The organism is Desulfobacter sp. (genome assembly GCA_028768525.1).
In the GTDB taxonomy this organism is placed as follows: Bacteria; Desulfobacterota; Desulfobacteria; order Desulfobacterales; family Desulfobacteraceae; genus Desulfobacter.
The window spans coordinates 3,912,057-4,027,399 of the sequence record CP054837.1 but is presented as its reverse complement, the minus strand read 5'-3'; the positions used below and the strand labels follow the sequence as shown (position 1 = coordinate 4,027,399).

Sequence of the window (115,343 nt, the reverse complement as noted above, 5' to 3'; positions counted from 1 at the left end):
GTTGTGGGGGTGGACATTGAGCTGGGTGTGCTATCGGATTTCATCGGCGGCCTCAGGGTGGGCAAATCAGGGGTGGCCTTCATGATCGACCAGGAAAACAATGTGATTGCCTATCCGGATATGGAAGAGTTGAAATACAGGGCGGGAAACGGAGACAACATCCGGCTGCCCAAGCTCCGGGAATTGTCCAACCCGGTGTGCCGGCTGGCCCTTGATGCCGTTAAAGCGGCAAAGACAGCCGGCAGTTCAATCATCCCTGAAAAGGATTCGGTGTATGCCGGATTCACGGACGGCTCTGAAAAATACTACACCATGTTCACCCCGGTACGGGAATCCAAAATTTCCTGGCGGATCGGGGTATATATCCCGGAAAAAGACTATTTCGGCAAACTGATTTCCAACCACAGGATCAATATGCTCGTCGTATTTATCCTCTCCTGCATTGCAACGGTGCTCGGCCTTATTTTCACCCGTAAAATCATCCGGCCCATCGCGGAACTGGACCGGGAAGCCCAGTTTGTCACCCACAACAATTACACCCGCCCCCAGAAAATAAATACCGCTTTCGTTGAAATCCAGAGGACGGCCGACACCTTCCATGATATGAAAAAGGCGGTCATTGACTATAAAGCGCAGCTGAAAAAGGAAGAAGAAATCCAGCGGGCCATCAATGAGAAACTCCAGCAGGCCCAGAAAATGGAAGCCCTGGGGCTGCTGGCCGGCGGGGTGGCCCATGACCTGAACAATGTCCTGTCCGGACTTGTCAGCTATCCCGAGCTCCTGCTGCTGGACCTGCCCCAGGACAGCCCCCTGAGGGAGCCCATCCTCACCATCAAAGATTCAGGAAAAACGGCCTCCTCCATTGTGGACGACCTGCTGACCCTGACCCGGCGGCGGGTTCCCAACATGAAGGCGGTGAATTTAAACCGGATCATCCATGACTATTTAAAATCGCCGGAGCACCAGAGCCTGATCCGGCGCAACGGCCATGTCATCGTGCGGCCGAACCTGGCCCCGGACCTTTTCAACATCAACGGCTCCGCCGTCCATCTGGGCAAAACCGTAATGAACCTGGTATCAAACGCCGCAGAGGCCATGAAAACCGGGGGGGACATCGCCATTACCACCCGGAACATATATTTGGACAGCCCGGTCAACGGATATGACAGCGTCCGGGAAGGGGATTTCGTCCTGCTGACGGTCCAGGATACAGGGTCGGGTATTGCACCCGAAGACCTTAAACGGATCTTCGAGCCCTTTTATACCACCAAGGTGATGGGCAGAAGCGGCACCGGCCTCGGAATGTCCGTGGTATGGGGCACGGTCCAGGATCATGGCGGCTATATTGATGTTGAAAGCACCCCCGGGAAGGGCACCCGCTTTCAGCTGTATTTCCCGGCCACTCGGCAAACCCTCCGGACACCGGAGCCGGCCGTGGATATCAAAGAATACACCGGCAATGGGGAAAGGATCCTGGTGGTGGATGATGTGGCGGAACAGCGGGCAATCGCCTCAACCCTCCTGACCCGGCTTAACTACAGGGTCAGCACCGTGTCAGGCGGCCGCGAAGCCCTGGACTTTCTGGCCAGAGAAAAGGCGGATATTCTGCTGCTGGACATGGTCATGGAACAGGGCATGGACGGGCTTGACACCTATAGGGCGATCATTGAGCGCCACCCCGGACAGAAAGCCGTTGTCGTCAGCGGCTTCTCCGACGACGAACGCGTCAGGGAAATCCTCCGCCTGGGGGCCGGTGCCTATGTCAAAAAGCCCTACACCCTTGAAATTGTCGGCCTGGCCCTGAAAAAAGAATTATCCGGTTCCAATGCGGTCCATGACCAGTTTTCCCAGGATGGCTGAGGTGATGATCACTCCCATGCCTAAAATCACCTGGGGGTGAATGGGCTGGCCGTGGACCAGGGCGACCAGCAGGACGGCCAGGGGCGGGGTCAGGTAGCTCAAATACCCGATGACCGCCACATTTCCCGTGGTGACCGCCCGGTCCCAGAAGAAGAATGAGAGCCCCAGGGGAATGCATCCCAGATAAACGGCCGAAAACAAAGCCCTGGCCCCGGGCAGGGCGGTCTCACGGCCCAGGGCCAGGGAGCCGATGAAAATCAGATCCGAGAGCAGGGCCGCATATATGGTAAATGCGGTCATGGGGCTCTTTTTCAGTTTCAGCCGGGGCAGGGCCACGGTAAAACTGGACCAGACCAGGCCGCAAAATAATGCCATCCCGTATCCCAGCATATGGCCGGTGCGAAAATCCATCTCCTTTCCCGAAGAAATGACCAGGCCGGCGCCCAGCAGCCCGGCCAGGGCCGTGGCCAGAATGGCCGGCTTTACGGCCCTGAACCGCAGGACAGATGAAAACACCACTATCCAGAAGGACCAGGTGGTGGCCAGGATGGTGCCCTCGGCCATGGGAGCCAGATCCATGGCCCCGTAATAGGCCAGGTGGTAAATAAAAATTCCCCATATGCCCAGAAAGCTGGCCTTTTTTCCAGGGAAATACAGGGCAAAGGACCGGGCGGACATGACATCCCGGGCAGCAAGGAAAATGGCGGCACTGGTAAAGGAAATGGCCATCAGGGCCGGTATGCTCAAGCCCGTCAGGCCGGAGCCGATGGCAGCGGGCAGGCTGGCCCAGCAGAGAATGGCACCCATGGCATGGAGGTAAGGCATGATTACTCCTCAATCGGTTATTGGTAATGTCCTATTAGCATAAGAGAACGCCCGGCAGAAGGATTGAACAAAATTGACATGCCCCGTCCAAAATGGCCACTGCCCGGACTATTTCATCCGGCATGCCTGGTATTTTTTGGGGGTCAGGCCGTATCTGAGCTTGAACCTGCGGGTCAGATGGCTCTGGTCGGAAAAGCCGGAACTAAAGGCGGCCATGGCAATGGAATCCCCCTTTTCGATGCGGTGGCGGGCGTGCTCCAGACGGATCTGAACCAGCAGGGCGTGGGGAGAAAGGCCGGTATGCTGACGAAAGAGGCGGATCAGGTGGAATTCCGTGCACCCGGCCAGTTCGGCCAGTTCCTGGAGCCGGATATCGGTATCCGGATGGGCGTGGAAATAATCAATGGCCATTTGGACGCGTTTATCGCAGCCATCGGTTTCCGCCCCCCGGTTCTGGCCGGCGTGGCGGGCAAGAAGTTCGGAAAATATATCCAGAATGTCCGTATCCAGGGAAAGATCCGCAGGTCCTGTCAGCATCCGCCCATGGAGGCGGGCCAGTTTGCTCCAGGACTCAGGATCCTTGAAGGTATACCGGGTAAAATAATTTGCCCGGGGGGATGCCCCGGCCTTACGGCCCAGCTCATGGAAAAACTCAGGATCAAGGTAAAAGCTTCTCAGACACCGTCGGCTCCCGGAGGCAGGGTGGTTGGAATGGACCAGTCCGGGTTCGAAAACGCTGATGTTTCCTTTCCCAAGGATATCCGTTGATCCTTTGGCCGTATAGTGTTCACCGCCGCCCGTATTGATCCAGACCACGTAGCGGTCATGGATATGGGGCCTAAATTCAAAGTCGTCGGTGCAGAGCAGCACCTCCATCTTTGGAACCGGACCGGATTTGTATACAATGCCCATGGGGCCAGTCTGCCCTTAAACGGTTGGGAAATCAAGATCCTTTGTTTTTAAACCGGCGCCCTTTGCCATCAGCGGATCTCCACCAGCCGGGCCCGGTCATGGCGGCGCCTGGGCGTCTGCTTCCCGGCCCGGTATCCCAGGGCCACCAAAACGGCCACCTGGAACTGTTCTGTGTCAATCTCCAGAACCTCCTCCACCCGGTCCTTTTCAAAGCCCTCCATGGGGCAGGAGTCGATCCCCAGCGAGGCCGCGCAGGTCATGATATTGGCCAATGCGATATAGCACTGCTTGGCGCACCAGGCATACCGGGGCATCCTGGGATCCACCTCGGTTTCCAGATAGCTTTTATACCGCGCCACATAGGCGGCAGTCGCCTCTTCATCCAGGCCCCGCCGTTGAAAATTTTCCAGCACATATGCCTGGTCCGGGGCCACCAGGCCGGGCCGGGCCAGAATGGCAATGACATGGCTGGCATCGGTGATCTGTGCCTGGTTCCAGCAGGCCGGCCGCAATTTTTCCCGAATCGCTTTCGACCTGAGCACCAGAAATTTCCAGGCTTCCATGCCGAAGGAGGACGGCGACAGGCAGGCGGCCTCCAGAATCACATCCAGATCTTGTTTTCCCACCCGCTTGGAGGGATCAAACTGCTTGCAGGCATGCCGGAACTTTAACGCGCTGATGACAGGATTCATATTACTCCCTTTTCAAAGTCATTAATTGGATTCAGGTCTTGGCCGATGTCTGATTAAAATTTAAGATATGTTTTTCAAATGGCCTGTGTCAGTATAATGAAAATTAGCGCCAAACAAAAGCGGTTATTCCCATTCTTCAGGTTTCCCTTATTGAAATTGCGCATCCGGCGCCCTCCATTCCGAGTTCCAGCAGACAAAAAAAGAGGATACTCCGGACGGAACCATTGTCCTTCCCCTGGGTTCATAATGATATTTTTGGATTTTTGCATTGAATTATGATAGCTATGAACTATTCGCACAACTGCTTTTAAACATCACGGTTTTAATTACGAAAGCCCGTGGTCCGCCTCCATAATTTGGTTTGCCGGCGCATATGAAAAAAGAAAACCAGACCGAAATAAAAAATAGAATTCACCTGTTCACTGCCGAATTTAAATCAAAAGATGCCGAGCAGCGGTTCAGACAGCACACCTTTAGTGAAGATAAAACAAGAGGGACCGCCTTCATCTTTATTTCACTGGCAGCCACCCTGCTTTTCATCTGTATAGAATTCAGATTACTCGGTTTTTCCGCGACTCCCATGGGCGCACTTGCCGCAAGATCCGGGTTTGCGATTTGTTCACTGGCCATTGTTTTTTTTGCGCTTAAAGCCCAAACTGCAGCAACCTTGGATTTTTTGATATTCCTGTTTGCATGCCTCCTTGTCCTTACCCAGAGCTATACAGGCAGCTTCCATCCCACTGGATTTATTTCAACTGCGGCCGCTGAAATCATCATCATCATTGCCTTGTACCTCATTTTACCCACAGGGCTCATTTTTAAATTAATCCCCGCACTCTATTTAACACTTTCCAGCCATTCCATTGCTGAATATAAAATTCTGATCGTTCATCATTTCATTTCGCACGTGATCGGAATGGTGTTTTCGACGCTTTTCAGCAGAAATAAAAGGATGCTGTACAAGTTGTTTATAAACGAATTCAATTTAAAAACCAGGTTGGAACAGTCTGAAAAAGAGATACTGTTTATCAACCGGAAACTGGCAGAACAGAACAAAACCCTCAAAGACCATGCGGCAAAGGACCAGTTAACCGGCATCCGAAACCGCAGGTCCTTTTATGAATTCGCTGAAGAACAGTGGAGCAAAGCTGTTAGGAAAAAAGAGGACTGCAGCGTCATTCTCATGGATATCGATCATTTCAAGCAGATAAATGATACCTACGGGCACACCATGGGCGACAAGGTATTAAAAGGCCTGGTAAGGGTAATTAAACAATTAATCAGACGATACGACAAATTCGGCCGGTGGGGGGGCGAAGAGTTCATTCTCTATTTGCCGGAGACCGATATTGAGCAAACCGAAAAAATCGCTGAACGATTCAGAACGGCCGTTGAAGGCCACCGTTTTACGACGGGTACGGGTGAGATCCGCGTCACGATAAGCCTGGGTGCCTCAAGCAAGACAATTTCAGATACACTTGATTTAGATACAATGTTTGATCACGCAGACAAGGCGCTGTATGCGGCCAAGGCATCGGGGCGTAACAAAGTCTGCCGGTATTGCAGTCTGTCAGAATAAAAAGGATTCAATTCTCTATGGTTGAAAATTCAGACGCTGAATCAAAGGATGAACAAAGGTACGAAGACATCTTCCTGGCCCGGCAGCCGGTGTTCAAAAGGGATATGAGCGTCTGGGCCTATGAACTGCTGTACAGGGATAGAAAGCTGGCTCAAAACGCCGTTTTTATCGATGAGATGGACGCGACCTTGAAAGTACTGGCGGGGTTGCCCCTCTGCATTGATTTTACGGATGAACCGACCAATATAATTATCAATTTTTCGGCCAAGGCCATCAAGGAGAAGATGCATACCGCTTATCCAAGCGGCAAGGTGATCATCCAATTGACGGATGAGGTGACGCCTGACCATGAGCTGCTCAGCGCAATCGCAACCCTAAGGCAGGAAGGGTACCGGTATGCCGTCGACAACTATGAAAATGATCCCAGCCGGGACAGCCTGTACCGATTGGCAGACTATCTGACAATTGATTTCCTCCATAAAAAAGAGGAACAAATAGAAGAATTAACACATTTGTGCACCAGCCGGTTTCCAAGGGCCCAATTAATTGCAAAACGGATCGAAGAATATGATGTTTACCTGTTGGCAAAAGACCTTGGGTATAACAAGTTTCAGGGATTCTTTTTCAAAGCCCCCCAGGTGCACAGGGGGAAAAAGATATCGGCCACCGTCAGTTCAAAATTAAAGCTATTAAAACTTCTACAGAAACAAGAGGTCGAATTCCGGGAAATCGCAACGGCCCTGTCTGCTGATCTGGCGATTATCCACCGCCTGCTGGCGTATATCAACTCACCGAGCCTGGGCCTTAGAAGCAAGGTCAATTCAATAGAAGACGCCCTTGTCATCATGGGGCTCAACCCGCTTAAAAAATGGCTTCAAATCATCATCCTGACGGATATGACGCCAAAAAACCAGCCGGATGAATTGGTTCTTCTTTCCGCGCAGAGAGCCTGTTTTTTGGAAAACCTGGCCGTTCGCCATAATTTCCAAGAGATAAAGGCCCCGCTTTTTTTAATGGGGCTGTTTTCACTGATCGACGTGATATTGAGCCATCCAAAAAAAATTCTGATATCAAAATTGTCTTTGGATCCTGAGCTGGAAAACGCATTGTTGGGCAATCCCTCCAAGTACACATTGTGGCTGAATCTGGTAGAGTCCTGCGAAAAAGCGGACTGGGCTGAAGTGGAACGCATGGCCGGTCAACTGGGGATACCGCCCAAAGGGCTTTATGTCGATTATGAAGCGGCATTTCAAACGGCAGCATCTTTTTTCTGATGTGCCCCCGATGCTGACCTGAGTCGTTTATTTTTTTAATGCCTTGACAAAAAAAAGGGCAGTGCCCATGCTGGCCGGTATTTCAATCTCTATATTCTATCTTGGGAGGTATCGGCCAAAATGATCCAAAAAACGATTTCAGACTCCGCCTTTCTGGTAAATGAATCCCGGGCCCGTTCAGAAGCACTCAGCCTTGATATCCATGCGAAACTCTGGGTGGACCAGCCTGTCCGCGAACTCTGGCAGCGCTTCAATGACGAGGTATATGATGAAGATCCCCGGGCGCTGGCGGTGCGCAACCGCTTTTTCCTCGAACAATTGAATCTTTTTTTCAAGGACCACCCCAATGGCGCCTTTATCAATATTGCCGCCGGGTTTACCTCATATCCCTACCTTGTGGATCAGCCGGTGAAAACAATTGAAATCGACCTGCCCCGGGTGACGGCATACAAAAAAAACAAAGTCAAAGAATTTATTGCCGCGGGAGACCTGCCCTGCCGGGATATTACCTGGATACCGGCGGATTTAAACCGGCCGGAGGACCGGGAGGACCTTTTCACGGAATTGGAACGGCTCACCGCCGGGCAGCCCAGCTTCATCCTTCTGGAGGGAATCTCCTATTACCTGGCGCCCGGAATCTTTTTATCCTGCATGGCCCAGGCCGCCCGCATACAGCGCCCATCCTCCCAGGTCGCTCTGGATTACTGGGAACCGGATGTTGAAAACAACCGGGTCTTTTCCAGGTTCTGCGATTTTTTGGACCGCCGCTGCGGCCATCCCAGGCGGCGCTATAACCTGATGACCCCGGCGGATATGGCGACCCTGGAGGGATATACTGTCCATAAGGAAACCGATGTCAGCGCCTATGAGCAAAAAATCGCCAGAAAACCGGTGTTGCAGGAATGGGAAAACCGCCTGCCGGAGAATTTCGTGGTGCTAACCAGAACATAATCCCTTGACATCGGGCAACCACTTGTATAGACAGGATTATAAGAAGTGGTGACATAGTGGTAGTTAAAAGCAAATCGTAAACAAGGAGAGAGTGATGAAACGCAGGATTTTCTCAATTGCAGTAATCATGGTTTGTATATTCACCGGCGCAGCCTTGGCCGCAGACACCATCAAAATCGGATTCAACGCCCCCCTCACGGGCTTTGCCGCCTCGGACGGCAAATCCTCTTCCCTGGGCGCCAAGCTCGCCGTTGACCAGATCAACAAGGCCGGCGGGGTCCTGGGCAAACAATTGGAACTGGTGGTCTATGACGACCAGGCCTCTGCCTCCCAGTCCATCCCCATCGCCAATAAACTCATCGGCCAGGACAAGGTTGTGGTCGGGGTTTCGGGCAGCTACTCCGGGCCCACCCGGTCTGCGGCGGGCATTTTCCAGGAAGCGGGTATTCCCTATATCTCCGCCTACGGCATCCACCCGGACATCACCAAGGCCGGGAACTATGTATTCAGGACCTCTTTCCTGGGCGAAATCCAGGGCCGTGCCGGCGCCAAGCTGGTGGGCGACACCCTGGGTAAAAAACGGGTGGTCATCATCACCCTGAAAAACGATTTCGGCAAATCCCTGGCCGCCGGTTTCAAGGAAAAAGCAGGGGACTTCGGCATCACCATCGTCAATGAATACGAATACTCCATCAAGGACCGGCAGTTCGGCGCCATTGTCGCCAAGGTCAAGGCGGACCGCCCCGACGCCATCTATGCCTCGGGCTATTATTTCACCGCAGGCCCCCTGGTCAGCCAGCTCCGTGCCTCCGGGGTAACCGTTCCCGTCATCGGCCAGGAAGGGTATGACTCCCAGAAATTCATCGAGATTGCGGGCAAAGCTGCCGAAGGTGTGATCATCACCACCTCCCTGGACCGGGATTCCAACGAACCCGAAACCCGGGATTTCATCAAAAGTTTTGAGGAAATGGCCGGATTCAAGGCCGATATGGTGGCCGCCTCCTCGCACACCGCCGTCAAAGTGGCGGCCCTGGCCATTGAAAACGCCAAGAGCCTGGACCCTGCCAAGATCAGGGATGCCATCGCCGCCACCCATCTCAAGGTCTCCACGGGCACCATTAAATTCAACGGCCTGGGCGAGGTCATGAAAAATGTCCAGAACCAGGTGGTCAAAGACGGGCAGTGGCACCACCACTCCGTGATCAGCGACCCCGAACTTCTGGCGCCGCCGGAAAAATAGCAATTTAATCGCAGAGAAAGGCGGTTTTTACGTGCTCTATCTGGAACTGATTATTCAAGGACTGATCCAGGGTTCGACCTACGCCATCATTGCCGTGGGCCTGACCCTGATCTACGGGCTGCTGCGGGTGCTCCACGTGGCCCACGCCGGACTCTTCACCCTGGGTGCCTACCTGGGCGTTGTCCTCACCAACCAGACCGGCAGCCTGGCGGCCGGGATTCTCCTGGCCGCCCTGGCCTCGGGCATTGCCGGCATCGCCATTTACCGGCTGGTCTATGAACCGGTGCTCAGCCGCCCGCCCTATGTGGCCCTCATTGCCTCCATCGGGCTGTATATCGGCATGGAGGAACTCTTCCGGCTGGTATTCGGCCCCTTCGGCCTGACCTTTAAGGCCGTGCCCCTCCAGGATGTGGTGGTGGTGGCCGGGGTCTATCTGAGGACCTGCCAGATCGTTACGGTGGTCACCAACATCATCCTGCTGGGACTCCTGGCCTGGATCGCCCAGAAAACCCGCATCGGCACAGGCTGGCGGGCCACGGTGGACGATCCCCAGATCTCTGCCTGCTTCGGCATCGACCCCATCAGGGTGCGCTACATGGTCTTCTTTACGGGCAGCGCCCTGGCGGCCGTGGCCGGGGTCCTGGTGGCCCTGCTCAGCAACCTGGTGGAACCCACCATGGGGGCCGTGCCCTCATACAAGTCCCTGGCCATAATCGTTCTGGGCGGCCTTGGCAATGTCATGGGCACCCTCATCGCCTCCCTGGTGCTGGGGATCATCGAGGCCTTCGGCACCATTTACATCGGTGATCTCATGGACCGCGACGCCATTGCCTTTGCCTTTCTCATCGTCGTTCTGATGATCAAACCCACCGGACTTTTTGCATCGAGGTGACCCATGGGACTATATGAAATCAGCCTTGCAACCGTTATCGGCATCAATATCATCCTTGCCGTGGGCCTGAACCTCATCACCGGATACTGCGGCCAGATCAGCCTGGGCCATGCCGCATTCTACGGCATCGGGGCCTACACCGTGGCCCTTTTGTCCAAAATGGGATGGCCCATCTACCTCACCCTGGGGGCCGGGTTTGTTCTGGCGGGCATTGTCGGCGCCGTCATCGGCCTGGCCAGCCTGAGGGTGAAAGAGGACTTTCTGGCCATCGTCACCATGGGGGTGGCCTTTTTGTTCGTGGGCATCGTCCGCCAGCAGGAATTTTTAGGGGGGGAGATGGGCATTGCCGGCATTCCCTCCCACGGTATGGATAAGCTGACCTACCTCTTTCTGGTTCTCATCTTTGCCGGTATTGCCATTGCCTTTTCCTGGCACGTAAAACGCTCATGGATGGGCTACGCCTTTGATGCCGTGGCCGATGACGAGCAGACCGCCCGGGTCCTGGGCGTGGATGTCAAGGCATACAAGATCACCGCCTTTGCCATGGGCACGGCCCTGGCCGGCCTGGCCGGCGGGCTTTACGCCTATTACACCCGGTTTATCATCCCGGACACCTTCGGATTCATCCAGTCCATCACCATCCTTTCCATGGTGGCCGTGGGGGGGATCGGGTCCATTTTCGGGGTGGTGGCGGCCACGGTGATCCTCACCCTGATGCCGGAGTTCTTCAGGTTCATCAACGACTACAAGCTGCTGCTTTACGGGGTGCTGTTATTTTCCGTGATGCGGTTCGCCCCCGAAGGGCTGGCCGGTTTCTTTAAACTCCTGATCCCCAAAAAGGAGGCGTGAAATGGCCGTCATCCTTGAAGCTGCGTCCGTTACCGTAAAATTCGGGGGGCTCACCGCCCTGGACGACGTCAACCTGAAGGTGGAGGAAGGGGAACTGCTCAGCCTCATCGGCCCCAACGGCGCCGGCAAAACCACCCTGCTCAACGCCATTACGGGAATTGTCACCCCGGTGAACGCCCGGCTGACCCTGGCGGGCAGGGAGATCACCCACCGGCCCACCCACCAGCGCAGCCGGCTGGGCCTGGCCCTGACCCACCAGATTGTCCGCCCCTTCACCTCCATGACCGTGCTTGAAAACGTGGCCTTTGCCGCCGGATACAAAAAGCTCCGGCGCACCCTGCCCTCCCTCATGCGGTGGAACCGGACCCGGGAAAAGGAACGGGCCGCCGAACTGCTGGAGATGGTGGACATCGGTGAGTATAAAGAGATGGCGGTGTCCAAACTGCCATTGGGGGTGCTCAAACGTCTGGAAGTCGCCAGGGCGCTGGCCGTTGCCCCCAAGGTGCTGCTTCTGGACGAACCCCTTGCCGGCCTGAACAGCAAAGAGGCGGCAAAGCTTGCGGATACGGTGAAATCCATCGCCCGGCAGGGCATGACCATCGTCATGATAGAACATAACTTAAGTGAAGTGCTTCGGATCAGCGACCGCCTCCATGTCCTGGACAACGGGCGGGATCTGGCCCAGGGCGATCCCAGGGAAGTGATGAACCGCCCCGAAGTCCGGCGGGCCTATCTGGGAGGAGAGAATTAATGATACTCAGTCTCAAAGAATTTGCCTGCGGCTACGGCAACATGCAGGTGGTGAGCCCCCTGACCCTGGATATTGAAAAAGGAAGCGTCACCGCCATTCTAGGGGCCAACGGAGCGGGAAAATCCTCCCTGATCATGGCCCTGGCCGGCCAGGTCGCGGTAAAAAACGGACAGATCATATACGACGGCCGGGAGATCACCCATGCCAGCCCCATGGAGCGGGTCAAAACAGGCATTGCCATCTGCCCCGAGGGCCGGCGCCTGTTCCAAAGCCTCACGGTCCGGGAAAACCTGGTGGTGGGGGGGTATACCACCGCCAAGGCCCAGAGCCAGGCCAACATGGACCGGGTGGTTTCCATCTTTCCCCGGCTTGGGGAACGCATGGACCAGAAGGCCGGATCCCTTTCCGGCGGGGAGCAGCAGATGCTGGCCATCGGCAGGGCCCTCATGGCAGAGCCCAGGCTGCTGATGATCGACGAACTCTCCCTGGGGCTCATGCCCAAGGCAGTGGATATCTGCTACGAAGCCATCCTTTCCCTCAACAAAGAGGGGCTGACCATCCTGCTGGTGGAACAGAGCACCCAGCGGGCCTTGGATGCGGCCCAGGGCATTGCGGTCCTGGAATCGGGCAATCTGGTCTGGCAGGGCACCTCCCGGGAAGCCAGGCAGTCATCGGAAATGATCGACGCCATCCTCGGCCTCCACGGCTGAACCGCCTGTTTCACCTCATTTCAAGCGGCCCGGCCAGCTGCCCCCGTGCAGTCGGGGCCGGCCCGGTGTAAATCTCAACGCGCTTCCCCCGCCCACAAGGCCTTGATGTCCTCCAGCACCAGATAGAGGCAGGGCACCATGATTAAGGTAATAAAGGTGGCAAAGAGGATGCCGAACCCCAGGGAAATGGCCATGGGGATCAAAAACCTTGCCTGGCGGGAGGTCTCGGTAATAATGGGCGCCAGCCCCCCGCAGGTGGTAAGCGTTGTCAGTAAAATGGGACGGAACCGCTGGATGCCCGCAGACTGAATGGCGTAGAACAGGGGCACCCCTTCCCGGACCCTGCGGTTGGCAAAATCAATGAGGACCAGGGAGTCGTTGACCACCACCCCTGACATGGCCACCAGACCAAAAAGGCTCATGAGGGACAGGGAATACCCCATGATCACATGGCCGGCAATGGCACCGATCATGCCGAAGGGGATGCAGAACATGATGATCAGGGGCTGAAAATAGCTCTTGAACGGAATGGCCAGCAGGGCAAATACACAGAACAATGCCATGCACAATCCCTTGATCAGGGCGGTGATGCTTTCCCGGATATCGGCCTGCCTTCCCTTGAAGCTGTAGGAAAGCCCGGGATAGGTTTTCACCAGTTGCGGCAGAATATCCTTTTTCATATCCTGGAGCACATTTTCCGCCTGGGAGGGGGGCCTGACGTTGGCCGTGACCAGAATCTCCCGTTTGCCGTTGGTCCGCTTGATGGTGGTGTATGCCCGCCCGCTGTATGTCTGTACCGCGTCCCTTAGCAGAATTTCCCCTTCCGGCGCCTGGAGCACCAGCTCCTCGAAGGTGGATTCGGAGATCCGCTCTTCACGGCTCAGGCGTACCCGGACCGTCACCTCGCTGCGGCCCCGCTGATTTTTCACGGCCTGCACCCCCTGGAAGGCATGGCGGACCTGGTTGGCCACCTCCCTGGAGGTCAGCCCCATGCGCCGGCCTGCCGGGCTCAGGGTAATGTCGAACTGCCGCTTTCCCTGGGCCGAGCCGTCGTCAATGTCATGGACGATCTGATATTCCCCAAGGCGGAGGGCCAACGCCTCCCCCGCCCTGTCCAGCAGGGCCTTATCCCGGTGGCTCAGGGCCACGGTGAGATTTTTCCCTGATCCGGGCCCGCCCCGGTTGGACTCGAATCCGATGGACTCAAGCCCCGGTATCCGGCCGGTCTTTTCCCGCCATATCCGGGTCACCTCCGCCGTTCCCATGGGCCGGACACCGGGGTCTGTCAGGTAAATCCGGACCCGGACGCTATTATCCCGTACCTGGGAAAAAATCCCCCGGGACAATTCGTCCTTCCCGTTCTCAGCCACGGTTTGCCGGGCTGCGGCCACCAGGCGGTCCTCCACCTGCCTCAGCTGATTTTCAGGCGTGCCAAAGGGCAGCACCGCCTCGCAAAAGGCATAATTGGATTCCGTCTTGGGAAACATGACCATGCCCATGCGGCCCGAAGCCACATATCCGGCCGTGATGAGCAGCAGGGCAAGGCCAAAGGCGATCACCGCATACCGGTAAGAAAGCAAAAACGCCAGGCCGCCGCCGTAAACCTTACGGACCGCATGCTCAAACCACAGGGAAAACCGGCTCTGCCACCCTTCGATAATGTTCAGGGGGAAAAAGCTTTTCCGATGCTGGTGGCTGAGATGGGCCGGCAGAATAAAAAGGCTTTCAATAAGGGAAACCAGAAAAACCGCAATCACCACAAAGGGAATGGTGTTAAATATCTTTCCCATGATGCCGGGGATGAACATCAGCGGCACAAACGCCACCATATTGGTGATCACGGAAAAAACCACGGGCATGGCAATGGTCCGGGTGCCCCGTACGGCGGCATCAATAAAGCTAAGGCCCTGGCGCCGGAAAAAATAGACATTCTCCCCGACCACCACGGCATCGTCCACCACGATCCCCAGGGTGACGATAAAGGCAAACATGCTCACCATGTTGATGGAAAAATCAGTGGGGGCCAGGAAAAGGAATGACCCCAGAAAGGAGATGGGAATCCCCAGGCTCACCCAGAAGGCCAGGCGGATCTCCAGAAAGAGGGCCAGGAAAATAAAGACAAGCCCCAGCCCCAGATAGGCGTTTCTCAGGAGCAGGTCGGCCCGCTGGGCAAAAATCTTGGACATATCCCGGACAATGCTCAGGCCCATCCCCTGGGGGAGTCCTTGATTGAGTTCTTTCACCATTTTTTTGGTGGCGCCGGCCACCTGGGTGGGAGTCTGGTCGCCCACCCGGTATACGCCGATGGTAACGGCCCGCTGGCCGTTAAAGGAGGCCCAGTTGTCCGATTCCTCAAAGCCTTCGGTGACCTCGGCGATGTCCTCCAGCAGCACCCGGGAACCGTCGGCCTGGGTGATGATGGGCAGGCCCTTGTACTGGGCCGCATAATCCCTGCGGTCCTTGATCCTGAGCAGGATATCCCCTGCCCCGGCCTTGATGGCCCCTCCCCCCAGTTCAACGGACGCTTTGGATATGGCCTGGGCCACATCGGCCAGGGTCAGGCCGTATCGCCTCAGGGTGGTACTTTTAATTTCAACCTGGATTTCCCTGTCCCTCACCCCTTCCAGTTCCACCTGGGTGATATCCGGACTCAGAAGCAGGGTATCCCGGATCTGGTCGGCCATCTCCCGCATGGTGGTTTCGGGAACGTCCCCGTACAGGGCCAGCCGGACCACCTCCCGCTTCCGGGCGGCAATGGTGACCACGGGATCTTCGGCTTCGTCGGGAAAGGTGGAAATCCGGTCCACCTCGGCCTTGATTTCCTGCCAGAGCCGGTTGATGTCAACCCCCTCCAGGGCCTCCACCGTGACCGCGGCCGCCCCTTCATTGGCATTGGCCGTTATTTCGTCTATCCCTTCCAGGTCCTGGATGGCCTCTTCCACGGCCAGGACAATGCCGCTTTCGATCTCTTCAGGACTGGCCCCTGGATAGGGCACGGTAATGCTGACCCTGTCCAGGCTGAACTCGGGAAAGACCTCCTGCTTGATGGTCAACCCGGCAAAGAGCCCCCCCACAAGAAGGACAGCCATGAACAGGTTGGCGGCCACCGAGTTGCCCGCCATCCAGGCAAGAGCGCCCTTCCGCTCAGGTAATTGGGACTGGGCTGAAGCCGGGTCTGATTTGGGTTCCGGGTGCTGGCTCAATGTCTGCCCGCCGGTGGTCATGACCGTTCTCCTTTGGGCAGGGCCAGGGCCATGCCCCGCACCGCAACGGGAATATCCGAGGTTATCACCTGGTCACCGGGATTAAGGCCGGTGCGGACAAACACCCGCTCCTTTTCCTTCCACACCGGCTCGGCCCGGCGGATATCCAATCGGCCCTTTTCATAAACCCAGATGGTATTGTTCTCACGGATGACGGTCCTGGGAAGGGCATAGACATTGTCCAGGGAGCGGCCTGCGATAACGGTTTCCACATGGTCACCCAGAAGCAGGGCAAAGGTCTCTTCGCCCTTTTCCGGGCTTTTTTCCAGCCCCAGGGGGTCGGCCACACGGATAAAGACCCCTGCCATGCGGCTCTGCCCCGTAATCTTTCCCGTTGTCCGGACCACCCGTCCCGCCCACGTATGCCCGTCGTAGAGGGAGCGGATCACCGCTTGGCTGCCCCGGGATTCATGGATGTCCAGCAGATCCAGCCGGTCCAGGGGCACCTGGGCCTCCACCCGGTATTGGGCGACATCCACCAGGGTGGCCAGGGCAGCCTGGGCAGCCGCCGTGGATCCCAGATCCACATTTTTTTCAAGGATAAGGGCGTCAAAGGGTATTGTGATCTGGGTTCGGGCAAGGTTGAGGGTCGCCATATCATACTCGCTCCGGGCACCGGCCACGGCGGCCCTGGCCTGTTCAAGCTGGGGTTTCCGCAGTGCCAATGCCGTATCCCTTACCCCCTCAGGTGAGACCTTGGAAATAAGCTTGAGTTCTTCCCTGGCAATGAGTTGCTGTCCCTTTTCGATTTCAAAATCGGCCAGCGCCTTGTCCAGGCTGCTTTTGGCCTTGTCCACGGCCAGCCTGTAGTCCGAGGATTCCAGCCGGATCAGGGGCTCTCCCTGTTTGATGATTCCACCCTGGACAAATTTGGGCGATACCCATACCACTTCCCCTGCCACCTGGGCTTTAAGCACGATCTGCCGGTCCGCCGACACGGTTCCCATGGCATGGATCCGGGTCTGATGGGTCCCGGGAGAGACCGCCATGGCCTTCACCACCGGAACATGCTTTACCGGCGGATTCCGTTTGATCTTCACCTTTTGGGATTTATAGTAATCAAACCCGGCAACACCCCCTGCGATAAAACAGAGGGGAAGCAATACTTTGATCAGCGTTCTCAAACCCGCGGCCGCTTTGTTGGGACTAGTCATTATTATCTGCTCCATCCGTTTCAGCAGCCTGCCATCCCATGGCCCGCTGCAGGGTAATCCGTTCTTTGACCAGGCCGGCCTGCTCGCTGACCAGCTGCCGCTCCAGCCGCTCAATGGCAGACCAGGCCGTAAGATAGCTGAGATAGGAACTCTGGCCGTTAAGGTATTGGACCCGGGCATCAATTAGGGTGAGCCGGGCCGCCTCAAGCTCCTCTTCCAGCCGCTGGATATAAGCGGCCTGGCGGTCAATGCCCACCAGGCTGTCCTCCACCTCCTGCAGGGCCTGGGAAACAGTTTTGGCATAGAGGTTGAGATTTTCCTTGACAACGGCCCGGGTCCGCTCAACTTCAGCCTGCCGCTTTCCCCCGTCAAATATCGGGCCGGCCAGGGAGGCGGCCAGGGAGGCCACCCAGTTTTGAAACAGCAGGTCCAGACTGCCGCTGGAAAAAAGGGCCGAGGCCGTGAGGGTAAGTGAGGGCATCAAATCCGCCCGTGCCGCCGCCACCTCGGACCGGGCCGCCAGCAGCCTCACCCGGGCCGCCCGGATGTCGGGCCGGTTTTCCAGAAGTGCCGCCGGGATCCCTGGGTCGGCCGGGCCGGCCATTTCAGGGAATGCATGGGTTTTGACCATTACCGGCTGGCCCGGAGTGGCGCCCAGAAGAAATCCCAGCTTGTTGACCAGTTCTTTTTCTTCCTTCTCCAGCAGGGGGACGGCGGAGAGGGCCTGGGCCAGGGACTCCCGCTGCTGGGAGACATCCAGTGCCGAGGCTTTGCCGTTGAGGAACCTCAGTTTCTGGAGGTCCAGGTGGGTGGTGTTGACCTCAATCTGGCTGTGGAGGATCTCCAGCCGGCGGCCCACGGAGATGATATTGGCCCAGGTTTCTGCGATGTCCGCCGTCAGATCCAGGGCGGCAGCATTGTAATCCTGACGGGCCGCTTCAAGGGCAAGGTCTGCCGCCTGGACGGCGGCCCCGGCCTCCCCCCATATATCCGGGGTATAGGCGGCGCTGAGTCTGCCATCCCAGGAATGGCTGCCGTCTTCAACGGCACTGCTGCCCCTGGTTTTGGTCCGGGTATGTTTTCTGCTGCCCCCCAGGGAAAAATCCAGGCCCGGTGCCAGGGCGGCCTTTTCCTTTTTAAGGCTGGCTGCAGCCTGGTCAATCCTTGCCTGTTTGATTTTTAAATCATAGTTGTCGGCCAGTCCCTGTTTAACCATCCCGTTGAGCTCATCGCTCCCAAGGGCGGTCCACCAGTCCCGGATGGCCGTCAGCCGCCCCTCTTCCCCAGCGATTATCTGGTTGGCGTAGGCGTCCGGCATTTGGACCGGTAGTCCTGCCGCAGATTCCGGCCCCATTGTTTTACATCCGGAGATAAGACAGACGAACAAGCATGTCGCGGTGCAAAGTATACGTATCATTCAATCGGTCCTGAATTCATTTAATTCTGCCACGGCCCAGTCCCCCATTTACATTTAACGACTTAAAATAACAGCAAAGACCATACCAGGTAACAACCTTTTCTTATAACCCATTTAAATCGGAAAGCATATCTTAAAATGTCGGGAAATCTGAGGCGAGGGGGAATCCCTGATCCGGGTAATTTTTACACACCCCCAGCCCATGATCTGTATACATATTACCCGGCCCCATGCGTTTTTTAAGCCACCCTAACTGATTGACCGCAAGGCGGAAAGCCAATAATGGGTCAGATCCCTATTGAATGAAAAACTAAAAAGCAACCGGGGGGATAATTTTTTTAGGACGGGAAATTAAAAAAACGGTTATAGCTGAATCCTCTCACCGGGGCGGTCCGGGCCGGCCACATGCAGTGCGGTGTTTGATCCGTTGAGTCCCTTAGCCACTTCCTGGGCTGCCATTTCGGGGCGATTGTTCTCTTCGCTGAGGTGGGCCAGAACCAGATGGTGCAGGTCCCTGTGGAGAAGCTCTGCAACCAGATCCCGGGCCTCCAAATTGGAAAGGTGACCGGTCCTGGATTTCACCCGCTGCTTCAGATACCAGGGGTAGGGGCCGTTGAAAAGCATTTCAGGATCGTGGTTGGATTCCAGGTAAAGCGCATTACAGCCGCTCAGGTGGGATTTTACCAGGTTGGTGGCAATGCCAAGATCCGTTGCAATGCCGATCTTTTTTTTGCCGTGGCTCAGGGTTAGCCCGGCGGGATCCCGGGCGTCATGGGAAATGGAAAAGGGGTTGACCCTGAGGTCGTTTATCTCAAAGGATTTTCCGCACTCAATAAACTCAAGGTGTTCGATTTTCCCCAGGTTTTTGCAGGCGCGGTAGGTCTCTTGGGTGATATAGACGGGGATATCGAACCTGCGGCTCAATATCCCCGCCCCTTTTACATGGTCGGTGTGTTCGTGGGTGATGATGATGGCTTTCAGGTTCTGGGGGTCCTCCCCCACGGCGTCCAGACGCCGCTGTGTCTCTATGCCTGAAAGCCCTGCATCAACCAGTACGGCGGTATCCGCTGAGGATACCAGTATACTGTTCCCCTTGCTGCCGCTGGCAAGGGGACAGAGGCAAAAAGAGCTATTTTTTGTTTTGCTCTTCTTCATCTTTTTTGGCAGCTTTGTAGCTGAGCTTGATCTTCCCGTCGCGGGTAATGTCCAATACCTTGACTTTGATCACTTCGCCTTCCTTGACCACATCGGTGACCTTTTTCACCCGGTAGTCGGCCAGCTCGGAAATATGGACCAGCCCGTCGGTGCCGGATTTGATATTTACAAAGGCGCCGAAGTCGGTGATCTTGACAACCGGGCCTTCGTAGATGGCGCCGATCTCGGGATCCATGGCAATATCCTTGACCATGGCCACGGCCTTGGCGGAATCATCTTCGTTCTCCGCCGCAATCTTGACAATGCCGTCGTCGTCCACCTCGATGGTGGTGTTGGTCTCGGCCTGCAGCGCCCGGATCACCTTGCCGCCGGGGCCGATGATGTCACGGATCTTGTCCTTGTCGATCTGGACGGAAACGATCTTGGGTGCATAGGGAGAAATTTCCGCACGGGCTTCGGACAGGGTTTCCAGCATCTTGTCAAGGATGTGGATACGGCCGCCCTTGGCCTGGTTCAAAGCGGTCTCCATGATTTCTTTGGACAGCTCTTTGATCTTGATATCCATCTGCAGGGCGGTGATGCCCTCCCGGGTGCCGGTCACCTTGAAATCCATGTCGCCGAAGTGGTCTTCGTCGCCCAGGATATCGGAGAGGACAACGGTTTTATCCCCTTCCTTGACCAGACCCATGGCAATGCCGGATACCGGCGCCTTGATGGGGACGCCGCCGTCCATGAGGGCCAGGCAGCCGGAGCATACCGTACCCATGGAGGAGGAGCCGTTGGATTCCATGACCTCGCCCACAAGGCGGATGGTATATTCAAACTTGTCATGGTCAGGAAGCACTCTTGCAATCGCTCTGTGGGCCAGGTTGCCGTGGCCGATGTCACGCCGTGACGGGCCGCCGGGGCGTTTGACTTCTCCCACCGAATAGGGAGGGAAGTTGTAATGAAGCATAAAGGCCCGGGTTTCGTTGTTGGAATTCAGGGTTTCCAAACGCTGCTCATCCAGGCCGGAGCCCAGGGTAAGGGTGGAAAGCACCTGGGTTTCACCACGGGTGAACAGGGCGGAGCCGTGGGGACGGGGCAGGCAGGCAGCCTCGCAGGCAATGTGACGGACTTCGTCAAAGGCCCGGCCGTCAATGCGCTTGTCTTCCTTGAGAACAATTTCCCTGGATACGGCTTTGACGCTCTTGCCGAAAACCTCTTTGATTTCCTTGACCTGTTCCGGATATTCTTCCGCAAACTGGGCCACGACGTCGTCTTTGAGCTGGGAAATCGCCTTCTGCCGTTCAATCTTGGTTTTGATCTGCACTTTTTCGTGGATCTTGTCCCAGGCAAAGGCCTTTACCTTTTCAGCCAGCTGCTCATCCCGTTCAGGGGGAGTGAAGGGGCGTTTTTCTTTGCCCACAGCGGCCTTGAGTTCTTCCTGCATGGCAATGATGGGCTGCATGGATTCATGGCCGAAGAAAATGGCATCCAGCATATCCTTCTCGGAAACAATGTCTGAACCGCCTTCAACCATGACCACACCGGTTTTTGAACCGGCAACGGTCAGATCGATGTCGCTTTTTTCCATGAGGTCCGGGGTGGGGTTGGCAACGAACTCGCCGTTGACCCGTCCCACTTTAATACCGGCAATGGGGCCGTTAAAGGGGATATCTGAAATTTCCAGGGCAGCCGAAGCGCCGATCATGGCCAGGATACCGGGCTCGCAGAGCTTGTCCGTAGACATTACCGTGGCGATGACCTGGGTTTCAAAATTATAATCGTCCTCGAACAGGGGACGGATGGGGCGGTCGATGAGCCGTGCATTCAAGGTCTCGTTTTCAGAGGGGCGTCCGATCTCCCGCCTGAAATAGTTGCCCGGAATTCTGCCGGCCGCATAAATTTTTTCCTGGTACTCAACGGACAGGGGCAGGAAGCTGATATCCTCTTTGGGGTCCTTGGCAGCAACGGCCGTCACAAGGACAACCGCCTCTCCGTATTGGACCACCACGGACCCGGATGCCTGCTTGGCGATCTTCCCCGTGCTGATGGTTAATTCTTTTCCGCCGATTTCGGCTGATACAATCTTTTCCATAATTTCTCCTGAATTATGATAGTGAATAATAAAAAAAGGGCGGTATTATGGTAAAGATGCTTTCAAGGATTATAAACCCGCATATTTACCATCAAACTCCTCGACCAATCCTCAGGTCCATGATCAGGTTGGTTTGATAGCAAAGATGCGAACTTATATAAAAGCATCCCCAGAACGTGCCGCCCGGAAAAACTAAAAAACCGGTTTTTGACCGTGAAAGCGTCAAAAACCGGTTTAAGTGTCATTTTACCTTCTGAGTCCGAGCTTTTCGATCAAAGAGCGGTATCTGTTTATGTCTTTTTTCTTGACATAATCCAGCAGGCTTCTACGCCGGCCGACGAGAATCAGCAGCCCCCGTCTTGAGTGATGGTCTTTTTTATGGACCTTGAGGTGTTCGGTCAGATAGCTGATTCTGTGGGTCAGAATGGCCACCTGAACTTCAGGGGACCCGGTGTCGGATTCATGGAGCTTGAATTTTTCAATCATCTCCTCTTTGTTTTCTGCAAGTAATACCACGGTAAAACTCCTTATAATTGGAATAAATAAAACTGGTATGTTTGCTTTGCGGTTTCTCCCCTCATCCAATATTCCATTCAGAATCAGGGTACATTACCCGCCAACATACCATAACAATACAGCCTGGTACTTTTACCAGTTAACTGCTAAAAACGCAACAATATTTAAAGGTTTGGCCGGATTTATCTGCACGGACAATGGCCAGCAGATCATCCTGGCCGTCAATGATGCGGATATGGTCATCCGTTGAAAGTCCGGCGCCCTGGCATTCCAGGGTCTGGCCGTGCCGGATTTTTTTGGCCGCCGCCTCGTCGGCAATGATGGCCGGCATGAAATCCAGGCATTGGGACATGGAAATAATCCTGGCGGATATTTCCGGCCGGTCCATTTCCTTAATATCATCCAGGGCCAGGGCCTGGTCTATTGTGAACTGGCTGGACCCTGTCCGGCTCAGGGCTGAAAGATGGGCCCCGCATCCCAGTTGTTTCCCGATATCATAGGCCAGACTGCGAATATAGGTGCCGCCTGAACAATGCACATCCAGGTTGAACTCGGGAAGTCCCTGGGGAGAAGTCTCCAGGCGTTCCATGGCAATCCGGTGGATTTCAATCTGCCTCGGCGGTTTTTGGACGGGTTTGCCCTGGCGGGCCAGCTTGTATAAGGGCTGCCCCTCGTGCTTGAGGGCTGAATAGGCCGGCGCCACCTGTTCCTGGACCCCGGAGAATCCTGCCACCACCCGGGATAGCGCAGCTTCTGTTATACCGGCCAGGTCGCCTGGATCCGCCCGGAATGTTTCCCGGCCCGTGCAGTCGTAGGTATCGGTTTCAACCCCCAAGGTGACCCGGGCCCGGTAGGCCTTGCTGCCGTCCAGAAAAAACCTGGATATCCGGGTTGCCTTGCCCACAGCAATGAGCAGGACACCGGTGGCAAAGGGATCCAGAGTGCCGGTATGCCCGATTTTTTTTACCTTCAGGATCCGTTTCAACCGGCCGACCACTCCGGCCGAGGATAATCCTTCGGGTTTATTTACAACAAGAATGCCGTCTTTCATGGAAAATGCCGGACGTTTTATTCTTCCCCGTCCTTGTCTTCGGTGTCCTCGCGGCCTTCACCCTTGGGAGCGGCATCGATCAGGGCATCCAGACGGGCGGCACGGTCGAAGGTGTCGTCGAGGAAGAACCGCAGTTCAGGCATAAACTTGAGACCCAGCTTGGGCGCAATGCTCTTTTTGATATACCCCTTGGATTTTCTAAATCCGTCCAGGGCATCCTGCTTTCTTTTGTCGTCTCCGAACACGGTGACGTAGACCGTTGCAATGCTCAGGTCCGGTGACAGTTTCACACCGGACACCGTGACCATCTCCAGCCGGGGGTCCTGGATTTTCCTGGACAGCAGGTCGGTGATGGCCGTCTGAATGGCGTTTGAGACTCGGTCTGCACGGGTATAGGGTTTCATAATAGGACTTACCCCTGATATTTCCGTTCTTCGACTTCATAACATTCAATGGCATCGCCCACCTTGATGTCATTGTACTTTTCAAGGCCGATACCGCACTCAAAGCCCTGTTCCACTTCCTTGACATCGTCCTTGAACCGGCGCAGGGAGGAGAGTTCCGTATCGCATTTGATGACGCCGTCCCTGAGCAGCCGGACCTTTTTGCCCCGGATCACCTTGCCGTCGGTGATGGCGCAGCCGGCGATGGTTCCGATCTTGGGTACCACAAAGGTATCCCGGACCTCGGCGCGGCCGATGATGATTTCGTGGAAGGTGGAGGGCATCATGCCGTCCAGGGCCGCCTTGATATCATTGATGACATCGTAGATGATATCATAGAAGCGCATATCCACATTCTCGTCCTTGGCCAGCTTCCGGATCTGGGGGTTGGGCCGGACGTTGAAGCCGATGATGATGGCATCGGATACTGCGGCCAGGGCAACGTCGGACTCATTGATGGTGCCGGCGCCGGAATGAACGATCTTGACATCCACCTCTTCCTTGGCCAGATCCTTGAGGGAGTCATTAAGGGCCTCAATGGAGCCCTGCACGTCGGCCTTGACAATAAGTTTGAGTTCTTTGACCTCGGCGGAGCCCAGGTTCTCGAACATTTTTTCAAGGTTGGCCCGGCTTTTCTTGGCCAGTTCCTTGGCCCGCTGTTTCTGCATGCGGTGGCCGGCGATCTGCTTGGCATCCTTGTCCGAAGCAACGGCAATGAATTCGTCACCGGCATCGGGAACGCCGGTCAGCCCGACAATTTCCACGGGCATGGAGGGACCGGCTTCCTTGATCCGGGAACCGGTGTCATCGATCATGGCGCGGATGCGTCCGGAATGCAGCCCGCAGACAATGGGATCCCCGTCTTTGAGGGTACCCTGCTTCACCAGCACGGTGGCCACTGAGCCCCGGCCGGTATCCAGGCGGGATTCAACCACGTAACCGCTGGCGTTTCTGTCCGGGTTGGCCTGCAGTTCCAGAACTTCGGCCTGAAGCAGGACCATTTCCAGCAGCTCGTCAATGCCCTCGCCGGTTTTGGCGGAGACCTTCACAAAGATCACGCTGCCGCCCCAGTCTTCCGCCAGCAGGTCATGCTCGGAAAGCTCGCGCATGATCCGGTCGGGGTCTGCCCCGGCCTTGTCCATTTTGTTCACGGCCACAACAACCGGAACATCTGCGGCTTTGGCATGGTTGATGGCCTCAATGGTCTGGGGCATCACCCCGTCATCGGCAGCAACGACCAGGATAACGATATCCGTGACCTTGGCGCCCCTGGACCGCATGGCGGTAAAGGCGGCATGGCCCGGGGTGTCCAGGAATGTAATCCGGCCGCCGTTGGGGGTTTCAACATTATAGGCACCGATGTGCTGGGTAATACCGCCGGCCTCTCCGGAAGTGATCTTGGATTCCCGGATCACGTCCAGCAGAGAAGTCTTGCCGTGGTCGACATGGCCCATGATGGTAACCACAGGCGGGCATTCTTCCATATTGTCGTCATCTGTTTCTTCTTCGGTGACATGGAGGAGGGCCTCTTCTTCAAAGCTGGCCTTTTCCACTTCAAACCCGAATTCGGCAGCCACAAGGGAGGCGGTGTCATAATCAATGGTCTGGTTTACGGTGGCCATGACGCCCATGCCCATGAGCTTGGCAATCATCTCGTTGGCCTTGATGCCCATCCGCTTGGCCAGTTCCGCCAATTCAATGGCATCATCAATTTTGACACGGCGCTTGATAGCCTTGGGTGTGGTGATCTGGGTCTTCTGGAAGGCACCCTTTTTACCCCGGGTTTCCTTTTTACCCCGTTTTTTACGGCCGCGGCCCCTGTACAAATCGTCCCGCTCAACAACGGCTTTTTTCTTCCGCCGTTTCTTTTTGCCGGCGCCCGGACCATCAACGGGGGGCAGGTCCCGGCCCCAGTTCTTTTTGCGGGGATCCGCTCCCGGTTCAGGCGGCATTACCATTCCAGGGGCAGCCGGCTGGCTCTGGCCGCCGTTTCTGGCGGCAGCAGGTCTGCCATTCCCACCCGCTTTTTTATCTTCGGAAGGCCGCATCCGCCGGATATTCTCCAGGACGGCGGGGTCCGCCACCCTGACAATCTTTGCCGGCGTGGATTTGGACTTTTTCTTTTTCTTTTTGCCTGCAGCCTTATCTTCTGCTGCCTGGCTCGGGTCGCTTTTCGTTTCGGGAGCAGGTGTGGCCTCGACAGCCTCCTCAGCGGATGCTTCTGACTCAGGCGCCGTCTTGGCGGGTTCCTCTTTTGAATCGGCCGAAGCGGTTTTTGCTGTCTCGACGGCAGGTGCCTCAGGTGCTGAAACGGGCTTTTCTGCCGGAGCCTCTTTTACGGGCGCGGCCTCCTGTACAGGTTCAGCGACCGGTTCCGGCGCCGGTTCGGGCTTTTCCTCAACCTTGGCAGGCCGGATGATTTTTGCCGGTTCAGCACTTTTTGTTTTCGTTTTCTTCTTGGCCATGGGCTTAGGCTCAGCCTTTTTCTCATCTTCAGCCACAGGCTCTTCCGGTGCGTCAGTAGACGCTTCTGGGGCCTGGGCCTCGGGTGTTTCAGTCGGTGTTTCCTTGGACAGGGGTGCCTCGGCGGTATCGGCCTCCACCTCATCATCCTCAACAGGAATTTCTTCGGCCTCCGGCACATCGGACTCAACCGCTTTTGCTTTCCGGCGGCGGATAACAGAGGGCTTCACCTTCACATCAGTCTGCTGTTTCTTCTTTCCAAACAAGCTGTTTTTGATCTCAATTACAGCGCTGTCTTCCAGAGAACTCATATGGCTTTTTACTTGAATTTTCAATTCCTTCATCTTGTTGAGCAGCTGTTTATTTGTCATGTTGAGATCTTTAGCCAACTCATATACTCTGACCTTCGCCATTCGTTGCCCCCAGTAATCCTCTTTTATTGATTCTAATCTTTTCCCGTCGCTTTACCGATGCAACCTAGTCAATGATCTCGTCCTGATCTGCATCATCAGGACCCTCATCCTGGGTATCTTTTTCGTCTGCCGATTCTTCGGCTTCATCTTCGTATTCGGGCATCTCGCCTTCAACCATCTCACCCCCGGCCTCAAGCTCTCCGGCCCCGCCGTCCTCGGCAAAGGCATCTGCACCGAGGCGGTCCGCCTCAATGATCTGCCCGGCTTCCTGGATGACAAGTATCGCGTCCTCGGGGTGAATGCCCATGAGCCCGGCAATATCCTCAACCGGAGCCTCCAGAACATCATAGAGTGACGCATATCCGGCCTTAAACAGCACTTCGGCCATGGGCAGGCCGACGCCGGTCAGCCTCATGAGGCTGTCATATCCTTCTTTGACCTCACGGCTGTAATCCTCTTCCGAGGTTACCTCGAGATGCCATCCGGTAATTTCGCAGGCCAGAGACACGTTCTGCCCGCCCTTGCCGATGGCAATGGACAGGTACTCGTCATTGACAATAACCTCCATGGACTGGTTGTCCTCATCAATGATGACCCTAGCAATCTCAGCCGGAGACAGGGCATTGCAGACAAAGCGCGCAATGTCAGGGCTCCACTGGACAATATCGATTTTCTCGCCCCTCAGTTCCTGGACGATGTTCTGCACCCGGTTTCCCTTCATGCCCACACAGGCACCGACGGGATCCACATCGGAATCCATGGAAGATACCGCCACCTTGGCCCGGATTCCCGGCACACGGGCGGCACCCCGGATGGTCACGATTCCCTCGGCCACTTCCGGCACTTCGGTCTTGAATAGTTCAACAAGGAATTCAGGATGTGTTCTGGACAATAGAATCTGGGCACCCTTGGACTCTTCAAGCACGTCCAGAACATAGGCGCGGATTCTGTCGCCCCGCTTATAATTTTCTTTGGGCATCTGCTCCCGGGGCCGCAGGACGGCTTCGGCCTGCCCGAGATTGATCACAATACTGCCCCGGTCGAAACGCTGGACAATGCCGTTGATGATTTTACCCTTTTTATGGATGAAATTTTCATAGACGGCGTTGCGCTCGGCTTCTCTCATTTTCTGGATAATCACCTGTTTGGCGGACTGGGCGGCAATGCGGCCGAATTCCTCGGTATCAATGCGGATACCTAAAGAGTCGCCGATTTCACATTCAGGATCATATTCCATGCCCTCGTCAAGGGTCAGTTCGCTGTCCGGGTATTCAACCTCTTCGACCACCTCTTTAAAATGGAAGACTTCAACATCACCACTTTTCTCATCATAATGGACTTCAATATCCGCCCTGGGTCCGATTTTTTTCCTGGCAGCCGAAATGATGGCCTCTTTCAGGGTGTTGATGAGTACTTCGGCATCAATCCCTTTTTCACGGCTTACCTGGTCAATTACCCTTTTTATATCTGTGATAAACATGTTAAGTGTTCTCCAAATTACTGACCTGCGAGCATTGCCTTGGTGATCATCATCCCGTCAATTTCGAGGCTCTTACCATCAACTGCAATTACAACAGAATCATTGTTAGTCTTCTCAAGAATCCCGGTGAACTTTTTCTGGCCGCTGATCGGCTCATGGAGTTCAATCTTAATCCGCTGTCCTTCAAACCGCAGAAAATCTTCTCTGGTGTTCAAGGGGCGGTTGGGGCCCGGGGAAGAGACCTCAAGCCTGTAGCTGCCGATCTCTTCGATGTGTACGTCTATGAGGTCCCCCAGTTCCCGGCTGACGGACACGCAGTCGTCCAGGGTGACCCCGCCGGGTTTATCCATGTAAAGCCGAACGATCTTCTCCCGGTTGCTGGTGACGCACTCGACATGGACCAACTCATATTTTTCAGCTGCGAACAGCGGTGCTGCCACCTCATGAACCTTTAGTTCAATCCTGCCCAATTCTTTCTGTCTGATAAATCCCATGTCTTAAAGCAACCTTTTATATCTTCCACAAATACAAAAACGGGCAGATGCCCGTTCCCGTTAGTACAAACCCAACAAATCTTCGCCGTAAGCCTTGGCTCAGATCATATTTTACCCCATTAAATGGAACAAATCTGCCATCCCATACCTAAAAAGATGGAGCGGGCAACGAGGCTCGAACTCGCGACATCAAGCTTGGGAAGCTTGCACTCTACCAACTGAGTTATGCCCGCATTAGCGGCTGAATATAACAGGGCGGTTTCCGTTTGTCAACACCCATTTGCCGCTTTCAAAAAAAACCTATCCGATAATTCCCAAATCCCTACTGCCAGGAATTTAACCGGGCAGAACAGCACCGAAATCATCCAGAATCCGTTTGGACAGATTGGTGTGAATTTTTTTAATGTTCTTTTCGGTGAGGGTTTTACTGGCTGACCGGTATACCACCCTGAAAGAGAGTGATTTTTTCCCAGCTCCGATACTTTCCCCTTCAAATACGTCAAAGAGAAAATAATCTTCGATCAGGGCCTGCTTTCTGGAGAATTCAGCAATATTCTCCAGCACGGCACCCACTTCAACCGCTGCATCCACAATAAAGGTCATGTCCCGGGAAATGGCCGGGAATCTGGGCAGGGGCTCAGCCTGAATGGCTTCGGGCATGGCAGCCTGGATGGCATCCATATCCATGTCAAACACATAGGCATCCTGTTTCAGGCCGTAGGCCTTGAGCACGGCAGCATCCACTTTACCCAGGGTGCAGAGCAAACGGCCGTCCTTCACTGCTGCGGCGCCGTATCCGGCTTCAAAATAGGGGCAGGAGTCATCCTGGATTTTTTCATACCGGACGCCGGTGATAAAAAGTTCATCCAGCAGCCCCTGAACCACCCCTTTCAGGTCGAAAAAGTCCATGGATTCAACTTTTGAATACCAGGTCTGGCCGGTCCGGTTGCCGGTCATCAGTCCGCAGACCATTTCAACCTCCCGGGGCTGTTCGCCCTTCCCCTTGTCAAAAAAGGCTTTCCCGACCTCAAAAACTTTGAGGGTTTCGGTCTGCTGGGCCAGGTTCCGTTTCATGGTCTCAAGCAACCCCGGCACAAGAGAAGTCCGGAGCACGGACATCTGTTCGGAAATGGGATTGAGGATTTCCACGGCTGCCTGCCGGGGGTCGTCCTCCCCAAATCCAAGCCTCTGACGGGAGTCGGCATGGATGAAATTATAGTTGATGGCCTCGTAAAATGAAAAGCCTGTCATGGCCCGGCGGATCTTGTCACGGAGGAGCAAACGGGGGTTCAGCACCTTCCCCCTGGCCGGCACCGGCGGGTAGCTGGTTTCGATATTGTTATACCCCCAGAGACGGGCCACCTCTTCTGACAGATCTTCCGGGCGGGCAACATCCACCCTGAAAGAGGGCACCAGAACCTTGAGCCGTCCCTGGCCGTCGGCTTCGACTTTGAACTCAACGGATTCCAGGATTTCTGCAATCTGCTGGGCGGAAAAATCAGTACCCAGACGGACATTCAGGGCCTCGGCCTTCAGATCAATAACCACCGGCTCGGATTTCAGGGGATGTTCATCAATCGTTCCCTCGGCAATTTCTGCATCGCATAGCTCGGCCATCAGGGCAACGGCCCGTTTCATGGCAAAAAGAGTGCCCTCGGGATCCACCCCCCGCTCGAACCTGTGGGAGGCGTCAGTGCCGATGCCGGTCCGTTTGGCTGTCCTGCGCACGGACACCGGATTGAAATAGGCACTTTCCACCAGCACCCGGGTGGTGGTGTCGGAAATTTCCGAATTCTCACCGCCCATGACACCGGCGATGGCAACGGGTTTTTCCCCGTCGCAGATCATGAGCATTTCAGGCTCCAGCTTGTGAAGCTTTGAATCCAGGGTGGTAAATTCAATGCCGCTGCCCGCGGTTTTTACAACAATTCTTCCCTGGGCCAGGTTATCGAAATCAAATGCGTGCAGGGGCTGTCCGGTTTCCATCATCACATAGTTGGTGATATCCACCACATTATTGATGGGGGTCAGACCAACGGATTCCAGGCGCTGTTTCAGCCAGAAGGGAGAGGGTCCCACTTTGACGTCGAAAAGCATCCCTGCCGTATACCTGGGGCAGAGTTCGGGATCTTTGATTTCCACGCGTGCAAAATCATGGATGGATTTGGAACCGATCCGTTCAGCGGGAAGCTCCGCCTCGGGCAGGGTTACCCTGTTTTTAGGCTCGGTAAAGGCACCGGTCTCCCGGGCCACCCCAATGAGGCTCAAACAGTCCGGCCGGTTCGGGGTGAGGTCAATTTCAAATACAGTGTCAGTCAGGGCAAGGGCTTTTTCCAGGGGCATCCCCGGTTCAAGCTCGCCCTCCAGATCCATGATGCCGGCGGCATCGGCGTCCAGCCTCAGTTCAGCTGCCGAACAGAGCATGCCGTGGGATTTTTCCCCGCGCAGCTTGCTCTTTTTGATCTTAAAGTCGCCGGGCAGCACCGCTCCGGGCAGGGCGCAGGCCACAAACATGCCTTCCCTGACATTGGGGGCTCCGCAGACGATGGGAGAGAGTTCCCCTTTGCCGGTATCCACGGCGCAGCAGGTCAGCTTGTCCGCATTGGGATGCTGCTTTGCCTCGACCACCCTTCCAACGACAACGTTGTCCAGGTAATCATAAAGATTTTCAATGGCATCCACCTCAAGCCCGGCCATGGTGAGGCGGTCCGACATTTCCTGGGAATCCAGGTCAACGGGAATATATTCGCGCAACCAGCTTAAACTGACTTTCATATTAAAACTGCCCTAAAAAACGCACATCGTTTTCAAAATATTTCCGGATGTCATCGATACCATACTTGAGCATGGCCATCCGTTCTATGCCGACGCCGAATGCAAATCCGGTGTATTTGTCGGTATCGTACCCCACATTTTCAAATACGGCGGGGTGCACCATGCCCGACCCCAGCACTTCCAGCCAGCCGGTCTTGGAACAGACCCGGCAGCCCTTGCCCTTGCACATGACGCAGCGGATATCAACTTCCGCACTGGGCTCGGTAAAGGGGAAAAAACTGGGACGGAACCGAAGCGAGGTGTCCTTGTCGAAAAACTGATGAACAAAGGTAGTTAACACCCCTTTGAGATCGCCAAAGGAGATGTTTTTATCCACCATCAGACCTTCCACCTGGTGGAACATGGGGGTGTGGGTCAGGTCCGAATCACAGCGGAACACCTTGCCCGGAGATATAATTCTCACCGGGGGTTCGCTTTTTTCCATTACCCTGGGCTGGGAGCCCGAGGTATGGGTTCTCAAAACAATATTGTCAGACACATAAAAAGTGTCCTGCATATCCCTGGCCGGATGGTACTTGGGAATATTCAAGGCCTCGAAGTTGTAATAATCCGTCTCAACTTCAGGCCCTTCTGCAATATCAAATCCCAGCCGCATAAAAATGCCGCAGATTTCATCCAACACCTGGGTGATGGGATGCAGCGCCCCCCTGACGGCTGGACGACCCGGAAGGGTTACATCAATGCCGGGACCGGTTTCGCCGACTGCATTCAATCCGGCTTCCGCGGCTTTTACCGCCTTTTCCAGCTTGACCTTCAGCAGGTTGGCATTTTTCCCTGCAGCCGGGCGCTCGTCCTCGGGCAGGGAGGAAATATTCCTCAAAAACCCGGTGAGCACTCCTTTTCTGCCCAGAAAACGAATGGAAATCTCCTCCAGGGCATCCTTGGAATCGGCTGCGCCGATCTGATCCAGCGCCTCTTTTTCAATATCTGCAATATTGTTTTGCAACGTTCCCCCGATGGTTCTTGTCTTCTTTTTAGTTCAGCTTGGCAGCCGCCTGGGATGCCAGCTGGGAGAATCCGGCGGGATCGGTAACGGCCAGATCCGCCAGAACCTTACGGTCCAGTTCACAGCCGGACAGTTTCAGGCCGTGCATGAGACGGGAGTAGGAAAGACCGTTCATGCGGGCGCCGGCATTAATTCTAACAATCCAAAGTTTTCTGAAATCTCTTTTTCTGGCCCGTCTGTCTCTGTAGGCATACATTAATGCCTTGTCGACCGCGTCCGCCGCGGTTCTGTAAAGTTTACTTCTACCGCCTCTAAACCCCTTTGCAAGCTTGAGCACCTTGTTACGGCGTCTTCTAGCCTTAAATCCTCTTTTTACTCTCATGTCTTTTCACTCCTTTTTAACTTCCGGCTTCCGAAGCCTTATTTCGGCCCGTGACCGGGAATGAGTCAAGTTTTTGTATTCAGCCGGAACATCCGGCCGATATTAATTTGCCAGTTTCCCAACCGGCATGCTTGCCGAATTCACCCAGGCGTTAGCCGTTGGGCAGCAGACGGCGGACTGCCTTCATGTCGGACGCATCAATAATCTGGTCCTGACGGAAGCCTCTTTTCCGCTTTGTGGTTTTTTTAGTCAGAATATGACTGGCATGGGATTTCCGGAATTTATATTTCCCGGTTCCTGTTTTTTTAAACCGTTTGGCAGCTGCCCGGCTTGTTTTAATCTTAGGCATAATACCCTCTCTTAAAGTAATGCGATTACTAAAAACTAAAGGTGGTATACACGAGATATACCACCAACATAAATTTATGTATCAAAGCAGACGGCCCATTCCCGGTCCCGCCTGCTGAGAAACCCGTCAGCCCAGAATGCGGGATTTATCTGGGACCAAGAAGCATGGTAATGACACGGCCTTCAAACTTGGGATATTGTTCGACCTGGGCAAATTCCTTGGTCATCTCCACCACTTTTTCCAGCACTGCATTGGCCTGCTCCTTGAGCATAAACTCCCGGCCGCGGAACACCAGGGTAATTTTCACCTTGTCGTTATTTTTAATGAACTTTTCGACATGGCGCACCTTGGTCTCAAGATCATGGTCGCCTGTTTTGGGCCGCACCTTGATCTCTTTGATCTGGGTGCTTTTCTGCTTCCGCTTGGCCTCCTGCTTTTTCTTGGTCAGCTCGTACTTATACTTTCCATGATCCATTACTTTGCAGACAGGGGGCTTGGCATCCGGAGAGACCTCCACCAGATCCATATTTTCATTTTCGGCAATGCGCAATGCCTCTGCTATGGGCAATACCCCAACCTGTTCGCCGTCAGAACCAATCACCCGCACTTCGCTGGCTCTGATTCCCTTATTCACACGTGTCTGATCCTGCCTTCCTCGCTTAGATATTTTCCACCTCCTGCCGTGGCATAAAATAATTAATCATGTTAATATAACAAGCATAACCTTGGAATTATAACGACAATCCCTATTAATTGCAAGCAAATAATTGTATTACCTATTTTGCCCCTTCTGGGCCAGGGTATACGCTTCCAAAAAACTGTCTTTCCAGTATAAGTTAGCCTCTTTATTAAAAAAATTATAAAAAAGATCAAGACTTTTTTGCCGTAACACCCGAGGAACCACGGTCACACAGGCTTCCCTGTATAAGGAAGGCAAAGAATCGAGGTCGACGCCGGTCCCTCCGCCCATGGCATCTTCATAGGCAAAAACAATTGTCTTTATCCCCGAAAGAATAATGGCGGAAAAACACATCAGGCAGGGCTCCATGGTACAGAAAAGCACCGCATCAGCCGGCCGGAAAACGACATCGGCCGACTCAAGGGCTTTGAGCGCGCGGATTTCCGCATGGTCAATCTCACTGAAAAAGGAAAGTTCTCCCGCGGTACCGGTCCTGGCTCCCGTGGCAATAACTTCGTTGTCCTGAACAATCACACATCCCACCGGGAACTGCCCCTGGTCATAGGCGCTACCCGCCTGCTCCAGGGCCTTTTCCATAAAAAACTCGTACTCCAAAATCTTGGCCTTTACTTTTCAGGTTAAGGGGAATATACCGGAAGAATGACGCATCCGGCACTTGCTTTTTTCTTTAAATCCTGTATTTTATTGGATCTTGTTAAATAATCAATGATGATTTTATGAAAGCCTTAGAAAAAGCAGACACCGCGCCGCTGAGCATCAGGGAGCGCTTCCAGCAGAGAGAAATGAGTTTTCTGTCGGAATTCGCCACCCCAAGCACCACGGCCGGCCGGCGGCACCCCGAAGAGGACACCTGTTCCATCCGAACCCCGTTCCAGCTGGACAGGGACCGGATCGTATACTCTAATGCTTTCAGGCGGTTGAAATACAAAACCCAGGTATTCCTTTCCCCCCTGGGTGACCATTACCGCACCCGGCTTACCCACACCCTTGAAGTCTCAGAAATTGCAAGAAACATCGCCAGGGCCATGCGGCTCAACGAAGACCTTGCCGAAGCCATTGCCCTGGGCCACGATCTGGGCCACACCCCATTCGGACACGGCGGTGAAACCGCCCTGATCCAGGTTCACTCCTCCCATTTCACCCACTCCGACCAGAGCCTTCGGGTGGTGGACAGCCTTGAAAACCGTGGCAGGGGACTCAACCTCACCCGGGAAGTCCGGGACGGCATACTAAAGCACTCCAAGGGCTTCGGCAACATCATACCGGCCACCCCCGGGGAAACCGCCGTTACCATCGAGGGCAGGATTGTCAGGGTGGCGGATATCATCGCCTACCTCAACCATGACCTGGATGACGCCCTCAGGGGACGGGTGATTGACAAATCCGATGTGCCGGAAATCTGCAGCAGACAACTGGGCAGCACCCATTCCATGCGGGCCTCTACCATGATGGAGCAGCTGGTGTATAACAGCGGCCCGAAAGACGGCAAATTCATCCTGAGCATGGGAGAAGACACCTTTAAGGCCATGGGCGTCCTGCGCAAATTTCTATACGAAAAAGTATACCGCTCCCCTGAGGTCCATAACGAATTCGTCAAGGCAAAAAAGGTGATTGCCGGGCTCTACCAGTATTTTCTTGAACATCCCGAAGATATGCAAAAAGAACTGGAAAAAATGGAGATGGCCCCCTGGGATTCGGGCAAAAACACACTTAAACGCTCGGTGTGCGATGTCATCGCCTCCATGACCGACCGGTATGCGCTCAAATTGTACACCCGGCTCTTCTTCCCCAACCCGCTGGTCTGACCCATTAAAAAATATTAAAATCCATGAACAGACACTTTAAACAACTGGCAGAATTATACCGCACAATGGACACGGCCTGGGACAGGGCGGCAGCCGGATACGGCTTCCAGTGCAACGGCTGCAAAGACAATTGCTGCCTCTCACTGTTTTACCACCACACCCAGGTTGAAAAGGCCTATCTGCTCCACGGCTTTTCCACCCTCCCGAAGGCGGAACAGAAAAACATTCTGGAAAAGGCAGAAAATTATTGTTCAGCCACATTTGCCCAGGAAGACGGCGGCATACCGGAGTCCAAAAAAGTTCCATGCCCTTTGCTGACGAATGGCCGTTGCGGGCTCTACCCGTACCGCCCCATGATATGCCGGATGCACGGCCTTCCCCATGAACTTCACAAGCCAGGCGCCCCGCCCATAAAAGGCCCTGGATGCGCTGCGGGAAATTTTGACAACCGTGACTATATCCCCTTCGACCGCACCCCTTTTTACCGGGATATGGCCGGCGTTGAAATGGGATTCAGGGCGGCCACCGGGCGGAATGGAAAAATAAAACAGACCATCGCAGAAATTCTGCTGACCCCAAACTAATACGATTCAAATATGAATGTCGTAAAATCGATTGTCATTTTTGCGACTTTTTTATAAAATACAAAAACCATTTAATTTTAAGAAGTTACCAAAAGTGCGAACAACTTCGTCCTCTGACGGAAATCCCACCCAAATTTTTTAGGAGAATCACATGTCAAACGGCTTATACATTACAGCCACGGAAGCAGGGTCCGGGAAGTCTGCCATTGCCCTGGGGGTAATGGAAATGCTGCTCAGGCGCCTGGACTGCGTAGGCTTCTTCAGGCCCATCATCAGCCATGATCCCCAGGATGCATGGGACCTGGATATTGAACTCATGTCCAGCCAGTTCAGCCTGGACCGGCCCTATGAAAAAATGTACGGCATCACCCAGGCCGAAGCAGACCGGCTGCTGACCCTGGGCAAAAAAGACGAGGTTCTGGAACGGATCATTGAAAAGTACAACGAGGCCCGAAAGGACTGCGATTTCATCCTCTGCGAAGGAACCGACTTTGTCTCTTCCACCGGAGGGGTGGAATTCGACATCAATGCGACCATCATCAAAAACCTCTCATGTCCCGTTCTCCTGGTGGCAGACGCCCACAAAAAATCCATGGAAGAAGCATCCCTGATAGCGGGCTTGACCCTAGATTCCCTGGTAAGCAAGGGCTGCGATGTCATCGGCACCATCATTAACCGGGTTTCCCCCGAAGACAAAGAGGCCGTCATCAATCACTTTAACGAAACCGGCCTTTTCACCAAACAACTGATTTACGCAGTGCCCGAAGAAGAGGTGCTGTCCAAACCCACCCTGAGCGAGGTGGCTGACGCCCTGGACGCCAAAGTCCTCTGCGGTCACAAACAGCTTTACCGCCATGCCCGCCAGTTCACCGTCGCCGCCATGCAGCTGAGAAACCTGCTCACCCGCATCTCCCACGGCACCCTGGTCATCACCCCAGGGGACCGGGCAGACGTCATCGTGGCCTGCATGGCCACCCTGTCCTCCGCCTCCATTGAAAATATCTCAGGTATCATCCTCACCGGCGGCCTCCAGCCGGAAGATGCCGTGTGGGACCTGATCCAGGGATTTTCAGGCATGGTACCCCTGCTCAGCGTTCAGGAGGACACCTTCCAGACGGCCGTCATGGTTGAAAAGCTCAGGTCCGACATCTCACCCTATGACGAAAGAAAAATCACCCGGGCCCTGGCCCTGTTCGAACAGAATATCGACATTGAAAAGCTGCTGGACAAGGTAATCAAAACCGACTCCACCATTGTCACCCCCAAGATGTTCGAATACCAGTTGCTCAGCAAAGCCCGCAGCTTCAAGAAGCGTATCGTCCTGCCCGAGGGCACCGAGGACCGGATCCTGAGGGCTGTGGAAACCCTGCTCCGCAGGGAAATTGTGGACATCACCCTCCTGGGGAATGAAGCCAAGATCCACCAGAAAATCAATACCCTGGGCCTGCGCATGGGCGAGCTTGAAATCATCGACCCCCAGCGATCCACCCACCTGGAAGCCTATACCCAGGAATACTACAATCTGAGAAAACACAAGGGCATCACCCTTGAAAACGCCAGGGACCGGATCTGCGATGTCAACTACTTCGGCACCATGATGGTCCACATGGGCCATGTGGACGGAATGGTATCAGGCTCGGCACACAGCACCGCCGCCACCATCATCCCCTCCTTTGAAATCATCAAGGCCAAGCGCCGGGAAACCCCGGTGTCCGGCCTCTTTTTCATGTGCCTTTCAGACCGGGTCCTGGCCTACGGGGACTGCGCCATAAACCCGGACCCAGACGCCAGGGAACTGGCGGAGATCGCCATCACCTCTGCGGAAACCGCAAAGATGTTCGACATCGAACCCAGGGTGGCCATGCTCTCATACTCCACCGGCACCTCGGGCAAGGGCAAGGATGTGGATAAGGTCAGAGAGGCCACCGAGCTTGTGCGGGCCAAACGGCCCGACCTCCTCATTGAAGGCCCCATCCAATACGATGCCGCCGTGGAGCCCAACGTGGCCAAAACCAAGCTCCCCAATTCCTCTGTTGCCGGCAAAGCCACGGTATTCATATTCCCGGATCTTAACACCGGGAACAATACCTACAAGGCGGTTCAGAGGTCCTCCGGTGCCATGGCCATCGGACCGGCCCTCCAGGGCCTGAACAAACCGGTGAACGACCTGAGCCGGGGCTGTCTTGTGGCCGACATCATCAATACCGTTGCCATCACCGCCATCCAGGCGGCAGAGCAGGACTGGCTCAACGCCCCCAAACCCCTAACGCTAATTAAATAAAACCAGCAATTCTCTATGCCTTTGCCGGCGCTTTACCGCAGCCGCCGGCAAAGGCCCTGGGAATCCGCACACCTCCCGGCCCAGTCCAAAAACTCACTGAAATTTAAAATTAAAGTTGCCAGAATCCCAGGTTTTCTGTTAGCGTAAAACAATGTTTACAATACGCTAAAAGGATTCAATACAGGAATCGCCGATGTTTAGACCCCAGATTCTCTCTTCAAGAGTATTGGTTGATTTAAAAAAGAGATCCACCATCGGTATTGTTTTCTATATGATCGCCATCAGTGTGGTTATATTTTCAGGCAACTACTATCAGCGCCATCCGGATTTTTCAAACCTGTTTATGGGGTGCATGTTCGGCATTTGCATTTTTCGGATAGCCCATATGCTGCTGGACAGACACCTGCCAAAAAGCAGATTCAATAACGGGACCTTCATGACCAGCGTCATTCTGACCGCCCTCTTCTGGGGACTCGGCTATGCCCAATTCACCACCCAGCAAGAAGAGCTATACAACAGACTGCTCATGTGCATCTGCACGGTTGGGCTCTGCGCCGGCGGCGTGGTCGCATTCATCCCAAACCTCTGGCTGGCCCTTGGCTTCAACACCTGCATCCTGCTGCCGGGCACCACCTTTCTTCTGGTGTCTCCTGAGGATCAGCCCCAGGGTGTGCTGTTCTCCCTCTTTTTCGTCTATATGATATTTATGGCTGCCCGCCAGAACAAAGAATACTGGAGTGCCCTGGACAACGAATACCTGCTGGAACGAAAAACAAAGGCGCTCAAACGCCTGAGCAACCGGGATGAACTCACCGGGCTGTCAAACCGGCGCCACTTCAATCAGACCTTTTCCTACGAGTGGGACCGCGCCAGCCGCAAACAGACCACCCTGAACATCCTGATCTGCGATGTGGATCACTTCAAAAAAGTAAATGACAGGCACGGCCACCCGGCAGGGGATGCCTATCTCCAGATGACAGCCGCCCTTTTGCAGAAAGTGTATAAAAGGAAAACCGATGTGGTGGCCCGTTACGGCGGTGAGGAATTCATTGTCCTTATGACGGACGAAAGCCCGGAAGCCGCCTTGGCCCTGGCAGAAGAATTCAGACAGCGCATTGCATCCGCCCACATCGATTTTGAGAACCGTCGAATCAGGGCAACCATGAGCATCGGCCACGCATGCACCACCCCCCAGGCCCGGCAGACCGGACAGACCCTCATTGCCCTTGCGGACCATGCCCTTTACCGGGCAAAAGCATCAGGACGAAACCGGGTGTGCACAGAAATGCCTGAACTTGAAACAGCATACAACGAATAAAAATTTCAATTAGCGGGACCAGGTTTTCAGGGAAAACAACATTGGCAAAAAAAACGGCCAGGCCTTCCCGACTACCCCATTATGGATCTCAATGCGCTTTTATCGGGCCGAACCGGGCAAAAAAGAGTCGAAGGAATTTATCGGAAATCTGCAAATCCCCTTCCCGGACACCCCAGTCACCCCTCGCAGCCGGGGTTAATGGGTAGTGGAGTGACTTTCATATACGGCCTTGTACCGCTCCTTTGTGAAATAAAGAAATTCCTGGAGCACAGAACTGAAATACTTATTTTTGTGCCAGATGGTATAGAATGACCGGGTAAACTTGAAATCCTGGATTTTCAGGCGGAAAAGCTGGCCGGCGCTCAATTCGTTCATCACGGAAATCCTGGAGAGACAGGAAACCGTTCCCTTGTTCGCAAGCACGGATTTCACGGCTTCAGTATGCCCGACCTCCAGAAAGGGCTTGAACCGTTTTTTGTATTTTTTCATATAATAAAGGAAGACTTCCCGGGTGCCGGACCCCTCTTCCCTGAATATCCACCGCTTGGAGAGCAGCTCGTCCATCTTGTATTCTTCATCCCGAACCAGGTCATCGTCTCCGGTGACCACATAGAGTTCATCAAGCCCCAGCATTTCACGCTCAATCTCTGTGCTGTTGTAATCCGCCTCCACAAATCCGATGTCCACCTCCCCGTTTTCAATGAGGTGGCCGATCTCAATGGTGTTGCCCGTAATTTTTTCCAGCTTCACCCCTTCGTACTGCTCGGCAAACTCATACATGATCTGGGGGAGAATATAATTGGCAATGGATGAACTGGCCCCCACCTTTATATCGCCCAACAGATCCTGGTCCCGGAACATGGCCTCGCTCTCCCTCAGTCCCAGGACCAGGGGCTCAACCATCTGGTAGAAATAGCGGCCGTTTTCATTCACCACCAGCCGCTTGTGGATCCTGTCGAACAACTGCTTGCCCAGTGTCTCTTCTAATGCTTTAATAGCCATGGAGACAGCGGACTGGGTCAGCCCCGCATCCTTGGCAACCTGGCTCAGATGGGGGGTCTTAACCAGGGCAAGAAAAAGTTCTAGCTGTCTTAGTGTCACGGATTTGCCTCCTTGTGCTGTTAAAAAACCACCGCCTACCATAGCACGGCGCAACACCGAGCCAAAGCAGTTTGTTCAAAAAAATTGATTATGTTTTTAAATTTTTTAAATGGAACGATTAGACAATCCCTTTGGGCATGGGTGGAACTGACGCCCCCCCCAGCACAAACCCCCCGTCCAGCCGAAGAACAGAACCGGTCATGTAAGGCGCATCTTTTATCATAAAATTCACCGCCTTGATCACATCCGAAACCTGGCCGGTCCGCCCGGCAAGGGTGTGGTCGATGAGGGATTGTTTTTCCCGATCGGAGAGCACCTCCCGCCAACCCCGGGTGCTTTGGGCGTGCCGGGTTTCAAACACCCCCAGCATGAGTTCATTCACCCGGATATGGGGAGCCCCCATCCGGGCCCATGTTTCCGTCAGGGTCTGCACCCCCCTGTTGGCCGCGGCATACCCATCGTTGAAAACCAGGGCTGCCGGCCCGGTGCGCCCGGTAATTGCGGCAATGGAGGAAATATTGATTACGACCGCCTCATCCGCCGCCCTGAGCAGGGGAAACACAGCGTCAAAAACCCATCGCTTGGCCTTGAGGGTGGTTTCGATTTCCAGGTCCCACTGGTTTTCAACATATTCCCCGTGGACGGTGGGCCATCCCCCCCGCTCGATATTGTTGATGAGAATATCCAGGCGGCCGTATTTCTCCCGGATAAAACAGGCCAGTGAGCGGATATTGTCTATATTCCTGAGATCGGCCCGGATGATATGGTGCTCTGCACCGGCGGCCGTGAAATCCGCCTCCATTTCAGAAAAGGAATCTTCCCAGTCGTGGCGGGTGAGAACCAGCCGGGCACCCTGCCGGGCAAGTTCCAGCCCGATGCCCTTGCCGATACCTTTAACCGCCCCGAGGACCAGGGCGGTTTTTCCTTGGATCTCCATGGCTAAAACTTAATATCCCTGCCAAAGATCTGGTATTTCACCCACTGGATACCAAAATCCAGCAGCGCTTCGTCGCTTTCGATCTTTTCCAAAAACCCGCCGGGCAGGTCAATATCCTTGAGAAGTCCGCCGGTTTTAATCTGTGCCCGGAATTCATCCAGGTCGTAGAGGGAGGTATAAGAAATGTCGGACTGGAACCCTTCCAGCTGCCCGGGCATGATCTGATTTTTCAGACTGATCAATTCCATCATCTTGTCGTTATGCAGATTATGGGTGGCCACATCCTGGCTTTCCAGCCATTGGGCGACGGTGGGGCCACTTCCTTTTTCAGAAAACCCTTTGCAATGTTCCTCTTCAATCAGGGCGAAGTATTCTCTGATCTCTCCTGTGGCCCTGTCCTTGGCAATGGCCCGGGCCAGGGGGTAGAGGCGGCAGGAACCGGGACGGTCCGCATACAGTGAACACCCCTCTTCCCGGACAAAGGGACAGGCATGGCCGGTGGCCGGGTTCGGTTTGAATTCGACAACGGGCAGGCCGGTGCCCGGCCCCAGGTGCATGGAGGTATATTCCCGAAGGAACGCCCCGGACTTCATCCCCTTAGCGCGTTTCATCCTCAGGATATCATAGGGGGTCAGGGCCTGGTTCAGATCCCTGCAGCATTCGTTAAAACAGGGGTTATCCGCCTTGCAGCAAAATCCCATGGGATCATTCAATCCCACGGGGATCATATCTTCTGACATATGTTTACCTCAGTTTCTTTCCTTATTATATACTAATATTATAAAAATCCGCTTCAAACGGATTGCAGGCTAAATTACCAGGAAGATATTAATTTTTCCAGATGATTTTACTTGCAATAAATTCACTATATGTGGTAGCTGAATTTAGCTGATCTCATACATATTGTCCAAGGAAAAATTCATCAATAAAATTGAATAAATTGATAAATCCTTTTTTTTAAATTTGCTTGACAAGCCCATTGTGAGGGTGCTATTCCCATAACATTTATGCGGATCAAGAGGTATTTTCAACCCTGGAAACGAGCCACGATTCTTAGGGTTGAAGCGTTCCGCACAACAAGGCTGAACAGGTCGGCCGAAGTGTTTCGGTTCCGACCAATGATGTTGATAAGACTAGTAGCACAACGTAATTTGTGCGATTTGATTAACTTTATTTATGGAGGTATTTTAAATGCCATCTTTTGTTATTGCAGAAAAATGTGACGGCTGCAAAGGCGGCGATAAAACCGCATGTATGTACATCTGCCCCAATGACCTGATGGTTCTGGACGCCAACGAAATGAAGGCTTACAACCAGGAACCGGATCAGTGCTGGGAATGCTACTCCTGTGTTAAAATCTGCCCCTCACAGGCCATTGAAGTAAGAGGTTACTCTGACTTCGTACCCATGGGCGCTTCTGTACAGCCCATGATGGGTACCGAAGACATCATGTGGACCTGTAAGTTCAGAAACGGTGTTGTAAAACGCTTCAAGTTCCCCATCAGAACTACTCCCGAAGGCGAAGCCAACGCTTATGAAGATCTCAAGGGTAAAGACCTGAGCTCCGGCCTGCTTTCCACTCAGGAAGCTGACGGTTATGTACTGGTAACTCCCCAGGAACTGGCATAAGTCTTACCTGTTAATTTCTGAACATTCTAAATATTTTGGAGGTATATAATGGCATTACCTAACAAACCTGTTGGCGAACTCAAAGTCGTTAGAGAGCCAGAAGTAGAAAAAAGAGACGTTGACGTACTGATCATCGGCGGTGGTATGGCTGCCTGCGGTACTGCATTTGAAATCAAAAAATGGGCTGACGATGACACCAAGATCCTGCTGGTGGACAAAGCTGCTCTGGAAAGGTCCGGCGCTGTAGCCCAGGGTCTGTCCGCAATCAACACCTACATCGGTGACAACAAACCCGAAGATTACGTGCGCATGGTACGTAACGACCTGATGGGTATTGTTCGTGAAGACTTGATCTTCGACCTGGGCCGTCACGTTGACGATTCCGTACATCTGTTCGAAGAATGGGGTCTGCCCGTTTGGAAAAAAACCGAAGACAACAAAAACCTCGACGGTAAAAAAGGCCAGAAACAGGGTACCCTGAAAGGCGGCGCTACTCCCGTCCGTACCGGTAAATGGCAGATCATGATCAACGGCGAATCTTACAAAAGAATCGTTGCTGAAGCCGGTAAAAAAGCCCTGGGTGACGAAAACATCCTGGAAAGGGTTTTCATCGTTGAAATCCTGAACGACAAAGACGACCCCTCAAGAGTTGCCGGCGCCGTTGGTTTCTCCGTACGTGAAAACAAAGTTTACATCATCAACGCCAAGGTTATGATGGTTGCCTGCGGTGGCGCAGTTAACATCTATCAGCCCCGTTCCGTTGCTGAAGGTAAAGGCCGTGCATGGTATCCCGTATGGAACGCTGGTTCTACCTACACCATGGCTCTGAGAGCCGGTGCTGAACTGTCCATGATGGAAAACCGTTTCACCCCCGCCCGTTTTAAAGACGGTTACGGCCCTGTTGGCGCCTGGTTCCTGCTGTTCAAAGCAAAAACCGTTAACGGCCTGGGTGAAAACTATGCCGGTTCTGACGATGCCAAAGCAGAGCTTGAAAAATACGCTCCTTACGGAACTGCTGCCGTAACTCCGACTTGTCTGCGTAACCACCTGATGATGAAAGAGTACAAAGAAGGCCGCGGTCCCATCATCATGGAAACCTCCAAGGCACTGGCTGCCCTGGGCGAAACCATGAGCAAAAAAGAGCTGAAGCACCTTGAGTCTGAAGCTTGGGAAGATTTCCTTGACATGTCCGTAGGTCAGGCCGGTCTGTGGTGCGCCACCAACACCGAACCTGAAAAGAAAGACTCTGAAATCATGCCCACCGAACCGTACCTGCTGGGTTCCCACTCAGGTTGCTGCGGTATCTGGTGCTCCGGTCCCGAAGAAGACTGGGTACCCGATTCCTACAAATGGGGCTACAACAGAATGACCACCGTTAAGGGTCTGTTCACCGCTGGCGACGGCGTTGGCTGCTCCGGTCATAAATTCTCCTCTGGTTCCCATGCTGAAGGTCGTATCATTGCCAAGTCCATGATTCAGTACCTGAAAGCCGAAGGCGACAAGGTTTCTGGTTTCAAAGAAACCGATCAGGAACTGGTAGACTTCGTTTACAAACCCGTCTACAACTACCTGGACAACTACGAGTACACCACTGCTCAGGACGTTAACCCCAAATACTGCAAACCTGCTGGTATGGCTATGCGTCTGATGAAGATGACCAATGAGTATGGTGCTGGTACCGGTACCTTCTACATGACCAACGGCAAATCCCTCGAAGTTCTCATGGACCTGTTCGAAATGTTCCGTGAAGACCTTGAAAACATTGCTGCCGGTGACCTGCATGAACTGATGAGAGCTTGGGAAATCAACCACAGACTCTACACCGTTCAGGCTCATACCCGTCACATCCAGTTCCGTGAAGAATCCCGCTTCCCTGGTTTCTACTACAGAGGCGACTTCATGGGCCAGAATGACGAAGAATGGTTCTGCTTTGTTAACTCTACTTACAACAAAGAAACCAACGAATGGTCTCTGAAAAAAGAACCCTATGTAAAAATCATTGCCGACTAGTGCGGACATTAGATTTTAACCTACGGGTTGCTTGATATTAACCTCCAGGTGCCGGTAATCCGGTGCCTGGGGGTTTTTTCAGATTAGCCCCGGCTTATTTGGGGCGGCCGAGCCCGGCTTTTTTCCTGTCTCCTTTTTTGTAAGGTTGCAAGAGCAAAAATTATAGGGTAATTATTTGCAGCTTTATAAATAAGGAGAGAGGATGTCGGTATCCATCCAAATGTTAAGGATGCGGCATTACAGAATAAACGTAAACCCTTAAATGATATAACTCAATTGCACGGAGGGACAGCATGACAACAGAAAATTCAGCCCCGGTAAGTGGAAGCATCATGGTGGTTGGTGGTGGAATCAGCGGCCTGACAACTGCCCTGGAAGCTGCCGAAGTGGGGTATGAGGTCTTCCTGGTGGAAAAGGAAGCATCCCTTGGCGGAAGAGTCACCCAGCTCAAACACTACTTCCCCAAACTCTGCCCGCCTACTTGCGGTCTTGAGATCAACTACAAACGTCTCAAAGATAATAAAAACATTAAAGTATTCACCATGTCTGAAGTTCAGAAGGTGGACGGCCAGGCCGGCGACTACACGGTTACCGTGAAAACCGCCCCCCGGTACGTCAACGAAAACTGCACCTGCTGCGGTGAATGCGCCAAAGTTTGCGAGACTGAAATCTCCAACGAATTCAACTTCGGCATGGATCGGCGCAAAGCCGCCTACCTGCCCCACAACATGGCCTATCCCCAGCGCTACGTCATGGATCCGGCCATGGGCACCGACGACAGAGACAAGGTAAAAGAAGCCTGTAAATACGACGCCGTCGATTTCGACATGGAAGAAAAAACCTTCGAGCTTAAAGTTGGCGCCGTGGTCTTCAACACCGGATGGCAGCCCTACGATGCCACCCGCATCGACAACCTGGGATTCGGCCGGTACCAGAACATCGTGACCAACATGATGCTGGAAAGAATGGCCTCCTCCAACGGCCCCACAGAAGGCAAGATCCTCCGCCCCTCAGATGAAAAAGCGCCTGAGACCATCGCATTTGCCCAATGTGCCGGTTCCAGGGACGAGAACCATCTGTCCTACTGCTCCTATATCTGCTGCATGGCTTCCCTGAAGCATGCCACCTATCTGAGAGCGCAGTACCCCGATGCCAAAATCTACATCTACTACATCGACCTGCGTACCCCGGGCAGAAAATACGAAAACTTCTATGCCAAACTCAAAGAAGACGAAAACATCTTCTTTGTTAAGGGCAAAGTTGCCGAAGTCAGCGAAGAAGCCGGTACCGGCAACATCAACCTGGTGGCAGAAGATACCATCACCGGTGAAAAGGTCCGCCAGACCGTTGACATGCTGGTACTTGCCACCGGCATGCAGCCCACCTGCGCAGTGGACAAACCTGCCGCAGACCTGACCTTCGACGAAGAAGGCTTCATTGTAAACGACTTTTCCAAAGGCGGCCTGTTCGCAGCAGGGTGTGCCAATAAACCGGCCGATGTTGTAACCAGCAACCAGAATGCAACCGGCATGGCCCTCAAAGCCATTCAGACCCTCAGGAGGTAAGTAAAGATGGATAAAAAATACGGCGTATATATCTGCACAGGCTGCGGCATCGGTGAAGCCCTTGATATGGAAGAGCTCGTAGGGGTCCCCGAAGAAGAAGGGACCTACTGCGCCACCCACCCGTTCCTGTGCTCCAAAGAAGGTGTGGAACTCATTCAGAAAGACATTGATGAGGGCAAGGTCAATGCCATGGTCATCGGCGCCTGCTCCAGACGTGTCAACTTTGATACTTTCAATTTCCCCGGCTGCATCATCGAACGCGCCAACCTCAGGGAAGGCGTGGTATGGCCCCACTCCCGGGAAACCTACCCCAAACTCACCGAAGAGCAGAAAGACGACGAAGAAAGCTTTGACCAGGTTCAGATGAAGGCCGAAGACTATATCAAGATGGGCATGATCCGCCTTGAAAAAGTTAAACTGCCCGAACCCTACAAAACAGAATCCTTTTCCAAAAAGATCCTGGTCATGGGCGGCGGTGTTACCGGTATGTCAGCCGCACTGGATGCAGCCAAAGCCGGCTACGAAGTCACCATCGTTGAAAAGACCAAAGCAGTGGGCGGCTATGCAGCCAAGCTCAGAAGCCAGATGCCCGTTGCCGAACCCTTCGAAACCCTCCAGGCTCCTGTTGTTGACGCCCTGATCCAGGAAATCGAAGCCAACGGCAACATCGATGTCCGGACCAACACCGAGGTGGCCCGTATTGCCGGCCAGCCCGGCGAGTTCACCGTGACCATGAAGACCCCGGGCGAAAAGATCCCCTTTGACGTTCCCTTCCCCCTTCCCGAGGAAATGATGGTGGATGAGAACGGCAAGGAACTGGATGCCGACGCCGCCCATGCCAAATACCTGGAATACAACGAAGGCCGGGAAGACATCCTCAAAATGGACCCCGAGGGAGAGCTCTACGGTGCCGTTGTCCTGGCCGCCGGCTGGCGCCCCGACGTTCTGGAAGGCGAAGCCTTTGAGCACCTGAATCTTTCCAGCCCCGACGTTGTCACCAACGACGAGTTCGAAATGATTGCCGCCAAGGGCAAGATTGTCCGCCCCTCCGACGGCAAGGAAGCTAAAAACGTTGTCTTCATCCAGTCTCCGGGCAAAGACGAAGACGATGCCGATTTCGAATACACCGGCTCTGTCACCTCCATGGTGGCCCTGAAACAGGCCCGCTATGTCCGCGAAGACTACGCCGACGGCAAGGCTTATGTGATCTACCAGCACATGAGAACCCCTGGCCTCCAGGAATACTTCTACAAATCCATGCAGCAGGAAGACGGGATCTTCATGACCAAGGGCGCCGTAACAGAAGTGGCGGCCTCTGGTTCCGGCCTCACCGTTTCCGCCACCAACACCCTCCTGGGCGACAACCTGGCCCTGCAGGCCGACATGGTTGTTGTGGCCGGCGGCATGGTCCCCGTGACCAAGGACGACGCCGTTGTCAACCTGGCCTACAGACAGGGCCCGGGTTTCCGTGACAACGATATCTTCGGCCAGTATGCAGACTCCAACTACATCTGCTTCCCCTATGAAACCCAGAGAACCGGTATCTACGCCGCCGGCGCCATCCGCCGGGCCATGACCATTGAAGAGTCCATGGAAGATGCCACCGGCGCGGCCCTCAAAGCCATCCAGTGTATTGAAAGTGCCAACCGCGGCATGGCCGTACACCCCAGATCCGGTGATATGACCTACCCGGACTTCTTCTTCCAGAGATGCACCCAGTGCAAGAGATGTACGGTTGAATGCCCCTTCGGCGCCCTGGACGACGACGAAAGAGGCACTCCCAAGGCCAACCCCACCCGCTGCCGCCGCTGCGGTACCTGCATGGGTGCCTGCCCGGAACGTATTATCTCCTTTGCCGATTACTCCATTGATTCCATCGGCTCCCAGGTCAAGGCCATCTCCGTACCCTCTGAGGACGACTATGATGAGCCGCCCCTGAGATTCCTGGCCCTGGTATGTGAAAACGATGCCTTCCCCGCACTTGACATGGTGGGCATGAACAGGGTGGACTACTCACCCGACGTGAGATTCATCCCGGTACGCTGCCTGGGTTCTGTCAACACCATCTGGATCAAGGACGCACTGGCCCAGGGTATTGACGGTGTTATCCTCATCGGCTGCAAACACGGTGACGACTACCAGTGCCATTTTGTCAAAGGTTCCGAACTGGCTGAAGTCCGCGTGAAAAAGATCGGGGACGCCCTCTCCTCACTGGCCCTGGAAGAAGAACGTGTGGCCTTTGCAGAGGTAGCCATTGACGAATATGACAAGCTGCCCCAGATCATCAACGACTTTGTCGAAGAGGTTGACGCCCTTGGCCCCAACCCGTTCAAAGGATTCTAACAGCAGTATACCAAAATTATATGGAGGTATCATAATATGAGTGCTAAATATCTTGCTCAACCGGATCTCGGTTTCATAGCAGAAGTTAGGGGTCTTGGCGGAGAAACACTGAAAAAGTGCTACCAGTGCGCAACCTGTTCGGTAGCCTGCCCCATCGCCCCGGAAGACAGCCCCTTCCCCCGCAAGGAAATGATTGCGGCCTCCTGGGGTCTTAAAGACAAACTGATTGGGAATGCAGACATCTGGCTCTGCCACCAGTGCGGCGACTGTTCCGATCTCTGCCCCAGGGGCGCAGCCCCGGGCGACGTGCTGGCTGCGGTCCGTTCCGCATCCATCACCGAATACGCAACCCCCAAACCCCTGGCAAAGGCGGTGAATGATCCCAAGAAACTGCCCCTGCTCATCGGTATTCCTGGCCTCTGGTTCGCCCTGCTGGCCTTTATCACCATGAACTTCGGCGGCACCATGGAAAAGATTTTCCATGCCCTTTTCGGGGATGCCCTTGGCGGACGCCTTCACTGGTCCCATGCCCATGAGGGTGCCGAGCATGTGATTTCCCATGCCAGCTTCGTATCCACCTGGTTTGTGGATATGACCTTTGTACCCACAGCCATCTTTGCCACTGTGATCTTCTTCCTGGCCCTGAAACGGTTCATCGCCGACATCCACAACAACGCAGTTCTGGAAGGCAAAACCGACAAGGCCCAAATGGATTACAAAGCGCTGGGACAGTCTGTTCTCAACATTCTGCCCACGGTGTTCAAGCATGAGAAATTCAACGAATGCGAAGCCAATAAAGACCGCGCCACCCCCCATATGATGGTGCTTTACTCCTTTATCGGCCTGTTCATCGTTACCGCAGTCTGCGGTTCCATGCTTTACCTGGGCAACTATGCCGGTCCCTATCCCCAGCTCAACCCCATTAAATGGCTTGCCAATATTTCCGGTGTTGCGCTTGTGATCGGTTCTGCCATGATGATCAAAAACAGATTGAACAATAAAGACCAGGTCACTGCCTACAAAGACTGGTTCATCCTGGGAGTTGTATTTACCCTGGGCCTGAGCGGCATGCTGACTGAAATGGCCCGTCTGGCCCACATGGAATGGACGGCTTATTTCTTCTACTGGATCCATCTGATTGCTATTTTCAACCTGTTCGCCTTCCTGCCTTTTTCCAAGATGGCCCATCTGGTTTACCGTACGGTTGCCATGGCCTATGCAGATTACGGCAATAGAAAATAGCCAAGCTGCTTTAGCGCATCGCTGAACAATTTAAGGGGGGCCGGAAAACCGGCCCCCTTTTTTTATCCTTTTTCAATCCAGTATATATAAACTTTCTTTATTATATATAAACAAAATCCTTGCAATCTGTTTCGAATCCTCTATTATAATAGGTCAAAATCACAGAATAAATTCAATAATTAAGGAGAGTGCATTTTGAACAAGATCGCTGTGCTGCCCGGAGACGGGATCGGCCCTGAAGTAATGGAACAGGCTGTCAAGGTTCTCAATAAGGCCGGAGAAATCCATCGATTCGAGCTGACCTATGAATTTGCCGATATCGGCGGAGCCGCCATCGATAACCACGGCAAGGCGCTGCCCGACGCCACCCTCTCCCTTTGCGAGGAGAGTGACGCCATTCTATTCGGTTCCGTGGGGGGGCCGAAATGGGAAAGCCTTCCCCCCGCAGAACAGCCGGAAAGGGGAGCACTTCTGCCCCTGAGAAAACACTTCGGACTTTATTGCAATTTGCGGCCTGCCAAGGTATTCCCCACCCTGGCATCGGCCTCCCCCCTGAAACCGGAAATCGTCAAGGATGGATTTGATATCCTCTGCATGCGGGAGCTCACCGGCGGGATTTATTTCGGAGAGCCCAAGGGCAGAACCGGAGAAGGCAAAGAAGAAACCGCATACGATACCATGGTTTATTCGCGATTTGAGATAGAACGGATCGCAAGGATGGCCTTTGAAGCAGCCAGAAAGCGGCGCAACATTGTTACCTCCGTCGACAAGGCCAATGTATTGTTTTCCATGGTGCTATGGCGGGAAACCGTCACGGAAATCGCAAAAGAGTATCCCGATGTCACCCTCAACCATATCTATGTTGATAACGCCACCATGCAGCTGGTTCGGGACCCCCATCAATTTGACGTCCTGCTCTGCGGCAACATGTTCGGAGATATTATTTCAGACGAATGCGCCATGATCACCGGCTCCATGGGGCTGCTGGCCTCGGCCAGCCTCAATGAAAAGAACTTCGGGCTGTATGAACCCGCCGGCGGATCAGCCCCGGACATTGCCGGCCAAGGCATTGCCAATCCAATTGCCCAGATTCTCTCCGGAGCCATGATGCTCAAATACACCCTGGGGTATGCCGAAGCTGCCGACGCCATTGAATCGGCCATATCCAAGGTACTTGACAAAGGCATCTTCACAGCCGACCTCACCGCACACAAGGAAACGGCGGTGAATACAGCCGAGATGGGAGATGCCATCGTGAAAGAACTCTCCGCTTTAGGCTGATCAAAGTTCAGAAAAACAAAAACCGGCGGCTGCCCTTATATAACAGGGTAACCGCCGGTTTTTAATTCGGCAGGCCCAACACATCATTGAGCCATTAAAAAAGCCTTTGATTTTCATCAAAGGCTTTTGATATTGTGGCGGGAGTGACGAGACTCGAACTCGCGGCCTCTAGCGTGACAGGCTAGCGTTCTAACCAACTGAACTACACCCCCGTGGTCACTTTATGGTGGGCGATGCAGGGCTTGAACCTGCGACTTCAACCTTGTAAGGGTTGCACTCTCCCAACTGAGTTAATCGCCCGAAAGACAGAGGGGTTATACCCCAATGCCCTATGGGTGTCAAGCAGTTTTTTAAAAATCTTCATTTTTTTATCCAGGGCCGGAAAATCCCCTTTTATTCCATTCCAGATCCTTGCAACACATCTATATTAGTGATATATTTGCCCTACGAGAAACGATATAAAACATCCGAAACGATTAATGCAAGACACTTCTTTTTCTCTTCATAGCACACAATGCAACGAACAAAAGGGAATATCAGAAATCCTTGCTTTATTAACTCGGCAACACATCATGGCTTAGGAGTCGACTATGGAACCAGTTCAGGGATACCTGGAAATTATGGACAAAGGGTTCGGTTTTTTAAGGAACATAGAAGAAAATTTCCAGCCCCGTCCTGAAAATCCCTATGTACCGAACAGTCTTATTCGCAAACTCAATCTCAGGGAAGGCAGCTTCATCGAAGGTTACGGCGAGAAAAAAGGGCCCCAGAATGTCAACCTGGCCCTGATCCGCATTGACACCATCAACCATCTTCCTTTTGATGAATTCCTGGGCACCCCTATGCTTCAGGAGCAGATCAGCGTCAACCCCTTTGAGCGGTACTACCTTACACAGAATGACGACGACATCACCGGCAAGGCACTGGACCTTGTCTCCCCCATCGGCAAAGGACAGCGGGGGTTGATTATTGCCCCTCCCAAGTCCGGAAAAACCACCATCCTCAGACATATGGCAAACTCCGTTGTTGCCAATCACCCTGATTCCAAAGTGTTTGTCCTGCTGGTGGACGAGCGGCCCGAAGAAGTCACCGACTTTCAGCGGGGACTGACCGATGCCCACGTACTCTATTCATCCGCTGACCAGCAGATCGGCCAGCACATGAGAATGACCCGCCTGGCCATGCATACGGCCATCAGATGCGCTGAAATCGGCCAGGATGCCGTGGTCTTCATTGACTCCCTGACCCGTATGACCCGGGCCTTTAATATTGATACCGACTCCTACGGAAAGACCATGAGCGGCGGCCTGGGAGCCAACGCCATGGAATTCCCCAGGAAGATTTTCGGCGCTGCCAGAAAACTTGAAAACGGGGGATCCCTGACCATTATTGCCACCATTCTCGTGGACACCGGTTCCCGGATGGATGATGTCATCTTTCAGGAATTCAAGGGCACCGGCAACATGGATCTTTTCCTGTCCAGGGAATGTGCAGAGCAGCGGGTCTGGCCGGCCATCAACATTAATAAATCCGGGACCCGGAAGGAAGACCTGCTCATGGATGAAGAGGAATACAACAGAATCGTTGAACTCCGGCGTGGCATTGCCACCAAGGATGAGGTGACGGCCATGTCTGACTTCCTCAGAGTGATGGAAGACTTTTAAAGTCCCTTAAAAAGAACAAAAAGCCTCCGAATGCTGGACATCCGGAGGCTTTTTTTATTTTCACACCAGGGGAAAAAGTCCCCTGTTTTGTCTATTTTCCCGGTTCTAAAGGATTCGTCTACGAACCCAGGGCATGTGCCAATACCTGGGCCATATCTTCTACAAAAACGATATCCATCTGTTTCTGAATTGCCTTTGGCACTTCCAGGATATCCTTTTCATTATCCTTGCAAACCACCACCGTTTTAATACCGTTGGCATGGGCAGCCAGCAGCTTTTCCTTTAAGCCGCCGATGGGCAGCACCCTCCCCCGGAGGGTGATCTCACCGGTCATGGCCACGGTCCGCTTCACGGGCCGGGCAGTGAGAACGGAAACAACAGCCGTACACATGGCAATGCCTGCGGACGGGCCGTCCTTGGGTATGGCCCCCTCCGGCACATGGATGTGTATATCTGTATCTTTATAAAATTCTTCCCGGATATCCAGCTCGGCACTTCTGGAACGAACGTAGGAAACAGCCGCCTGGGAGCTTTCCTTCATCACCTCTCCCAGCTTGCCCGTCACCATGACATTTCCCTTGCCCGGCATGGTAACAGCCTCTATGGTCAGCAACTCCCCGCCGGCCTGGGTCCAGGCAAGGCCGGTGACAATACCGGTCTTATCTTCCTTTTCCAGGGCGGAATCCCGGAACTTGGGCTGGTCGAGATATTTGGTCACAGCGGACGAATTGACCTGGTGCATTTTCCGGGTGTCCGTGCGCACGATTTTGGTGGCAATCTTCCGAAGTACTGAAGATATCTCCCGCTCCAGGTTCCTTACACCGGCCTCTTTGGTATATTGTTTGATGATGGTATGGATGGCGTTCTTTGAAAACACCACATCGTTCTCATCGAGGCCGTTTTCCCGCAACTGTTTGGGGATGAGGTAACCCGTGGCGATTTTTTCCTTCTCATATTCAGTATACCCGGGAATCTGGATGATCTCCATCCGGTCCCGCAGGGGCGCCGGAATATCGTAGAGGGTATTGGCGGTAGTGATAAACAGAATTTCGGACAGGTCGTAGTCCACTTCCAGGTAGTGGTCGTTGAAATTCTTATTCTGCTCAGGATCCAACGCCTCCAGCAATGCGGAGGACGGATCCCCCCTGAAATCTGAGGTCATCTTGTCAATTTCGTCCAGGCAGAAGACCGGATTGTTATACCCCACCTTTTTCAAAGTCTGGATGATCTTGCCGGGCATGGCTCCCACATAGGTTCGCCTATGCCCACGGATTTCAGCCTCATCCCGGACCCCGCCCAGTGAAATCCTGGCAAAGGCCCGTCCGGTAGCCGAGGCCACAGACCTGGCCAGGGAAGTTTTACCCACCCCGGGTGGTCCCACCAGACAGAGAATGGGCCCTTTAATTTTCTTGACCAGAATCTGTACGGCCAGATACTCCAGGATTCTCTCCTTGGGCTTCTTCAGACCGTAATGATCCCTGTCCAGAATCTCTTCAGCGTTCTGAAGATCGGTCTTGGGCCGGTTTTTCCGGTACCATGGCAGAGAAATCAACCAGTCGATATAATTGCGGACCACGGTGGCCTCGGAGGACATGGGCGACATCATCTTGAGCTTTTCAAGTTCGCGCCGGACGGTTCCGGCCGCCTCCCTAGGCATCCGCTTTTTACTTATCTTTTTCTCAAGATCGGCAAACTCCCCGCCTTCGCCCCCTTCCCCCATCTCTTTTTGGATGGCCCGCATCTGCTCATTGAGGTAATGGCGCTTCTGGAGTTTCTCCATCTGCTCTTTGACCCGCCCCTTAATCTTCTGGGACATGGTGAAGACCTCGGTCTCCTTCTGGATCATTTTCAAAAGCAGGAAAAACCGTTCTTCAAGATCCCCGCATTCCAGAAGCACCTGCTTGTCCGCCACCTTCAGGGGAAGCTGGGAGGCAATGGTGTCGGCATATCGGGACTGGTCCTGCTCCAGGCCGTCCAGGCCTTTGAAAAAACTCTTGGACACCACCCCGGACAGGGTGGCGTAATGCTGGAATGCTTCGGATACCGTCCTGAGGGCGGCTTCGGCAGTGGCCTCGGCCATGGGGGTTTCAGCAATGGCCACAAATTCCACGGACTGAAACCCGTCATCCTCATCCATCTTGACGATGTGCCCCCGGCCGCACCCCTCCACAAGGGCCTTCACCGTACCGTCGGGCAGGCGGAGCAACTGGGTGATCTTGGCCTCTGTGCCGGTCTGAAAAATATCCTTGATGGTGGGTTTGAGCACCTCGGGATCTTTCTGGGTGGTCAGAAAAATCCGCTTGTCCTGGGACATGGCCTGGGACAAGGCTTTAATGGATTTTTCACGCCCCACGAACACGGAAGTCGTAACAAAAGGAAAAAGGACCATATCCCGCAGGGGAACCAGGGGAAGGATCCTTTTCTCTTCTGAGCCGTCAGGGTTAAAAAACTTGGCAATCTTGATCATGAATGCAAACTTTCTTTTTTAAGCCTGCTTTTTGGGCTGCTCATACAGCAGTATGGGCTCTTCGTTCTTCAACACCACTTCTTCGCCGACCACGCACTCAATCACATCCTTTTTGGAGGGAATCTCATACATGATATCCAGCATGGTCTCTTCCATGATGGCGCGCAACCCGCGGGCGCCGGACTTCCGGTTGACCGCTTCTTTGGCCATGGCCTCCAGGGCCTCGTCCGTGAACTGAAGATCCACACCTTCAACCCGAAACAACTGCTGGTACTGCTTGACCAGGGCGTTTTTAGGCTCGGTCAGAATCTTGACCAGGGAGCCCTCGTTGAGTTCACCGATGGAGGTGATCACGGGCAGGCGGCCCAGGAATTCAGGGATCAGGCCGAATTTGATCAAATCCTCGGGTTTTACCTGGCCCAGGAGTTCGCCGATATTAATGTCTTTCTTATCGGCAATCTTTGCGCCAAACCCCATGGTTTTCTGGGTCAGGCGCCGTTCAACCACCTTTTCCAAGCCGGTGAATGTGCCGCCGCAGATAAAGAGGATGTTGGAGGTATCCACCTTAACATAATCCTGCTGGGGATGCTTTCTCCCCCCTTTGGGCGGAATGGAGGCAACGGTCCCCTCAATGATTTTGAGAAGCGCCTGCTGCACCCCTTCCCCGGACACGTCACGGGTGATGGAGGGGTTGTCCCCCCGCTGGGAAATTTTGTCGATTTCATCAATATAAATGATGCCTTTCTGGGCCTTCTCAATGTCGTAATCGGCATTCTGGACCAGGGAGAGAACGATATTTTCCACATCCTCACCCACGTAGCCGGCCTCGGTCAGGGCCGTGGCATCGGCGATGGCAAAGGGCACATCCAGGAACCTGGCCAATGTCTGGGCCAGAAGGGTTTTACCGCAGCCGGTGGGCCCGATAATCAGGATATTACTCTTCTGGATTTCCACATCATCCCGCGACTTCTCCAAATGGGACGCCAGGCGTTTATAATGGTTATAAACAGCCACGGACAGGACCTTTTTGGCCCTGTCCTGCTCAATGACATAGGAATCCAGCTGCTCCTTGATCTGTTTGGGCACCATAAACTCCTTGGCAGCCCCTTCGGCTTTGGCAGCTTGTTCTTTTTCTTCATCTTCAACGATTTCACTGCACAGCTTGATGCACTCGTTGCAGATGTAAACACTTGGCCCGGCAATCAGTTTCTTGACTTCTTTCTGGTTTTTCCCGCAAAAAGAACAGAAGAACTGATCATTTGTTTCATCTTTTTTGGCCATATTTTACGACTCCTTTGAAGCCTCCTCGTCTGACACTTGTTCCAACTCTTTTCTGTCCGCCACCACACGGTCTACGAGACCGTACTCTTTGGCTTCGGTACCGGACATGAAATAATCGCGGTCCGTATCCTCGGCCACCTTTTCAAGGGTCTGTCCGGTATGGGTGGACAGAATCTGATTCAGATTGTCTTTCATTCTCAGGATCTCATTGGCCTGGATTTTAATGTCCGTGGCCTGGCCCTGGGCACCGCCCAGCGGCTGGTGGATCATAATCCTGGAATTGGGCAGGGCAAACCGTTTTCCGGTGGTGCCGGCAGCCAGAAGCAGGGCGCCCATGCTGGCGGCCTGTCCGATGCACACCGTTGCCACATCCGGCTTAATGTACTGGATGGTGTCGTAAATGGCCATGCCGGCCGTTACCACGCCACCGGGGGAATTGATGTAGAAGCTGATATCCTTTTCAGGATCTTCAGATTCAAGAAAGAGCAGCTGGGCCACAATGAGGTTTGCGATTTCATCATCAATGGCCGAGCCCAGGAAAATAATCCTGTCCTTCAATAGCCGTGAATAAATGTCATAGGCACGTTCTCCCCTGTTGCTCTGTTCAACAACCATTGGAATAAGAGGCACGATTCAACTCCTTGTCATTATCTTTATTTCATTATCCGCGCCCAACGGAATCGTTGATTATTCTTCAGTTTCTTCGGATGCGTCGTCTCCGGCATCCGCTTCGGCAGTTTTGGGCTCGACTTCGGTGACACTGCCTTTTTCTATTATAAGGTCAACGGCCTTTTTTTCAAGCTGGGTGTGCTTATAATATTCAAGCTGCCGGGGATCCATGTTGAAATAGTTTTTCACAGCGTCCTTGGTGGCACCCATGGCCTGGGCCATTTCCTCAAAGCTGGCGTCCATCTCCTCTTCGGTCAGCTCCAGTTTTTCCTGGGAAATGATTTGATCGAGAATCAGGTGGCGGCGGGCCTGTTTTTCTGCCACATCGCGGTATTTGACCTTCATTTCCTCTTTGTCAAGGCCGGCCTCTTCCAGGCTGGTATTATTGTTGGTATACGCCTGCTCGGTTTCAGCAATGATGCCGTTGAGTTCCCCTTCGATCAGCGCCTCGGGCACCTCAAACTCGATCTTTGACAGCAGGGCCTGGAAAATCTGCTCGCTCATTTCATGTTTCACCCGCTGCTCAATCCCCTTGGACAGGTTGTCGCGGATGGAATCTTTGACCTCTTGAAGGGTTTCAAACTTGCCCAGCCCTTTGACCAGATCGTCATTGGCTTCGGGCAGCACCTCTTCCTGGATCTCCTTGAGGCTTACCTTATAGACAATGGTTCTGCCCTTGAGATTTTCATCATTGAAATCATCGGCATAGGCCACCTCTATATCCAGGTCCTGGACCGGAATGGCACCGATGAGTTTTTCTGAGAATTCCTTGGGCAATGCACCCTGGTTGATGCCCATGACATAGTTTTCCACTTTGGGAGTATGTTCATAAACTTCGCCGTTGAGGAATCCTTCGTAATCAATGAGAACGAAATCAGAGTCTTTCACCGGACGTTCTTCAGCCACAGGCTCTTTTTTGGCCATGGTCTTCTGGATCATATAAATCTGGCTGTCGATCTCGGCATCGGAGACTTCGTATTTGGTTTTTTCAAGCTCAAGGCCTTCAAACTCAATATTTTCCAGTTCAGGCTTCACCTCAACGGTAATATCAAAAACATAGTCAGCATCGGGATTCAGCTCGGGGGGATCCAGCTGGGGGCCGCCCACGACATTAAGCTCATTCTCTCTGACGGCCTCGACAAATGCATCCTGGATCAGACGGGGAGCGACATCGGCATGCACATCGGCCGCAAATCTGTTTTCAAGGACTTTTCTCGGAATTTTCCCCTTTCTGAAGCCTTTGATATCAGCGTTCTTTTTCAATTCATTGTAAGCTTTATTCAGCTCTTTGGCCACTTTGTCTTTGGAGATTTCAAAAGAAAGCACCTTTTTGACACTGCTCTGATCTTCGATTTTTACCTGCATGTTTCTGTCCTGTTGTATTCAATTAAATTGGTGTTACGGATAACACGGCTTCAAAAATAAAAAAAAATATGCCATAACTACTTAACTATGCAAGGCATATACACTTTACACAAAGTTTATTAAAATAACGCTTATATAAAAAGGTGTCAAGAAAATTGACCAAAGAAAGATTTTTAGCACTATCCACACTGGTGATTTTTACACTGCTCTGCACCGTTTCGGGCCATGCAGCAAACATCAAAACCCGCCAGAAAACCATCATTCTGGACCCCGGACACGGCGGCAGCGACACTGGGCTCACCACCCCTGCGGGAGTAAAGGAAAAAGACATCACCCTTGAACTGGCCAGACTGACAGCCGCAGAGTTATCCGATTTTTTCACCGTCAAACTCACCCGAGACCGGACAGCCTCCGTCCAGTCATCCCCGGGACAGCGGGCAGCATTTGCCAATCAAAATCATGCTGACCTTTTTATCAGTATCCATCTGCACCATGCCGGCCCGGACACGGCCTTTATCTATTACTATGACCACCCCGGCACACCGGCCCCGGATCAATGGGAGGCCCGGGCCATCACTGCCCGGCCGCGGTCACAAAAATTGGCCAAAACACTGGCCGCCCATCTGCAGGCCGGATCGCCCCCCCTCCAGACAACCCTGTTTAACGCCCCGCTGGTATCCCTGGAAGGGGTTGCCGCCCCTGCCATTCTCATTGAACCCGTTTCCATAACCCAGATTCCCGTCACCGGGGAAACGAGAAAAAAATTCCTGCAGCCATACGCCAGGACAATTGCCGATTCCCTGCGCAACTTCCTAAAAAAACAAAATTAATCTTGCTTTTTAGCCATCCGGATGATAAAAGACCATTTTGCCGCTGGGCAACGGGGCGTAGCGCAGCCTGGTAGCGCGCTTGCTTTGGGAGCAAGATGTCGGGAGTTCGAATCTCTCCGCCCCGACCAGTAAAAATTAAGGTTTCCAGTATGTATTACTGGGGGCCTTTTTTAGTTTTATTTGCAAATTTCAGTTGATTCCCATAATATAGCTTTTTAACGCGTAATTAAGACCGCTCCCTATTTATTTTTGATCTGAAAGGATAAATGAACTGTCATGGTCTTTTTCACTTCCATTTTAGTTGTCGTCATTCTTTATTTTCTCCAGGCAGACGGGTTGATCTATGTCACCATCATCGCATTGGCAGCAGAGCTGGTTAACATCTTTTTAACCCATACCGTTGCCAAATCTGTTGAAAAAAAAATAAACAAAAAGAACAAAACCGCCATTCAAAAATACGCCAGTCAGCTCAGGGCATATTCAAAGAATATAAAAGAACTGGAAAAAATAAGGGAAGATGCCGGAAAGAAACTATACAAGGCCAACACCAAAATCAAAAAACTGGAATCACGGATTAAAGAACTGACAGGAGAAGCGCCGGAACCGTCCGAAGCCCCCCCATCACCTAACCTGGAAATGCCTCCGCCCGAACAGCCGGAAGTCGAGCAGGCCATACCCGCCCCCCAGGCAGAAGACCACCTTCCTGCAGGTTCAGGGAGAAAAGCGCCTCCGGCATAGCTCTGCCAGCCAGCACCGCCTGCCACGCCCCTTGCAGGCAGCCGTTACTTTTTAATAATTTTAATTCTTACGATACGTCCCTGTTTATCAAGATAAGCCACCCCCTTAGCCAAAGGGGTTTTGGATTGGGCATCCAGAATTTGAATTTGTTTTTCAAACAGAATACCGGAGGCCAGTTCCTTGCCCGGTTGTGCCGGGTCACCGGCGATTTCTGTTGATTCACCCGCCTTCTTTCCAACCTTGCCGGTACCGCCATCCTCATCGGAAAGCGACCGCCGCACCTGGTGCCGTTCGGCAACCATTTCGGAAAGTCCGGAAAATTGTTCTTTATCTCTGTCGCAGCCCGCCGTCGTTGCAGCAGCAAGCAAAAAGGCTGAAACAGCCAGAGCATGCTTTCTCAGCACAATATCGCCCCTATTCAGCACCTTCCACAGTAAACCGGCGGTTCAGGCGCATGGTTGAAAAAAGGCCAAAAATATCCTTTGTCACGTTAATGACTTTAAACTCCCTGCCGGCCTGATTCAACGAGTTGTGGGCCGCAATAATGACACCGATTCCTACGGAGTCCACCATTTCAACACCGTCAAGATCTATCGAGACTGTCCCGGTTGACCCTTTAATGGCCGCCAGCAGTTCACCTTTAAAGCTTTCAGCCATGGAAGCGACAACATCCGTACCCGGTTTGATAATGGTCTGATCACCGTCATTCACTATTTCGCTCATTGCATTCTCCTGTTTTGGCTAATTCTGAAATGGACCTGTTTATAGTATATGAAAACGATTTTTAGTTCAAATATTAATTTATCCGGGAATGACGGAATTCTGCTCCCGGAATTCCGCCAACATAAAGGGTCACCGCAGTTTTTATGGACCGGCCGCGCCGGCATAACCAGTCCGCGCTTAAATTAATCTTGAATTTTAACAAAAAAGCACGTATATAATATTGCTCCGGCTGGATAAGCCGGGCGGATAATTCTGATCGGTCGCCTCGTAACAGACGGCCATGAACCTCGTCAGGTCCGGAAGGAAGCAGCGATAAGTGATCCCTTCTGTGTCGTGGATCGATCCCGGTCATGCAATTATCCGTCCGACTTGTTCAGCCGGTTCTTTTTTCTTTCATCCCCACATCCTTTATATCTTGACATGCCTTTAAACAGACTTATTTTTCAGCCATAATTTATCGGAAACAATGACTAAAACTCTTAATTGTTAGGGATTTTGGAGCAAAACAAATTGGTACTCAAAGAGAACAAAACTAAAAAAGAGACAAAGAAAAAAAACGCTGCCGCTGCTTCCTCCACCAAGGTCGATCCGGCCGAGGAACAAAAAAAATCCAAAGAGGAGATCAACCTGGACGCCACTGAAAACAATCAGGAATTAAAAGATCAGCTGGCCGCTGAGAAAGAAAAAACCCTGAGGCTTTCGGCGGAATTTGAAAACTTCAAAAAACGCAAACAAAGGGAAATTGATGATTTCAAAAAGTTTGCCAACGAAATGGTTTTCAAGCAGCTCCTCTCAGTGGTGGACAACCTTGAACGGGCGATTGTCTCCGCAGAAGACGCTTCTGATGATGCCAGTCTCCTTGAAGGGGTCAAGCTGACCCACAAGGAAATCATAAAACTCTTTGAATCCTTTAACGTGAAACCGGTGGAAGCGGAGAACCAGCCGTTTGATCCCAACTTCCACCAGGCGGTTACCCAGGAAGAGAACAACGACCTTCCGGACAACACCGTTACAACGGTGTTGCAAAAAGGGTACACCCTCCATGACAGACTCATCCGGCCGGCCATGGTAGTTGTTTCAAAAAGAGTGGAAAAAGAAACTGAAAAAACTGAAGAAAATTAAAATATTTTGGAGGCTATGTTATGGGTAAAATTATCGGAATTGATTTAGGAACCACAAACTCCTGTGTTGCTGTCATGGAAGCTGGCGGCGAAGCAAAGATTATCACCAATGCAGAAGGCGGCAGGACCACCCCGTCCATTGTTGCGGTAAGCGAAAGCGGAGAACGCATTGTCGGCCAAACTGCCAAACGCCAGGCCGTTACCAACCCCGAAAACACTGTGTTCGGTGTAAAACGGCTCATCGGCCGCAAATTCAGCTCAAAAGAAGTCCAGGATGACGTCCCTATCCTGCCATATATAATAGAAGCGGCCAGCAACGGCGACACCCGGATCAACCTGCGCGGCAAACAGCACAGCCCTGCTGAAATCTCATCCTTTATCCTGGCCAACATTAAGAAGACTGCCGAGGACTACCTTGGGGAAGCGGTAACGGAAGCGGTCATCACCGTTCCTGCCTACTTCAACGACAGCCAGCGCCAGGCCACCAAGGATGCAGGCAAAATCGCCGGCCTTGAAGTCAAACGGATCATCAACGAACCCACTGCTGCCTCCCTGGCTTACGGCCTGGACAAAAAAGGCGAAGAAAAAATTGCCGTATTCGACCTGGGCGGCGGTACCTTTGACGTATCCGTACTGGAAATCGGCGACGGTGTGTTTGAAGTAAAATCCACCTCCGGCGACACCCACCTGGGCGGCGAGGACTTTGACCTGAGAATCATCGACTACCTGGCCGATGAGTTCAAAAAGGACCAGGGCATCGATCTGAGAACCGACAAGATGGCCCTGCAGCGCCTGAAAGAAGCGGCTGAAAAGGCAAAAATGGAACTTTCCACCGCCACGGAAACCGCCATCAACCTGCCCTTTATCACGGCGGATGCCTCCGGCCCCAAACATCTGGATGTAAAACTGACCCGTGCCAAACTGGAATCCCTGGTTGCCGACCTGCTGGACAATCTGGAAAAACCCTGCCTCACCGCACTGAAAGAAGCCAACCTCGGTTCCGGCGGTGTGGACGAGGTCGTTCTGGTTGGCGGCATGACCCGTATGCCCGCCGTACAGGAACGGGTTGAAAAAATCTTCGGCAAGAAACCCCATAAGGGCGTAAACCCCGACGAAGTTGTGGCCATGGGCGCGGCGGTCCAGGCCGGCGTACTCCAGGGTGACGTCAACGACGTACTCCTGCTGGATGTCACCCCGCTTTCCCTGGGTATTGAAACCCTGGGCGGTGTTATGACCAAGCTGATTGACAAGAATACCACCATCCCCACCAAAAAGAGCCAGGTATTCTCCACAGCCGCAGACAACCAGCCCGCCGTTTCCATCCACGTGCTCCAGGGTGAACGGGAAATGGCTGCCGACAACAAAACCCTGGGCCAGTTTGAACTCAAAGACATCCCCCCCGCTCCCAGGGGTGTGCCCCAGATCGAGGTCTCCTTTGACATCGACGCCAACGGCATTGTCCATGTGGCCGCCAAAGACAAGGCCACAGGCAAGGAGCAGTCCATCCAGATCACTGCCGCTTCCGGCCTTTCCGACGATGAAATCGAAAAAATGGTCAAGGATGCTGAAATGCACGCCGAGGAAGACAAGAAAAAACGTGAACTGGTAGACACCAAAAACCAGGCCGAAGCCCTGGTGGACCAGACCGAAAAAACCCTGAAGGAACATGGGGACAAGGTGGACGAAGCCACCAGAAAGGGTATTGAAGAGGCGGCAGAGGCCCTGAAACAGGCCAAAGACACTGCCGGCATTGATGAACTCAAAGCCAAAATCGAAGCCCTGTCCCAGGCCTCCCACAAGCTGGCCGAAGTCATGTACCAGCAGGCCCAGGCCGATAACCCCGGCGCCGCAGGTGCTGCCGGTGGCGATGCCGCCGGTGCAGGTGCTGCCCAGGACGACGACGATGTGGTGGATGCCGATTTTGAAGAGGTCAAAAAAGACAAGTAAAATCGCTTATAAGTCCTTAGGCTTATCTGCCATTTATCATTGAATATAATCCTGCCGTGGGATATTATCCCCGGCAGGATTTTTAATTTTTGGTACAAAGGCCTTATTAAAAGATGATCATTACAGAGATACTCGCACAAAACAATGCCCTTTATCCTGACCAGACCGCCCTGGTGGAGCGGATACCGGCAACAGGCGCCCGCCATGAAATCACCTGGCGCCAGTTCCACTCCCAGAGCATAAAAACAGCCAATGCCCTGGTGCACAACGGCGTCCAAAAAGGGGACAAGGTGGTTCACCTCATGACCAACGCCCTGGACTGGCTGCCCATTTATTTCGGCATCCTCCATACCGGCGCCTGGGCCGTCCCCCTGAACTTCAGGTTTGAGGCCGATAAAATCAAGCTGTGTACGGAAACCGCCGGGGCCAGGGCCTTTATTTTCGGGCCGGAGTTCATCGACCGCCTGGAAACCATACGGGCGGACCTGGATCAATTTGTGGAACTCTGGATCTTCACAGGCCCGGAAAAAGACTGCCCGGAATGGGCCTGTCCCTATGAAAAATTCATCGTCGAAGCCGATGACCAAGCCCTACCCCGGGTTCCCCTATCACCCGAGGACGAAGCCGCCCTTTACTTCACATCCGGCACCACCGGCACCCCCAAGGCCGTGCTCCTCACCCACGAGGCCCTGATGCATGCCTGCCATGTGGAAAACGCCCACCACGGCCAGACCCACTCAGATGTATTCCTCTGTATTCCGCCCCTCTATCACACAGGCGCCAAGATGCACTGGATGGGCTCCTTCCTGGTGGGGGGCAAATGCGTACTGCTCAACGGGGTTAAATCCGAATGGATTATCGAGGCCGTATCAGAAGAAGAATGCACCATTGTCTGGCTCCTGGTGCCCTGGGCCCATGATATCCTCATTGCCATTGAGAATGACCAGATCAATCTGGCCGACCATAAGCTGGACCAGTGGCGGCTCATGCACATAGGGGCCCAGCCCGTCCCCCCCAGCCTCATTGAAAACTGGCAGAAATTTTTCCCCGGCCAGGCCTATGACACCAATTACGGCCTCACCGAATCCGCAGGACCCGGCTGCGTCCACCTGGGTGTCGAGAATACAAACCGCATTGGCCCCATCGGTATTCCCGGCCACGGCTGGGAGGCACAAATAGTGGACAAGCAGGGTAATCCCCTGCCCGGCGGCGAGACCGGCGAACTTATTGTCAAAGGCCCCGGCGTCATGAAGGAATACTATAAAAATCCCGAGGCCACCGCCAAAACCCTGAAGGACGGCTGGCTTCACACCGGGGACATTGCCCGGTACGACAAGGACGGATTCATATGGCTGGTTGACCGGAAAAAGGACATGATCATCTACGGCGGTGAAAACATCTTCCCCGTGGAGATTGAAAATTTTTTCCTCAAACATGAAAAAATAAAGGATATCGCCGTCATCGGGGTGCCCGACGAGCGCCTGGGAGAACTGCCCGCCGGCATTATCAGCCTCAAGCCCAACACCATGATGTGCGAGCAGGACATCATTGACTTCCAGCATGAACTGCCCCGGTACAAGCAATTGAAAAAAATCTTTTTCGGTGATGTCCCCCGGAATCCCACTGGCAAAATAGAAAAGCCCAAACTGCGCCGGATCTATGCCGAAGACAAGCGCAAAAACCTGGAAAAACTGCTGAGATAAAACAAGGAGAGGCCATGTCGAAATTTTACACATCCATTGCCATACTGACTATCGGGCTGGCGGCCTTACTGGTTTCGGCCGCTCCGGGCCTCTGCGGCAAACCGCCGCTGAAGGAAGAAATCCTTGCCGGTCTGGAACAGCGGTATGCCAACAAAGGCTTTTCCGCAGATTTTGAACAGGCTTCCCGGCTTACCGCCCTGGACATCACAGAAATCGCCACGGGCAAAGCCTGGTTCAGCCACCCGGGTAAGATGCGCTGGACCTATGAGACCCCGGACCGCCACGAAATCATCACCAACGGAAAGGCGCTGTGGATCTACCGACCCGGGGAGCATCAGGTGATGCAGGGCAGTGCCGAGGCCTTTTTCCAATCCGGTGCCGGTGGGGCCTTTTTATCCGACATCACCCGGATCAGAACGGATTTCGACATCAAAATGGAAAAAAACGGGGATGGTTTTGCCGAACTGCTGCTCATCCCCAAAAATGAGAGCCCGGACCTGGCCGCCATCCGCCTCACCGTAGGCCTACCCGGCCATGACATCCAGATTGTGGTTACGGAAAACCCCTACGGGGACACCACCAAATTTTATTTTACCAATATTCGTTTCAACGCCCCCGACCCCCGGAATTTTGACTTCATCATTCCGGAAGATGCGGAAGTCATTGAAATGAATTAATTGATTCAAGCACAGGAACAGCCATGATAGACAGAATAAAAGCCCTTGCCAAAGAAAAGAACGCCATCATCCTTGCCCATAACTACCAGCCGGCCGAGATCCAGGATATCGCGGACCTCTGCGGGGATTCCCTGGAAATGAGCATCAAAGCGGCGGCCACCGACGCCGATATCATTGTCTGCTGCGGGGTCCGGTTCATGGCTGAAACTGCAGCCATTCTCTCTCCGGAGAAAACCGTGCTCATGCCCAACCCCGATGCCGGCTGCCCCATGGCCGACATGGTTACCCCGGAGGCCCTTGTTAAGCGGAAAGAAGAACTGGGGGACATCCCTGTGATCACTTATGTCAATTCTTCGGCGGCGGTCAAGGCGGTATCCGATATCTGCTGCACCTCGGCCAACGTGGTCAAGGTGGTCAACGCCCTGGATGCCGATGAAGTGCTCATGACCCCGGACAGAAACCTGGCCAAATATGCTGCCGCCAATACAGATAAAAAGGTCCACCTCTGGGAAGGGTTCTGCCCCTTCCACAACGACCTGACCGTGGAGGAGGTGAATGCGGCCAAGGCCTCCCACCCCGACGCCCTGTTTGTGGCCCATCCGGAATGCCCCCCTGAAATACTTGAGTTGGCCGACAGCATCCAGTCCACCTCAGGCATGATCCGCTTTGCCGGAGAAAGCAATGCCCGGGAATTCATCCTGGGTACGGAAATAGGCCTCCTCCATCCCATCGCCAAAGCCCACCCAAAGAAAAAATTCTATGCGGCTTCAGGTAAAATGCTCTGTACGGATATGAAAAAGACAACACTTGAAAATATTGTGGACAGCCTGGACACTCTGGCCGGCAAAGTCGAAGTGCCTGAGGAGATCAGGGTGAAAGCCTTGGGGGCCGTGCAGAAAATGATCGATATGAAATAGCTTTATTTAAAAATAAAACCCAATAAAAAAAGGAGCCGGCGGACAGCACGACTCCTTTTTTTAATACAAAAATCCCAGTCCCGAAAAGGATGGATTACATCGCTTCAAAGACCTCGTCGGGAATATCTGCATTGGTATAAAATTTCTGGATGTCATCGCAGTCATCCAAGGCATCCATGAACCTCACCATCTGCTCCGCTTCCTTTCCTTCCACAGCCGTCATGTTCTGGGGAAGCATGGTGATCTCTGCCATCTGGCAGGGAATTTCAGCATTATCCACGGCATCCTTTACCGCATCATAATCCGCCGGTTCGGTGATGATCTCAAAGACATCGCCCTCATCCTTGATATCTTCGGCGCCTGCATCCAGGGCCACTTCCATGAGGGTGTCCTCATCGGCATCCTCCTTGCTCACGGAGATCAGCCCCTTTTTATCGAACATCCATGCCACACACCCGTCGGTGCCCACGTTGCCGCCGGCCTTGTTAAAAATATAGCGAACATCGGCAATGGTCCGGTTCTTGTTGTCCGTAAGGCATTCCACCAGAACGGCGACCCCGCCGGGCCCGTACCCTTCGTAAAGAATTTCCTCGTAGTTGACGCCTTCAAGCTCGCCCGTACCCTTTTTAATGGCCCGCTCAAAATTATCCTTGGGCATATTCTGGGCCTTGGCCGCAGCAACGGCGTGGCGGAGCCGGGGGTTTGATTCGGGATCCCCTCCGCCCATCCGGGCGGCTACGGTGATCTCTTTGATCAGCTTGGTGAATATCTTGCCCCTCTTTTTATCAGCCGCCCCTTTTTTATGCTTGATGGTCGACCATTTACTATGTCCTGACATGGATCCTCCTTATTTTTTACCTTTTGCTATTATATATATTTCTTTACTCTGTTTTCTGCAACTTTCCGGCTTGAAAATCTTACATTCTCTGAAAGCGGCTTTTACTTCTTTTTCAAACGCCTTAAAGTCATTGCCCTGAAAAATTTTGCAGATGAAATTACCCTTGGGCGCCAGATTTTTCAGCGCCGTATCCAGGGCCATGCGGCAGAGTTCAAAGGACCTGAGGGCATCCACATCCTTCCTGCCGGTGGTGGCCGGTGCCATGTCGCTCATGATGGTATGAAACCCGTCCACCTCCTCGATGAAACCCGGATTTTCCAGCTTCAGTATATTGTCCTGGATGGCCGTTATGTTTTCAGGCAATTTAATCTCAACGGCCTTCAGGTCGATGCCGAAAACCCGCCCCTCTTTTCCCACCTCTTTGGCCGCATAGAGCATCCAGGAACCCGGGGCACAGCCCAGATCCAGCACGGTATCCCCTTTTTTCATCACGCGGAACTTGGTTTGAATCTCTTCCAGCTTATATATGGACCGGGCCGGATAGCCTTGGGATTTGGCTTTTTCCGTCAGATGGTCGGCCCACTGGCCCCCTTTACCGCCGCGGCCTTTTTTCTTTGGTTTACCCCTCAAACAATACCTCCATGGCATCCTTTAAAAAACTCACGCTTTCAATGGTCATGCCCTTAATCTTTGATAACTGCTTCATGGTGGCGGTGGGCACCAGGCAACGGGTGAATCCCATCTTGGCGGCCTCCTTGATCCGGGCCTGGGCGTGGCTGACGGCCCGGATCTCGCCGGTGAGGCCGATCTCCCCGATAAGGGTGGTCTCCTTCTCCACGGGCCGGTCCAGAAAACTGCCGGCCAGGGCCGCTGCAATGGCCAGGTCGGCGGCGGGTTCAAGAATGCGGACACCGCCGGTGACATTCATGAAAATATCCAGGCCGGCCAGGTTCATGCCCAGCCGCTTTTCCATGACGGCCACGATCAGTGCCACCCGGTGGCCATCCAGGCCCAGTACCGTCCGCCTCGGGGTCCCCAGGCTGGTGCTGGACACCAGGCCCTGGATTTCCACCAGAATGGGCCGGGTCCCTTCCATGCAGGCGGTGACCACAGACCCCGGGGCCACTGCGGCCCGTTCGGATAAAAACACGGCCGAGGGATTGGGCACCTGGGCCAGGCCCTGTTCGCGCATTTCAAAGACCCCGATCTCGTTGGTGGAGCCGAACCGGTTTTTCACCGCCCTCAGAATCCTGAAAATATGGCTCTTGTCCCCTTCGAAGTAGAGCACCGTATCCACCATGTGCTCCATGATACGGGGGCCTGCAATGGCCCCGATCTTGGTGACATGGCCCACCAGAAAAATGGGAATGCCCGTCTGCTTTGCCAGGCGCATGAACTGCATGGATGCTTCACGGATCTGGGCCACGCTTCCCGGTGTGGATGTGATTTCCGGATGGAAAACGGTCTGGATGGAATCCACCACCATGGCATCGTATTTATCCTGGTCCGCCATGGACAAAATGGCGTCCAGGTCGGTCTCGGAGACCACATAGAGATTGGAACTGGCCGACTCCAGACGCTGGCCCCGCATGGAAAGCTGGCGGACGGACTCCTCCCCGGAGATATAAAGGCACTTTCTCCCGGCCTTGGACAGGATGGAGAGCACCTGGAGCATAAGGGTGGACTTGCCTATGCCCGGATCCCCGCCGATAAGAATCAGCGAACCGTCCACAATACCGCCCCCGAGCACCCGGTCAAACTCGGCAATCCCCGTGACCAGGCGTTGGGACTCGGTCACCTCCACGGAATCAATGGGCACCGGCTTGGCCGCAATGGCCGTCCGGCCCTTCCCGGCCTTTCCCGGGGTGGCCGTCACCAGCCGTTCCTCCACCAGGGAATCCCAGTCCCCGCACTCCGGGCATTGTCCCATCCATTTGGGGGCCTGCCCCCCGCAGGAGCGGCAGCGGTATATATGTTTATCCTTTTTTTTAACCACCTTGTACTGCTTCGTTATCTTATCTTCCAGTGCCTGCAAATTTTGAAGGCACCATTATTTACAGATTGAAAATCGAATGAATATACCATTTTAGCTTGAATTTGACAAGGCGCAAAACACCGTGTGCTTTGCCATCCCCGCTCTTCCGGCTGAATTTTGCCTTTACACCCGGCCCCAATATTGGTAGGCAGGGACTATGAATAAAAAACCCGCTCCCAAAACCGGCGCCGCCAGAATCTGGGCGGCATTTTTATACACCCTCAAAGGCCTGAAATATGCCTGGGCCAATGAGGCGGCTTTTCGCCAGGAACTGATTCTGGTGGCCGTTCTTTCAGCGGCCCTGGTCTTCCTGCCCCTCTCCTTGGCCTGGAAGGGCCTGCTCTTCTTTGCCACAGCCCTGGTTCTCATTGTCGAACTGCTCAACTCCGCAGTGGAAGCGGTGGTGGATATGGTCTCTCCGGATTTCCATGAACTGGCCGGCCGGGCCAAGGATATGTGCAGCGCCGCCGTTTTCGTCAGCCTGGCCATGGCCGGCATCCTCTGGGCAATGGCCCTGGCCCAGCTCTGGACATAATCGTTTTAGGACCGATTCCGATACCTTTCCGGCCTGCGGAAACCCCACGGTATTCTGTTAGATTCTGATAAATTTTTCCATTGGGTTAACCACAATATTGACAACCATACCGGCCTAGCCTAAAGATGGGCCTTCACTGCAGCGGCAACGCTGTATTGGCCTAACTTTACAATAAGGAAAAAAAATGAATCTGAGAAAAAAAATGTATGCCGCCCTGGCGGCCTGTATCTGCATGGCCCTGGCCGCCGGCACCCCAGCAGGCGCCACAGCGGCCCTGAAAGGTGAAAAAATCGCCATGGCCCAGGGGGTTCCCCACCCGGCCGTTATCGCCCACCGGGGGGCCTCCTTTTACGCGCCGGAATCCACGGAAGCCGCCTACCGCCTGGCCCGGAACCTGGGTGCAGATTACCTGGAATGCGATTTGCAGCGGACCAAGGACGGGATACTCATGGCCCTGCACGACAATAATTTAAAACGGACCACCAATATTGCCTCGGTATTCCCGAAGCGTGCCGATGATCCGGTGAGCAAATTCACTCTGGCCGAACTGAAGCAGCTGGATGCAGGGACCTGGTTCAATAAAGAAAAGAAAGAGAACGGCACCCCGAACCTGGCAAGACAATCCTTTGCCGGTGCCAAAATCTGCACCCTGGAAGAATTCATCAATATTGCAGAGGGCAAACTGGCCGACGGCAGCCCCGATCCCCGGGATAACGGCAACCGCCCTGGCATTTACATTGAAACCAAGGTGGCCACACAGTTTCCCGGCATTGAAAAAGATCTCTACGCCTATCTTAAACTCAGAAACTGGCTGGGATCTTCCGTAAAAAAGGCCCCGAAAGGATTTGATGCCGCAAAAAATATCGGCGTCCAATACACCCCTGCCCGGACCATCCTCCAGACCTTTGAGCCCAGCAGCCTGCCGCTGCTCAACACCTACATGCCCCATACCCCCAAGGTGTTTCTGATCTGGCTCTATACCCAGGATGAGGCAGATGCCTGGGGCGCTGCCAAGGTGGACCAGGGCGACCCCGCCGCCGACCTGAGCAGGACCTACGGCCCCCTGCGCAAGAGTGAACCGGCCAAACAGGCCGAAGGCGAATCCTATGCCCAGTTCTCCGCCAAATGGGAGGTGCTCTCCAAGGCCAATTACAAGCGGTGGCTGGACTGGGCCCGTGCCAACGGTGCCACCGGCACCGGGCCCGGCGCGAAACTGGCAGGCTTCAATGATCCCGTAAAAGGCGCCCAGAGCTACATGGACACGGTAAAGCCCTGGATGAACGAAATGACCCATGACCTGGGCATGCTCGTCCACGCGTATACCATTGATGAGCCCGTGGACATGAAAATGGTCATGGACAACGGCGTGGACGGATTCTTTTCCAATAAATGCGACCTTGCCCTCTCCTTTTTCGGCCGAAAGCCCTTTGGCACCGTCTCCGGCATCCTCGACGCCATGAATTATTAACCCCGCCTCCGGCACCCCCTTATGGTGCACGGAGTCTATACTTAGGCGCCCCCGGCAAACGACAGAAAACATCCGCACCCGTTTCCGGGGGCCCGCCCGATGGCACCCGCGACCGGGATGTTATTTTCAGCCTCCCTCAAAAAAATTTTCCGCCCCTATTGACATTTTAGAACAAGCATGCTTATTCGAGAACAGTGTTCTCATTGTTTTTATTAGCATAATTACTAGATTTCGGAGGGATTATGAATATCAACATCGGCACCATGTTCGCAAACCGCGCATTCCTCAGCCCCGACCTCGAAGCCTGCATCGGCACCGGGTACCGGTACACCTACGATGGGATGAACCGGCGTATCAACCGATTTGCCGCCTACCTCTCCCAAGCCGGTGTCCGGACCGGAGACCGCATCGCCGTCCTGGCCAAAAACAACGAACAGGTTCTCACCACCCTGTTCGGGGCCGCCAAAAAAGGGGTCATTACTGTGGTTCTCAATTTCAGGCTCACGGCTCCCGAACTGAGCTATATCCTCAACGACAGCGGGAGCACCCTTCTGGTCTACGGGGATGAATTTTACCCAACCGTTGAACGCCTTAAATCCGGCACTCCGGTAGAGGATTTCATCGCCATCGAAAATTCCGGCGACCCAAAGGGCCCGGATAAATCCTTTGAAAGCGTGCTGGCGGACATGGGCGAGGAGGAACCGGTACCGGCAGGTTCAGGCAGCGATCCGGCCGTACTCATGTACACTTCGGGCACCACGGGCAATCCCAAGGGAGCGGTCCTCACCCATGACAACTGTTTCTGGGCCGCCGTCGGCCTGGTACACAGCCTGGAATGGACATTCCAATACCGCTTCCTTTCCGTGGCCCCCCTCTTCCACATCGGCGGCCTGGCCCCCATCTTCGCCAACATCCATGTGGGGTGCCCCATGGTGTTCATGCCCGATTTTGACCCGGCTGCGGCCTGGGAAATCATTGAAAAAGAAAAGATCACCTTTGCCATGACCGTCCCGGTGATGCTTCAGTACATGGCCATGGTGCCCGGTTTCCGGGACCGGGACCTCTCCGCCCTTAAATATTTCATCTGCGGCGGCGCGCCGGTGCCCCAATCCCTTATCCAGTCCTACGACACCAGCGGCATTGACGTTTACCAGGTATACGGGGCCACGGAATATTCCGGGGCCATCACCTTCTGGACCAAGGCCATGGGACTTGAAAAATCCGATTCCATGGGCAAACCCGTATTCCACGGCGATATCAAAATCATGGATCCTGTTTCCGGAAAAGAACTCGAAACCGGGGGAACCGGGGAAATCTGCATTTTCGGTCCCCAGGTATTCAAGGGCTACTGGGAGAATCCAGAAGCCACTGCAGCCGCCCTTGTGGACGGGTATTACCGTTCCGGGGACCTGGGGAGGAAAGACAAAAACGGTTTTATCTATGTGGTGGACCGCCTCAAGGATATGATCATTTCCGGCGGGGAAAACATCTATCCGGCAGAACTGGAGTCGGTGATCACCGCCCATCCCAAGGTGGCTGAAGCCGCCGTTATCGGCAAGCCCGACGGCAAATGGGGGGAAATCCCCGTGGCATTTATTGTCCCGGCCCAGGATGCGGCCCCGTCCCCGTCGGAAATCATTGACCACTGCCGGCAAAACCTTGCCGGATTCAAATGTGTCAAAGAAATCCATTTCATCGACCAGGTTCCCCGGAACACCCTGGGCAAGGTATTGAAACGATCCCTCAAAGACCAAATAAAGGACCGGATTTAAAGAAAGGAGACCTCCATTATGTCATATCCCGACCCCCATAATTCATATTCCTTTGACGATTTTCTCCAATGGCGGGAATCTGTGGATTTCTATGAAAACGACACCTTTTTCCAAAAGGTGATCCGCCACTACGCACCGGACCAATGGGAAGAACTGGACCGGGCCGCCAGGGAGATCTCCCCCAAGGTATCCCATAGGTGGAAAAAGCTGGCCGAAGAGGCGGCCGTACCGGAAAAACGCCCGTATATCGTACACTACGACGGCCATAACCACCGCATCGACCGCATCGTCCGCCCCATGGAAACCCTGGCCCTGGAAAAGGAGATTTTTGCAGAAAAACTCTTTGCCCCGGACTGTTCCCCCATGGAAAAAATGGTAAAAATGTACCTGATCTACCAGCTGGGCGAGGCCTGCGTCTGCTGTCCTTTGACCTGTACCGAAGGCCTGGTGGCCCTGCTGGAATACTATGCGGACAGCCCGGAACTCAAGCAGATTCTCACCCACTGCAGGGAGGGATTCGGGGAGGACATTGCCATCGGCTCCCAGTTCCTTTCGGAAATCCAGGGCGGCTCCGACGTCCCGGCCAACCGGGTGGAAGCCGTGGAGACCGACGGCGTCTGGCGGCTATACGGGGATAAATTCTTCTGTTCCGCCACCCATGCCGACTATGCCGTGGTCACCGCCAAACCCCGGGGGTCCGAAAAGGTGGGATTGTTTATCGTTCCCGCCTGGCTGGAGGGGGACAAGGAAAAAGAAATCCGCAACGGATACACCATCAACCGCATCAAATGGAAGATGGGCACCAGCGAACTGACCACGGCGGAAATCTCCTACAAGGGGGCCGTGGCCTACCCGGCCGGCCCCCTGGACAAGGGACTGTCCAATGTGGTGGGCATCGTTCTGACTTACTCCCGGCTCACCGTGGGCATCTCCGCCGCCGCCAGCATGGCCCGGGCCTACAGGGAGGCCAAAGGGTATAGCAAAAAGCGGTCGGCCTTCGGCCTGGCCATCGGCCAGTTCCCCCTGGTCAACTCCCAGCTGGGCCAAATGAAACAGGCGGCCAGGCGGACCCTTGCCGGCGCCTTCAAGCTCTACCGGGATTTCCTCGCCCTGGACGGAGGGCTTAAAAAAGGGATGGCTGCCGACGAGCCCCTTGAGATGAAAGAGCAGCGGTTCAATATCAGGGAACTGGTCATGCTCCAGAAAATCACGGCCTCCTGGGACTGCACCGATGTCATCCGCTCCGCCATGTCCATCTTCGGCGGCCACGGGGTCATGGAAGATTTCTCCTCCCTGCCCAGGCTTTACAGGGACGCGGCCATCAATGAACTCTGGGAAGGCCCCCGCAACGTCCTGCTGACCCAGATGCACCGGGATTTCCAGCGGGCAAGGGAATGGTACCCCCCCGGCCGCGTCGTGGCATCCATGCTGGACGGGGCCGATCCCGATCTGGTATCCAGACTCTCCAGCGAGGCCGAGGAACTGGTATCCCACCCCAACCTCTTTGCCCCGGACCCGGCCACCCTGGACGCCTGCCAACGATGGGATAGGTTCTGCTCAGACCTCACCCACGCCTACCAGGACCTGGCCCTCTCCGAGGTGCTGGCAGGCTGATGCCCGCCCCGACACCCGATCCCAACCACAGGCCGGGAGCTTCCGGCTCCGGCCTGTGGCTCGGCCTCTATCCAGGTTTGGAGACAGATACCCGGGGATTTCCTGTTGCTTTTTGATGCAGGGGATGGTTAGGTTACCCGTATTCTTTATTTATGGGTTCAACATGAAAATAATCACCGAATTCAATCCCCCTTCCCATGAGACCAAAGCCCTGGAGGAGAAACTACTCCGGCACAATTCCCGCCGGATAGAGGGATACGGCTACGAGGAGGTGATCATAAAGGTGATGGATGACTGCCGTGCCCTGGCCGCCGGCATCCATTGCACCATCGGCGGCGGCTGGATGTACATCGCCAGCCTCTGGGTCCATGAAAAACACAGGCAGCGGGGAACGGGCACCGATCTCCTCAAACGGGCGGAATCCATTGCCCAGGAGAAAAACTGCGTGGGTATCTACCTTTACACCTACAGCTTTCAGAATCCAGGATTTTATGAAAAACGGGGATACCGCATATTCGGCAGTCTTGAGCAATTTTGCCATGACCATTCAAAACTCTATATGAAAAAATACTGGGGATAGCCGATGTTGCCTTTATCATTTCCCCGATATCCATAATAAGCCCCTTGTGAAATCCCGATCTTTTTACTAAAAGGAGGGGTTGCCCGTTAATCTTTACAATCGGACGGTACGCGAAATGAAGAAAACACCCCTTGCCAAACTCAAGGAAAAAGAAAAAAAAGCCAGGCAGAAACTCATTGTGGATGCGGCGGAACGGCTCTTTTCCGCCAAACCTTTTCCCAAGGTCAGCATGCGTGATATTGCCGATGAATCAGGCATATCCCTCTCTTCCATCTACCGCTATTTTCCGGACCAGGAATCATTGTTCCTTGAGGCCCTGGTCAGGGGGGCAAAGAAAGCCGAGGCCCGGCTCAAGTCCCTGACCGGCGAGGCGGACACCGGTGTCCGGGAGATCGGCAGGACCTTTGTGGAATTTCTCATTGACAATGATCCCTATTTCAGGATGATGACCCATTTCATGCTGGACGGGGTACTCAATAAGGAATCCGTGGAGAAACTGAACCGGATTGAACGGGCTCTGCTGGACCAGTTCAACGGATTTTTCAACATCCTCAACCCCCAGGGCAGCCACCGGATGCTCTCCCATGCCTTTTTTGCCGCCCTCAACGGCATCCTCATCACCTACCGGAACTATCCGGGGCGGGATGTGGATGATGTACACAAGCACATGCTGCAGCTGGCAGATATCATGGCCGGATTGTTCGAAACCGCCGTCCACTCCGGGGCACCGGCCGGAGAAACCGCACAATGACCTATACCGGTGAATTTATTGCGCTGGCGACGGTGCTCTGCTGGACCGTCAGCGTCCAGTTTTTCGAAGTCGCCTCAAAACGGGTGGGGGCCACCCCCGTGAACATCATCCGGATATCAACGGCCCTGGCCCTTTTTTCAGTCTACCTCCTTATTAAAAACGGGGCCATTGTCCCCACGGACTTTCCGGCCCGTGCCTGGGTCTATCTAAGCCTCTCCGGGATCATCGGATTTTTCCTGGGGGATATCTGCCTGTTCAAGGCCCTGGTGGAACTGGGCCCCCGGCTGGCCCTGCTGATTTTCAGCCTCTCCGCCCCCATGGCGGCCCTCATCGGCTGGGCATTTCTATCGGAGGTATACCTGCCCCTGCAGTGGGCGGGGATGCTGGTCACCCTGGCCGGTGTGGTTCTGGTCATCCTTGAAAAAAACAAGGCCCCGGACCTGCCCGGGCGCAAAGCGGCCCGGAGAGCCAGTCTCAAAGGGGTGCTTTTCGGTATCGGGGCCATGATGGGCCAGGCCGGGGGATATGTGATGAGCAAAACAGGGATGCAGACCCCGGACGGATTCCTGGATGCCTTTGCCGCCACCCAGATCCGGGCCCTGGCCGCCTTTGCCTGTTTTATCCTTTACTTTACGATCACCCGGAAATGGGGGCAGGTGAGGGCAGCGGCCAGGGACAGCCGGGCTGTGGCCTGGACGGCAACGGGCGCCGTCATCGGCCCCTTTATCGGGGTCTCCCTTTCCCTGAAGGTGCTTCACTACCTGACCGCAGGTGTGGCCTCCACCTTCCTGTCCATGACCCCGGTATGCATCATCCCATTTTCCATCTACATTCACAAGGAACGGGTGTCGGCCCGGGCCATGGCCGGGGCTGTTGTTGCCGTGGCCGGCATATGGCTGCTCATGAACAAATGATGTTTAAACGATCATCCATGGGCTTCCTTGCTGCGCAAGTCTGAAATCCTCACGTACTTCAGTACGCTCCTTCAGACTTGCTTACGCCTTGCATATGGTAAATTTTCGTTCAAACACGGTGCTATCAAAAAAGAGTTGCTAATCAGATTTTAGGGACCGGATGTCCCGCCAGGCTGATGTTTCTGGATTCCTCCACATCCTGGGCGGAGAGCGCAATATCCTGGAGTTCTCCTGCCATGAATTTTTCATAGCCGTTGAGGTCCATGAGGCCGTGGCCGGAGAGGTTGAAGATGATCGTCTTTTCTTTGCCCTCTTCCTTGGCCTGGTTGGCCGAACGGATGGCCGCGGCAACGGCGTGACAGGTTTCCGGGGCCACCAGCAGGCCTTCTGTCCGGGCGAAGAGCAGTCCGGCCTCATAGCATTCCAGCTGTTTTACGGCAATGGGGTCCATGAGTCCGGCTTCCACCGCATGGGAAACCAGGGGGGCCATGCCGTGGTAGCGCAATCCGCCGGCATGGATGGGCGCCGGAATAAATTTATGCCCCAGGGAATGCATGGGCAGCATGGGGGTCATTTTGGCCACGTCGCCGTGGTCGTAGGAAAAGGGGGTGGCCGTGAGGGTGGGGCAGGACGCCGGTTCCACCGGAATAATCTCTATGTCTGCCCCGTTGATTTTGTCGTAAACAAAAGGGAAGGACAGGCCGGCGAAATTGGACCCGCCTCCGGCACAGCCGATCACCGTATCGACCTTATCGATTCCCGCCTTTTTCAATTGTTTTTTGGCTTCCAGGCCGATGATGGTCTGGTGGAGCATAACATGGTTGAGCACCGAGCCCAGGGAATAGCGGGTCTGGCCGGTCTCGTCCCCCACGGCCTGTTCAATGGCTTCGGAAATGGCAATGCCCAGGGAGCCCGGGGTATCGGGCATCTGTTCTAAAATTTCGCGGCCCACCTGGGTTTCCATGGAAGGACTGGGGATGCATTTGCCCCCCCAGGTCTGCATGAGCACCTTTCTGAAGGGCTTCTGGTCAAAACTGACCCTGACCATGAACACCTTGCACTCCAGTCCCAGCAGGGCGCAGGAATAAGAGAGGGCCGAGCCCCACTGGCCGGCACCGGTTTCCGTTGTCAGGCGTTTGATTCCGAATTCCTTATTGTACCAGGCCTGGGCCACTGCCGTATTGGGCTTGTGGCTCCCGGCAGGGGAGACGCTCTCGTTTTTATAAAAAATCTTGGCCGGGGTATCCAGGGCCTTTTCCAGGTACAGGGCCCGGTGAAGGGGAGAGGGACGCCAGCGGTAAAGCAGGTCCAGGACGCCTTCGGGGATGTCGATCCATCTTTCCTGGGAGACTTCCTGTTCGATGAGGTTCATGGGGAATACCGCCGCCAGCATGTCCGGGCTGATGGGATTTCCGTCCTGGCCCAGGGGCGGGTTGATGGTACCGGGCAGATCTGCAGCTAAATTATACCATTGGCGGGGAATTTCATCTTCGCTTAGAAAAATTTTGGTCGGCATCGCTTCACTCTCCCTTAAATGTTGGATATAGATGGTGCACGCTTCGTTTCTACATAAAGAAACGCACCTTTGTTTCTATAATTAGAAACATCCTTTGTCAAGAAGAGTTTTGAACGGGATTCAGGCCACCGGCAACTGGATAATAAACCGGGCCCCTTTCCCAGGGGATGACACCACGCTCATTTTCCCGCCGTGGCTTTCGGTAATGATAAAATAGGAGACGGAGAGCCCAAGCCCTGTGCCCTGCCCCACAGGCTTAGTGGTAAAAAAGGGTTCAAAAACCCTTTTGCGGACAAGCTCGTCCATGCCGGGGCCGTTGTCCTCTATTTCCACCACCACATCATGGCCCTTTTTAAATACCCTTAGGATAAATTTCGGAGACTCGCCTTTCCTGTCCTTTACATCCTGGATGGCTTCTGCACAATTTTTCAGGATATTGAAAAAAACCTGCTGGATCTTGCTGGCCTCGCAGGAAACCAGTGGGAGATCCGGGGCATACTCCCTTTGAATTTCTATGGTTTTAAAATCATACTGCTTTTTAAGGTCATAATCACTCTGGGCCAGTTCAAGGGTGAGGTCCAGAATTTCAGCAAGGTTCTGCCCCGCCTTTCCGGTATTATCCTTGCGGGCGAAACTGAGCATATTATGCACGATCTGGGAAGCCCGGACCCCGGCATGGTGAATGGATTCCAACTGCCGGTTAATGCCGCGCTTTTTCATGAAGTCCCGGATGGCCTCAATGGTGGTGCCCGCCTCTTTGGCCGCATCAATGCTGGCCGGCATATCCTCGTTGATCCGGCGGAGCACCACCTGGGCATTCTGCATCATGCCGGCCAGGGGGTTATTGATTTCATGGGCCATGCCGGCGGCCAGTCCGCCCACGGACATCATCTTTTCCGACTGGACCACCATCTGCTCCATCCTTACATTCTCTGTCACGTCATCCACACGGATCACCGCTCCCTTTGCGTGTTCGGAAATCAGGGGGTAGACCGCAATATCCTCGTATTCCGAACTCTCCCCCCGGGATCTGGGCTGGCGGGCCTTGACAAAGATCTCACCGGACTCCATGGTGTTCCGGATATCATCCCGGATGGCGGTGAATTCACCGGCCACATCAAAGAGCAGGCGGCCCACGGCCTCTTCACTTGTGATGCCGGTCAGTTCCCGGGCCCTGTCGTTCCACTGGGTGATATTCATATCCGAATCCAGGCTGATCAGCATGCTGGGCATGGAGTTAATGATGCTGTCGATATATTCCTTGGTGGTCTGGAGGGTGACCGTGGTTTTTTCGTGACGCCGTATTTCTCCCTCAAGGGAGGCCACTTTTTCCCGGACCGCATCCCGCATGATGAGCAGGTTGGCGGCCAGGGATCCGATTTCATCCTTGCGGCCCACATCAATGGGATAATCCAGGTTGCCTGCGGCAATATGCTCCGACCCTTTTTCAAGGGCCTTGAGGGGACGGACAAAACGAAGCAGCAGCACCAGGGTCAGCACAAACGCCAGGACCATGTCAACCACCAGGATCTGCAGAAGAATGGATTTTTTCAATTCAGCCAGCTGTATTTTCATCAGCCGGGTGGTGGCGGTGAGTTCCAGGGTGCCGATGGTCTCTGATTTGAATATAATGGGTTCCCGGACAATTTTGGATGCGCCCTTTTCTTCATCATCGCCCGTCTCTTCATCGCCGCCGGAACTCAGATAGACTTCATTCAGGTCCCTGATGGCAATACCGGTGATCTCCGGTTTTTTCATGGCCGCCGCAACGATCACCTGGCAGGTTTCATCATCAAAATTAAACAATGCCGTGGACAGGCTGGCGGAAAGCTGGGCCGCCTCATTTTTCAATTTGGTATTAAGGCTGCTCGCCAGCTTGACGTTAAGCGCCTTCACCTGAACCAGGCCAACACCCATCAGCACGAGAGTCGGGATGCCGATGGCAATCAAACTGAACTGGATTGATAATTTTTTTAGGCTGAAGCCCGTCTTTTTTTGCAGCATACTTTTTTTTGTCCGATGCAGCAGCGTCTATAATTGAACTATCTTTAACGTTGTAACACACCCGGACTAAAATGCAACGCTAAATTAGAGGCGGAATCAACTGCCAGTCAGACCGATAAAATGGGCGGCCTCAATAGTTTGATTGTTTTTAGGACCGTTCCCTGGTATGATATTTGATCGTTAACCTGAACCTAACAAGCCGCCATACCTATGTTCCTTCCCACAACCCCTGAAGAATTAAAACGCCGAGGCATTGACCGCCCGGATGTCATCCTGGTAACCGGAGATGCCTATATCGACTCCCCCTTTATGGGCGTCAGCCTCATCGGCCGTGTCCTGGAAGCCCAGGGCTTTTGTGTTGCCGTCATTGCCCAGCCGGACACCGATTCGGACAGGGACATTGCCCGCCTGGGCGAACCCAGGCTCTTCTGGGGAATCTCAGGAGGGGCCGTGGATTCCATGGTGGCCAATTACACGGCATCTAAAAAACGGAGGAAACAGGACGACTACACACCCGGGGGGCAGAACACCCGGCGGCCGGACCGGGCCGTCATCGTGTACGCCAATCTGGTACGGCGGTTTTTCAAATCCACAAAGCCCATTGTTCTCGGGGGTATCGAAGCCAGCCTCAGACGCATTGCCCATTATGATTTCTGGTCCAATAAAATCCGCAGGTCCATCCTCCTGGATGCCAAAGCCGATTACCTGGCATTCGGCATGGCCCACGCCACCGTGGTCCGCCTGGCCCGGGCGCTGAAATCCAAAGACCCTTCGGCCGCAGAACAAATTCCCGGGCTGGCCTATATCGGACAGGCCCCCAAAGGCGAGGTACTTCCCTCATTTGAGCAGGTGGCCAAAGACAAGGATCTCTACACCCAGAGTTTTAAAACCTTTTACGCCAATACCGACCCTAAAACGGCGGTTCCTTTGAGCCAGCAGCACGGCAACCGTTTCCTGATCCTCAATCCCCCGCCCCCCTGCAGCACCACAGAAGAACTGGACGCCGTCCACGACCTGGACTTCCAGCGGGATGTCCACCCCTATTACAAAGCCATGGGAAAGGTCAGGGCACTGGACACCATCCGCTTTTCCATCCCCACCCACTACGGGTGCTACGGGGAGTGTAATTTCTGCGCCATCACCGTCCACCAGGGCCGGACCGTTCGCTGGCGCAGCCAGGACTCGATCCTGGCCGAAGCCCGGAAAATGACCCGGGACAAGGATTTCAAAGGGTATATATTTGATCTGGGCGGCCCCACGGCCAATATGTACGGGTATGAGTGCAGGAAGAAATTAAAAAAAGGGGCCTGCCCGGACCGGCGGTGCCTCTTTCCCTCCCCCTGCCCCACCCTGAGGCCCGACCACGGCCCCCAGGCCAGGCTCCTGTCTGCCATTCAATCCCTGCCCGGGGTAAAAAAGGTCTTTATCACCTCCGGTATCCGTTACGATCTCATCCTCAGGGACAAAAAAAAGGGGGAGCCCTACCTGAAAAAACTGATTCAGGACCATGTGTCCGGCCAGATGAAGGTGGCACCGGAACATACCCAGCCCGGTGTTCTCGCCCTCATGGGCAAACAGACCGTTGACGACCTTCTGTCCTTCAAATCCAGTTTTGACCGGCTCTCGGCCCGCGCCGGCAAGAATCAGTTTCTCACCTATTACCTCATTGCCGCCCACCCGGGCTGCACCGCCGGGGACATGGCACGGCTCAAGGAATTCACCCGGAAGAAACTGAACATCCGGCCGGAACAGGTTCAGATTTTCACCCCCACCCCCTCCACCTTTTCCACCCTGATGTATTATACGGAAAAAGATCCCTTTACCGGTGAAAAAATCTTTGTGGAGAAAAATCCCCGGGCCAAAGAAAAGCAGAAACAAATGGTCACCCCCAGGCCTGGCAAAGGCCAGGCGTCCCGTCAGTTCCGCAAATCGCGTCCTCCCCGGCGTGCACCAGCCCCCGCCCGCCCCAAAAAAAGCAAATAAAGTCAAAACAATTGACAGGATCAATGTTAAATGGTTTAACCGTATGCAGTTTTGTCAGGTATCGTAAATTTTAATTTCAGGAGTTACGAAAAACAGAAAAGGCCGTTCATGTTTAAAAAAGCCAAGCAAAGCAGGGTATTTCAGGATGTGGTCGAGCAGATACAGGATGCAATTCTAAGCGGAAAACTTGAACCCGGGACCCGGCTCCCGGCGGAGCGGGAACTCAAGGACATGTTCAATACCAGCCGGGGCACCCTGAGGGAAGCCCTTCGGGTATTGGAGCAGAAAGGCCTTATAGAAATAAAGCTGGGAGTGGCCGGCGGCGCCATTGTCAAACAGATCGACGCAGAACCCGTAATGCAGTCCCTGGCCCTGCTTATCCGGTCCGGCGACGTTTCCCTGGACCATTTATCGGAATTTCGCATCAAAATCGAAGGCAGCATCGTGGAACTGGCGGCCCAGCGGGCCACAGACGAGGACATCCAGACCATGGAAGACCTCTTCCAAAAGGCAAAAACATGTTACGAAGAAGAAGACTGGCAGGGATTTCTCAAAACCGACGAAGCCATGCATGCATACATGGGTACCATGTCCAGAAACCCGGTATTCCAGTTTCTCCAGCAGAGTATCCACGACAACATCCACAACTATTACGAGTATTACCTGCCCATGAATCGGGAGCGGACCCTTGAAAACCTCACCGACCTGGAAAAACTCATCGCCGCGTTGAAGGCCCGGGACGGCCGAACCGCCTCGTCCCTGATCATGGACCATGTTGACAAATTCAGCCGGAAAATGGCAAAAAAACCGGGAAATCAGTCCCCTGACTGATCTGGCTAATCCACGGCCGCCCGCTGCTCTTCACGGATGCGGCCTTGGGCCTCGTAATGGCGGATAACGGATCTGACCCCGTTGATCATGCTGACATTCCCAAAACAGAACATCCGGGTGAAACGGTCTTCCTTCAGCCGGAGCATGGAAAAAATCTGCTTTTCACCATATCCCTGAGTATGCAGCTCTTTGACCGAACCATAAAAGTTTTCCAGAAAATCCAGTTTGGCCAGGATATGAGCCTTCCCCCCTTCTCTCCTGGGATTATGGCAGCAGAGCAGCACATCAAAGTCCAGTGCAGCAACCTTTTTTAAAGAGGCCACCTCAGCACCCAGGTCTTCATCGGCCCGGAAAAATTTGATCCGGTCCCCCAGGTAAAGGTCACCCGCAAATAAAATGCCCCGGTCCGGCAGAAAATACGCCGTATGGTCCCGGCTGTGGCCCGGGGTATGGACCGGCACCATGGGCCCGAGGCAGGTGTCTATCCCAGGGGACAGCGGCCGGACATCCACAGGGGAGGCCGCCCCCCATACGTATTTCTGGTATGGCAGAATTTTATAGGGGGCTGCCAGTTTTTTTCTGGCGAGTTCATGGCCGTAGACCTCTGCCCCGGTTTCCCTGAAAATCAGGGCGGCATTGCCGGAATGGTCTTCGTGGTGATGGGTGAGATAAATGCGCTGTATGCCGTTTTCCCGGGCGATATTCAAGGCTTCCGGCCCCATATGGGCCTGGCCAGTATCCATGAGGATATTGCCCATGGCATAGACATAGACCGACATCAGGGGGGGGCCGGCCAGGGACCACCCCAGGCGGAACCCCTTTATATTTTCAGGGAAAGCGTATGATTTACAATATCTCATGATCTACCCTTCTACACCCCTGAACTGCAAATGACAAGAAAAACGGTGTTTACACATCCTCCTGCCGCAGCCAGATCCGTCCGGCAAGCAGATAGACCGTCACAGCGCAGAGAATAAGATAGCCGAACATATGGACGCTCCGGGTTTTAAAAATAAAGGCCAGGGCAACGATGATGGAGGCTGAAATCAAAAAGAATACCGGTTTGGGAATCTTTTTGAGAATCACCCGCCCGAAATGGGCAAACCGGATGTGACTGACCATCAGCGCCGTTGACAGGCCGGTAAAAAACCAGAGCAGCCAGGGAGGGGAGACCAGTGAGGCCCCCAGGACGATGAGGGCACCCGCCGGGCTGGGGAATCCGTTGAAAATACCCGGGGGCAGGTCCGTCCGTTTTTTATCCACGGCCACAAAACGGACCAGGCGGAAAGCCACCCCGGCAACAAAAACCAGGGCAAATACCCAGGCCAGGCTGCCGCCCCGCTGGATCACCACATAGGCCGGGGCCAGTCCGAAGCTGACAAAATCGGCAATATCATCCAGGTAGGGGCCGTACTTGGTCCCCCCGTGCTTGAGGGCCATGCGCCCGTCAAACAGGTCAAACAGCTGGCCCATGATGATGATGCAGATGGCCCATGCAAACCAGCCCTGGGAGGTGAGTACCAGGCTGGTCGCCCCGCAGCAGAAGTTGAGCATGGACAGGATATCGGCGTAGAGCCGGTTGGGAATGAATTTGAACAGCATTGAGGCTGCCGAAAGGATGATGCAGCCCGTCAGCACCTCGTCGGCCATATTCAGCATCTGCGGGTTGGCATCCAGCATGGCGCATAGGATGACCAGGGCGAAACATATGATAGCCTTTATCTTGCCGAAATTATTGGCTGCACCGGAGATCTTCATCCAGGAAAGGATATGACGGGCAAAAAACTGGCCCACCAGCTCCACTGCCACCAGGATCCAGACCTGTTTTACCGACAGAATGCCGGTATAGGCAAACCCGACCATGGGCGGCAGGTAGGTCAGCTTGTCGCACATGGGGTCCAGCCATTCCCCCCACCTGGATACCAGGTTGCACGCCCGGGCCACCAGCCCGTCCACACCGTCCAGAATGGCCGCAAAGGTAAATATAATAATCCCGGCTGCCTGGTAGTCGAAGACAAAATAAAATAAGAATCCAAGGGCAGCCAAGGCTGTGCGCCAATAGCAGACGGCATTGGGATACATCAGCCATTTATTTGCAAAAATGAAGGCCTGCATTTTCTCATGTTTAACGGCCCGGGAAAACCATGCAAAAAATGCCGTTCCCGCGGCAGCCGAGGCACCAATCAGTAAAACTCTTTCCATATATTTATTTACCCTCAATTAGAATGCATTTGTCACTTCAATTCCAGGCTTTTACCATCTTGATCCGGTTTCGTCCACATCCAAAACCCAAAACAAAAACCCAACCGAATTCAAGCACTGGGGGTTCAGGGCCATCTGATGTAACATTTTTCAGATGTATTATTATGGACCTCCGGGCCGGGTGCCCCGGAAAACGGCGGGTAATCTGTTCAAGAACGAGTAATGCGCCTACACGAAAAATCCGTTAAACTCGGCCAAGGCCTCAAACAGACGGATTTTTTCGTTCCGGCACATAACTCGTTCTAAAAGCAGATCATTTTTACGCCGTTTTCCGGGGCACCCGACCCTCCCTGCAGATTTTAAGCAATAGATACACAGATGATTTTTCAACCCAGCGGAACCTGTACCCAAAATCTGTGCAAACCGGGGTGGCAAGGCCTTGGTCAGGGAGGCTCTCCGGCATGCAGCTCGCTCCGGAGCGGATCAGGACGATCCGCGGAGGTTTAGCCGGGAGCCCTCCCCGTTCAAGGACGGGTCCGTGGCCATACTGCCAAGCTTTGAATGTGCGCTTTTCGATATTGAGTAAAAGAGTAAAAGAACTTGAAAAAATCCGAAAAGTACGTCTATTCTCCAATTCAAGTTGGCAGGTAAATTTTCAACAAAATCATGAATTCTATTTTTTCGTCAACGTATTAGGACTATTTAATCTGATAAAAAACAAATCATGAAAATAAATTATTCTATAATGCTTGCTGGAGCTATTTTACTAATTTCAGGCATCCAAATGTATAGAACGGGTTGGATTAGCCGGTATCAAATGCCAGTTCAAAAACCTTTAGCCATTTTTTTCTGTATAGTTGGGGCTTGCCTTTTCTGGGGGAGCACATTTGCAGAGCATTTTCCCAAAAATGAAAAAATGTATATCTGTGATAATTGCAATAGAAAATACAAAGCAAGACATGTGGCAATAAGAACTTGTCCGATATGCAATAGTAAACTTAAATCCATTAATAAACCTGACCTAAAAAATTCATAACCAATTACAGAACATTAAGATAAAAAAGACGTGGGTTCCCCCCATACGGATTGTAACAAATTCATAGTGGCCTTTTATCACCTGCTGGGATACACTGGCCTATCAAATTTTCAAAAGCTTTTTTCGGGTAAACACCAAAGGGAGGCCCTGTCGTGAGACCATACCACATTATAATCCTGATTTTCAGCATCTGCATATTCACCTGCCAGTCCCTGGGTGCGGCCACCCTGGCGGGCAAAGCGCCCTATATTCCGGAAGCACTTGCCCCCTGGAAAGACTGGGTGCTCCACGGCAAGGAAAAAGAGCTTTCCTGTATCCCCAGTTATAACAATGGAGAGGAACTCCAATGCGCCTGGCCCACGGCACTGGACCTTCGCCTGGACAACCGGGGCGGCACTTTCACCCAGTCCTGGCAGGTTTTCACCGACACCTGGGTCTTGCTTCCCGGAAATACCCGGCGCTGGCCCGCGGATGTGAAAGTTGACGGCCGGCCCGGCATCGTTCTCGAAAAAAAAAGTCGGCCGGGCCTGGTGCTGGCACCGGGCAGCCACACCCTCACCGGCACCTTTACCTGGAGCCGCCTGCCAGAGCATTTAACCATCCCGGCGGCCTCGGGCCTGATTTCCCTCCAAATCAACAATGAAGTCATTCCCTTTCCAGACCTGGACGGCCAGGGCCGCCTCTGGCTGAAACGGACCCGGCCTGCCGAAAAAATTGAAAACCGGCTCAACCTGGAAAGCTTCAGACTCATCGACGACGACATTCCGGCCAGGATTGAGGTCCGTCTCTCCCTGGACGTGGCCGGTTCAGCCAGGCAGCTCACCCTGGGGCCGGTCTATTCCCCCGAAATACTGACGCCCCTTTCCCTGAAAAGCCCCCTGCCGGCCCGGCTGGAACAGGACGGCCGGCTCAAGGTCCAGGTGCGTCCGGGCAGATATGAGCTGAGGCTGTTGCTCCGCCATTCAGGCACCATGGCCGCCCTGGCCTTCACCCGGCCCAATGACAGGCACTGGCCCAAACGGGAAATCTGGTCCTTTAAGGCCCGGCCGGACCTGAGGCTGGCCGAAATTTCAGGGGTGCCTCCGGTGGATCCTCTCCAGACCTCCATGCCGGGGGAATGGCATACCTACCCCGCTTATATGATGATGCCGAGGGCCACCATGGCCTTTAAGGAGATCAAGCGGGGAGATCCACGGCCGGCTCCGGACCAGTTGGACCTGGACCGGGATATCTGGCTGAGGTTCGACGGCTCCGGCTACACCATCCGGGACCGGATCCAGGGTAAGAAGAATACCAATTGGCGGCTGGAAATGGACCCGGCCATCAGCCTTGGCAGCGCCGTAGTCGACGGGAGAGAGCAGTTGATCACCCGCCGCAAAGGATCGGATAAAAGCGGCCTGGAACTGCGCAACGGCCGGGTGGATTTTACGGCGGATTCCACCTATGACGGCCCCATATCACGCCTGCCCGCCACGGGCTGGGACCATGATTTCCAGCAGGTAAAGGTACGGCTTCACCTGCCCCCGGGATGGAAACTCATCAATGCCTCGGGCATGGATAATATCTCCCGGACCTGGATCAAAAAATGGACCCTGCTGGACTTCTTCGTTGTCCTGATTTTTACCATTGCCCTGGCCAAACTTTACTCAAAAAAACTTGCCGGCATCGCCTTTGTCACCCTGGTGCTGACCTTCCATGAACCCAACGCCCCCAGGTATATCTGGCCGCTTCTCCTCACGGGATTCGCCCTGCTCAAATACCTGCCCCGGGGTAAAATGAAAAACGGGGTAAAACTTGTCCAGGGCCTTGCGGTCCTGGCCTTTATTCTCATGGTCATCCCGTACAGCATCCAGGCCCTGCGGGTCGGCATCTATCCCCAACTGGAATCCCCCTGGACCAGCATGAACAACATCAGCTTCATGGGTCACAAAGGCCGCGCCCCCGGCGAAAGGGATGGAATGCGGGCCATGGATGTGGTCCAGGAAGCCGCCCCGGCCCCCCAGAAGGTGATGAAAAAAACAATCCAACCGCGACTAAAAGGAGAAAAACTGCTCATGTCCACGGCAGCATCCTACGGCGGCAAAGCGGATAAGCAGGTGATGCAATACGACCCCAAGGCCCTTACCCAGACCGGGCCTGGCCTGCCCGCCTGGCGCCCCTTTGAAACCGTCCGCTTCTCCTGGTCCGGTCCGGTGACCAAGAACCAGGCCGTGGGCTTTACCCTCGTGGGCCCCCGGGTGAATCTGGCACTGGCCTTTGCACGGGTATCCTGCATCATCCTTCTGGCCCTGGGCATGTTCGGCATCCGGTACCGTTCCGGCTCCGGGATCGGTTTCCAAGGCATCAAAGGGGTGGCTGCAGCCATGGCCCTGGTATTTGTACTGCTCCCCTCCCCCCGGGCCATGGCCGCCGACATCCCCTCCCCGGAGATGCTAAAGGAGCTGGAACGCCGCCTCCTTGAAAAGGACCAATGTTTTCCGGCCTGCGCCGACATCCCCCAAATGCGGCTCGACCTCACCAGGGATGTGTTGAGCGTAACGGCACGGGTCGACGCCCGCATCGACACGGCCCTCCCCCTGCCGGGCAATGCCGGGCACTGGCTGCCCGCCAGAGCCGTCGTGGATAAGGGGCAGGCCCGGGGACTCTTCAGAAAACAAGACAAAATGTGGATTCTGGTCCCCAAAGGACAGCACACCATCAAACTTGACGGCCCGGTCCAGAACCGGAACAGCTTTCAGCTGCCCTTTAATCTCAAGCCCCGACATCTGGACGTTAACGCCGAGGGCTGGTCCGTGGACGGGGTCCACCCCGACGGCAGCTTTGATCCCCGCCTCCAGTTCAAACGGCTCATTGCCAAAGACGAAACCCGGAAAAAAATCCTGGAAACCGGCACCCTGCCGGCCTTTGCCCGGGTGGAGCGGACCCTGCTCCTGGGACTGGTCTGGAAGGTCAGGACCCGGGTGCAGCGCATCAGCCCGTCCGGATCCGGCATGGTCATGGACCTCCCGCTGCTGGACGGGGAGTCCGTCACCACGGAAGGGATCCGGGTGGAAGAAAAGGCCGGGCAGCAGGTGGCCAAGCTTAATTTCCGCGCCGACCAGCGCGCCCTGGTGTGGGACTCGTTCCTGGACCAGACCGCCCGCATCCAGTTAAAGCACAGTGAAACCACCCAATGGACAGAAATCTGGAAGGTGGATGTCAGCCCCATATTCCACCTTGAATACGAAGGAATCCCCGTCATCCTCCACAAAACCGGCAACCGGTGGTATCCCACCTGGCACCCCTGGCCCGGGGAAGGGCTGGCACTCACCGTCACCCGGCCCGCCGGCGTCGGCGGCCCCACCCTGACCATTGAAAAAAGCCTGATGACCCTCTGGCCGGGAAGGCACAATACCAAAGCCCGGATGGATATTTCCCTCAAAAGCAGCCAGGGCGGCCAGCATACCATCACCCTTCCGGACAAGGCCCTGCTACAGGAGGTCCGCATCAACGACCGGGTCCAGCCCATCCGCCAGAACGGCAACCGGGTAGCCCTGCCCATTTCCCCGGGCAGCCAGGAAATCCGGCTGGACTGGATGGACGCCGCAGGCATCACCGCCCGGTACCAAAGCCCTGCCGTGGACCTGGGGGCCCCCAGCGTCAATGCAGGGGTGGACCTGCACCTGCCCCGGAACCGCTGGCCCCTGTTCATCGGCGGCGACCAGCTGGTGGGACCGGCCGTATTGTTCTGGTCGGTGATCATCATTATTTTCATCATTGCCCTGGGGCTTTCCAGAACCGGATGGACCCCCTTGAATTTCTTACACTGGTTTCTGCTCTGCCTGGGCATGTCCATGAGCCACCCCGGGGCCGGCCTCATTGTGGCGGCCTGGCTCATCGCCCTCCATTTCAGGAAAAAGGCCCACACCCTGGAAGGGGGAAACTTTAATATGGTCCAGGTCGGCATCCTGGTGCTGAGCCTTGCCGCCGGCGCGGCCTTGGTCTTTGCCATCTCCAACGGGCTTCTGGGCCATCCGGATATGAACATCCGTGGCAACGGATCCAGCAGCAGCCTGCTGCGCTGGTACCACGACATCAGCGGCCCTGCCCTGCCCCGGGCCTGGGTGGTTTCCATCCCCATGCTGGCCTACCGCATCGCCATGTTGGCCTGGGCCCTCTGGGTCTCCTTCTGGCTGGTGGGTATACTCAAGTGGGGGTGGCAGCAGTTCACCGCCCCGGTGATATGGCAAAAGGTCACCTTTAAGCGCAAACAGAGGCCGTCCCGGCGGCCCCGGCCCGCGTCAAAAGGCGCACCTTCCAGGCAACAGGCCCCCGAAGACCGGGACGGGAACCAGGCATAATATTTTTTGCCTTATCAGGCGATTTGAGGTATCGTTTCTCTTACGATTCATTTTCCACCATGAATGAAATGGGAAACCATGTCTGAGAAACCGACCGATAAATCGCTTGAGCGACATCCCAGGGACATCCGCCGTCAAAAAGAGGTTCAGGACGCCCTGGCAGTCAGCGAAAAAAGATTCCGGACCATTCTGGAGGCCATGCATGATCCCCTGTACATCTGTTCCCCCGAGGATAAGATCGAATTTGTGAACAAAGCCATGAGGGACAAAATCGGCCGGGATGCCGTCGGAGAAATCTGCTACAGGGTCATGCACGGATTGGAAGAGCGATGTCCCTGGTGCGCCCATGACCAGGTCAGAGGAAATGAGCATGTCACCTATGAAATCACCAGCCCCGGGGACGGGCGGGTCTACCATATTACGGCCTCGCCCCTGGATCGCGGCAACGGCGGCATCTCTCAGCTCACCATTTACCGGGATATTACGGCAAAACGGGAACTGGAAAAACAGCGGCTCCAGGCGAAAAAACTGGAGTCCGTTGCCATCCTTGCCGGCGGGCTGGCCCATGATTTCAATAATCTTCTATTCACCATCATGGGCAATATTGACCTGGCAATTACCGAAGTGGATTCTGACACCCGGACCTTCCTCAATGAGGCCTATAAAGCCTCCAAAAAAGCCCAGAAGCTGACCCGCAGCCTGATCACCTTTTCAAAGGGCGGCGACCCCGTAAAAGGTCCCGGCTGCATCAAAGAATTATTGGCAGATGTATCTGAAAAAACCTTATCCGACCCCGGCATTGACTGCCGGCTGGATATACCGGACACCCTTTATCCAGTCCGGTTTGATTACAGCCAGCTATACCATGCCCTGGACAACATCATGACCAATGCCCTCGAATCCATGGACGGCAAGGGTAAAATTACCGTCTCTGCCGAAAATGTATCATTGGGATATAAAACAGAACTGCCCCTTTCCCAGGGGCCCTACGTTAAGATATCAGTCAAAGACCAGGGCAGGGGGATTCCCGAAGAAAACCTGCCCCTCATATTCGACCCCTATTTTTCCACCAAGGAAACCGGAAACCAGAAAGGCATGGGGCTGGGCCTCGCAACGACCTATGCCGTTATCGCCAAGCACGACGGCCATATCCATGCGGCATCCGAGCCAGGAAAAGGAAGCGAATTTGCCATCTATCTCCCCGGGGACGATCAGCATTAAAAAGATATCTTGAAAAAAGATAAAATCCCTTCTACATTAGCTTAATCAAATAATTAATTAGATATTTAATCATAAAAGGAGATTTTTCCATGGCAGCCCCCCCCATTGATCCGGCAATCGTAAAACAGGAAATCCAGGCCATGGGTCTTCCCTCGGTGGGCCTGGCATCCATCCGGGAACTGAACCGCATTGTCAACAATATCGAAGCCGCCACCGGCGAGCACTATATCAGAATGGAAATGGGCATCCCGGGCCTGGCGCCCCCCCAAATTGCCGTGGATGCGGAAATAGAGGCCCTGAAGCAGGGGGTGGGGTCCAAATATCCGCCCTTTGACGGCATTCCGGAGCTGAAGCAGGAAATCTCGGCCTTTGTGAAAAATTTCCTGGACCGGGAGATCGATCCGGCGTCCTGCTTCCCCACGGTGGGATCCATGCAGGGCTGCTACATGGCCATGATGTGCACCGCCCGGCGCAGGAAAGGGAAAGACAGGCTGTTGTTCATCGATCCCGGCTTCCCGGTGAATAAACTCCAGGCCCGGGTGCTGGGCATTCCCTTTGACAATTTCGATGTCTATGAATTCAGGGGAGAAAAACTGCGGACCAAGCTGGAATCCTACCTGGAAAAAGGGGATGTGGCCGCCCTCATGTACTCCAACCCCAACAACCCGTCCTGGATCTGCTTCACGGACCGGGAGCTTGAAATCATCGGCGAACTGGCCACCAAATACGACTGCATCGTCCTGGAGGACCTGGCCTATTTCGGCATGGATTTCAGGCAGGACTATTCCCGGCCCGGCCAGCCCCCCTTCATCCCCACGGTGGGCAAATACACGGAAAACTATATCCTGCTCATCTCCAGCTCCAAATCCTTTTCCCTGGCCGGCCAGCGCATCGGCATGACCGCCATCCCCGACGGTCTTTTCAATTCACAGGGGGACAACCTCAGCCAATGGTTCGGCACGGATAATTTCGGGTACGCCTACATCTTCGGGGCCATGTACGCCCTGAGTTCCGGGGTCTCCCATTCCAACCAGTTCGGGCTGCTGGGCCTGCTCAAGGCCGTGAATGCCGGCGACTATAACTTCGTGGAATCGGTGAAGGAATACGGGGACCGGGCAAAGGCCATGAAAAAATACTTTACGGACAATGGGTTCCACATTGTCTATGACATGGACGAGGGCCAGCCCATTGCCGACGGCTTTTATTTCACCATTGCCTACCAGGGCTTCACCGGAGAGGAACTGGTGGAGGAACTGCTCTACTACGGCATTTCGGCCATATCCCTGACCACCACGGGCAGCGACCGCCACGAGGGTCTTCGTGCCTGCGTCTCCCTCACGGGCAAAGAACGGTTCCCCGACCTTGAACGCCGGCTGAAACAATTTGCCGCCGACCACCCCGGGGGGTCGGACTTTAAACTCATTAATTCCTGATTTTTTTAAATTTGCCATTGATTTTTAATCGGGTTGGGTCTATATGTTTCTATCTTTAGAAACATATAGACCTTTAAGTTAAGGAGATTATAGATGGCAGAGAATATCCCCACCCTTGAAAACACTCCCCTTCCCGACCAGGAAGGGCGGTTCGGCGAATACGGCGGCTCCTACGTACCGGAACAGCTCCAGGCCGTGCTGGATGAGATCACCGAAAGCTACAACAAGATCAAGGACGATCCCTCCTTTATCCAGGAGTTGGCCGAACTGAACAAACATTTCACCGGCCGGCCCTCCCCGGTATTCCACTGCAAAAACCTCTCACAGAAAGCCGGCGGCGCTGAAATCTACCTGAAACGGGAAGACCTGAACCACACCGGCGCCCATAAAATCAACCACTGCCTGGGCGAGGCCCTGCTGGCCAAACGCATGGGCAAGAAAAAACTCATTGCCGAAACCGGCGCCGGCCAGCACGGCGTGGCCCTGGCAACGGCCGCCACCCTGGTGGGCCTGGAATGTGATATCTACATGGGTGTCATCGACATTAAAAAAGAACACCCCAATGTGGTGAGAATGAAAATCCTGGGCGCCAACGTGGTGCCGGTGACCCGGGGCACCCAGACCCTGAAGGACGCCGTTGATGCCGCCTTTGAAGCCTACCTTGAAGATCCGGTTAACCAGATCTACGCCATCGGCTCCGTGGTCGGCCCCCACCCCTTCCCCATGATGGTCCGGGATTTCCAGCAGATTGTGGGCATTGAGGCCCGGCAGCAGTTCCAGGAAATGACCGGCAAGCTGCCGGACAACCTGGTGGCCTGCGTGGGCGGCGGCTCCAACGCCATGGGCCTGTTCTCCGCCTTCCTCAACGACAATGAGGTCAATATCTACGGGGTGGAACCCTCGGGCCGGGGCTTCAAGGACGGCGACCACGCCGCCACCCTGACCCTGGGCAAACCCGGCGTCCTCCACGGATTTTCCTCCTATCTCCTCCAGGACGAAAAGGGCGAGCCCCTGCCCGTCTACTCCGTGGCCTCGGGGCTCGACTACCCCGGCGTCGGCCCCCAGCACAGCCTGCTCAAGGACCTGGGCCGGGTCAACTACGTCACCGCATCGGACGATGAAGCCATTAACGCCTTTTTTGAACTTTCCCGCACCGACGGCATCATCCCGGCCATTGAAAGCGCCCACGCCGTTGCCTATGCCGTCAAACTGGCCAAGGAAGCCGGCAAGGGCAAAACCATCCTGGTCAACCTCTCCGGCCGCGGAGACAAGGACATTGATTTCGTCATCGACAACTACGGAAAAGACTACGGCATCTAAATGCCGACCAAAGGCCGTCCCTCCGGGGCGGCCTTTTTCCCCGAATTAATAATTCCGCCCTCCGGCTCAAACTCCACGGCACACGCCCTCCATTTTAAATCCCCCTTGCCTTTTTTCACCAGGAATGATTATCTGAATTCATGTTCACTGGCGTTCCATTAACAGCCAAAAACTCAAATAAACCGAACGCCTTCTATTGGATATCTTCATAGGACAACGTCGAATAATGAATGTGATTGATATGCATAAGGAATTTCAAATTTATTTCCAGAATGCCGACCATGTCGATATAAAAACCATTGAAGGTGATATCGATTTAAGGCGTTTTATTTCCGGAATGCTCTCTTACCATCCCTGGTGGCTGGTTTTTCTATACCGGGTCAGGGAAATCCTGGTCGGCCTCCTCGGGCTGGTTCGCCACGAAAAGCCTGCAGCCTTACCCAAAATAGCGCCCGAAGCGGTTGCCTTTACACCTGGGGAAAATGCATCCTTCTTTATTGTGCACGATGCCGCAGAGGGGCGGTACTGGATTTCAGAGACACCGGAGGATAAACACCTCACCGCTTTCATTGGTGTGATTGCGGAAAAGTTAAGACGGGATTGTACAAAATTCCACGTGTTCACATCTGTCAAATTTCTTCACTGGACCGGGCCGCTCTATTTCAACCTGATCCGGCCTTTTCATCACCTGGTGGTATGGAGAATGATGAAGGCAAGCATAAAAAGACGCCAAATCACTTAACAATAGTTTAAAAGACCGATTGCAAGCCGCTATTCAGAAACCAGCCGCGGCAAACCGTCAGTTCTCTTTTTCCTCTGTTTTGCAGGTACAGGGATGTCCCCCGTCTTTCCCATGGCATTCCTCGATCTGTTCCGGTGTACAATTTTCCGGTTTATCCTTGAGCTTTTCAGGGTGGTTACATTTGCAGTCACACATGTGTATTTCCTTTCTTTTTGAAATTAATGCGACCTGTTATGCCCTGTGCATCTGATACGGCCGACCTGCATTTATTATCTTTTATTTTTCATTTTTTTGCAATTTTTCTATAATAAATATGGAAGGTTAAAGCGCTGTCGCAACCACTCATCTTTCCAGGAAATAATGATGTTGCTTAAGGTCCCTCAAAACAAAATCGTTTATACCAGAGAGCCCCTTGATTCCATTGCCTACACCAGGAGGCTTGACAAAGCGTACACCCGGTATGCCCGATTATATGATCTGTCTGTCAAATTACTCCCCGTGTGGAAAACCTGGATCAAAGAGGTGGTACCTTATATTAAGGGCCCCCGTGTGCTGGAGGCCTCATTTGGAACCGGTTATCTTCTGATGCAATATGCCGGACGTTACAAGACCTGCGGCATTGACTTCAATTACAATATGATAGACATCGCCAGAAAAAACCTTTCCAAAAAGCAAATCCGGGCCCATCTTCAATGTGCCAATGTGGAGCACCTTCCTTTTCCTGACAATTGTTTTGATACGGTGGTAAACACAATGGCCTTTTCAGGCTATCCAAACGGCAGGCAGGCCATGGCCGAATTCTTCCGCGTCCTAAAGGAAGGCGGAAATCTCTTAATGATTGACTTTGATTACCCCTCCAATCAAAACCGGTTGGGCTATTGGCTGACCAAATTAATGGCCTCAGCCGGAGATACCATCAGGGATATTGAGGCCCTGATTCAGGAATTTCCCTTTGAGTACAGGGCAACAGAAATCGGCGGTTTCGGCAGTGTCCACTTTTATCTGGCCCGGAAAAGACCAAGCCCATTTCCCCTTGAACAGCGCCCATCTTTTCAGCCCCTGTTTTGACGGTCCCCCCCCAGCCGAAAGCAGGTTAATCGTATGTTTGGGAAGCGTAAACGTTGCCCGGACCGGTTGCATCCCCTTTCGTGTATCAAGAAAAAGGCCTCTAATTTTTAATGCCGATTCCTTCATCAAGTTTTGGCTCTTTTTTAAAAAACCACTCGGTTATATTACTATTCTAATAAAAATTGAAATCGTAATGAAAATTATGTTGACATGTTATTTTTTATGTCTACTTTAGTTTCAAATAAAATGGAGGCCGAAACAACCTCAGCCTCCCAAACCACAAACATAAAAAGGAGTTAGAACTATGTTTACAAGAATGAGCGACATCGACAGAATGTTCGGAGCCATGGATCTGCTCCGCAAAAGAATGGACAGGCTTTTTACCGACCATGACGCATCCTGGCTGTATGGGCCTGATCTTACGCGGAGGTCTGATACACCCAGGACCAACCTTCTGGAGAATGGCGACAATTATGAGGTCCAGGCCGAAGTTCCCGGTATTTCCAAAGAGGATCTGAACATCAAAATCCAGGGCAATTACCTTGAAATCAGCGGTAAACGGACAGTTGACAATCCGGATGGCTATAAGGCCCACAGAAATGAAATCGCCGGCAACACCTTTTCACGCAGCTTCACCCTCCCCGATGAGGTGGATGCAAACCGGGTGGAAGCCACGCTGAAGGACGGGATTCTGTACCTCACACTGCCCAAGTCAGAAGCGGCAAAGCCCAAGCAGATCACCATCCACTAAAAACAGACGGACTGAATGTATAAACGACCAATGAATAAGGAGGTTACCATGAGTGACAACAAAGAGATTGCCAAAAGAGAAGAAAAGGCCATGGAAACAACCCGGGCGCTGAGGACAGCGATCCCCTCCGTTGACATATATGAAAATGATGACGAAATCCTGTTGCACGCAGATATGCCGGGAGTACAAAAGGATGCTGTTTCCGTCAACATCGACAACGGCACCCTCTCCCTCACGGGAGTCCGGCGGCTTGACAATAAGGGTGCTTCCAACTGGACGGAATTTTCCGATATCGAATATGTCAGACGCTTCTCGGTTCCCCAGAGTATTGATGTCCAACGGGTCAACGCAGAACTCAAAGACGGCGTACTCAAACTGCATCTGCCCAAATCCGAAGCGGCCAAACCCAGGATGATCGAAATAAAAGCCGCCTAGAACAGGGAACATCATCCCTTATCGCAGGCGCGCTGAATTGAACCGTGCTCGGCCCAGCCCGCCCAGGCAAATCATGCAATAAGATATAAGGAGATGAAAAATGGAACTTAAAAAACTGGCACCATGGAATTGGTTCAGAAAAGAAAACACCGGCAATGGCCACGGGGTTCCTGTGAGGTTCAACAGGGGCAGTGAAGAGAACGGGTCATTAACCCGCTTGCACGATGAAATGGACCGCCTGTTTGATGATCTTTTCAGCGGATTTGGATGGTCCCCCTTTGGTTCCGGCGCAGGGGCGCCCGAGGGGATCACCGGCAGCATCCTGAAACCCAGACTTAATCTGGGCGCCACCCGGAAAGCATACACGGTCTCCCTAGAAATCCCCGGCGTCCGCGAAAAGGACATCAGCCTGGAACTGGCCCAGGATACCCTGATCATTTGCGGTGAAAAGAGACAGGGAAAAGAAGAAAAAAACAAAAATTTCTACAGGATGGAAAGATCCTACGGGGCCTTCCAGCGCACCTTATCCCTGCCCGAAGATGCCGACAGAGACCGTATTAAAGCGGGCTTTAAAAACGGTGTGCTGGACATCACCATTCCCCGGATGGCCGGTTCAGGCAGCCGGGCCAGGCAGATTGAAATCAAATATGCCTAACACGGTGAATTATAAATCCACTAGGAGCGGGGAAGCTCCCGCAACAACGCAACCACCGACCATTTAAACCACCGATCAAGGGAGGGAGAATTATGTATACAAGATTAAACGACATCGACAGATTGTTCGGGACCATGAATCTTCTTCAGAAAAAGCTGGACAATCTCTACAGCGATTACGGACGGGCACCCGGCTACAGATGGGATTTAAAGCACACCACTCCCCGGACAAACCTCTATGAAAACGGCGACAATTTTGAGATCCGTGCTGAAGTGCCCGGCCTCGAAAAAAATGATTTGAACGTTAAAATCCAGGGCAACTATCTGGAAATCAGCGGCAAAAGGGAATCCGATGCCCCCCAGGGGTATAAACCCCATAAAACCGAACGGGGAACCGGAACTTTCTCCAGGAGCTTCACGCTGCCGGCGGATGTTGATTCGTCAAGGGTTGACGCCACACTGAAAGAGGGGGTGCTTTACCTGACACTTCCCAAGCACGAGGCGGCAAAGCCCAAAAAAATCACCATCAGTTAACTTTAGAATCAATTCATGAAAAGGAGGTTTACCATGGATAAAACCAAAGAAATCGCCAAAAAGGAAGAGACAAAGGTTGAAAAAACACGTCAATTATATGAAGCCGTCCCGGCGGTGGACATCTATGAAAATGAGGACGAAATCCTTCTCCATGCAGACATGCCGGGGGTGGTCAAAGAAAACATCTCCGTTGATATAGATAACGGAACATTGGCCATATCCGGTGTCAGGAAACTTGCAACGGAAGGCGCCGCAGCCTATGAGGAATTCTCGGATCTTGAATATGTCAGAAGCTTTTCCGTCCCCCAGAACATTGATGTGGAAAAGGTGGAGGCTGAATTGAAAAACGGGGTGTTAAGACTGCACCTGCCCAAATCCGAAGCGGCAAAACCCAGGCAGATTGAGATAAAGACCGCATAAGATATCCGGAGATCCGTATCCTCCCATGGGATTGTCATTCCAGCCATAGGGATGGGAAGCTTTCTGCGAGGGGCTTCCCATCCGGTTCCCAAAAGTCAGGCCGGCCGGTAGGCCTCGACCAAACCCATCATCTGGTCTTTTCCCTGAATCAAGCGAATCTTTTCGAAACCGGCTTCGACCAGACCGGCTTCAATTTCTTCATAGGTATAGGTGCCGCCGCCGGGGGTGCCGACCAGCATATTTATGGCAAATATGGCACCGGATTTCGGTGCGGTTCTATCCTTTTCCATTACATGATCCCGGATGACCAGTCGGCCCTCAGGAATCAGTACCGTCCAAATCTTTTTATACAGCGCCAGGTTCTGCTCCAGGCTGTTCTGGTGGATGATCGCGGACAAAAGTGCCAGGTCATACCCCGGTGGAAGCGCATCGGTGTAGAAATTCCCCGCCACAAAATCAACACGGTCCTTCAGTCCGGAGGCTTCAATCCGGGCCCTGCCCATATCCACCACCTCGGGAAGATCAAAAATGGTGGCTGACATTTGGGGAGAGGCCTCCAAAAAGGCCATTGTGTATGTGCCTGAACCGCCGCCGACATCGAGCAGCCGCCGGGCCGGCCCCGGCTGGACCGCCTGGACAATGGCCGGTGCATGCTTCCGTCCCACCACATGCATGGCCCCGATGAAGGCCTTCTGGTCTTCGCCTTCGAACCGGGCCGGGATTTTGTCCGCACGGCCGGTTTCGGCAACGATGCGGGTTAAATTTGACCAATTCTTCCAGATGGTGGCGGCATGCTTGACCATGGGCAGCACGCTCCGGGGCGAGCCGGAAGTCAACAAGGGGAGCAGCCCCGGATCGGTGTGGTATTGCCCATCCGCCTTAATTAACAACCCCATGGCGGCAAGCGCGTCCAGGACAACGGCCAGGGGGCGCTCATGCCAGCCCTGCCTTTCGGCAAGCGCCCGGCTCGAAGCCGGTTCCGCCAAATAGGTGAAGATATCCAGCTCCGCGCCGGTCAAAAGGACCCGGCATTCCATAAAATTACGTGACAGGGAAAGAATGGCCTGGGGATTGGCGGGTATTGTCATGGCATCCACCTCCAATGATGATTTTCTTGCGATTATTGTATAGAATATCCCCGCCTCAGGTTAGCGGTTCAATTCATTTCCATGAATCGAAATTTTCCAGTTTCAAAATCCCTTGGCGGCCCGAACCTTGTGATAATGGCTCCCCGCGACGATCTGCGAACGCATCGCCCATCAGTCTCTCATTCCGGCTGCCAATGCCATACATTTCTGTTCCATCCAAGGTGTTCGGGTTGTTTATTTCTATCAAAATCCATTACATACTTCCAACAATTACTTTCATTATAGATTAATCTGCGGTTATCCCCCGTATGTCTGACCATTGGCACCGATCCGGATGGCCTTGTGGAATTTCCGGTGATTCTTGCTCTGCCCCCTTGGCGCCAGCACCTGCCATACCAAAGTGCCGTCCGGTGCGATTTCAACAATTTTATCCCCTGCCGTTCCCAGGGTGTTTCCATTGGGCAGCCGGTTCGCCTCTCGATTGGTTCGCAACGCCTTATTGCCTTTTGGGTGGGACCATTCCCAGACAATTTTTTGGGTGTTCAAATCAAACTCCACAAACCGGTTGGGCCGCCTCAGGGCCAGCAACATTGTGGCGCCCCCGATGATTTCCGGTTCGTGATTGCGTTCCCCTTCTATGATTCCCTGTGTCTGCACCTGGGTCCGCCTGTCTTTTCCCCTGAATGTCCACTCCCTCACAACCCGTCCGTTGGGAGAAATCTCGGCGACGGTATTAAAATTTCTCATGCTCACGAGGGTGTTGCCGCTGGGCAGCCGGGTAACGGAATTGAGGTGCATCCATCCTTCTGAATCAATTTCGGCAAAGGGCGCTTTGTCGTAATCCTCAATCCCTTTCCAGGACCAGACGAGATTGCCCATGGGATCTATTTCTCTGACAACATCCTCTCCCTTGGCCCGCCACCCCAGATTGTAAAGGGTGTTCCCGTTGGGCAGCCGGTCGGCATCGTGGGACGCCGCCCTGTCCTTGTGGGACCAGATAATTTTCTTATCCGGGCTGATTTCGTAAATGCCCGAACCGTGAATGGTGATCAGCGTATTGCCATTTGACAGGCGGGATGCATCCAGAACCGCCCCCTTCATCGACGGCCGATACGCCCAGAGGATATTGCCTTTAAAATCAATTTCAACAACCTTTGGAATCCTGGGATCAGACATATCCGCCAGCAGGGTCGTCCCCTTAAACACCCTGTTCTGATCAAAATGGGTGACTTTATAATCGCCGGCATGGGCAGATAAAATGGCCAAAAAGAGCAGATAAAAAACAGGCAGGATTTTCATCGTCATCTCTCCTTATACGTGGAATTTGATGGAATGGACGATTTTACCAACCAGACAACTGATCCGTCAAGAAGGCGTTGAAGGCCACTGCCTTTGATCCAACATCCGGGGTGACCATTTTTCTTGCAATCCCGCTGATAATTAGGATAAGCTTCAGCTATACTGATTCGATCTTCAAAATGGGAATTGGCTCATTTTTTTCTCCACGACACCATTTGGCACAATCCCACACCTGCTGAAGCCCATGGACATCCGACGCCAGCGGGGGCATCTGGAATAAAAAGGAAATCCGCAATCACTGAAAGCGCTTGAACCAAGGAGGCGGTATGATCAGGACTGAGCAGATTCACTTTTTCCTATCGGGGAGAAAACAACCGATATTTCCAGGTTCCCCTTTCTGGGACCTGCCGCTGCCGGGGCAGCACCCATCCTCAGGTACCGCCACCGTGGGCCGATATCTCCTGGCAGCCAAAGATTTTCTCACACGCTCTGACAATCCAGTGCTGCCCAATGCGGTCACCGCCCTCACCGGCTGCCGTGGGCAGATAGGGCGCCTGGATATTTCCCTGGAAAAACACGGGGCATTTTATCACCCCCTGAAAGTGACAGTAAGCGATAGTGAAAACAACGCCTGTACCCTGGTGCTTATCGGGGCCGTCGACCGGCCCGGCCTGGACCTTGTTGAACAGGAATATGGACTGATGGCCGGGCTGGGTACCGCCCTCATCCCCGCCTGCATCCCCACAGTATTCGGAGCGGGCCGGCAGAAGGGCAAGGGAATGGAAACCGCCTTTTTCCTGGGGGAATGGCTGGAGGGCTTCTATGAATTCCACGTGACCCGGACAACCGGGGAGGAGTGCATTGTGGTCTGGGGGCCTGGAGAAGAGGTGAGGCACTTTCCATATGGGGCGGCGGCTTTGCTCTATGAACAGGCGGCCCACATCCTCACCTTATATTATGATGTCAGCACCGGCGCAGGAATTTCCCCCTGGCATCACGCGGCAGGTGATTTTGTGGTCAATCCGGCAGCACCGGGATTGCCGGTGCGACTGACCACGGTCAGGGGATTTTCTCCCCTGGCAGAGGCGGAATCCGGGGACGGCAACATGCTTCCACCCCTATTATTTTTCTTTCTCTCAACGGTTCTGCGCATGCGGCTGGACCGGCTGGATGGCACCGGCCCCACTGTATTTCTTAAAAAAGAGGTTGCAGAGGCATCAATAAACGGTTTTTTTAGGGCCCTTTCCCGCAAGGCGGAGACCGGGCCGGGACAGAGTGCGATGGATAAGGGGCTTCCCCGGGACCTGCCCAAAGTCTTCCATGACTTTATTCTCAATTTCAGCACGGCTCAACTTGATGCCGTCACGGCCAATCTAGTGGCGGCATGGCATCCCGGGGCATCGGAGTTAGAGGTCATCAGAGAAAATCTCACCGCCCACAGCGCCGAAATCAGCAGGATTCTTAAAAACACATCCCCCTTTATACCGGGGCCGGCATAAAGGGGGATGTCTAAAACAGGCAAAAAAGCTGTTATTTCTTCTCTTTCTTTTTAAGCTTGCCGGCCAGGATATGGCGTTTGCCGGCATTCAGCTCAACTTTTCTGATACGGATGGATTCCGGGGTGACCTCCACCATTTCATCGTCCCGGATGAAATGGATGGCCTGCTCCAGGGTCATGGGTTTGACCGGGGAGCAGATGGTGGCCTCATCCTTACCCGAGGCCCGCATATTGGTCAGCTTCTTTTCCTTGCAGGGGTTGACATCGATGTCTGAATGACGGTTGTGCTCGCCCACCACCATGCCCTCGTACACCGGTGTCCCCGGTGCGATAAAAAGCTGGCCCCGGGGCTCCAGGTTGAACAGGGCGTAGGGCACGGCCTTGCCCTGGCGGTCACAGACAATGGATCCGGTGTACCGCACGGGGAATTCCCCGCGGTGGGGCTCATATCCGGACAGATAGGAATTCATGATGCCCGTGCCCCGGGTATCGGTCATGAACTCGTCCCGGTACCCGATCAGGGACCGAGAAGGAATGGAGAACTCAATGCGCACCCGCCCTTTGCCGTTGTTCACCAGGTTGGTCATCTTGCCCTTGCGGATGGACAGCTTTTCCGTGACCACCCCCATGAAATCCTCGTCGCAGTCCACGAAGAGGTGCTCGATGGGCTCCAGGGTCTGGCCGTTTTCCTCCCGGTAAATTACCCGGGGCCGTCCCACACAGATTTCAAAATCCTCCCGGCGCATGGTCTCAATGAGGATGGCAAGCTGGAGTTCCCCCCGGCCCTTGACCACAAAGCTGTCATCCTCGGTATTCTCTTCCACCTCGATGGCCACGTTGAGCAGGGTCTCCTTGAGCAGGCGGTCCCGGATCTTCCGGGACTGGACATTTTTGCCCTCTTTGCCGGCAAAAGGAGAGGTGTTGATGCCGAACCGCATGAACACCGTGGGCTCGTCCACCGTAATCCGGGGCAGGGCCAGGGGCGCCTCCCGGGTGCAGATGGTGTCACCGATTTTCACGTCCTCAATGCCGGCCAGGACCACAATATCCCCGGTATCGGCCCGGTCCACAGGCTTAAGGCTCACCCCGTCGTAGGACTGGAGCTTGGAGACCTTCAGGGCATTCTGCTTGCCCGCCTCATCCAGACAGACCAATGCAGCATTGGAGGCGGCGGATCCGCCGAAGACTTTGCCGATGGCCAGACGTCCCAGGTAGTCGGAATACCCCAGATCGGAAACCAGCATCTGGAACGGGGCTTCAGGATCATAGGAGGGGCCGGGCATCTCGTCGAGGATAATGTCGAAAAGCACCTTGAGGTTATCCACATCATCATCCAGCTCCCGCTTGACGATCCCGTCCCGGCCGATGGCGTAAAGATAGGTAAAGTCCAGCTGCTCCTCGGTGGCGTCCAGGTCGATGAACAGGTCATAGACCATATCCAGGACCTCGTCGGGCCGGGCGTCTTTCCTGTCGATCTTATTGATGATGACCAGCACCGGCATATTGGCCTCAAAGGTCTTTTTCAGCACAAACCGGGTCTGGGGCAGCGGCCCTTCCGAGGCATCCACCAGCAGGATGGCGGAGTCGGCCATGGACAGGGCCCGTTCCACCTCGCCGCCGAAATCGGCATGGCCCGGGGTGTCGATGATGTTGATCTTTACCCCTTTGCAGGTCACGGAACAATTCTTGGCCGCAATGGTGATTCCCCGCTCCCGCTCCAGGTCCATGGAATCCATAAGGCGGTCGTCCACCTCCTGGCCCTCCCGGAACAGGCCGCTTTGTTTAAACATGGCATCCACCAGGGTTGTCTTCCCATGGTCGACATGGGCAATGATGGCTACGTTTCTGATCTTATCGTTTACTGCAATGTTCTTCTTCATAAATTATCCCTGATAAATACCTTAATTCTTATCTTTCATCTGTCTAAAATACCTATATTTTATACCTAAAACTTGCCCAGATGCAATGCGTCCCCTAAAGGGCAGCCCCAAGCAAAACTGAAACCGGAGCCTACTGGAGCAGGTGAGGCCCGATTTATAATTTGGCAGCTTTGTGAAGCAACGCGGCAGATGAGTGAGTTTTCGGTCAAATACTATTTGGAAACCCGGGTGGTGCCGTCAGGCGAGGTAATCACCCGGACCCGGTCGCCGGGGACAATCTGGACATCCGCCTCCTGGACCACCACAATGCTCTGGCCGTTATCCTGGTCCACCACAATTTCCAGGCCCGGTTTGGTTTTCATCTGTTTCTCGGCCAAGGCACCGGCAGCCGCACCGGCAAGGGCGCCGGCCACGGTGGCAACGGTTCTTCCGGACCCGCTGCCGATGGTGTTCCCGAGCACCCCGCCCGTCACGCCGCCGATGGCCGCACCTGCAGCAGGATCCTTGCCCGACTCAATGGTCACGGCTTTCACCGATTGTACGGTGCCGGCCACAAAGGTATGGGCCTTCAGGGCCTGGTCGCTGGTATAGACGTTTCCGGACCGGCTGGGGCCGCAGCCGGCTGCAATCACGGCCACTGCCGTGAGCAAAAGCACACATCTTGCCCATATTCTGATTTTTTCCATATTTTTTCTCCTGGTGATCTGTCAATTATACCGGGGTATGGTTGATGTACTTGGCAATAAGTAAACATTAAGAAGGCAAAGTCAAGTCGCAAAGCCGGGCAATACCCCGCCGGCCTTGAAATTTACACATTTTTCTGTAATCCTGTTACAGAAATTAACAGATCAGGCCCCTTGTAAAAACGGGCCGGGTGCATTATTTTTCATAGGTTATTCTTGAATATAAACACTACAAGGGACTACTTCCATGACCACCATTATTATCGTGACCATTTTCCTTGCCTCAGTCATCGGATTCGGACTGCTCATGAGAAACATGAGGGATAAGGGATTCAAGGCCAAAGAGTCTGACCTCCAACCGCCGCCTCCCCCCAGGACAGATTCTCCAGAGGTTGAATTTACCAAAATCCTGGACAGCCTGCTCAAACTGAACCTCATGATCCGGAAAGACGGGCAGTTCCAGCAAAACATGATTCTTTACATCGAAGAAATCATCGACGACCTCAAATCCGTAATCCCGGCCATGATGGAACGGTATCCCGGGGAAACCCTCACCTATGAGCTGAAAAAAATCGGAAGTGCCCACCTTTACAACACGGTAAAGGAATTCCTCGACCTCTCCCTGGAGAGCCGGGAAAACCAGTTCAAGGCGTTTGAAGAAACCATCAACAACCTCCACGATGTCAGCCGCCGTGCACGGGAAATCGTGGAAAAAAATGAAACAGCAGAATTCAAAACCATGGCCCATTTCCTTGCGGGCAAATTTTCATAAAATTTTAGGAGAAAAAAATGACCAGTTTATCCCAGGAACTTGAAAAAGTTGCCCAGCAGTCCAAAGCGCCGGTGCTGGCCGAAGTCCAGGAAGCCGGCGGCCAGGGTGCACTGACCCCGGTCCAGGCCCCCTCCCAGCTGGTACCGGTACAGCCCAAACACCTGACCGTGGAGGATATTCAGGCCGTTGAAGCCGAGGCAGAAGCCTTTGTGGAAAAGGTAAAGGCAGAGCCCTCGGACTGGCAGTTGGGGAATTTCGTATTTTCCCTGGGCCGGGAAATCATGGAACAGACCCAGTCCCAGGTCTCCCTCTATGACCGGAAAATGGGATCGGTGCTGAAAAACGTGGCATCGGACGACAGTTCTCCCGTGGGCAAAAATATACTGGCCATAAAAACCGAGCTGGACAAGGTCAACCCCACCATGGTGTCCAGAACCGAAATGCCCCTGCCCCAGAAAATGCTGGGCCTGTTCACCCGAACCGTCAACCGCCTCCCCAAGGGAGACGAGGTCCTCAAAATCATTGCCGAACGACGGGAAACCGTGAACTCCACCATCGACGGCATCCGGGACCATTTGCGAAGGGACGCCGACCAGGTGGCCTTTGATGCAGCGGAACTGGCCCAGATATGCGACACCCTCAAGGAAATCCAGCCCCGGCTCCAGGAACAGATTTACCTGGGCCAGGTGATCTGGGAAAAACTCATGGACCACATGCAGACCGTGGAGGATCACCGGATTAAAGAGGCCCTGACCACCCTGACCTCGGACCTGGCCATGGCCGTGGTAGACCTGCAGACCATTGACAACTCCAACCTGCAGACCCGGTTCGGCGGGGAAATGATGGTGAGAAACTCCCACCTGGTCCAGCGCCTGGTCCAGCGGACGGACATGATCCTGTCCACGGCCGTGAAAAACGCCCTGGCCGTCAGGGTGGCAGCGGAACAGCAGATGGAAACCCTGCGCCACCTGGATATGGTTCAGCAGGCGGCCGCAGAAACCATGACGGACACGGCCAAGGTCATCGGGGATGCCGCCGTCAAGGGGGCCAAAATGAGCCAGAGCATGACCGTAAACATCCAGGCCCTGGAAGAGGCCTGCAATACCTATGAGCAGGCCTTTGACGCCTATGCCCAGATCTGCAGGGAGACCATCTCAATCGCCTCCCAGAGTTCCACGGCCCTGGGGCAGATGAATGAAAAATTCAGGGCCCGCACCGACGCCCTGACGACAAGACGCCAGGATGCCTAAACAACAGGAGACGATTTATGATCAATGCGGCCGACCAAAAATCCTTTGACAAGCGCTTTTCCCTGGTCCGGACCCTGGATGCGGACAGGCTTGTCACCGAGGCGGAGGCATCCGCCCTCACCCTCATGGACGCGGAAGAAGGAACTTTTTTCACCTACCTGGGCGACACCTACTATGTAATGGAAAAAAACATCTACCAGGAAATGTCCGAAGACTTTGCCGTCCCCCAGGATTACACCATGACGGAACTGACCTGTCTCAGTCTGACCACCGGCGCCACCGGCCATTTCGAATGGGAATATGATGACGAACTGGAAATATCGGTGACCCTGGACCGGATCAACTTCCGGCGGCTCACCGATGAAGAAGGGCAGACCATTGACGAGGACGACCTGGACCAGATCGTGGATGACGAAGACGCCGTTGTCTATGCCGGTGAGAAATTTTACTATGAAGACGACTGGGCCGCCGTGTACAGACGGGGCGGCAAAGAAGAGCAGGTTCACATGTACGAATTCGAGGACGAGTCCGGCACCCTTTCCATCACCATTGAGGAGTGGAAAGGGTCGTCAAAGGAAGAATACCGGATCTACGTGTCCAAACCCATTATCCCCGGGGATATCACCATCATTGCCAAAGGAGGACCCGTGAATGAGACCACTACCCCATAGAAACGGCAAAAGGGCGGAACTGGCAGCCCTTTTGGCGGCGGTTCTGCTCCTTCTGACCCTGGCCGGATGCGGGGGCGGCATGTCCGACGCCGTCAAAGAAGACAGCAAGGCTGTTGAAAAGCGACTGAAAACCACTGAGAAATTTATCCAGACCCAGAAAGAAAAATTCGACCGTCTGGTTTCGTCTGCAGACTTCAAGCCCATGGCCGGGTATGCGGCCAAAGAGAACTGGGCCGGCGGGTTTGGCCGGGCCAAAGTAATTCTGTCACGGGCCAGGGGGCTGTTTGACAGCGAACTTGCCCCCATTATGAAAAAAAATGATCCCCAGGGCGAGGTCCAGGCCAGGGTGCAGATCAACCGGATCAACAAGGTGCTCCAGGAGGCCAAAGACCAGGCTGACAGCCCCTTTGCCCGCATGGACCGGATCCGTGCCGCCATGGACGGCCCCCAGTCTTTTTATGTCAGTGGCGGAGATGCCGGCAGGTCAATCCTGGAAAAAATAAAGACACTGGATGAAGGCCCCGTGGCCGAAGCCAGGAAAAAATTCCCGGACAACCTGTCAAAAATAGACCACCGGTTCGCCCCCTTTTCAAAAATCCAGAGCAACACCCGGGCCCGCCTGGACACCCTGGAAAAAGAATACCAGAATTTCACTGCCGCCAAACCCGTGGACTACGCGGCGTTCATCGACAGTGCCGACGGCATTGAAAAAGACCGCAAGGACCTGGACACCCTGGTTCCCAAAATGAAAGAGGACCTGGATCAGCTTTACCAAAGCTACACCAAGGTGCTCCAGGACATGAAGGTGGACTATTACGTCACGGTGAAGCGGGAATCATGGAATGAAAATTCCGACAATTACCGGCCGGGGTTCGCCACCTTCAGGCGCCAGGTCACCCCTGCCGTCTTCCAGACCCTGACAGAATCCAATCTGGAGAATATCGCAGAACTCATCCCGGTATACGGCCGGGTGTCCCTGAAAAACCACATCGGCAACGCCTGGACCGCCCTGAACATCAACCCGACGGAAAACTGGCCCGGCCACATGAACCATAACGCGGCCAGTTTCTGGATTGAAAAGGCCGACGCCGAATACTTCCATAAGTACGTCCAGGAAAGCAACGGGGAAACCGCTGAAACCGACTGGGTCAAGGTCAACCCTTCTTTTTTCGACCAGAACCTGGACAACCTCGGCATGGCCGTCCTCTCCAAACCATACGGGGAGTTTGAACCGGATACCCAGGCCGCCCCCCCGGGCATGGCCTATGTGGGGAATCCCGCCTACGGGGAGTGGAAAAAGGATGAAAACGGGGAAAACTTCTGGTCCTGGTACGGCCGGTACGCCTTTTTTTCCAATCTCTTCTTTTTCCCGCCCTATTACTACCACTACGGCAGTTGGAACCGGTGGCACACGGGCTACCGCTATAAAAAGCCCTACTACGGCAAAAACAAATCCGGCAAACCCATCTTCGGCACCCGGGGAACCAAAATCAAAAAAACGCCCCGGTACCAGAACACCACCTTTGCCCGGACCGGGGGATTCAAATCCGGGCCGGCATCGGTGCGCGGCGCATCACTGCGGGGCGGCGGCCCCAAGGGTAAAGGCAAATAGGACACTATACTTTTAGGGAGATATAATAATGACCATCACCGACACATTCATCAACCTGGTTCAGGGAACCTGCTTTGCCCTGGTGGGGATTCTGTTCATCTTCCTGGCCAAACGGCTGGACGACTGGCGGACAAAAGACTTTGACGACGACCGCCACATAGACGACGGCAACGTGGCCGTAGGCCTCCGCCGGGCCGGCCTTTATCTGGGCCTGGCCATTGCCATGGCAGGCGCCCTTTCCGGCGGCAGTTCCGGATTCTGGCTGGATATCTTCCACCTGCTGGTGGACGGCCTGCTCATCATCGGCCTCCTTTTTTCCTCCAGGTTCATCAACGATTTAATCATGATGGGCCATATGGACAACGACGCCGAATGCATCAGGGAATTTTCCCTGCCCGACGGCCGCACCGTCTCCGGCAATACGGCCCTGGGCATGGTGGAGGCGGGGATGTACATGGCCACGGGGTTTATCCTCAACGGCAGCCTTTCCGGGGGCGGGGGCACCTTTTTCCAGTCCCTGTTCTCCGCCATCATCTTTTTCGTTCTTGGCCAGATCGTCCTCCTGGTTTTCGGCCTGCTCTATGAACTGGTCACCCCCTTTAATGTCCGGGATGAGATCAAAAAGAACAACCTGGCCGCCGGCATCGGCCTGGGGGGCATTCTCATTGCCATGGGCATCATTCTCATGTCGTGCCTCGCCGGCCCCTTTACCGGATGGGCCAGCGACCTGGGGGGATTTGCCCTGTACACCGTCTTCGGCATGGTCCTGCTTTTAGGATTCAGAAGCCTGGTGGACCGGGTGCTTCTGCCCACCACCAACCTGGCCACTGAAATCAAGACCGACCAGAATGTGGCCGCCCTGGTGGTGGTGGAAAGTGCCATCATCGCCGTTGCCGTGATCATTGCCTATGCCATCTGATCCCACACCGTCCGCCCCGCTGCCCCCTGAAACCGGCGGCGGGGTGCGGACGGCCCCTGCACCGAAATTCAACTTTGCCTCGGCCCTGCTCTGTGCCTGCATGTTCGCATCCGGGGCCTGCGGCATCATACTTGAATATATCCAGGCCAGCCTGGCCTCCATGATCCTGGGCAACGCCTTTGAACAATGGGCCATGGTTATCGGGCTGATGATGTTCTGGATGGGCTTCGGCAGCCTGATCCAGGCCCAGATCCCCAAACGGCGGCTCATCCAGGCTTTCATCGCCATTGAGATTTCACTGGCACTGGCCGGGGGCTTTTCCCCCAGCCTCACCTACCTTTCCTACGGGTATACGGCCCACTACAGTCTGGTACTTTATTTATTCGTCTCTCTGATCGGCATTCTCATCGGCCTTGAAATCCCGGTGATCATCCGGATCAACAACGATTTTTCCAGGGAATTGTCCACCAACCTGGGCAATATCCTTTCCGCCGACTACATCGGCAGCCTGGCCGGGGCCCTGATCTATGTGTTTCTGCTGCTCAGGTTCTTTCCCATCACCGAGGGGGCATTCCTCACAGCCGGGATGAATTTTTTCCTGGCCCTGGCCACCTTTGTCTATTTTACCCAAAAAAAACTGATCCCCAAAAACCTATGCATGGCCCTGGCCATGGCCGCCACCTTCTGCGCCGTGGTTTACGGGTACATGAATAACAGAGACTGGCAGGTGAAGAACGAGCAGCCCCTTTACGACGATCCCATTGTCTACTCCAAGACCAGCCAGTATCAGCACATCGTCATCACCCATTATAAGCCCCTGGACGAAACCCGCCTCTTTCTCAACGGCAACCTCCAGCTCTGCTCCATTGACGAGGCCAGATACCACGAATCCCTGGTCCATCCGCCCATGACCCTGTCCGCTTCCCGGAATCGGGTGCTGATCCTGGGCGGGGGAGACGGGGCCGCCCTCAGGGAGGTGCTTAAATACAAAGATGTGAAAGAGGTGACCCTGGTGGACCTGGATCCGGCCATGACAACGCTGGCCGCCACCCACCCCCTGCTCACCCGGATGAACCGGAACGCCTTTTCCGATGCACGGGTGACCCGGCTGGAGGGGGCGGGTGTCACCCCGGGCCCGGCCCGCCAGATCTATGCCTCAGGCCCGGACAAAAGGCGGGCAGGACAAAAGCCGGCACCGGTTCACCTGGCCGAGGTCAGGGTGATGAACCTGGATGCGGATAAATTCCTTGAACAGGTTGACGGTGTATGGGATGTGGTCATTGTGGACATGCCCGACCCCTCTTCCCCGGAACTGACCAAACTCTATTCCAGGGAATTCTACCTTAAAATCAAACGGCACCTGGCGCACAACGGCGTGATGTCGGTACAGTCCACCTCCCCCTATTTGGCCAAGGAGAGCTTTCTGTGTATCGGCCGCACCCTTGAAGCGGCCGGGTTTGCCGTCACCCCCTACCACGAAAACGTCCCCTCCTTCGGAGACTGGGGGTGGTATCTGGGCACCCGGCCGGACAGGGACGACAAAAAAATGGCCGGGGAGATAGCAACCATCAGGTTCACTGTCCCCACCCAATACCTGACCCCGGAGGTATTCCGCAGCCAGACCATCTTCGGCAAAGGGATGCTGGAAACCCAGACCAAAGAGATCAACACCCTGCTCTTCCCGGTGCTGCTCACCCTGTACAACCACGAATCCTGGCAGCTGGAGTAAGGCTGTCATAAAACCCGGCCCTGATGCCGGTAACGCCGTCATATAAATGACGGCTCCGAGCCCGTTAGCCGCCATGCCCGCCCCAAGGTCCTTGATTCAAAGGGCTTTCAAAATATATTATCCCTCTGGCACCGATTATGCTTAATTGATCCATGGAAATCTTAAGCCAGATACCAACAGGATCCGGGAGGATGATATGAAAATCCAGACCAGCGATATGAGCGCACTCCGGGCTGCGGCCGCTCCGGAACTGCCGATGAAAAAGAGCGGACCGGGCTTCAGCACCCTGCTGGAGGATACCCTCACCCAAATGAACGGGGCCCGGAATGGCAGTCAGGCAGAATCCGCCCCCGTTGAAATCGGCACCATCACCCGGGAAACACCAACCATTTCCCAGCTCCTCTATAAAACCCCGCTGAAATCCAAATGCTGGAATATCATCTACGATAAAGTAAACGCGGATAAGGCCTTCCATAAAATACGGCCCGGCACCCGGATCATGTTTGACCCGGCCACCAAAGAACTGCTCTGGGGAAAGGAACTGGACACCTATATGGCCAAAAAGGCATCGCCCAACCAGCCGGCCGCCTGGACGAGAAATGAAAACGCCCATCTGCCGGAATTCGCCGAAAACAACACCGGCGCCCAATTGTCAAAAGCCGTGAAAAGCTTCATCGGCCGGGATTACGACGCAATGGACTGTTACGAACTGGTGGTGGGCGGCCTCAAGGAACTGGGGGTCCAATACCGGGGAGAAAACGGCCTGGGACGGCATCTGGTGAACCAGGCCCGGGCCAAGGGCCTGCCTGAAAACCACTACCTCAACGGCGAAGGCCTGGTCTCTGAATCCGGCCGCTCCGTATTCAAAAAAACCATATTCAGGGTCAGCAATCCCCAGACCCAGGCCGAAGCCCTCATGGCTGAGATGGAAAATAAATTACAGGAGGGACAGGTGCTTTCCTTTTCCATGCGGAACAAGGGCCATACCGGGGTGGTCTCAAAATCCGGGAACGCATGGACATTCATCAATTCCGGAGAGATGGACCACAATATCTCCGGGGAAAACGGCAG

The 115,343-nt window shown here is 54.2% G+C and carries 96 protein-coding genes, 4 tRNA genes and 1 other RNA gene (2 of these 101 cut by a window edge); 57 read left to right on the top strand and 44 right to left on the bottom strand.

Annotated features, from left to right (window positions below; all coding sequences use genetic code 11):
• A protein-coding gene (locus HUN04_17880; protein ID WDP91465.1) for a response regulator crosses the window boundary here: on the top strand, positions 1 to 1,860 show its 3' portion. It extends 633 nt beyond the left edge of the window; only the last 1,860 of its 2,493 coding nucleotides appear in the window; its start codon lies off the left edge, out of view; it ends in the stop codon at positions 1,858 to 1,860.
• Here the strand turns inward: HUN04_17880 and HUN04_17875 are convergent.
• The 3 genes from HUN04_17875 to HUN04_17865 form a co-directional block, all read right to left on the bottom strand.
• A complete protein-coding gene (locus tag HUN04_17875; GenBank protein ID WDP93332.1) occupies positions 1,813 to 2,688 on the bottom strand; it encodes a DMT family transporter in 876 nt (291 codons plus the stop codon). The genes HUN04_17880 and HUN04_17875 overlap by 48 nt on opposite strands.
• Before the next feature lie 105 nt (positions 2,689 to 2,793).
• A complete protein-coding gene (locus HUN04_17870; protein WDP91464.1) occupies positions 2,794 to 3,597 on the bottom strand; it encodes a helix-turn-helix transcriptional regulator in 804 nt (267 codons plus the stop codon).
• 68 nt (positions 3,598 to 3,665) lie between these two features.
• Entirely contained in the window at positions 3,666 to 4,289 is a 624-nt protein-coding gene (locus tag HUN04_17865; protein WDP91463.1) for an NAD(P)H-dependent oxidoreductase, read from the bottom strand.
• A 373-nt stretch (positions 4,290 to 4,662) separates the two neighbouring features.
• Between HUN04_17865 and HUN04_17860 the strand changes: the two genes are divergently transcribed.
• The 8 genes from HUN04_17860 to HUN04_17825 all read left to right on the top strand — a co-directional run bounded on the left by HUN04_17860 (position 4,663) and on the right by HUN04_17825 (position 12,535).
• Positions 4,663 to 5,868, top strand: a complete 1,206-nt coding sequence (locus HUN04_17860) for a GGDEF domain-containing protein (GenBank protein WDP91462.1) — start codon at positions 4,663 to 4,665, stop codon at positions 5,866 to 5,868.
• 17 nt (positions 5,869 to 5,885) lie between these two features.
• Positions 5,886 to 7,142 (top strand): HDOD domain-containing protein, encoded by a 1,257-nt coding sequence (locus tag HUN04_17855; GenBank protein WDP91461.1) that lies wholly within the window; start codon positions 5,886 to 5,888, stop codon positions 7,140 to 7,142.
• Between the two features lie 120 nt (positions 7,143 to 7,262).
• The gene (locus HUN04_17850; protein WDP91460.1) at positions 7,263 to 8,093 is read left to right on the top strand and encodes a class I SAM-dependent methyltransferase; all 831 of its coding nucleotides are present in this window, start codon (positions 7,263 to 7,265) and stop codon (positions 8,091 to 8,093) included.
• A 94-nt stretch (positions 8,094 to 8,187) separates the two neighbouring features.
• On the top strand, positions 8,188 to 9,333 hold the full coding sequence (locus HUN04_17845) for an ABC transporter substrate-binding protein (protein WDP91459.1): 1,146 nt from the start codon (positions 8,188 to 8,190) through the stop codon (positions 9,331 to 9,333).
• A gap of 31 nt (positions 9,334 to 9,364) precedes the next feature.
• Positions 9,365 to 10,225, top strand: coding sequence for a branched-chain amino acid ABC transporter permease (locus HUN04_17840; GenBank protein ID WDP91458.1), 861 nt, complete (start codon positions 9,365 to 9,367; stop codon positions 10,223 to 10,225).
• 3 nt (positions 10,226 to 10,228) lie between these two features.
• Positions 10,229 to 11,074 carry a branched-chain amino acid ABC transporter permease gene (locus tag HUN04_17835; GenBank protein ID WDP91457.1) on the top strand — a complete coding sequence of 282 codons (846 nt, stop codon included), beginning with the start codon at positions 10,229 to 10,231 and terminating at the stop codon, positions 11,072 to 11,074.
• 1 nt (position 11,075) lies between these two features.
• The gene (locus HUN04_17830; GenBank protein WDP91456.1) at positions 11,076 to 11,825 is read left to right on the top strand and encodes an ABC transporter ATP-binding protein; all 750 of its coding nucleotides are present in this window, start codon (positions 11,076 to 11,078) and stop codon (positions 11,823 to 11,825) included.
• Positions 11,825 to 12,535, top strand: a complete 711-nt coding sequence (locus HUN04_17825) for an ABC transporter ATP-binding protein (protein ID WDP91455.1) — start codon at positions 11,825 to 11,827, stop codon at positions 12,533 to 12,535. Before HUN04_17830 ends, HUN04_17825 begins: the two co-directional genes overlap by 1 nt.
• A gap of 74 nt (positions 12,536 to 12,609) precedes the next feature.
• Here the strand turns inward: HUN04_17825 and HUN04_17820 are convergent, their stop codons facing one another.
• The 18 genes from HUN04_17820 to HUN04_17735 all read right to left on the bottom strand — a co-directional run bounded on the left by HUN04_17820 (position 12,610) and on the right by HUN04_17735 (position 34,270).
• Positions 12,610 to 15,759 (bottom strand): efflux RND transporter permease subunit, encoded by a 3,150-nt coding sequence (locus HUN04_17820; GenBank protein WDP91454.1) that lies wholly within the window; start codon positions 15,757 to 15,759, stop codon positions 12,610 to 12,612.
• A complete protein-coding gene (locus HUN04_17815; GenBank protein ID WDP91453.1) occupies positions 15,756 to 16,967 on the bottom strand; it encodes an efflux RND transporter periplasmic adaptor subunit in 1,212 nt (403 codons plus the stop codon). Before HUN04_17815 ends, HUN04_17820 begins: the two co-directional genes overlap by 4 nt.
• A complete protein-coding gene (locus HUN04_17810) occupies positions 16,945 to 18,369 on the bottom strand; it encodes an efflux transporter outer membrane subunit (protein ID WDP91452.1) in 1,425 nt (474 codons plus the stop codon). The genes HUN04_17815 and HUN04_17810 overlap by 23 nt, the downstream gene beginning before the upstream one ends.
• A 363-nt stretch (positions 18,370 to 18,732) precedes the next feature.
• Positions 18,733 to 19,524: an MBL fold metallo-hydrolase gene (locus HUN04_17805; GenBank protein WDP91451.1), complete on the bottom strand. Its 792-nt coding sequence runs from the start codon at positions 19,522 to 19,524 to the stop codon at positions 18,733 to 18,735.
• Complete coding sequence (gene pnp, locus HUN04_17800; protein WDP91450.1) at positions 19,499 to 21,604, bottom strand: polyribonucleotide nucleotidyltransferase; 2,106 nt, start codon at positions 21,602 to 21,604, stop codon at positions 19,499 to 19,501. Before pnp ends, HUN04_17805 begins: the two co-directional genes overlap by 26 nt.
• A gap of 246 nt (positions 21,605 to 21,850) precedes the next feature.
• Positions 21,851 to 22,120 carry a 30S ribosomal protein S15 gene (gene rpsO / locus HUN04_17795; protein WDP91449.1) on the bottom strand — a complete coding sequence of 90 codons (270 nt, stop codon included), beginning with the start codon at positions 22,118 to 22,120 and terminating at the stop codon, positions 21,851 to 21,853.
• A gap of 139 nt (positions 22,121 to 22,259) precedes the next feature.
• The gene (truB, locus tag HUN04_17790) at positions 22,260 to 23,171 is read right to left on the bottom strand and encodes a tRNA pseudouridine(55) synthase TruB (protein WDP91448.1); all 912 of its coding nucleotides are present in this window, start codon (positions 23,169 to 23,171) and stop codon (positions 22,260 to 22,262) included.
• Positions 23,172 to 23,188: 17 nt separating this feature from the next.
• Positions 23,189 to 23,575 (bottom strand): 30S ribosome-binding factor RbfA, encoded by a 387-nt coding sequence (gene rbfA / locus HUN04_17785; GenBank protein WDP91447.1) that lies wholly within the window; start codon positions 23,573 to 23,575, stop codon positions 23,189 to 23,191.
• An 8-nt stretch (positions 23,576 to 23,583) separates the two neighbouring features.
• The gene (gene infB / locus HUN04_17780; GenBank protein ID WDP91446.1) at positions 23,584 to 26,490 is read right to left on the bottom strand and encodes a translation initiation factor IF-2; all 2,907 of its coding nucleotides are present in this window, start codon (positions 26,488 to 26,490) and stop codon (positions 23,584 to 23,586) included.
• 64 nt (positions 26,491 to 26,554) lie between these two features.
• Positions 26,555 to 27,970 carry a transcription termination factor NusA gene (nusA, locus tag HUN04_17775; GenBank protein WDP91445.1) on the bottom strand — a complete coding sequence of 472 codons (1,416 nt, stop codon included), beginning with the start codon at positions 27,968 to 27,970 and terminating at the stop codon, positions 26,555 to 26,557.
• 17 nt (positions 27,971 to 27,987) lie between these two features.
• A complete protein-coding gene (locus HUN04_17770) occupies positions 27,988 to 28,464 on the bottom strand; it encodes a ribosome maturation factor RimP (protein WDP91444.1) in 477 nt (158 codons plus the stop codon).
• 157 nt (positions 28,465 to 28,621) lie between these two features.
• Positions 28,622 to 28,697, bottom strand: a tRNA-Gly gene (locus HUN04_17765).
• 103 nt (positions 28,698 to 28,800) lie between these two features.
• Positions 28,801 to 31,239, bottom strand: a complete 2,439-nt coding sequence (locus HUN04_17760; protein WDP91443.1) for a phenylalanine--tRNA ligase subunit beta — start codon at positions 31,237 to 31,239, stop codon at positions 28,801 to 28,803.
• A 1-nt stretch (position 31,240) separates the two neighbouring features.
• A complete protein-coding gene (gene pheS, locus HUN04_17755) occupies positions 31,241 to 32,245 on the bottom strand; it encodes a phenylalanine--tRNA ligase subunit alpha (protein ID WDP91442.1) in 1,005 nt (334 codons plus the stop codon).
• A gap of 28 nt (positions 32,246 to 32,273) precedes the next feature.
• Positions 32,274 to 32,627 (bottom strand): 50S ribosomal protein L20, encoded by a 354-nt coding sequence (gene rplT / locus HUN04_17750; protein ID WDP91441.1) that lies wholly within the window; start codon positions 32,625 to 32,627, stop codon positions 32,274 to 32,276.
• A gap of 151 nt (positions 32,628 to 32,778) precedes the next feature.
• On the bottom strand, positions 32,779 to 32,976 hold the full coding sequence (gene rpmI, locus HUN04_17745) for a 50S ribosomal protein L35 (GenBank protein ID WDP91440.1): 198 nt from the start codon (positions 32,974 to 32,976) through the stop codon (positions 32,779 to 32,781).
• Positions 32,977 to 33,121: 145 nt separating this feature from the next.
• Positions 33,122 to 33,643: a translation initiation factor IF-3 gene (locus HUN04_17740; protein ID WDP93331.1), complete on the bottom strand. Its 522-nt coding sequence runs from the start codon at positions 33,641 to 33,643 to the stop codon at positions 33,122 to 33,124.
• 105 nt (positions 33,644 to 33,748) lie between these two features.
• Complete coding sequence (locus HUN04_17735; GenBank protein ID WDP91439.1) at positions 33,749 to 34,270, bottom strand: nucleoside deaminase; 522 nt, start codon at positions 34,268 to 34,270, stop codon at positions 33,749 to 33,751.
• A 122-nt stretch (positions 34,271 to 34,392) separates the two neighbouring features.
• On the opposite strand from HUN04_17735, the gene HUN04_17730 reads away from it, so the two are divergent.
• From HUN04_17730 to HUN04_17715, 4 genes are all read left to right on the top strand, one after another.
• Positions 34,393 to 35,481 carry a deoxyguanosinetriphosphate triphosphohydrolase gene (locus HUN04_17730; protein ID WDP91438.1) on the top strand — a complete coding sequence of 363 codons (1,089 nt, stop codon included), beginning with the start codon at positions 34,393 to 34,395 and terminating at the stop codon, positions 35,479 to 35,481.
• A gap of 23 nt (positions 35,482 to 35,504) precedes the next feature.
• A complete protein-coding gene (locus HUN04_17725) occupies positions 35,505 to 36,065 on the top strand; it encodes a YkgJ family cysteine cluster protein (protein ID WDP91437.1) in 561 nt (186 codons plus the stop codon).
• Between the two features lie 151 nt (positions 36,066 to 36,216).
• Positions 36,217 to 38,346, top strand: a complete 2,130-nt coding sequence (pta, locus tag HUN04_17720) for a phosphate acetyltransferase (protein WDP91436.1) — start codon at positions 36,217 to 36,219, stop codon at positions 38,344 to 38,346.
• Between the two features lie 193 nt (positions 38,347 to 38,539).
• Positions 38,540 to 39,664 (top strand): GGDEF domain-containing protein, encoded by a 1,125-nt coding sequence (locus tag HUN04_17715; GenBank protein ID WDP91435.1) that lies wholly within the window; start codon positions 38,540 to 38,542, stop codon positions 39,662 to 39,664.
• Positions 39,665 to 39,859: 195 nt separating this feature from the next.
• On the opposite strand, the gene HUN04_17710 is transcribed toward HUN04_17715, so the two are convergent.
• The 3 genes from HUN04_17710 to HUN04_17700 all read right to left on the bottom strand — a co-directional run bounded on the left by HUN04_17710 (position 39,860) and on the right by HUN04_17700 (position 42,442).
• The gene (locus HUN04_17710) at positions 39,860 to 40,765 is read right to left on the bottom strand and encodes a LysR family transcriptional regulator (protein WDP91434.1); all 906 of its coding nucleotides are present in this window, start codon (positions 40,763 to 40,765) and stop codon (positions 39,860 to 39,862) included.
• A 118-nt stretch (positions 40,766 to 40,883) separates the two neighbouring features.
• Complete coding sequence (locus HUN04_17705) at positions 40,884 to 41,702, bottom strand: SDR family oxidoreductase (GenBank protein ID WDP91433.1); 819 nt, start codon at positions 41,700 to 41,702, stop codon at positions 40,884 to 40,886.
• A 2-nt stretch (positions 41,703 to 41,704) separates the two neighbouring features.
• The gene (locus HUN04_17700) at positions 41,705 to 42,442 is read right to left on the bottom strand and encodes a YkgJ family cysteine cluster protein (protein ID WDP91432.1); all 738 of its coding nucleotides are present in this window, start codon (positions 42,440 to 42,442) and stop codon (positions 41,705 to 41,707) included.
• Between the two features lie 451 nt (positions 42,443 to 42,893).
• On the opposite strand from HUN04_17700, the gene aprB reads away from it, so the two are divergent.
• From aprB to leuB, 6 genes are all read left to right on the top strand, one after another.
• Positions 42,894 to 43,331, top strand: a complete 438-nt coding sequence (aprB, locus tag HUN04_17695; protein ID WDP91431.1) for an adenylyl-sulfate reductase subunit beta — start codon at positions 42,894 to 42,896, stop codon at positions 43,329 to 43,331.
• A 48-nt stretch (positions 43,332 to 43,379) separates the two neighbouring features.
• Complete coding sequence (locus tag HUN04_17690) at positions 43,380 to 45,341, top strand: adenylyl-sulfate reductase subunit alpha (protein ID WDP91430.1); 1,962 nt, start codon at positions 43,380 to 43,382, stop codon at positions 45,339 to 45,341.
• 293 nt (positions 45,342 to 45,634) lie between these two features.
• On the top strand, positions 45,635 to 46,906 hold the full coding sequence (locus HUN04_17685) for a CoB--CoM heterodisulfide reductase iron-sulfur subunit A family protein (GenBank protein ID WDP91429.1): 1,272 nt from the start codon (positions 45,635 to 45,637) through the stop codon (positions 46,904 to 46,906).
• 6 nt (positions 46,907 to 46,912) lie between these two features.
• Positions 46,913 to 49,249 carry a hydrogenase iron-sulfur subunit gene (locus HUN04_17680; protein ID WDP91428.1) on the top strand — a complete coding sequence of 779 codons (2,337 nt, stop codon included), beginning with the start codon at positions 46,913 to 46,915 and terminating at the stop codon, positions 49,247 to 49,249.
• A 36-nt stretch (positions 49,250 to 49,285) separates the two neighbouring features.
• Positions 49,286 to 50,491: a quinone-interacting membrane-bound oxidoreductase complex subunit QmoC gene (gene qmoC, locus HUN04_17675; GenBank protein WDP91427.1), complete on the top strand. Its 1,206-nt coding sequence runs from the start codon at positions 49,286 to 49,288 to the stop codon at positions 50,489 to 50,491.
• 195 nt (positions 50,492 to 50,686) lie between these two features.
• Positions 50,687 to 51,772, top strand: coding sequence for a 3-isopropylmalate dehydrogenase (gene leuB, locus HUN04_17670; protein WDP91426.1), 1,086 nt, complete (start codon positions 50,687 to 50,689; stop codon positions 51,770 to 51,772).
• A gap of 135 nt (positions 51,773 to 51,907) precedes the next feature.
• Here leuB and HUN04_17665 read toward each other — a convergent pair.
• Together HUN04_17665 and HUN04_17660 are read right to left on the bottom strand one after the other, a co-directional pair.
• Positions 51,908 to 51,984, bottom strand: a tRNA-Asp gene (locus tag HUN04_17665).
• 12 nt (positions 51,985 to 51,996) lie between these two features.
• Positions 51,997 to 52,072 (bottom strand) — tRNA-Val (locus HUN04_17660).
• Between the two features lie 290 nt (positions 52,073 to 52,362).
• On the opposite strand from HUN04_17660, the gene rho reads away from it, so the two are divergent.
• Positions 52,363 to 53,436 carry a transcription termination factor Rho gene (gene rho / locus HUN04_17655; protein WDP91425.1) on the top strand — a complete coding sequence of 358 codons (1,074 nt, stop codon included), beginning with the start codon at positions 52,363 to 52,365 and terminating at the stop codon, positions 53,434 to 53,436.
• Positions 53,437 to 53,554: 118 nt separating this feature from the next.
• Here the strand turns inward: rho and lon are convergent, their stop codons facing one another.
• The 4 genes from lon to tig all read right to left on the bottom strand — a co-directional run bounded on the left by lon (position 53,555) and on the right by tig (position 59,218).
• Positions 53,555 to 55,903: an endopeptidase La gene (gene lon, locus HUN04_17650; protein WDP91424.1), complete on the bottom strand. Its 2,349-nt coding sequence runs from the start codon at positions 55,901 to 55,903 to the stop codon at positions 53,555 to 53,557.
• A gap of 18 nt (positions 55,904 to 55,921) precedes the next feature.
• Positions 55,922 to 57,184 (bottom strand): ATP-dependent Clp protease ATP-binding subunit ClpX, encoded by a 1,263-nt coding sequence (clpX, locus tag HUN04_17645; protein ID WDP91423.1) that lies wholly within the window; start codon positions 57,182 to 57,184, stop codon positions 55,922 to 55,924.
• A 3-nt stretch (positions 57,185 to 57,187) separates the two neighbouring features.
• Positions 57,188 to 57,799, bottom strand: coding sequence for an ATP-dependent Clp endopeptidase proteolytic subunit ClpP (gene clpP / locus HUN04_17640; protein ID WDP93330.1), 612 nt, complete (start codon positions 57,797 to 57,799; stop codon positions 57,188 to 57,190).
• Between the two features lie 72 nt (positions 57,800 to 57,871).
• On the bottom strand, positions 57,872 to 59,218 hold the full coding sequence (gene tig, locus HUN04_17635; protein ID WDP91422.1) for a trigger factor: 1,347 nt from the start codon (positions 59,216 to 59,218) through the stop codon (positions 57,872 to 57,874).
• A 155-nt stretch (positions 59,219 to 59,373) separates the two neighbouring features.
• Between tig and HUN04_17630 the strand changes: the two genes are divergently transcribed.
• The 3 genes from HUN04_17630 to HUN04_17620 all read left to right on the top strand — a co-directional run bounded on the left by HUN04_17630 (position 59,374) and on the right by HUN04_17620 (position 60,786).
• On the top strand, positions 59,374 to 60,048 hold the full coding sequence (locus HUN04_17630; protein WDP91421.1) for an N-acetylmuramoyl-L-alanine amidase: 675 nt from the start codon (positions 59,374 to 59,376) through the stop codon (positions 60,046 to 60,048).
• 51 nt (positions 60,049 to 60,099) lie between these two features.
• Positions 60,100 to 60,176, top strand: a tRNA-Pro gene (locus HUN04_17625).
• A gap of 148 nt (positions 60,177 to 60,324) precedes the next feature.
• Positions 60,325 to 60,786, top strand: coding sequence for a hypothetical protein (locus tag HUN04_17620; GenBank protein ID WDP91420.1), 462 nt, complete (start codon positions 60,325 to 60,327; stop codon positions 60,784 to 60,786).
• A gap of 44 nt (positions 60,787 to 60,830) precedes the next feature.
• Here the strand turns inward: HUN04_17620 and HUN04_17615 are convergent, their stop codons facing one another.
• The gene (locus tag HUN04_17615) at positions 60,831 to 61,190 is read right to left on the bottom strand and encodes a hypothetical protein (protein WDP91419.1); all 360 of its coding nucleotides are present in this window, start codon (positions 61,188 to 61,190) and stop codon (positions 60,831 to 60,833) included.
• A gap of 10 nt (positions 61,191 to 61,200) precedes the next feature.
• Positions 61,201 to 61,509 (bottom strand): STAS domain-containing protein, encoded by a 309-nt coding sequence (locus tag HUN04_17610; protein ID WDP91418.1) that lies wholly within the window; start codon positions 61,507 to 61,509, stop codon positions 61,201 to 61,203.
• Positions 61,510 to 61,763: 254 nt separating this feature from the next.
• On the opposite strand from HUN04_17610, the gene ffs reads away from it, so the two are divergent.
• From ffs to nadA, 6 genes are all read left to right on the top strand, one after another.
• Positions 61,764 to 61,860, top strand: an RNA gene (gene ffs, locus HUN04_17605) — signal recognition particle sRNA small type.
• A gap of 159 nt (positions 61,861 to 62,019) precedes the next feature.
• Positions 62,020 to 62,631 (top strand): nucleotide exchange factor GrpE, encoded by a 612-nt coding sequence (grpE, locus tag HUN04_17600; GenBank protein WDP91417.1) that lies wholly within the window; start codon positions 62,020 to 62,022, stop codon positions 62,629 to 62,631.
• Between the two features lie 20 nt (positions 62,632 to 62,651).
• A complete protein-coding gene (gene dnaK / locus HUN04_17595) occupies positions 62,652 to 64,577 on the top strand; it encodes a molecular chaperone DnaK (GenBank protein WDP91416.1) in 1,926 nt (641 codons plus the stop codon).
• 113 nt (positions 64,578 to 64,690) lie between these two features.
• Positions 64,691 to 66,280, top strand: coding sequence for an acyl--CoA ligase (locus tag HUN04_17590; GenBank protein ID WDP91415.1), 1,590 nt, complete (start codon positions 64,691 to 64,693; stop codon positions 66,278 to 66,280).
• A 14-nt stretch (positions 66,281 to 66,294) separates the two neighbouring features.
• Positions 66,295 to 66,957 (top strand): outer membrane lipoprotein carrier protein LolA, encoded by a 663-nt coding sequence (locus tag HUN04_17585; GenBank protein WDP91414.1) that lies wholly within the window; start codon positions 66,295 to 66,297, stop codon positions 66,955 to 66,957.
• A 23-nt stretch (positions 66,958 to 66,980) separates the two neighbouring features.
• Entirely contained in the window at positions 66,981 to 67,874 is an 894-nt protein-coding gene (nadA, locus tag HUN04_17580) for a quinolinate synthase NadA (GenBank protein WDP91413.1), read from the top strand.
• A gap of 94 nt (positions 67,875 to 67,968) precedes the next feature.
• Here nadA and HUN04_17575 read toward each other — a convergent pair whose 3' ends face one another.
• Genes HUN04_17575 through radA form a run of 3 tightly spaced genes read right to left on the bottom strand, consistent with a single transcriptional unit; the run spans position 67,969 to position 70,708 of the window.
• Positions 67,969 to 68,712, bottom strand: a complete 744-nt coding sequence (locus HUN04_17575; protein ID WDP91412.1) for a YebC/PmpR family DNA-binding transcriptional regulator — start codon at positions 68,710 to 68,712, stop codon at positions 67,969 to 67,971.
• A 9-nt stretch (positions 68,713 to 68,721) separates the two neighbouring features.
• Positions 68,722 to 69,360 carry an RlmE family RNA methyltransferase gene (locus HUN04_17570; protein WDP91411.1) on the bottom strand — a complete coding sequence of 213 codons (639 nt, stop codon included), beginning with the start codon at positions 69,358 to 69,360 and terminating at the stop codon, positions 68,722 to 68,724.
• Positions 69,332 to 70,708 (bottom strand): DNA repair protein RadA, encoded by a 1,377-nt coding sequence (gene radA / locus HUN04_17565; GenBank protein WDP91410.1) that lies wholly within the window; start codon positions 70,706 to 70,708, stop codon positions 69,332 to 69,334. The genes HUN04_17570 and radA overlap by 29 nt, the downstream gene beginning before the upstream one ends.
• Positions 70,709 to 70,904: 196 nt before the next feature.
• Between radA and HUN04_17560 the strand changes: the two genes are divergently transcribed.
• The 7 genes from HUN04_17560 to HUN04_17530 all read left to right on the top strand — a co-directional run bounded on the left by HUN04_17560 (position 70,905) and on the right by HUN04_17530 (position 78,381).
• The gene (locus HUN04_17560; protein WDP91409.1) at positions 70,905 to 71,282 is read left to right on the top strand and encodes a diacylglycerol kinase; all 378 of its coding nucleotides are present in this window, start codon (positions 70,905 to 70,907) and stop codon (positions 71,280 to 71,282) included.
• A gap of 232 nt (positions 71,283 to 71,514) precedes the next feature.
• Positions 71,515 to 72,750 (top strand): glycerophosphodiester phosphodiesterase, encoded by a 1,236-nt coding sequence (locus tag HUN04_17555; protein WDP93329.1) that lies wholly within the window; start codon positions 71,515 to 71,517, stop codon positions 72,748 to 72,750.
• 242 nt (positions 72,751 to 72,992) lie between these two features.
• The gene (locus HUN04_17550) at positions 72,993 to 74,522 is read left to right on the top strand and encodes a long-chain fatty acid--CoA ligase (GenBank protein WDP91408.1); all 1,530 of its coding nucleotides are present in this window, start codon (positions 72,993 to 72,995) and stop codon (positions 74,520 to 74,522) included.
• Between the two features lie 18 nt (positions 74,523 to 74,540).
• On the top strand, positions 74,541 to 76,136 hold the full coding sequence (locus HUN04_17545) for an acyl-CoA dehydrogenase family protein (protein WDP91407.1): 1,596 nt from the start codon (positions 74,541 to 74,543) through the stop codon (positions 76,134 to 76,136).
• Positions 76,137 to 76,299: 163 nt separating this feature from the next.
• Positions 76,300 to 76,716, top strand: a complete 417-nt coding sequence (locus HUN04_17540; protein WDP91406.1) for a GNAT family N-acetyltransferase — start codon at positions 76,300 to 76,302, stop codon at positions 76,714 to 76,716.
• A 115-nt stretch (positions 76,717 to 76,831) separates the two neighbouring features.
• Complete coding sequence (locus HUN04_17535) at positions 76,832 to 77,467, top strand: TetR/AcrR family transcriptional regulator (protein WDP91405.1); 636 nt, start codon at positions 76,832 to 76,834, stop codon at positions 77,465 to 77,467.
• Positions 77,464 to 78,381 (top strand): DMT family transporter, encoded by a 918-nt coding sequence (locus tag HUN04_17530; GenBank protein WDP91404.1) that lies wholly within the window; start codon positions 77,464 to 77,466, stop codon positions 78,379 to 78,381. The genes HUN04_17535 and HUN04_17530 overlap by 4 nt, the downstream gene beginning before the upstream one ends.
• A gap of 142 nt (positions 78,382 to 78,523) precedes the next feature.
• On the opposite strand, the gene HUN04_17525 is transcribed toward HUN04_17530, so the two are convergent.
• Positions 78,524 to 79,897: a TrpB-like pyridoxal phosphate-dependent enzyme gene (locus tag HUN04_17525; GenBank protein ID WDP91403.1), complete on the bottom strand. Its 1,374-nt coding sequence runs from the start codon at positions 79,895 to 79,897 to the stop codon at positions 78,524 to 78,526.
• Positions 79,898 to 80,017: 120 nt separating this feature from the next.
• On the bottom strand, positions 80,018 to 81,901 hold the full coding sequence (locus tag HUN04_17520) for a HAMP domain-containing protein (GenBank protein ID WDP91402.1): 1,884 nt from the start codon (positions 81,899 to 81,901) through the stop codon (positions 80,018 to 80,020).
• A gap of 210 nt (positions 81,902 to 82,111) precedes the next feature.
• Here HUN04_17520 and HUN04_17515 point away from each other — a divergent pair, with 210 nt between their 5' ends.
• Positions 82,112 to 83,884 carry a YgiQ family radical SAM protein gene (locus tag HUN04_17515; GenBank protein ID WDP91401.1) on the top strand — a complete coding sequence of 591 codons (1,773 nt, stop codon included), beginning with the start codon at positions 82,112 to 82,114 and terminating at the stop codon, positions 83,882 to 83,884.
• 108 nt (positions 83,885 to 83,992) lie between these two features.
• Positions 83,993 to 84,715, top strand: a complete 723-nt coding sequence (locus tag HUN04_17510) for a FadR family transcriptional regulator (protein ID WDP91400.1) — start codon at positions 83,993 to 83,995, stop codon at positions 84,713 to 84,715.
• 5 nt (positions 84,716 to 84,720) lie between these two features.
• On the opposite strand, the gene HUN04_17505 is transcribed toward HUN04_17510, so the two are convergent.
• Together HUN04_17505 and HUN04_17500 are read right to left on the bottom strand one after the other, a co-directional pair.
• On the bottom strand, positions 84,721 to 85,575 hold the full coding sequence (locus HUN04_17505) for an MBL fold metallo-hydrolase (protein ID WDP91399.1): 855 nt from the start codon (positions 85,573 to 85,575) through the stop codon (positions 84,721 to 84,723).
• Between the two features lie 49 nt (positions 85,576 to 85,624).
• Positions 85,625 to 86,917, bottom strand: coding sequence for a CDP-alcohol phosphatidyltransferase family protein (locus HUN04_17500; GenBank protein ID WDP91398.1), 1,293 nt, complete (start codon positions 86,915 to 86,917; stop codon positions 85,625 to 85,627).
• Positions 86,918 to 88,105: 1,188 nt separating this feature from the next.
• On the opposite strand from HUN04_17500, the gene HUN04_17495 reads away from it, so the two are divergent.
• The 5 genes from HUN04_17495 (at position 88,106) to HUN04_17475 (ending at position 97,009) form a co-directional block, all read left to right on the top strand.
• The gene (locus HUN04_17495; protein ID WDP91397.1) at positions 88,106 to 92,293 is read left to right on the top strand and encodes a hypothetical protein; all 4,188 of its coding nucleotides are present in this window, start codon (positions 88,106 to 88,108) and stop codon (positions 92,291 to 92,293) included.
• A gap of 78 nt (positions 92,294 to 92,371) precedes the next feature.
• Entirely contained in the window at positions 92,372 to 93,514 is a 1,143-nt protein-coding gene (locus HUN04_17490; protein ID WDP91396.1) for a PAS domain-containing protein, read from the top strand.
• Positions 93,515 to 93,603: 89 nt separating this feature from the next.
• Entirely contained in the window at positions 93,604 to 94,947 is a 1,344-nt protein-coding gene (locus HUN04_17485; protein WDP91395.1) for a pyridoxal phosphate-dependent aminotransferase, read from the top strand.
• A 93-nt stretch (positions 94,948 to 95,040) separates the two neighbouring features.
• Entirely contained in the window at positions 95,041 to 96,267 is a 1,227-nt protein-coding gene (trpB, locus tag HUN04_17480; protein ID WDP91394.1) for a tryptophan synthase subunit beta, read from the top strand.
• Between the two features lie 226 nt (positions 96,268 to 96,493).
• Positions 96,494 to 97,009, top strand: a complete 516-nt coding sequence (locus tag HUN04_17475; protein ID WDP91393.1) for a DUF2867 domain-containing protein — start codon at positions 96,494 to 96,496, stop codon at positions 97,007 to 97,009.
• Positions 97,010 to 97,066: 57 nt separating this feature from the next.
• Here the strand turns inward: HUN04_17475 and HUN04_17470 are convergent, their stop codons facing one another.
• Positions 97,067 to 97,204, bottom strand: coding sequence for a hypothetical protein (locus HUN04_17470; GenBank protein WDP91392.1), 138 nt, complete (start codon positions 97,202 to 97,204; stop codon positions 97,067 to 97,069).
• A gap of 168 nt (positions 97,205 to 97,372) precedes the next feature.
• Here HUN04_17470 and HUN04_17465 point away from each other — a divergent pair, with 168 nt between their 5' ends.
• The 6 genes from HUN04_17465 (at position 97,373) to HUN04_17440 (ending at position 100,871) form a co-directional block, all read left to right on the top strand.
• Complete coding sequence (locus HUN04_17465) at positions 97,373 to 98,077, top strand: class I SAM-dependent methyltransferase (protein WDP93328.1); 705 nt, start codon at positions 97,373 to 97,375, stop codon at positions 98,075 to 98,077.
• Between the two features lie 304 nt (positions 98,078 to 98,381).
• Positions 98,382 to 98,828, top strand: coding sequence for an Hsp20/alpha crystallin family protein (locus HUN04_17460; protein WDP91391.1), 447 nt, complete (start codon positions 98,382 to 98,384; stop codon positions 98,826 to 98,828).
• Between the two features lie 48 nt (positions 98,829 to 98,876).
• The gene (locus tag HUN04_17455; protein WDP91390.1) at positions 98,877 to 99,263 is read left to right on the top strand and encodes an Hsp20/alpha crystallin family protein; all 387 of its coding nucleotides are present in this window, start codon (positions 98,877 to 98,879) and stop codon (positions 99,261 to 99,263) included.
• Positions 99,264 to 99,363: 100 nt separating this feature from the next.
• A complete protein-coding gene (locus HUN04_17450) occupies positions 99,364 to 99,918 on the top strand; it encodes an Hsp20/alpha crystallin family protein (GenBank protein ID WDP91389.1) in 555 nt (184 codons plus the stop codon).
• Positions 99,919 to 100,010: 92 nt separating this feature from the next.
• On the top strand, positions 100,011 to 100,451 hold the full coding sequence (locus HUN04_17445) for an Hsp20/alpha crystallin family protein (protein ID WDP91388.1): 441 nt from the start codon (positions 100,011 to 100,013) through the stop codon (positions 100,449 to 100,451).
• A gap of 33 nt (positions 100,452 to 100,484) precedes the next feature.
• Positions 100,485 to 100,871: an Hsp20/alpha crystallin family protein gene (locus tag HUN04_17440; GenBank protein ID WDP91387.1), complete on the top strand. Its 387-nt coding sequence runs from the start codon at positions 100,485 to 100,487 to the stop codon at positions 100,869 to 100,871.
• A 95-nt stretch (positions 100,872 to 100,966) separates the two neighbouring features.
• On the opposite strand, the gene HUN04_17435 is transcribed toward HUN04_17440, so the two are convergent.
• Positions 100,967 to 101,959 carry a methyltransferase domain-containing protein gene (locus HUN04_17435; protein ID WDP91386.1) on the bottom strand — a complete coding sequence of 331 codons (993 nt, stop codon included), beginning with the start codon at positions 101,957 to 101,959 and terminating at the stop codon, positions 100,967 to 100,969.
• Positions 101,960 to 102,256: 297 nt separating this feature from the next.
• Positions 102,257 to 103,258 (bottom strand): aryl-sulfate sulfotransferase, encoded by a 1,002-nt coding sequence (locus HUN04_17430; GenBank protein WDP91385.1) that lies wholly within the window; start codon positions 103,256 to 103,258, stop codon positions 102,257 to 102,259.
• Positions 103,259 to 103,584: 326 nt separating this feature from the next.
• Here HUN04_17430 and HUN04_17425 point away from each other — a divergent pair, with 326 nt between their 5' ends.
• Complete coding sequence (locus HUN04_17425) at positions 103,585 to 104,757, top strand: hypothetical protein (GenBank protein WDP91384.1); 1,173 nt, start codon at positions 103,585 to 103,587, stop codon at positions 104,755 to 104,757.
• Between the two features lie 31 nt (positions 104,758 to 104,788).
• On the opposite strand, the gene typA is transcribed toward HUN04_17425, so the two are convergent.
• Together typA and HUN04_17415 are read right to left on the bottom strand one after the other, a co-directional pair.
• Positions 104,789 to 106,636, bottom strand: coding sequence for a translational GTPase TypA (gene typA, locus HUN04_17420; GenBank protein ID WDP91383.1), 1,848 nt, complete (start codon positions 106,634 to 106,636; stop codon positions 104,789 to 104,791).
• A 212-nt stretch (positions 106,637 to 106,848) separates the two neighbouring features.
• Entirely contained in the window at positions 106,849 to 107,322 is a 474-nt protein-coding gene (locus tag HUN04_17415) for a glycine zipper 2TM domain-containing protein (GenBank protein WDP91382.1), read from the bottom strand.
• 244 nt (positions 107,323 to 107,566) lie between these two features.
• On the opposite strand from HUN04_17415, the gene HUN04_17410 reads away from it, so the two are divergent.
• The 7 genes from HUN04_17410 to HUN04_17380 all read left to right on the top strand — a co-directional run.
• The gene (locus HUN04_17410; GenBank protein WDP91381.1) at positions 107,567 to 108,091 is read left to right on the top strand and encodes a hypothetical protein; all 525 of its coding nucleotides are present in this window, start codon (positions 107,567 to 107,569) and stop codon (positions 108,089 to 108,091) included.
• A 17-nt stretch (positions 108,092 to 108,108) separates the two neighbouring features.
• The gene (locus tag HUN04_17405) at positions 108,109 to 109,341 is read left to right on the top strand and encodes a toxic anion resistance protein (GenBank protein WDP91380.1); all 1,233 of its coding nucleotides are present in this window, start codon (positions 108,109 to 108,111) and stop codon (positions 109,339 to 109,341) included.
• 17 nt (positions 109,342 to 109,358) lie between these two features.
• Positions 109,359 to 110,012 carry a DUF4178 domain-containing protein gene (locus HUN04_17400; GenBank protein ID WDP91379.1) on the top strand — a complete coding sequence of 218 codons (654 nt, stop codon included), beginning with the start codon at positions 109,359 to 109,361 and terminating at the stop codon, positions 110,010 to 110,012.
• Positions 109,993 to 111,624: a hypothetical protein gene (locus HUN04_17395; GenBank protein ID WDP91378.1), complete on the top strand. Its 1,632-nt coding sequence runs from the start codon at positions 109,993 to 109,995 to the stop codon at positions 111,622 to 111,624. Before HUN04_17400 ends, HUN04_17395 begins: the two co-directional genes overlap by 20 nt.
• Before the next feature lie 28 nt (positions 111,625 to 111,652).
• A complete protein-coding gene (locus HUN04_17390; protein ID WDP91377.1) occupies positions 111,653 to 112,543 on the top strand; it encodes a DUF350 domain-containing protein in 891 nt (296 codons plus the stop codon).
• Positions 112,533 to 114,272: a polyamine aminopropyltransferase gene (locus HUN04_17385; GenBank protein WDP91376.1), complete on the top strand. Its 1,740-nt coding sequence runs from the start codon at positions 112,533 to 112,535 to the stop codon at positions 114,270 to 114,272. Before HUN04_17390 ends, HUN04_17385 begins: the two co-directional genes overlap by 11 nt.
• A 196-nt stretch (positions 114,273 to 114,468) precedes the next feature.
• Positions 114,469 to 115,343: the 5' portion of a hypothetical protein gene (locus tag HUN04_17380; GenBank protein WDP91375.1), read on the top strand. 154 nt of this gene lie beyond the right edge of the window; 875 of the gene's 1,029 nt are visible here — the first part of the coding sequence; it begins with the start codon at positions 114,469 to 114,471; the stop codon falls past the right edge of the window.

Coding starts and splice junctions, on each gene's coding strand:
- HUN04_17870 (WDP91464.1), bottom strand. CDS start 3,597: ATGGGCATTGTATACAAATCCGGTCCGGTTCCAAAGATGGAGGTGCTG.
- HUN04_17865 (WDP91463.1), bottom strand. CDS start 4,289: ATGAATCCTGTCATCAGCGCGTTAAAGTTCCGGCATGCCTGCAAGCAG.
- HUN04_17860 (WDP91462.1), top strand. CDS start 4,663: ATGAAAAAAGAAAACCAGACCGAAATAAAAAATAGAATTCACCTGTTC.
- HUN04_17855 (WDP91461.1), top strand. CDS start 5,886: ATGGTTGAAAATTCAGACGCTGAATCAAAGGATGAACAAAGGTACGAA.
- HUN04_17850 (WDP91460.1), top strand. CDS start 7,263: ATGATCCAAAAAACGATTTCAGACTCCGCCTTTCTGGTAAATGAATCC.
- HUN04_17845 (WDP91459.1), top strand. CDS start 8,188: ATGAAACGCAGGATTTTCTCAATTGCAGTAATCATGGTTTGTATATTC.
- HUN04_17835 (WDP91457.1), top strand. CDS start 10,229: ATGGGACTATATGAAATCAGCCTTGCAACCGTTATCGGCATCAATATC.
- HUN04_17830 (WDP91456.1), top strand. CDS start 11,076: ATGGCCGTCATCCTTGAAGCTGCGTCCGTTACCGTAAAATTCGGGGGG.
- HUN04_17825 (WDP91455.1), top strand. CDS start 11,825: ATGATACTCAGTCTCAAAGAATTTGCCTGCGGCTACGGCAACATGCAG.
- HUN04_17820 (WDP91454.1), bottom strand. CDS start 15,759: ATGACCACCGGCGGGCAGACATTGAGCCAGCACCCGGAACCCAAATCA.
- HUN04_17815 (WDP91453.1), bottom strand. CDS start 16,967: ATGGAGCAGATAATAATGACTAGTCCCAACAAAGCGGCCGCGGGTTTG.
- HUN04_17810 (WDP91452.1), bottom strand. CDS start 18,369: ATGATACGTATACTTTGCACCGCGACATGCTTGTTCGTCTGTCTTATC.
- HUN04_17805 (WDP91451.1), bottom strand. CDS start 19,524: ATGAAGAAGAGCAAAACAAAAAATAGCTCTTTTTGCCTCTGTCCCCTT.
- pnp (WDP91450.1), bottom strand. CDS start 21,604: ATGGAAAAGATTGTATCAGCCGAAATCGGCGGAAAAGAATTAACCATC.
- truB (WDP91448.1), bottom strand. CDS start 23,171: ATGAAAGACGGCATTCTTGTTGTAAATAAACCCGAAGGATTATCCTCG.
- rbfA (WDP91447.1), bottom strand. CDS start 23,575: ATGAAACCCTATACCCGTGCAGACCGAGTCTCAAACGCCATTCAGACG.
- infB (WDP91446.1), bottom strand. CDS start 26,490: ATGGCGAAGGTCAGAGTATATGAGTTGGCTAAAGATCTCAACATGACA.
- nusA (WDP91445.1), bottom strand. CDS start 27,970: ATGTTTATCACAGATATAAAAAGGGTAATTGACCAGGTAAGCCGTGAA.
- HUN04_17770 (WDP91444.1), bottom strand. CDS start 28,464: ATGGGATTTATCAGACAGAAAGAATTGGGCAGGATTGAACTAAAGGTT.
- HUN04_17760 (WDP91443.1), bottom strand. CDS start 31,239: ATGAAAGTCAGTTTAAGCTGGTTGCGCGAATATATTCCCGTTGACCTG.
- rplT (WDP91441.1), bottom strand. CDS start 32,627: ATGAGAGTAAAAAGAGGATTTAAGGCTAGAAGACGCCGTAACAAGGTG.
- rpmI (WDP91440.1), bottom strand. CDS start 32,976: ATGCCTAAGATTAAAACAAGCCGGGCAGCTGCCAAACGGTTTAAAAAA.
- HUN04_17730 (WDP91438.1), top strand. CDS start 34,393: ATGAAAGCCTTAGAAAAAGCAGACACCGCGCCGCTGAGCATCAGGGAG.
- HUN04_17725 (WDP91437.1), top strand. CDS start 35,505: ATGAACAGACACTTTAAACAACTGGCAGAATTATACCGCACAATGGAC.
- pta (WDP91436.1), top strand. CDS start 36,217: ATGTCAAACGGCTTATACATTACAGCCACGGAAGCAGGGTCCGGGAAG.
- HUN04_17715 (WDP91435.1), top strand. CDS start 38,540: ATGTTTAGACCCCAGATTCTCTCTTCAAGAGTATTGGTTGATTTAAAA.
- HUN04_17705 (WDP91433.1), bottom strand. CDS start 41,702: ATGGAGATCCAAGGAAAAACCGCCCTGGTCCTCGGGGCGGTTAAAGGT.
- HUN04_17700 (WDP91432.1), bottom strand. CDS start 42,442: ATGTCAGAAGATATGATCCCCGTGGGATTGAATGATCCCATGGGATTT.
- aprB (WDP91431.1), top strand. CDS start 42,894: ATGCCATCTTTTGTTATTGCAGAAAAATGTGACGGCTGCAAAGGCGGC.
- HUN04_17690 (WDP91430.1), top strand. CDS start 43,380: ATGGCATTACCTAACAAACCTGTTGGCGAACTCAAAGTCGTTAGAGAG.
- HUN04_17685 (WDP91429.1), top strand. CDS start 45,635: ATGACAACAGAAAATTCAGCCCCGGTAAGTGGAAGCATCATGGTGGTT.
- HUN04_17680 (WDP91428.1), top strand. CDS start 46,913: ATGGATAAAAAATACGGCGTATATATCTGCACAGGCTGCGGCATCGGT.
- qmoC (WDP91427.1), top strand. CDS start 49,286: ATGAGTGCTAAATATCTTGCTCAACCGGATCTCGGTTTCATAGCAGAA.
- rho (WDP91425.1), top strand. CDS start 52,363: ATGGAACCAGTTCAGGGATACCTGGAAATTATGGACAAAGGGTTCGGT.
- lon (WDP91424.1), bottom strand. CDS start 55,903: ATGATCAAGATTGCCAAGTTTTTTAACCCTGACGGCTCAGAAGAGAAA.
- clpX (WDP91423.1), bottom strand. CDS start 57,184: ATGGCCAAAAAAGATGAAACAAATGATCAGTTCTTCTGTTCTTTTTGC.
- clpP (WDP93330.1), bottom strand. CDS start 57,799: ATGGTTGTTGAACAGAGCAACAGGGGAGAACGTGCCTATGACATTTAT.
- tig (WDP91422.1), bottom strand. CDS start 59,218: ATGCAGGTAAAAATCGAAGATCAGAGCAGTGTCAAAAAGGTGCTTTCT.
- HUN04_17620 (WDP91420.1), top strand. CDS start 60,325: ATGGTCTTTTTCACTTCCATTTTAGTTGTCGTCATTCTTTATTTTCTC.
- HUN04_17610 (WDP91418.1), bottom strand. CDS start 61,509: ATGAGCGAAATAGTGAATGACGGTGATCAGACCATTATCAAACCGGGT.
- dnaK (WDP91416.1), top strand. CDS start 62,652: ATGGGTAAAATTATCGGAATTGATTTAGGAACCACAAACTCCTGTGTT.
- HUN04_17590 (WDP91415.1), top strand. CDS start 64,691: ATGATCATTACAGAGATACTCGCACAAAACAATGCCCTTTATCCTGAC.
- HUN04_17585 (WDP91414.1), top strand. CDS start 66,295: ATGTCGAAATTTTACACATCCATTGCCATACTGACTATCGGGCTGGCG.
- nadA (WDP91413.1), top strand. CDS start 66,981: ATGATAGACAGAATAAAAGCCCTTGCCAAAGAAAAGAACGCCATCATC.
- HUN04_17575 (WDP91412.1), bottom strand. CDS start 68,712: ATGTCAGGACATAGTAAATGGTCGACCATCAAGCATAAAAAAGGGGCG.
- HUN04_17570 (WDP91411.1), bottom strand. CDS start 69,360: ATGCCATGGAGGTATTGTTTGAGGGGTAAACCAAAGAAAAAAGGCCGC.
- HUN04_17560 (WDP91409.1), top strand. CDS start 70,905: ATGAATAAAAAACCCGCTCCCAAAACCGGCGCCGCCAGAATCTGGGCG.
- HUN04_17555 (WDP93329.1), top strand. CDS start 71,515: ATGGCCCTGGCCGCCGGCACCCCAGCAGGCGCCACAGCGGCCCTGAAA.
- HUN04_17550 (WDP91408.1), top strand. CDS start 72,993: ATGAATATCAACATCGGCACCATGTTCGCAAACCGCGCATTCCTCAGC.
- HUN04_17545 (WDP91407.1), top strand. CDS start 74,541: ATGTCATATCCCGACCCCCATAATTCATATTCCTTTGACGATTTTCTC.
- HUN04_17540 (WDP91406.1), top strand. CDS start 76,300: ATGAAAATAATCACCGAATTCAATCCCCCTTCCCATGAGACCAAAGCC.
- HUN04_17535 (WDP91405.1), top strand. CDS start 76,832: ATGAAGAAAACACCCCTTGCCAAACTCAAGGAAAAAGAAAAAAAAGCC.
- HUN04_17530 (WDP91404.1), top strand. CDS start 77,464: ATGACCTATACCGGTGAATTTATTGCGCTGGCGACGGTGCTCTGCTGG.
- HUN04_17525 (WDP91403.1), bottom strand. CDS start 79,897: ATGCCGACCAAAATTTTTCTAAGCGAAGATGAAATTCCCCGCCAATGG.
- HUN04_17520 (WDP91402.1), bottom strand. CDS start 81,901: ATGCTGCAAAAAAAGACGGGCTTCAGCCTAAAAAAATTATCAATCCAG.
- HUN04_17515 (WDP91401.1), top strand. CDS start 82,112: ATGTTCCTTCCCACAACCCCTGAAGAATTAAAACGCCGAGGCATTGAC.
- HUN04_17510 (WDP91400.1), top strand. CDS start 83,993: ATGTTTAAAAAAGCCAAGCAAAGCAGGGTATTTCAGGATGTGGTCGAG.
- HUN04_17505 (WDP91399.1), bottom strand. CDS start 85,575: ATGAGATATTGTAAATCATACGCTTTCCCTGAAAATATAAAGGGGTTC.
- HUN04_17500 (WDP91398.1), bottom strand. CDS start 86,917: ATGGAAAGAGTTTTACTGATTGGTGCCTCGGCTGCCGCGGGAACGGCA.
- HUN04_17490 (WDP91396.1), top strand. CDS start 92,372: ATGTCTGAGAAACCGACCGATAAATCGCTTGAGCGACATCCCAGGGAC.
- HUN04_17485 (WDP91395.1), top strand. CDS start 93,604: ATGGCAGCCCCCCCCATTGATCCGGCAATCGTAAAACAGGAAATCCAG.
- trpB (WDP91394.1), top strand. CDS start 95,041: ATGGCAGAGAATATCCCCACCCTTGAAAACACTCCCCTTCCCGACCAG.
- HUN04_17475 (WDP91393.1), top strand. CDS start 96,494: ATGAATGTGATTGATATGCATAAGGAATTTCAAATTTATTTCCAGAAT.
- HUN04_17470 (WDP91392.1), bottom strand. CDS start 97,204: ATGTGTGACTGCAAATGTAACCACCCTGAAAAGCTCAAGGATAAACCG.
- HUN04_17465 (WDP93328.1), top strand. CDS start 97,373: ATGTTGCTTAAGGTCCCTCAAAACAAAATCGTTTATACCAGAGAGCCC.
- HUN04_17460 (WDP91391.1), top strand. CDS start 98,382: ATGTTTACAAGAATGAGCGACATCGACAGAATGTTCGGAGCCATGGAT.
- HUN04_17455 (WDP91390.1), top strand. CDS start 98,877: ATGAGTGACAACAAAGAGATTGCCAAAAGAGAAGAAAAGGCCATGGAA.
- HUN04_17450 (WDP91389.1), top strand. CDS start 99,364: ATGGAACTTAAAAAACTGGCACCATGGAATTGGTTCAGAAAAGAAAAC.
- HUN04_17445 (WDP91388.1), top strand. CDS start 100,011: ATGTATACAAGATTAAACGACATCGACAGATTGTTCGGGACCATGAAT.
- HUN04_17440 (WDP91387.1), top strand. CDS start 100,485: ATGGATAAAACCAAAGAAATCGCCAAAAAGGAAGAGACAAAGGTTGAA.
- HUN04_17435 (WDP91386.1), bottom strand. CDS start 101,959: ATGACAATACCCGCCAATCCCCAGGCCATTCTTTCCCTGTCACGTAAT.
- HUN04_17430 (WDP91385.1), bottom strand. CDS start 103,258: ATGAAAATCCTGCCTGTTTTTTATCTGCTCTTTTTGGCCATTTTATCT.
- HUN04_17425 (WDP91384.1), top strand. CDS start 103,585: ATGATCAGGACTGAGCAGATTCACTTTTTCCTATCGGGGAGAAAACAA.
- typA (WDP91383.1), bottom strand. CDS start 106,636: ATGAAGAAGAACATTGCAGTAAACGATAAGATCAGAAACGTAGCCATC.
- HUN04_17415 (WDP91382.1), bottom strand. CDS start 107,322: ATGGAAAAAATCAGAATATGGGCAAGATGTGTGCTTTTGCTCACGGCA.
- HUN04_17410 (WDP91381.1), top strand. CDS start 107,567: ATGACCACCATTATTATCGTGACCATTTTCCTTGCCTCAGTCATCGGA.
- HUN04_17405 (WDP91380.1), top strand. CDS start 108,109: ATGACCAGTTTATCCCAGGAACTTGAAAAAGTTGCCCAGCAGTCCAAA.
- HUN04_17400 (WDP91379.1), top strand. CDS start 109,359: ATGATCAATGCGGCCGACCAAAAATCCTTTGACAAGCGCTTTTCCCTG.
- HUN04_17395 (WDP91378.1), top strand. CDS start 109,993: ATGAGACCACTACCCCATAGAAACGGCAAAAGGGCGGAACTGGCAGCC.
- HUN04_17390 (WDP91377.1), top strand. CDS start 111,653: ATGACCATCACCGACACATTCATCAACCTGGTTCAGGGAACCTGCTTT.
- HUN04_17385 (WDP91376.1), top strand. CDS start 112,533: ATGCCATCTGATCCCACACCGTCCGCCCCGCTGCCCCCTGAAACCGGC.